This window comes from Nocardia amikacinitolerans NBRC 108937 (assembly GCF_001612615.1).
GTDB classification, from domain to species: Bacteria; Actinomycetota; Actinomycetes; order Mycobacteriales; family Mycobacteriaceae; genus Nocardia; species Nocardia amikacinitolerans.
Window position 1 is genome coordinate 114,008 of the sequence record NZ_BDAU01000083.1, and the last position, 95,320, is coordinate 209,327.

The 95,320-nt window shown below is 69.0% G+C and carries 87 protein-coding genes, 1 tRNA gene, 3 pseudogenes and 1 riboswitch (1 of these 92 only partly in view); of the genes and pseudogenes, 30 read left to right on the forward strand and 61 right to left on the reverse strand.

What is annotated here, in order from left to right; all coding sequences use genetic code 11:
* Both NAM01S_RS33095 and NAM01S_RS33100 read right to left on the reverse strand, forming a co-directional pair.
* Positions 1-142, reverse strand: the start of a protein-coding gene (locus NAM01S_RS33095; protein WP_067793204.1) for an SPFH domain-containing protein. The gene continues 743 nt to the left of window position 1, outside the view; only the first 142 of its 885 coding nucleotides appear in the window; its start codon is at positions 140-142; its stop codon lies off the left edge, out of view.
* A 166-nt stretch (positions 143-308) separates the two neighbouring features.
* On the reverse strand, positions 309-1,682 hold the full coding sequence (locus tag NAM01S_RS33100) for an FAD-binding oxidoreductase (RefSeq protein WP_067793206.1): 1,374 nt from the start codon (positions 1,680-1,682) through the stop codon (positions 309-311).
* A gap of 71 nt (positions 1,683-1,753) precedes the next feature.
* Here NAM01S_RS33100 and NAM01S_RS33105 point away from each other — a divergent pair, with 71 nt between their 5' ends.
* Together NAM01S_RS33105 and NAM01S_RS33110 are read left to right on the forward strand one after the other, a co-directional pair.
* Entirely contained in the window at positions 1,754-2,683 is a 930-nt protein-coding gene (locus tag NAM01S_RS33105) for a LysR family transcriptional regulator (protein ID WP_067793208.1), read from the forward strand.
* Between the two features lie 304 nt (positions 2,684-2,987).
* Positions 2,988-3,524, forward strand: coding sequence for a DUF8020 domain-containing protein (locus NAM01S_RS33110; RefSeq protein ID WP_067793209.1), 537 nt, complete (start codon positions 2,988-2,990; stop codon positions 3,522-3,524).
* A 149-nt stretch (positions 3,525-3,673) separates the two neighbouring features.
* On the opposite strand, the gene NAM01S_RS33115 is transcribed toward NAM01S_RS33110, so the two are convergent.
* From NAM01S_RS33115 to NAM01S_RS33130, 4 genes are all read right to left on the reverse strand, one after another.
* Positions 3,674-4,426 carry an amino acid ABC transporter ATP-binding protein gene (locus NAM01S_RS33115; protein WP_067793344.1) on the reverse strand — a complete coding sequence of 251 codons (753 nt, stop codon included), beginning with the start codon at positions 4,424-4,426 and terminating at the stop codon, positions 3,674-3,676.
* Between the two features lie 38 nt (positions 4,427-4,464).
* Positions 4,465-5,424 (reverse strand): amino acid ABC transporter permease, encoded by a 960-nt coding sequence (locus NAM01S_RS33120; RefSeq protein WP_067793212.1) that lies wholly within the window; start codon positions 5,422-5,424, stop codon positions 4,465-4,467.
* Between the two features lie 3 nt (positions 5,425-5,427).
* Positions 5,428-6,348 carry an ABC transporter substrate-binding protein gene (locus tag NAM01S_RS33125; protein ID WP_067793214.1) on the reverse strand — a complete coding sequence of 307 codons (921 nt, stop codon included), beginning with the start codon at positions 6,346-6,348 and terminating at the stop codon, positions 5,428-5,430.
* Positions 6,349-6,683: 335 nt separating this feature from the next.
* Complete coding sequence (locus tag NAM01S_RS33130) at positions 6,684-9,116, reverse strand: molybdopterin oxidoreductase family protein (RefSeq protein WP_067793346.1); 2,433 nt, start codon at positions 9,114-9,116, stop codon at positions 6,684-6,686.
* A 124-nt stretch (positions 9,117-9,240) separates the two neighbouring features.
* Between NAM01S_RS33130 and NAM01S_RS33135 the strand changes: the two genes are divergently transcribed.
* Both NAM01S_RS33135 and NAM01S_RS33140 read left to right on the forward strand, forming a co-directional pair.
* Positions 9,241-10,320 carry an NAD-dependent epimerase/dehydratase family protein gene (locus NAM01S_RS33135; RefSeq protein ID WP_067793348.1) on the forward strand — a complete coding sequence of 360 codons (1,080 nt, stop codon included), beginning with the start codon at positions 9,241-9,243 and terminating at the stop codon, positions 10,318-10,320.
* A gap of 332 nt (positions 10,321-10,652) precedes the next feature.
* Complete coding sequence (locus NAM01S_RS33140) at positions 10,653-10,997, forward strand: hypothetical protein (protein WP_067793216.1); 345 nt, start codon at positions 10,653-10,655, stop codon at positions 10,995-10,997.
* Positions 10,998-11,045: 48 nt separating this feature from the next.
* On the opposite strand, the gene NAM01S_RS33145 is transcribed toward NAM01S_RS33140, so the two are convergent.
* Positions 11,046-12,131 (reverse strand): isocitrate/isopropylmalate dehydrogenase family protein, encoded by a 1,086-nt coding sequence (locus tag NAM01S_RS33145; protein WP_174554890.1) that lies wholly within the window; start codon positions 12,129-12,131, stop codon positions 11,046-11,048.
* Between the two features lie 78 nt (positions 12,132-12,209).
* Here NAM01S_RS33145 and NAM01S_RS33150 point away from each other — a divergent pair, with 78 nt between their 5' ends.
* Both NAM01S_RS33150 and trxA read left to right on the forward strand, forming a co-directional pair.
* The gene (locus tag NAM01S_RS33150) at positions 12,210-12,731 is read left to right on the forward strand and encodes a 2'-5' RNA ligase family protein (protein ID WP_067793218.1); all 522 of its coding nucleotides are present in this window, start codon (positions 12,210-12,212) and stop codon (positions 12,729-12,731) included.
* A gap of 48 nt (positions 12,732-12,779) precedes the next feature.
* Complete coding sequence (trxA, locus tag NAM01S_RS33155) at positions 12,780-13,151, forward strand: thioredoxin (RefSeq protein ID WP_067793220.1); 372 nt, start codon at positions 12,780-12,782, stop codon at positions 13,149-13,151.
* A gap of 75 nt (positions 13,152-13,226) precedes the next feature.
* Here trxA and NAM01S_RS33160 read toward each other — a convergent pair whose 3' ends face one another.
* A complete protein-coding gene (locus NAM01S_RS33160; protein ID WP_245910661.1) occupies positions 13,227-13,652 on the reverse strand; it encodes a 2-isopropylmalate synthase in 426 nt (141 codons plus the stop codon).
* A gap of 340 nt (positions 13,653-13,992) precedes the next feature.
* Between NAM01S_RS33160 and NAM01S_RS33165 the strand changes: the two genes are divergently transcribed.
* Entirely contained in the window at positions 13,993-14,298 is a 306-nt protein-coding gene (locus NAM01S_RS33165; RefSeq protein ID WP_067793227.1) for a DUF6191 domain-containing protein, read from the forward strand.
* Between the two features lie 98 nt (positions 14,299-14,396).
* Here the strand turns inward: NAM01S_RS33165 and NAM01S_RS33170 are convergent, their stop codons facing one another.
* Positions 14,397-15,698: a YhgE/Pip domain-containing protein gene (locus tag NAM01S_RS33170; protein ID WP_067793229.1), complete on the reverse strand. Its 1,302-nt coding sequence runs from the start codon at positions 15,696-15,698 to the stop codon at positions 14,397-14,399.
* A 65-nt stretch (positions 15,699-15,763) separates the two neighbouring features.
* On the opposite strand from NAM01S_RS33170, the gene NAM01S_RS33175 reads away from it, so the two are divergent.
* Positions 15,764-16,363, forward strand: a complete 600-nt coding sequence (locus NAM01S_RS33175) for a TetR/AcrR family transcriptional regulator (protein ID WP_067793231.1) — start codon at positions 15,764-15,766, stop codon at positions 16,361-16,363.
* An 81-nt stretch (positions 16,364-16,444) separates the two neighbouring features.
* Here the strand turns inward: NAM01S_RS33175 and polA are convergent, their stop codons facing one another.
* From polA to NAM01S_RS33215, 9 genes and pseudogenes are all read right to left on the reverse strand, one after another.
* Complete coding sequence (gene polA, locus NAM01S_RS33180) at positions 16,445-19,180, reverse strand: DNA polymerase I (protein WP_067793232.1); 2,736 nt, start codon at positions 19,178-19,180, stop codon at positions 16,445-16,447.
* Between the two features lie 81 nt (positions 19,181-19,261).
* Positions 19,262-20,251 (reverse strand): neutral zinc metallopeptidase, encoded by a 990-nt coding sequence (locus NAM01S_RS33185; RefSeq protein ID WP_067793233.1) that lies wholly within the window; start codon positions 20,249-20,251, stop codon positions 19,262-19,264.
* A gap of 87 nt (positions 20,252-20,338) precedes the next feature.
* Complete coding sequence (locus tag NAM01S_RS33190) at positions 20,339-22,009, reverse strand: DUF885 domain-containing protein (protein WP_067793234.1); 1,671 nt, start codon at positions 22,007-22,009, stop codon at positions 20,339-20,341.
* A 222-nt stretch (positions 22,010-22,231) separates the two neighbouring features.
* Positions 22,232-22,927, reverse strand: coding sequence for an ABC transporter ATP-binding protein (locus NAM01S_RS36915; protein WP_245910676.1), 696 nt, complete (start codon positions 22,925-22,927; stop codon positions 22,232-22,234).
* Positions 22,928-23,311: 384 nt separating this feature from the next.
* Positions 23,312-24,268: pseudogene (locus NAM01S_RS36920) on the reverse strand (ABC transporter ATP-binding protein); the annotation flags it as partial.
* On the reverse strand, positions 24,265-25,668 hold the full coding sequence (locus NAM01S_RS33200) for a branched-chain amino acid ABC transporter permease (protein WP_067793236.1): 1,404 nt from the start codon (positions 25,666-25,668) through the stop codon (positions 24,265-24,267). The pseudogene NAM01S_RS36920 and the gene NAM01S_RS33200, both read right to left, overlap by 4 nt.
* Positions 25,665-26,702, reverse strand: a complete 1,038-nt coding sequence (locus tag NAM01S_RS33205) for a branched-chain amino acid ABC transporter permease (protein WP_067793240.1) — start codon at positions 26,700-26,702, stop codon at positions 25,665-25,667. Before NAM01S_RS33205 ends, NAM01S_RS33200 begins: the two co-directional genes overlap by 4 nt.
* Before the next feature lie 88 nt (positions 26,703-26,790).
* Positions 26,791-27,867: a branched-chain amino acid ABC transporter substrate-binding protein gene (locus NAM01S_RS33210; RefSeq protein ID WP_245910675.1), complete on the reverse strand. Its 1,077-nt coding sequence runs from the start codon at positions 27,865-27,867 to the stop codon at positions 26,791-26,793.
* 358 nt (positions 27,868-28,225) lie between these two features.
* Positions 28,226-28,846, reverse strand: coding sequence for an ANTAR domain-containing response regulator (locus NAM01S_RS33215; RefSeq protein WP_067793242.1), 621 nt, complete (start codon positions 28,844-28,846; stop codon positions 28,226-28,228).
* Between the two features lie 297 nt (positions 28,847-29,143).
* On the opposite strand from NAM01S_RS33215, the gene NAM01S_RS33220 reads away from it, so the two are divergent.
* The 4 genes from NAM01S_RS33220 to NAM01S_RS33235 all read left to right on the forward strand — a co-directional run bounded on the left by NAM01S_RS33220 (position 29,144) and on the right by NAM01S_RS33235 (position 37,476).
* A tRNA-Leu gene (locus tag NAM01S_RS33220) sits at positions 29,144-29,230 on the forward strand.
* Between the two features lie 718 nt (positions 29,231-29,948).
* The gene (locus tag NAM01S_RS33225) at positions 29,949-30,578 is read left to right on the forward strand and encodes a hypothetical protein (RefSeq protein WP_067793243.1); all 630 of its coding nucleotides are present in this window, start codon (positions 29,949-29,951) and stop codon (positions 30,576-30,578) included.
* Positions 30,578-32,446 (forward strand): SPFH domain-containing protein, encoded by a 1,869-nt coding sequence (locus NAM01S_RS33230; protein WP_169810946.1) that lies wholly within the window; start codon positions 30,578-30,580, stop codon positions 32,444-32,446. Before NAM01S_RS33225 ends, NAM01S_RS33230 begins: the two co-directional genes overlap by 1 nt.
* Positions 32,443-37,476 (forward strand): DNA repair ATPase, encoded by a 5,034-nt coding sequence (locus tag NAM01S_RS33235; RefSeq protein WP_067793244.1) that lies wholly within the window; start codon positions 32,443-32,445, stop codon positions 37,474-37,476. Before NAM01S_RS33230 ends, NAM01S_RS33235 begins: the two co-directional genes overlap by 4 nt.
* Before the next feature lie 21 nt (positions 37,477-37,497).
* Here NAM01S_RS33235 and NAM01S_RS33240 read toward each other — a convergent pair whose 3' ends face one another.
* On the reverse strand, positions 37,498-39,039 hold the full coding sequence (locus NAM01S_RS33240) for an alanine/glycine:cation symporter family protein (RefSeq protein ID WP_067793246.1): 1,542 nt from the start codon (positions 39,037-39,039) through the stop codon (positions 37,498-37,500).
* 282 nt (positions 39,040-39,321) lie between these two features.
* Between NAM01S_RS33240 and NAM01S_RS33245 the strand changes: the two genes are divergently transcribed.
* From NAM01S_RS33245 to NAM01S_RS33255, 3 genes are all read left to right on the forward strand, one after another.
* On the forward strand, positions 39,322-39,834 hold the full coding sequence (locus NAM01S_RS33245; RefSeq protein ID WP_067793247.1) for a monooxygenase family protein: 513 nt from the start codon (positions 39,322-39,324) through the stop codon (positions 39,832-39,834).
* A gap of 227 nt (positions 39,835-40,061) precedes the next feature.
* Entirely contained in the window at positions 40,062-40,682 is a 621-nt protein-coding gene (locus NAM01S_RS33250) for an arsenate reductase/protein-tyrosine-phosphatase family protein (protein WP_067793248.1), read from the forward strand.
* Between the two features lie 195 nt (positions 40,683-40,877).
* Positions 40,878-41,288: a hypothetical protein gene (locus tag NAM01S_RS33255; protein WP_067793249.1), complete on the forward strand. Its 411-nt coding sequence runs from the start codon at positions 40,878-40,880 to the stop codon at positions 41,286-41,288.
* Between the two features lie 103 nt (positions 41,289-41,391).
* Here NAM01S_RS33255 and NAM01S_RS33260 read toward each other — a convergent pair whose 3' ends face one another.
* The 11 genes and pseudogenes from NAM01S_RS33260 to NAM01S_RS33310 all read right to left on the reverse strand — a co-directional run.
* Positions 41,392-42,204: an acyl-CoA thioesterase gene (locus NAM01S_RS33260; RefSeq protein ID WP_245910674.1), complete on the reverse strand. Its 813-nt coding sequence runs from the start codon at positions 42,202-42,204 to the stop codon at positions 41,392-41,394.
* A 94-nt stretch (positions 42,205-42,298) separates the two neighbouring features.
* A complete protein-coding gene (pyk, locus tag NAM01S_RS33265) occupies positions 42,299-43,720 on the reverse strand; it encodes a pyruvate kinase (protein ID WP_174554891.1) in 1,422 nt (473 codons plus the stop codon).
* A gap of 70 nt (positions 43,721-43,790) precedes the next feature.
* Positions 43,791-44,459: an amino acid ABC transporter permease gene (locus NAM01S_RS36925; protein WP_303755589.1), complete on the reverse strand. Its 669-nt coding sequence runs from the start codon at positions 44,457-44,459 to the stop codon at positions 43,791-43,793.
* Positions 44,460-44,465: 6 nt separating this feature from the next.
* Complete coding sequence (locus NAM01S_RS36930) at positions 44,466-45,221, reverse strand: amino acid ABC transporter substrate-binding protein (RefSeq protein WP_179831087.1); 756 nt, start codon at positions 45,219-45,221, stop codon at positions 44,466-44,468.
* Between the two features lie 168 nt (positions 45,222-45,389).
* On the reverse strand, positions 45,390-45,848 hold the full coding sequence (locus tag NAM01S_RS37010) for a TM2 domain-containing protein (protein WP_067793250.1): 459 nt from the start codon (positions 45,846-45,848) through the stop codon (positions 45,390-45,392).
* A 226-nt stretch (positions 45,849-46,074) separates the two neighbouring features.
* A complete protein-coding gene (gene lgt, locus NAM01S_RS33285) occupies positions 46,075-47,193 on the reverse strand; it encodes a prolipoprotein diacylglyceryl transferase (RefSeq protein WP_067793359.1) in 1,119 nt (372 codons plus the stop codon).
* Between the two features lie 91 nt (positions 47,194-47,284).
* Positions 47,285-48,085 carry a tryptophan synthase subunit alpha gene (trpA, locus tag NAM01S_RS33290; protein WP_067793251.1) on the reverse strand — a complete coding sequence of 267 codons (801 nt, stop codon included), beginning with the start codon at positions 48,083-48,085 and terminating at the stop codon, positions 47,285-47,287.
* Positions 48,082-49,344 carry a tryptophan synthase subunit beta gene (gene trpB, locus NAM01S_RS33295; RefSeq protein ID WP_067793252.1) on the reverse strand — a complete coding sequence of 421 codons (1,263 nt, stop codon included), beginning with the start codon at positions 49,342-49,344 and terminating at the stop codon, positions 48,082-48,084. The genes trpA and trpB overlap by 4 nt, the downstream gene beginning before the upstream one ends.
* Positions 49,344-50,162, reverse strand: coding sequence for an indole-3-glycerol phosphate synthase TrpC (trpC, locus tag NAM01S_RS33300; RefSeq protein ID WP_067793253.1), 819 nt, complete (start codon positions 50,160-50,162; stop codon positions 49,344-49,346). Before trpC ends, trpB begins: the two co-directional genes overlap by 1 nt.
* Before the next feature lie 408 nt (positions 50,163-50,570).
* Positions 50,571-51,272 (reverse strand): annotated as a pseudogene (locus tag NAM01S_RS33305) (TIGR02234 family membrane protein); the annotation flags it as partial.
* Positions 51,273-51,457: 185 nt separating this feature from the next.
* Positions 51,458-52,987: pseudogene (locus NAM01S_RS33310) on the reverse strand (anthranilate synthase component I); the annotation flags it as partial.
* 102 nt (positions 52,988-53,089) lie between these two features.
* Here NAM01S_RS33310 and NAM01S_RS33315 point away from each other — a divergent pair.
* From NAM01S_RS33315 to NAM01S_RS33325, 3 genes are all read left to right on the forward strand, one after another.
* Positions 53,090-53,551, forward strand: a complete 462-nt coding sequence (locus NAM01S_RS33315; protein ID WP_067793254.1) for a peroxiredoxin — start codon at positions 53,090-53,092, stop codon at positions 53,549-53,551.
* A 68-nt stretch (positions 53,552-53,619) separates the two neighbouring features.
* Complete coding sequence (locus NAM01S_RS33320) at positions 53,620-54,216, forward strand: permease (RefSeq protein WP_372511720.1); 597 nt, start codon at positions 53,620-53,622, stop codon at positions 54,214-54,216.
* Between the two features lie 201 nt (positions 54,217-54,417).
* Positions 54,418-54,864 (forward strand): MarR family winged helix-turn-helix transcriptional regulator, encoded by a 447-nt coding sequence (locus tag NAM01S_RS33325; RefSeq protein ID WP_157108041.1) that lies wholly within the window; start codon positions 54,418-54,420, stop codon positions 54,862-54,864.
* A gap of 12 nt (positions 54,865-54,876) precedes the next feature.
* On the opposite strand, the gene hisI is transcribed toward NAM01S_RS33325, so the two are convergent.
* The 6 genes from hisI to NAM01S_RS33355 all read right to left on the reverse strand — a co-directional run bounded on the left by hisI (position 54,877) and on the right by NAM01S_RS33355 (position 59,777).
* Positions 54,877-55,224: a phosphoribosyl-AMP cyclohydrolase gene (gene hisI / locus NAM01S_RS33330; RefSeq protein ID WP_067793256.1), complete on the reverse strand. Its 348-nt coding sequence runs from the start codon at positions 55,222-55,224 to the stop codon at positions 54,877-54,879.
* A gap of 62 nt (positions 55,225-55,286) precedes the next feature.
* Entirely contained in the window at positions 55,287-56,819 is a 1,533-nt protein-coding gene (locus NAM01S_RS33335; RefSeq protein ID WP_067793258.1) for a serine/threonine-protein kinase, read from the reverse strand.
* Positions 56,820-56,903: 84 nt separating this feature from the next.
* Positions 56,904-57,677, reverse strand: a complete 774-nt coding sequence (gene hisF / locus NAM01S_RS33340; protein ID WP_067793260.1) for an imidazole glycerol phosphate synthase subunit HisF — start codon at positions 57,675-57,677, stop codon at positions 56,904-56,906.
* A gap of 4 nt (positions 57,678-57,681) precedes the next feature.
* A complete protein-coding gene (locus tag NAM01S_RS33345; protein ID WP_067793262.1) occupies positions 57,682-58,509 on the reverse strand; it encodes an inositol monophosphatase family protein in 828 nt (275 codons plus the stop codon).
* Positions 58,510-58,519: 10 nt separating this feature from the next.
* A complete protein-coding gene (gene priA, locus NAM01S_RS33350) occupies positions 58,520-59,251 on the reverse strand; it encodes a bifunctional 1-(5-phosphoribosyl)-5-((5-phosphoribosylamino)methylideneamino)imidazole-4-carboxamide isomerase/phosphoribosylanthranilate isomerase PriA (RefSeq protein WP_067793361.1) in 732 nt (243 codons plus the stop codon).
* Between the two features lie 73 nt (positions 59,252-59,324).
* Positions 59,325-59,777: a MarR family winged helix-turn-helix transcriptional regulator gene (locus tag NAM01S_RS33355; protein WP_067793263.1), complete on the reverse strand. Its 453-nt coding sequence runs from the start codon at positions 59,775-59,777 to the stop codon at positions 59,325-59,327.
* A 101-nt stretch (positions 59,778-59,878) separates the two neighbouring features.
* On the opposite strand from NAM01S_RS33355, the gene NAM01S_RS33360 reads away from it, so the two are divergent.
* Positions 59,879-60,394, forward strand: a complete 516-nt coding sequence (locus NAM01S_RS33360) for a nuclear transport factor 2 family protein (protein WP_067793266.1) — start codon at positions 59,879-59,881, stop codon at positions 60,392-60,394.
* 89 nt (positions 60,395-60,483) lie between these two features.
* Here the strand turns inward: NAM01S_RS33360 and hisH are convergent, their stop codons facing one another.
* The 7 genes from hisH to NAM01S_RS33395 form a co-directional block, all read right to left on the reverse strand.
* Positions 60,484-61,119 (reverse strand): imidazole glycerol phosphate synthase subunit HisH, encoded by a 636-nt coding sequence (gene hisH / locus NAM01S_RS33365; RefSeq protein ID WP_067793269.1) that lies wholly within the window; start codon positions 61,117-61,119, stop codon positions 60,484-60,486.
* Positions 61,116-61,748 (reverse strand): imidazoleglycerol-phosphate dehydratase HisB, encoded by a 633-nt coding sequence (gene hisB, locus NAM01S_RS33370; protein ID WP_097248484.1) that lies wholly within the window; start codon positions 61,746-61,748, stop codon positions 61,116-61,118. The genes hisH and hisB overlap by 4 nt, the downstream gene beginning before the upstream one ends.
* 20 nt (positions 61,749-61,768) lie before the next feature.
* Positions 61,769-62,902, reverse strand: coding sequence for a histidinol-phosphate transaminase (locus NAM01S_RS33375; protein ID WP_067793273.1), 1,134 nt, complete (start codon positions 62,900-62,902; stop codon positions 61,769-61,771).
* Positions 62,899-64,236 carry a histidinol dehydrogenase gene (gene hisD, locus NAM01S_RS33380; protein ID WP_067793275.1) on the reverse strand — a complete coding sequence of 446 codons (1,338 nt, stop codon included), beginning with the start codon at positions 64,234-64,236 and terminating at the stop codon, positions 62,899-62,901. Before hisD ends, NAM01S_RS33375 begins: the two co-directional genes overlap by 4 nt.
* 296 nt (positions 64,237-64,532) lie before the next feature.
* Positions 64,533-64,949 carry a hypothetical protein gene (locus NAM01S_RS33385; RefSeq protein ID WP_067793277.1) on the reverse strand — a complete coding sequence of 139 codons (417 nt, stop codon included), beginning with the start codon at positions 64,947-64,949 and terminating at the stop codon, positions 64,533-64,535.
* A gap of 79 nt (positions 64,950-65,028) precedes the next feature.
* Positions 65,029-65,631 (reverse strand): maleylpyruvate isomerase family mycothiol-dependent enzyme, encoded by a 603-nt coding sequence (locus NAM01S_RS33390; RefSeq protein WP_067793279.1) that lies wholly within the window; start codon positions 65,629-65,631, stop codon positions 65,029-65,031.
* 106 nt (positions 65,632-65,737) lie between these two features.
* Complete coding sequence (locus NAM01S_RS33395) at positions 65,738-67,240, reverse strand: serine/threonine-protein kinase (protein ID WP_253799218.1); 1,503 nt, start codon at positions 67,238-67,240, stop codon at positions 65,738-65,740.
* Here NAM01S_RS33395 and NAM01S_RS36940 point away from each other — a divergent pair.
* On the forward strand, positions 67,160-67,342 hold the full coding sequence (locus tag NAM01S_RS36940) for a hypothetical protein (protein WP_245910679.1): 183 nt from the start codon (positions 67,160-67,162) through the stop codon (positions 67,340-67,342). The genes NAM01S_RS33395 and NAM01S_RS36940 overlap by 81 nt on opposite strands.
* A 98-nt stretch (positions 67,343-67,440) precedes the next feature.
* On the opposite strand, the gene NAM01S_RS33400 is transcribed toward NAM01S_RS36940, so the two are convergent.
* Together NAM01S_RS33400 and NAM01S_RS33405 are read right to left on the reverse strand one after the other, a co-directional pair.
* Positions 67,441-69,189, reverse strand: a complete 1,749-nt coding sequence (locus tag NAM01S_RS33400; protein ID WP_067793363.1) for a penicillin-binding transpeptidase domain-containing protein — start codon at positions 69,187-69,189, stop codon at positions 67,441-67,443.
* Between the two features lie 60 nt (positions 69,190-69,249).
* Positions 69,250-70,113: an arylamine N-acetyltransferase family protein gene (locus NAM01S_RS33405; RefSeq protein ID WP_067793282.1), complete on the reverse strand. Its 864-nt coding sequence runs from the start codon at positions 70,111-70,113 to the stop codon at positions 69,250-69,252.
* Positions 70,114-70,189: 76 nt separating this feature from the next.
* Here NAM01S_RS33405 and NAM01S_RS33410 point away from each other — a divergent pair, with 76 nt between their 5' ends.
* Entirely contained in the window at positions 70,190-71,368 is a 1,179-nt protein-coding gene (locus NAM01S_RS33410; RefSeq protein ID WP_067793287.1) for a winged helix DNA-binding domain-containing protein, read from the forward strand.
* A 367-nt stretch (positions 71,369-71,735) separates the two neighbouring features.
* Here NAM01S_RS33410 and NAM01S_RS33415 read toward each other — a convergent pair whose 3' ends face one another.
* Complete coding sequence (locus NAM01S_RS33415; RefSeq protein ID WP_067793288.1) at positions 71,736-73,370, reverse strand: MFS transporter; 1,635 nt, start codon at positions 73,368-73,370, stop codon at positions 71,736-71,738.
* A gap of 106 nt (positions 73,371-73,476) precedes the next feature.
* On the opposite strand from NAM01S_RS33415, the gene NAM01S_RS33420 reads away from it, so the two are divergent.
* The 3 genes from NAM01S_RS33420 (at position 73,477) to NAM01S_RS36950 (ending at position 74,427) form a co-directional block, all read left to right on the forward strand.
* Complete coding sequence (locus NAM01S_RS33420; protein ID WP_067793291.1) at positions 73,477-73,926, forward strand: MarR family winged helix-turn-helix transcriptional regulator; 450 nt, start codon at positions 73,477-73,479, stop codon at positions 73,924-73,926.
* A 51-nt stretch (positions 73,927-73,977) separates the two neighbouring features.
* A complete protein-coding gene (locus NAM01S_RS36945; RefSeq protein ID WP_255284353.1) occupies positions 73,978-74,100 on the forward strand; it encodes a hypothetical protein in 123 nt (40 codons plus the stop codon).
* Between the two features lie 90 nt (positions 74,101-74,190).
* Entirely contained in the window at positions 74,191-74,427 is a 237-nt protein-coding gene (locus NAM01S_RS36950) for a GNAT family N-acetyltransferase (protein WP_253799207.1), read from the forward strand.
* Between the two features lie 20 nt (positions 74,428-74,447).
* Here NAM01S_RS36950 and NAM01S_RS33430 read toward each other — a convergent pair whose 3' ends face one another.
* From NAM01S_RS33430 to nadA, 4 genes are all read right to left on the reverse strand, one after another.
* On the reverse strand, positions 74,448-74,933 hold the full coding sequence (locus NAM01S_RS33430; protein ID WP_067793292.1) for an aminoacyl-tRNA deacylase: 486 nt from the start codon (positions 74,931-74,933) through the stop codon (positions 74,448-74,450).
* A 183-nt stretch (positions 74,934-75,116) separates the two neighbouring features.
* Positions 75,117-75,977: a carboxylating nicotinate-nucleotide diphosphorylase gene (nadC, locus tag NAM01S_RS33435; protein ID WP_067793295.1), complete on the reverse strand. Its 861-nt coding sequence runs from the start codon at positions 75,975-75,977 to the stop codon at positions 75,117-75,119.
* A 58-nt stretch (positions 75,978-76,035) separates the two neighbouring features.
* Entirely contained in the window at positions 76,036-77,721 is a 1,686-nt protein-coding gene (locus tag NAM01S_RS33440; RefSeq protein WP_067793296.1) for an L-aspartate oxidase, read from the reverse strand.
* A gap of 100 nt (positions 77,722-77,821) precedes the next feature.
* Positions 77,822-78,898, reverse strand: coding sequence for a quinolinate synthase NadA (gene nadA, locus NAM01S_RS33445; RefSeq protein WP_067793365.1), 1,077 nt, complete (start codon positions 78,896-78,898; stop codon positions 77,822-77,824).
* Positions 78,899-78,974: 76 nt separating this feature from the next.
* Between nadA and NAM01S_RS33450 the strand changes: the two genes are divergently transcribed.
* Both NAM01S_RS33450 and NAM01S_RS33455 read left to right on the forward strand, forming a co-directional pair.
* Entirely contained in the window at positions 78,975-79,727 is a 753-nt protein-coding gene (locus NAM01S_RS33450; RefSeq protein WP_067793298.1) for an NUDIX hydrolase, read from the forward strand.
* An 89-nt stretch (positions 79,728-79,816) separates the two neighbouring features.
* On the forward strand, positions 79,817-81,250 hold the full coding sequence (locus tag NAM01S_RS33455; RefSeq protein ID WP_067793300.1) for an ATP-binding protein: 1,434 nt from the start codon (positions 79,817-79,819) through the stop codon (positions 81,248-81,250).
* Between the two features lie 473 nt (positions 81,251-81,723).
* Here the strand turns inward: NAM01S_RS33455 and NAM01S_RS33460 are convergent, their stop codons facing one another.
* The 4 genes from NAM01S_RS33460 to bioB form a co-directional block, all read right to left on the reverse strand.
* Complete coding sequence (locus tag NAM01S_RS33460) at positions 81,724-82,257, reverse strand: DUF1353 domain-containing protein (protein ID WP_067793303.1); 534 nt, start codon at positions 82,255-82,257, stop codon at positions 81,724-81,726.
* A gap of 90 nt (positions 82,258-82,347) precedes the next feature.
* Positions 82,348-83,007, reverse strand: coding sequence for a DUF2567 domain-containing protein (locus NAM01S_RS33465; protein WP_067793305.1), 660 nt, complete (start codon positions 83,005-83,007; stop codon positions 82,348-82,350).
* Positions 83,007-83,234: a biotin synthase auxiliary protein BsaP gene (bsaP, locus tag NAM01S_RS33470; RefSeq protein ID WP_067793307.1), complete on the reverse strand. Its 228-nt coding sequence runs from the start codon at positions 83,232-83,234 to the stop codon at positions 83,007-83,009. Before bsaP ends, NAM01S_RS33465 begins: the two co-directional genes overlap by 1 nt.
* Positions 83,235-83,243: 9 nt before the next feature.
* Positions 83,244-84,257 carry a biotin synthase BioB gene (gene bioB / locus NAM01S_RS33475; RefSeq protein ID WP_067793309.1) on the reverse strand — a complete coding sequence of 338 codons (1,014 nt, stop codon included), beginning with the start codon at positions 84,255-84,257 and terminating at the stop codon, positions 83,244-83,246.
* A 127-nt stretch (positions 84,258-84,384) separates the two neighbouring features.
* Here bioB and NAM01S_RS33480 point away from each other — a divergent pair, with 127 nt between their 5' ends.
* Positions 84,385-84,969 carry a TetR/AcrR family transcriptional regulator C-terminal domain-containing protein gene (locus NAM01S_RS33480; RefSeq protein WP_067793311.1) on the forward strand — a complete coding sequence of 195 codons (585 nt, stop codon included), beginning with the start codon at positions 84,385-84,387 and terminating at the stop codon, positions 84,967-84,969.
* A 9-nt stretch (positions 84,970-84,978) separates the two neighbouring features.
* Here the strand turns inward: NAM01S_RS33480 and NAM01S_RS33485 are convergent, their stop codons facing one another.
* The 6 genes from NAM01S_RS33485 to NAM01S_RS33510 all read right to left on the reverse strand — a co-directional run bounded on the left by NAM01S_RS33485 (position 84,979) and on the right by NAM01S_RS33510 (position 90,924).
* Positions 84,979-85,452: a hypothetical protein gene (locus tag NAM01S_RS33485; RefSeq protein WP_067793312.1), complete on the reverse strand. Its 474-nt coding sequence runs from the start codon at positions 85,450-85,452 to the stop codon at positions 84,979-84,981.
* Positions 85,453-85,558: 106 nt separating this feature from the next.
* On the reverse strand, positions 85,559-86,911 hold the full coding sequence (locus tag NAM01S_RS33490) for an LLM class flavin-dependent oxidoreductase (protein ID WP_067793314.1): 1,353 nt from the start codon (positions 86,909-86,911) through the stop codon (positions 85,559-85,561).
* The gene (locus tag NAM01S_RS33495) at positions 86,908-87,690 is read right to left on the reverse strand and encodes an ABC transporter ATP-binding protein (RefSeq protein ID WP_174554892.1); all 783 of its coding nucleotides are present in this window, start codon (positions 87,688-87,690) and stop codon (positions 86,908-86,910) included. Before NAM01S_RS33495 ends, NAM01S_RS33490 begins: the two co-directional genes overlap by 4 nt.
* Complete coding sequence (locus NAM01S_RS33500) at positions 87,666-88,529, reverse strand: ABC transporter permease (protein ID WP_067793316.1); 864 nt, start codon at positions 88,527-88,529, stop codon at positions 87,666-87,668. Before NAM01S_RS33500 ends, NAM01S_RS33495 begins: the two co-directional genes overlap by 25 nt.
* The gene (locus tag NAM01S_RS33505) at positions 88,529-89,623 is read right to left on the reverse strand and encodes an ABC transporter substrate-binding protein (protein WP_084483520.1); all 1,095 of its coding nucleotides are present in this window, start codon (positions 89,621-89,623) and stop codon (positions 88,529-88,531) included. Before NAM01S_RS33505 ends, NAM01S_RS33500 begins: the two co-directional genes overlap by 1 nt.
* Positions 89,624-89,757: 134 nt before the next feature.
* A complete protein-coding gene (locus tag NAM01S_RS33510; RefSeq protein WP_067793318.1) occupies positions 89,758-90,924 on the reverse strand; it encodes an alpha/beta fold hydrolase in 1,167 nt (388 codons plus the stop codon).
* 113 nt (positions 90,925-91,037) lie between these two features.
* Positions 91,038-91,119, forward strand: a riboswitch (cobalamin riboswitch).
* Between the two features lie 37 nt (positions 91,120-91,156).
* Here NAM01S_RS33510 and NAM01S_RS33515 point away from each other — a divergent pair.
* The 3 genes from NAM01S_RS33515 (at position 91,157) to NAM01S_RS33525 (ending at position 94,589) form a co-directional block, all read left to right on the forward strand.
* Positions 91,157-92,188, forward strand: coding sequence for a FecCD family ABC transporter permease (locus NAM01S_RS33515; RefSeq protein ID WP_067793319.1), 1,032 nt, complete (start codon positions 91,157-91,159; stop codon positions 92,186-92,188).
* A gap of 623 nt (positions 92,189-92,811) precedes the next feature.
* The gene (locus NAM01S_RS33520) at positions 92,812-93,567 is read left to right on the forward strand and encodes an ABC transporter ATP-binding protein (RefSeq protein WP_253799205.1); all 756 of its coding nucleotides are present in this window, start codon (positions 92,812-92,814) and stop codon (positions 93,565-93,567) included.
* Positions 93,564-94,589, forward strand: coding sequence for an ABC transporter substrate-binding protein (locus NAM01S_RS33525; protein WP_067793321.1), 1,026 nt, complete (start codon positions 93,564-93,566; stop codon positions 94,587-94,589). The genes NAM01S_RS33520 and NAM01S_RS33525 overlap by 4 nt, the downstream gene beginning before the upstream one ends.
* Before the next feature lie 30 nt (positions 94,590-94,619).
* On the opposite strand, the gene NAM01S_RS33530 is transcribed toward NAM01S_RS33525, so the two are convergent.
* Positions 94,620-95,090, reverse strand: a complete 471-nt coding sequence (locus NAM01S_RS33530) for an SRPBCC domain-containing protein (protein WP_067793374.1) — start codon at positions 95,088-95,090, stop codon at positions 94,620-94,622.
* Positions 95,091-95,320: the final 230 nt, after the last annotated feature.

Here is a 95,320-nt window from a genome sequence, read left to right on the forward strand (position 1 = left end):
CCGCGATCAGCGCGGGCATGTTCCCGTCCTTGGCCGCCGCGACGTACCCCAAAGCGGCCGCGCCGCCGAAGAAGAGGGTCAGCACCAACCAGGCCAACAGCACCAGAAAGCCGTTGACGTGGAATGCGGGCCTGAGCTTCATGACATCCTCCCGGTATCAGAGTGATATCACGAAGATAGCATGCGGCCGCCGAGCGGCCAATTGGCGACCAGCCGCCGAGCCGATCGGCGCCGGGCCGCCGAGCAGCCAATCGGCGACCAGCCGCCGAGCAGCCAATCCGCGATCGGCTGCCCGGCGCATCCGACGCTCAGGCCGCTGGGCGGATGTTGCGGTTGAAGCGGAACATGTTGCGCGGGTCGTACTTCGCCTTCAGCGCCGCGAGCCGCGCGTAGGTCTCCGGCGCGTAGCCCGCACGGGTCTGCGCGTCGTCCGCACCGTCGCCCGCGCCGTAGAGGAAGGCCAGACTGTGGCCGATCGTCCACGGCGCAAGCACCTTTCGAATCGCACCGTGCTCGTCGGGCACGGCGGCCCCCGAGTCGGGCGATGGCATGTTGATCACCCGGACGACGTAGGCGGCCTCGCGCCGGTCCACGGCGACACCCGCGGAGCCCGGCTTGCCGAGCGCGCCACCGAGGTGGCGGATGTCGACCACGGCCGGAATCGCACCGCCGGGACCGGTGGCCGCGGTGAGCGCGGCAAGCGCTTCCTCGGGGAGCTCGCCGAGCACGGCATTGGTCGCGGCGTAGGCGTGCGGATGGTCCGGATCGCTGTGGATGGTGTGCGATTCGGTGTAGGGCAGCTCGCGCAGACCGTCGCGCAGTCGCGCCCCGACCGCGCGCAGCGGCGCGACAAGGCGCTCACCTTCGGCCGCCGGTCCGTCGAACGCGATCCGGATCGAGGCAACATAGCGGCCGCGCAGCGACTCGGGCACCTGCGGGATGTCGGGGTAGGTCAGCGTGGCGACGGTCGAGGTCAACTCGTCGGGCACCGTCGCGGTCCACTGCCGCCAGGCTTCCAACGCGGCCGCGGCCAAGGGCGTGTCGAACACCAGCTGCCCGCCGTAGACCGTCCGCACCGGAACCAGGTCGAGCTCCAGCGCCGTCACCACACCGAAATTGCCGCCGCTGCCGAGCACCGCGCCGAACAGTTCGTCGCCGGGGCGCAGCGTGCGCATCCGGCCGTCCGCGGTGACCAGTTCGATCATCCGCACGTGATCGGCGGCGTAGCCGAATTTCCTGGCCAGCAGGCCCAGTCCGCCGCCGAGCATGTAGCCGACCACGCCGACCGACGGCGATGAGCCGTTCAGCGGGGCCAGCCCGAACTCCGCAGCCGCCTCGACCAGCGCGCCCGCTCGCACGCCCGCGGCGACCCGCGCGGTCTTCGCCTCGGGATCGATCCGAAGATTGGTCATCCGCGCCGTGCTGATCAGCACCCCGCCATCGGCGGCCACCGACAGCCCGTGCCCGGTAGCCTGCACGGCGACCGGAAGCCCTTGGCGCGCAGCGTATTCCACCGCGGCCCGGACGTCTTCGGCGTGTGCCGCGGCCACCACGAGCGCGGGCCGGTGGGTGTAGGCGGTCTGGAAGCCGGCGATCTCCGCCTCGTAGCCGGGTTCGCCCGGCCGGAACACCTGGCCGGTGAAGGCGGGGAAATCGGTGGTCTGCGTCGCGTTGTCTGTCATGCCTTCGACGATGCTCGGGTCCCAGCAAGAAGTACAACAGATGGTTTCTATCGATCCTAGAATCGACAGTTATGGAACTGCGCCACCTGCGCTACCTCGTCGCCGTCGCCGAGGAAGCCAACTTCACCCGCGCCGCCGCGCGCCTGCACCTGGCCCAGCCCGGCCTGAGCGCCCAGATCCGGCAATTCGAGCGGGAACTCGGCCAGCCGCTGCTGGACCGCGGCGGGCGCACGGTGACGCTCACCGAAGTCGGCGCTGCCGTGTTGCCGCACGCCAAAGCAGCTTTGGCCGCGGCGCAGCGCATCGCGGACACGGTGGACGAGTTCACCGGCCTGTTGCGCGGTCACGTCCGCGTCGGACTCATCTCCGGGGCCGCCCCCGAGGAATTCGACGTCGCGGCGGTGCTCGCGGATTTCCACGACGACCACCCGAAGGTCGCCATCAGCCTCACCGAGGACACCTCCGAACGCATGCTCGCCGCGCTCGGCCGCGGCGAACTCGACATCGCCCTGGTCGGCCTGAGCGGCGCGGAGCTCGATCCCGGGCTCGGCAAGCAGGTCGTGCTGGACACCGCGGTGGTCGCCGCCGTCGCCGCCGACGACTGGGACCACGGCGCGAGCATCCCGCTCGCCGCGCTGCGCGACCAGCCGGTGATCTGCCTGCCCGCGGGCACCGGCCTGCGCGGCGTCTTCGAACGCGCCTGCGCCGCGGCCGGATTCGAGCCGCGGGTGGCGTTCGAGGCGGCCGCGCCGCCCCTGCTGCTGCGGCTGGCCGCGCGCGGGCTCGGCGTGGCCGTGGTGCCCGCGCTCACCGCGGCGGAGGCCGCCGCGCACGGGGTGCGGACGCTGCCGATCGTCGAGCCGGAACTGCGCGGGCAACTCGCCATCGTCTGGCGCACCGACCATCCGGCGGCGCCCGCCACCAAAGTCCTCCTCGGCCAACTTCGAATCGCGCTTGGCGACCGTTCCGGCGACCGACGACAAATATCCGAAGAATACTGACGAGTAATTTTCACCAGGCCCGTCGCACCACCCGAACGAGTGGCGAGCCCGCCAATCCTCCGGCACTATCGACAGCACAACTCACTCCGATCCGCGCTTGCATCGACACTGGTCAACGCACTTGTCAGGGCAAGTTGAATCTCGAATTGCCAGAATTCACCGTCAGCGGTAAACAAACCCGGAATCGGCCCCGAAAGCGCTGGTAACCCCTGGACCAAAGTAATTCAAAGGAGCATCATATTCCTTATCCGGTGCCGTTCGTCGGGGGAACGTCAAAGGAACAGGCAAGGATGATTGGAGTCCAATGTTTATCAAGAAATTGGTGGCTACCGCCTTCATGGCCATTGCGGCCACCGGTATAGCCACCGCTACCGGACACGGGGAGGCCGGTCTGGCAGACGTCAGCTTCAGCGGCACGGACGGCGCGGTCGGCTACACGACGACACTCGCGGCCGATCATTCGAGCGCGTTGGTGAACCTCACTTCCGGCAAGTTCGCCATCACGCCCGACGCGGTCACGGTCCTCGCGGACGACGGCTCGGTAGTCGGCGCTATCCCGACGACGTTCGGGCAGTTCGCCGTCGCACCCGTGGTCAACGCCGCGGGCACCCAGCTGTCGCTGACACCGATCGGCGGGCCGACGACCGAGGCGGTCAACTCGCAAGATCTGCCCGGCGTGCAGCAGGCCTGGGGGCCGTTCTCGATCGTCGTCGGCGCTGCTATCGGCTGCGCGATCGGCTTCGCGATCGGCATCTGGTTCTTCCTGGTCGGAGCCATCCCCGGATGCGTCATCGGCGCAGCGGTCGGCGCCACCCTCGGCTTCTTCTCACCATGGCCGTGATAGGTCGCCGAGCGAAGTAACCGACAACAACGACATGCGGGCCGGACGTCCCTCGGACGCCCGGCCCACTGCTGTCGCCATCCGGCGCGACCGCTACGAGGACACTCGGAGCGACCGCGACGAGAACACCGCGACCGCGATCGGAACACTCAGAGCAACCGCGACAGGAACGCCTTCGTCCGTTCGTGTTTCGGGTCGCCGAGCACCTCACGCGGCGCACCCGCCTCCACCACCACGCCGCCGTCCATGAACACCAGCTGGTCGGCGACCTCGCGGGCGAAGCCCATCTCGTGCGTCACCACCACCATGGTCATGCCGCTCTCGGCGAGTTCGCGCATCACCTGCAGCACCTCGCCGACCAGCTCCGGATCCAGCGCCGAGGTCGGCTCGTCGAAGAGCATCAGCTTCGGATCCATGGCCAGTGCCCTGGCGATCGCCACGCGCTGCTGCTGGCCGCCGGACAGCTGGGCCGGATAGGCGTTGGCCTTGTCGCCCATGCCCACCCGATCGAGCAGCTCGTGCGCGCGGGCCACGGCGTCGGCCTTACGCACCTTCTTCACCTGCGTCGGCGCCTCGATGATGTTCTCCAGCGCGGTCCGGTGCGGGAACAGGTTGAAGTGCTGGAACACCATGCCGATGTCGCGGCGCTGCTTGGCCGCCTCGCGCGGGTGCAGTTCGTAGAGCTTGTCGCCCTTCTGCCGGTAGCCGACGAGCTCGCCGTCCACGTACAGCCTGCCCGCGTTCACCTGCTCGAGGTGATTGATACAGCGCAGGAAGGTGGACTTGCCGGAACCGGATGGTCCGATCAGGCACAACACCTCACCGCGCGCCACCTCCAGCGAAATGCCCTTGAGCACCTGCAGCGCGCCGAAGTTCTTGCAGACCCGGTCGGCGACGATCATCCGCGGCGCGGCCTGCTCGTCCTTGTCCATGGAAACCGTCATTTCGCCTTCACCACGCTCTGCGCGTCGGCCAGTTCCTGCAACTGCTTGGCGGTGAGCTGCCGGGACGCGCCGCGCGAGTAGTACCGCTCCAGATAGAACTGGCCGACCATCAGCACGCTGGTGATGGCCAGATACCAGGTCGCCGTGACGAGCAGCAGCGGGATCGGCTGGAAGTTCACGCCGTAGATGTCGCGGGCCCGCCCGAACAGGTCGGTGCTGAGCGGGATCGCGGTCACCAGCGAGGTGGTCTTCAGCATGCCGATGAGTTCGTTGCCGGTCGGCGGGATGATCACCCGCATGGCCTGCGGCAGCACGGTGCGCCGCATGGTCTGGGTCCAGGACATGCCGAGCGCGATCGACGCCTCGCGCTGCCCCTCGCCCACCGAGTTGATGCCCGCGCGGACGATCTCGGCCATGTACGCGGCCTCGTTCAGACCGAGACCGATCACCGCGAAGGTGAACGCGGCCTGCAACTCCTGCACGTCGAGTTCGAAGAACTGCGGCCCGAACGGCACGCCGAGATGGATCTGCTGATACAGCGAGGGCACCAGACCCCAGAACACCAGCTGCACGAAAATCGGTGTGCCACGGAAGATCCAGAGATACACCCACGCCGTCGATCGCAGCACCGGGTTGGGCGACAGGCGCATCACCGCGAGCACCGTGCCGAGGACGATCGCGATGGCCATCGCCAGCACGGTCAGCTCCAGGGTGACGACCGCGCCCGCGACGATGCGGCTGTCGAACAGGTACTTCCAGTAGGTGCCCCACTGGTAGGCCTCATTGGTGGCGGCGCCGTAGACGAACAGCCCGAGCAGCACCAGGATGACGGCGGCGGCGATCCATCGCCCCGGCCTGCGCAGCGGAACCGCTTTGATCGGTTCGGGCTCGGACGGCGCCGGGATACCGCCGGGCCCGGGATCGCCGGGCACGACGGTGGTGTCGGTGTCGGACATCGGTCAGCTCACGGCCCCGTTGATCACCGACTCGGTGATCGCGCCGTCCTGCACGCCCCAGTTCTCGGTGATCTGCTTGTACTGACCGTTCTTGATCAGGTGGTTGACCGCGGCCTGCAGCACCTTGGCCAGCGGCGAGCCCTTCGGCACCGCCCAGCCGTAGGGCGCGGAGTCGAACACGGGGCCGGCGGTCTCGATCTTGCCGTTGCTCTGCTTGATGGCGTAGGCGGTCACCGGGGAGTCGGCCGACATCGCGTCGACCTGGCCGAGCACCAGCGCGTTGGTCGCGGCGCTCTGCTCGTCGAACGGCTTGATGTCGATGGCGGGCTTGCCCTCGGCGACGCACTTGGCGCTCTTGGCGGGCACCTCGTCGGTGTGCTCGACGGTGGTGGCCTGCACCGCGACCTTCTTGCCGCAGGCGTTGTTCGGGTCGATCGGCTTGCCGGTCTGCTGGGCCCACTGGATGCCAGCGCTGAAGTAGGTGGTGAAGTCGACCTGCTGCTCGCGTTCCTTCGAGTCGGTGATCGAGGACATGCCGACGTCGTAGGTGCCCGCCTGGATCGCCGGAATGATCTTCTCGAAGGCCGACTCCACATACTCGGCCTCGATACCCAGTACGGAGGTGACCGCGTCCATCAGGTCCACGTCGAAGCCGACGATCTTGCCGCTGGCGTCCTTGTACTCGTTGGGCTGATAGGGCACGTTCACGCCGATGACCAGCTTGCCGGACTGCTTGATCTTGTCGGGCAGTTGATCGGCGATTTCGGTGACCTTGTCCACCTGCACCTTGGAGACCGCCGGTCCGGTGTCTTCGGTATTGGTGGTACAGCCCGCGAGAACGAGTGCGGCGCCGGTGAGCGCGCACATCGCTCGCAGGGCCCGCCTGCCAGGCTTGGATCGATCAGACACAGCAGCCCTCCACATTTCGGTTACAAGAAACCCGGGTGTCACCACCCGTTTGGCAATCTAAGCGACCGAGACGTTTCGTGCTGGACAGTAATGGAATTCCACATCGGGTCGTTGCGGACTCCATCCCGGTACAGGTTGCCGGTGCGCCGACCGGACACCATACCCCGACACCTCACAACCGAGTCGTGTGGGTTGCCACATAATTGCCCTTCGTCATGCGGGAGTGTTTCGAACGCCGCGTCCATGCACCAAAGCGGAGTCCTGACCGTTGATTCGTGCCACGGAAAGCGCACGGCCGGTTGGCTTTCGAGCATCACCTCGGAATGCGGTCGGTGTCGAAGGCGGCCGTTCTACCTCGGATCGAGTTCGACCGCCACGGCCGAGGGGCCGCCCGCGGTGGCGGACACGGATTCGTCGACGGGGGCGGAGGCGGTTGTCGTCGGGGCGGAGGATGGGGCGGTGCCGGTGGCGACGCGCCGGAGGTTTGCCGCCGCGGTCTTGAAGAGAGGCTGTTTGGACGCGGGGTCCCAGTCGGTCGGGGTGAGTTCGTTCGCGGCGCGGTCGTGGGCATCGTCCCCGCGGTCCCAGTAGCCGTAGTGGAACGGCAGGAAGAGCACGCCTTGGCGGATGCGGCCGATGCGGGCGCGGGCGTGCACCGATCCGCGTCGGGTCGACACCTCCACCAGGTCGCCCTCGCCGATCCCCGCGTGTTCGGCGTCGGTGCGGGAGATCTCGAGCCAGACCTCCGGCGCGGCCGCCGCCAGCTGCGGTGCGCGGGCGGTCTTCGTCCTGGTGTGGAAGTGGTACAGCGTTCGGCCGGTGACCAGCGCGAACGGATGCTCCGCGGTGGGCGCCTCGCGCGCGTGCACGTAGTCGGCGGATTTGATGATCGCCTTGCCGTCCGGGTTCAGCGCGCGGTACTCGGCGAGCTCGACCGGCTTCCCGGAGAGCAGGTCCTTGCCGTAGGACTCGCACTCGTCGGGCGCGCTCCAGAACAGTCCGTCGGCGTAGAGGCGCTCGGTGCCGTCCGGATGCGCGCTGTCGCAAGGCCATTGGATGCCCGAGCCTTCGCGCAACCGCGCGTGCGTCAGGCCGCTGTAGTCGCACGGACGTCCGGCCGAGCACGCCTTCCACGCCTCGAACGCCGACTCCGCGTCGCGCCAGTGGATCAGCGGGCCGCCGTCCCGGTCGCGAAAGTCCATGCGGCGGGCGTAGTCCAGGAAGATGTCCAGATCGGACTTCGCCTCGCCCGGCGGGTCGACCGCTCGATCCGAGAGGTGCACGGTGCGGTCGGCGTTGGTGAAGGCGCCGGTCTTCTCGCCCCACGCCGCGGCGGGCAGCACGACATCGGCCATCGCCGCGGTCTCGGTCGGGAAGATGTCCTGCACCACAAGGAAAAGGTCCTCGCGCGCGAGGACCGACCGGACGCGGGCCAGCTCGGGCAGCGACACGGCCGGGTTGGTGGCGCTCACCCACAGCATCCGGATATCGCCCTGCTCGGCGCATCGGATCATCTTCATGACGTGGGTCGGCGGTCCGGAGTGCGGGATCCGATCGGGATCGACCCGCCACCGCTCGGCCAGCTCGGCGACGTGCGCGTCGTTGGCCCAGTTGCGGAAGCCAGCCATGTCACCGTCGGCGCCGCATTCGCGGGTGTTCTGCGCCGTCGGCTGGCCGTTCATCTGCAATATCCCGCAGCCGGGCCGCCCGATCTGTCCCCGGATCAAATGCACGTTGTTGACCTGCACGGCCGCCGCGGTCGCCTGATGGGATTGATAGAAGCCCTGGAGCACGGTGGACAGCAGCCGCGGCGCGGTACCGAGCAGGCGGGCCGCCTCGCGGATGTGCCCGGCCGCGACTCCACAGATTCGCGCCGCACGTTCCGGGAAGCATTCGCTCACCCGGCTGCGTAGTTCGTCGAAGCCGACGGTGTGCTCGCGGATGTAGTCGTGATCCACCCAGCCGTTGGCGATGATCTCGTGCAGCAGCGCGTTCATCAGCGCGACATTGGTGCCGGGCAGGGGCGCGAGGTGGACGGCGGCGTGTTCGGCGACCGGGGTGTGGCGCGGGTCGACGCACACGATCGCGGGCGGGTTCGGTCCGGCGAGCCGGTCGAGCATCCGCGCCCACAGCACCGTCTGGGTCTCGGCGACGTTGTGCCCGAACAGCGCGATGACGTCGGCGTGGTCGACGTCGGCGAACGAGCCGGGCTGGCCGTCGCAGCCGAAGGACTGCTTCAGCGCCTCCGCGGCCGTCGACGTGCAGAGCCGGGTGTTCCCGTCGACGTGGTTGGTGCCGATGCCCGCGTGGGCGAGCACGCTCAGCGTGTAGTACTCCTCCAGGAACAACTGGCCGGAGGTGTAGAAGCCGATCGCCTCGGGGCCGTGCCGCTCGAGCAGGCTCTTGCTGTGCCGCACGATGCGGTCCATGGCCGTGTCCCAATCGGTTTCGACGAGTTCGCCGTCGCGGCGGACGAGCGGGCGGGTCAGCCGATCGGGCGACGCGTTGGCTTGCCAGGCGAACAGATCCTTCGGTCCGAGCCTGCCGCGGTTGACCCGGTCCACCGCGCGGCCGCGCACCCCGACCATCCGCCCGTCCACGACCGCGATGTCGAGTGCGTCGCCGTTGGAGCTCATGACCGAGGCGGACGGCACCCACCGCTGCACGGACTCGGGTTCGACGCCGTCGGCCAGATACATGTCGACCCGCTCGGGCCACCGCTGTCCCGCGCCGTAGGCGAATCTGCGCCCCCAAGGGTCGGCAATTCGATCTCGGGTCTCCATACCGCGCGCGTACCCGCCGAGGGACACGGCACGCCTGCGAGAAACGGGCGCGACGAACCGCTCGCGCGAGTTTGATCCGGCGATCGGGTGGTACGGCGGACCTACCCGACAGTGAGGAGTGGCCATGCGCGTCGTCGTGGTGGGGGCCACCGGCAATATCGGCACCTCGGTGGTGTCGGCCCTGACGGCCGAGCCCGCGGTGACCTCGATCGTGGGGGTGGCGCGTCGCGCGCCGTCGACGCTGCCGTCCGGGGTGGAGTTCGCCTGCGCCGACGTGCGCATGGACGATCTCGGCCGGGTCTTCCGCAACGCCGACGCGGTCGTGCAGCTGGCGTGGCTGTTCCAGCCGACCCACCGGGCGGAGGTCACCTGGCGGGCCAACGTGATCGGGACCCAGCGGGTGCTCGCCGCGGCGGCGGCCGAGGACGTGCCCGCGGTGGTCTGCGCCTCGTCGATCGGCGCCTACTCGCCCGCGCGCGACGACACTCCTGTCGACGAGTCGTGGCCCACCGACGGATGGCCGCTCGCGGCATACACGAGGGAGAAGGCCTACGTCGAGCGGGTGCTCGACGCGTTCGAAACCGCGCATCCCGAGACGCGGGTGGTGCGCATGCGGCCATCGTTCGTCTTCCAGCGCGCCTCGGCCAGCGAGCAGCGCCGCCTGTTCGCCGGACCGCTGCTGCCGCACCCGCTGATTCGCCCGGGAGTTGTTCCTTTCCTTCCGATACCGCGAGGCTTGCGCATGCAGGCACTGCACAGCCACGACGCGGGCCGCGCCTTCGCCCGCGCCGCCGTCACCGACGCGCACGGCGCGTACAACATCGCCGCGGACCCGGTGCTCGACCGTGCGCGCCTCGGCGAACTCTTCGACGCCAGAACCGTCGAAGTGCCGCCGGGCACGATCCGCGCTGCCCTCTCGACGGCGTGGCGGCTGCGCCTCGCGCCCACACCGCCCGGCCTCTTCGACGCGCTGCTGCGGCTGCCGATCATGGACACCGGCCGCGCGCGAACCGAACTGGACTGGACGCCACGCCACACCGCCGTCGAGACCCTGCGCGAGGTGCTGGACGGATTCCGCGCCAACGCGGGCGGCGACACTCCCCCGCTCGCCTCGGACGCGGGCGGACGGTTCCGCCTCAAGGAATTCGCGTCCGGGGTGGGCGGCCGCGATCCGGTCGACGCGTGGGGTGCGGCAGCGCACTAGGAACCCGGACCGTCTCGCGATCGGGCCACGCGACCGAGAACCGACGCCCGCCGACCAGCGACTTTTACCCTGGTGCGGCTCGCGGGTAGCGAACGGCCCGTACCGCTCCGGCGGCGCACCCGCAAGGCGGGCCATCCGCCCGGCACCGAGCGGGAGCCCCGTGGTGCACAACCACCCGCTGGGCAGGTACGGCTCGCACTCGGCCCGCGGTGTCGGAGCCGGTGCGGGAGTCGCTGCGGCGCACCGCTTGGCGGCGCGCCCGAGCGCGGGTTGCCGGGGTGCCGTCGCGCGCGACGCGCCGGAGATGTCCGTTTTCCCTCTACACTGGGCGCGTGCGTGTTCGACGGCTGATCGCCCTGTCCTTCGTGGCCCTGCTCGCTCCGCTCGGCGCTGCCGCCTGCACCGTGGAGGGGCCGGGCACCAAGTCCGAGTGCAATGTCGGCGGGTGCACCGTGACCTTCACCCGCGGTGTGGACGCCAAGGCGAACATCCTCGGCATCGACGCGGAACTCGTCGCGGTGAACGGCAACCTGGTCACCCTGAAGATCGGCGGCCAGCAGGTCGACGTCCCGGTCGGTGAGACACAGGCCGCCGAGGGCATGAACGTCACGGTGCAGGAAGTCACCGACGAGAAGGTGGTCGTCAAGATCGCCACCGGGCTGACCGGCGGCAACTGACAGCACCCTGCTCCATCGATCACGCCCTACCGGACGAACTCGGCCGGTTCAGCGGCGGTGCACCCGCGCGCACACCTGCTCGGTGAACTCCGCCGTCGAAGCCTGACCACCCAGATCCGCGGTCGCGATGCCCGCGGCGAAGGTGGCCGCGACCGCCCGCTCGATGCGGTCGGCGGCGTCGCTCACCACAGCATCCGCGTCGCGAGTTCCCAACCAGCGCAACAACATCGCCGCGGACAGCTGGAGCGCCACCGGGTTGGCGCGGTTGTGTCCGGCCAGCGTCGGCGCGGCGCCGTGCACCGCCTGCGCCATGGCGCGGGTTGCCGAACAGTTCAGCGAGGCGGCCATGCCGAGCGAACCACTCAGCTCGCCCGCCAGATCGGACAGGATGTCGCCGAACAGATTCTCGGTGACCAGCACGTCGAAATCGCCCGCGGCGCGGACCAGATGCGCGGCCGTCGCGTCCACGTGCTCGTCGTCCACCTCGACGCCGGGGTAGGCCCGCGCCACCTCGTAGCAGACATCGCGGAACAGGCCCATGGTCATCGGCAGCACGTTCGCCTTGTGCACGATGGTCACCCGCTTGCGGCGGGCCGAGGCAACGCGGAAGGCCTCGTGCGCGATCAGCTCGCAGGCCCGCCGGGTCACCACGCCGACGGCCATGGCCATGTCGCGGGACGGCTGGAACTCCCCCGACCCGGCGAACATATTGCGATCGGCGTAGAACCCCTCGCTGTTCTCGCGCACGATCACCAGGTCGATATCCGGAGCCGCCGACCGCACGCCGGGGAAGGCGCGGGCCGGGCGGATGTTCGCGAACAGGCCGAACTGCTTGCGAATCGCGCCGCCCGGCGCAACCGCGCCGCGGTGCTCGGCCGGGTAGGACGCGTTGTCGTGCGGTCCGAGGATCCACGCGTCGAGCTCCTCGAGTCCGCGCAGCGTGTGGTCCGGCAGCGCGACGCCGAACTCTTCGATGGCGCGGTGTCCCATGGGCAACTCCACCCACTCCACCGCGGGCGCGCCTGCCGCCGCCAGCGCCTCGTCCACGACCACCCTGGTCGCGCGCACCACCTCGGGACCGATCCCGTCGCCCTCGATCAACCCCAGTCGCACCGCTGTCCTCGCCTGCTTCACCGGGCAATCCTCTCGCCGACGCCTCGCCGCACCGGAACCGGCCCGCCGCACCGGCCGTGCGGCTACGTTGGAAAGATCATGGTGCAGTCGGTCGAATTGCTGGTGGACGACGCGGCCGAGGCGGAGATTCGGCGGCAGTGGACGCTGCTCGCGGAGGCCGGACTGCCGAGCGTCTCGGCGAAGGCGATCGAGACCCATCGCCCGCACATCACGATCGCGGTGGCGAGACAGATCTGGCCGCGCATCGACCACGCACTCGACCAGCTGATCTTCCGGCCTTTCCCGGTGCGGCTCGGCGGTGTGCTGGTGTTCGGGGCGCGGCACCCGATCCTGGTGCGGCTGGTGGTGCCCTCCGAACAACTGCTGGCGCTGCAAAGGCGGGTTTACGACGTCGTGTCGCCCTGTCCCGGCGCGCCCGCGAACCTGCGTCCGGACGCCTGGACGCCGCATATCACGCTGGCCAGGCGGGTACCCGTCCGGCAGCTCGGCGCCGCTGTGCACGCCGTGGCCGCCGACAGTGATTTCCCCGCGACGATCGCGGGTATCCGGCGGTGGGACGGCGACCAACGGCGGGAGTGGCCGGTGGCCCGTGGAAGATAAGAGACGAGCCCGGCGTTACAGCTGGCAACATTCGAACGAGAGGACGTCATGGCCACCCAGACGCTGACCCAGCAGAACTTCGATGAGGTAGTCACCGGAAACGACGTGGTACTCGTCGATTTCTGGGCCGATTGGTGCGGCCCGTGCAAGAGCTTCGCGCCGACTTTCGAGAAGTCCTCGGAACAACACCCCGACGTCGTGCACGGCAAGGTCGACACCGAAGCCGAGCAGGGTCTCGCGGCCGCCGCGAACATCCGCTCCATCCCGACCATCATGGCGTTCCGCGAGGGCGTGCTGGTCTTCGCGCAGCCGGGCGCGCTGCCGCCCGCCGCGCTGGAGGACCTGGTCACCCAGGTGAAGGCCCTCGACATGGACGAGGTCCGCAAGCAACTCGCCGAGCAGCAGTCCGCCTCCGAGTAGGCCGCGCCAACGGATCGGGCCGGGCACCCCCAGCGGGGCGCCCGGCCCGTCGTGCGTTCAGGAACCGTCGTACGTTCAGGAACCGAGTCGGTTGATACCGGAAATCATTGCGCGGACGATGGATTCGGCACCGTCGTCGGCGACCGCCGCGCCCCACCCGCGCTTGCCGTCGAGCTCGCACCGGACGAAGGTCGCGGTGCCGCCCGCGGTGCGGCGCTGGTGGAACTGCAGGATCTCCACCGGGTAGCCCTCCTCGTAGAGGGCCGAGGTGAGGGCGGCGACCGGGCTGCCGGTGGTGGCCACGGTGCGCAGGTGGTCGGCGAACTCGAGCGTGGCGGTGCACTCGGCGTTGCGGTGACCGCCGGCGAACTCGCTGAGCCGGACCGGACCGGTGTGCCCGCAGTAGGAGTCGTAGAACTCCGCCGGTGTCATCCCGGCGGCTTCCGCGCGCAGCCCCTTGGGAGCGGCGGCGATGAAAGTCTTCGTATCAAGAGTGAGCATGGTCATTGTGAGGTAGGTCTTCCCGAAGAATGTCGGCGGAGGGGACCAGCGTCAACACATCTACAGCCCGCAGCGAGGGGGCCGGTCCGAATCAGACCCCGCTACGGCGGGTTACTACGAGAAGTCGCGCGTGCGCCACAACCGCGGTAAGCGGAATTAGCGCAACGCGGTCGCGGTCTGCGACACGGAGCGCTGCGCTGTGGCGGTCGGCGGGATTCGGCACGGCATCGAGAATAGGCATTCCGAGGCCCGATAGCAACCTTTTCGTACCCCCGTTTCCTCTACTCACGAGTACCATCACCGCAGCTCACACCGCTCGCGACGCCGGTACGGTTATGGCATGGGTCTCATCGCCATGACCATCCCCGGCCTCGCCATCCTGCTCGTCGCGGTCGCCTTCACCGAAGTCCTCTGGAATCGCCTCACCGGCAGCCGCCTGCTCCCGTGGACCAAGCGCCGCACCGGCCACCCCGTCGCCGCCACCGCCTTCGACGAGGTGACCGCGGCCTTCCAAGGCTCCAAGCACTTCGAGTTCGAGCAGCGCATGACCACCCTCATGCACCGCGAGACGGAGTCCGACGGCGCGCCGCCCCGCGACGAGGTGGACCTCACCGCGGGCTCGGCCCGCCTCGTACGGAAGGCCTGACAGAACCCGGATCGGACCGCATGCGGGCCGAATCAGGCTGAGCTGCAACCAGTTTCGCGCTCAGCCCATGCGTGTGACGGAGTCCACCGGCGCCGACCTCAGCCGACAGCGGCCACGGCGGCAACCTCGGTCACAGTGTCCGCCTGAGCCGCTTGGCCGCTGGACGCTGCGCGCGGCAGACCGCGGCGGTCGTAGAGGTGGGTGCCGAGGACTCCGAGGACGAGTCCGATGGCCAAGCCGAGCAGCGTCATCCAAAAGCCCTGGCCGAGACCGGCGTCCGCGTCGAAGAAGAGGATGGCGCGCACGGCAAGGTAGATCTGGTGCATGGGTTCGAAGGCGGCCAAATTCGCGATGTAGGACGGCGTGGCCTCCAGCGGGACGGTGGCGGCCGAGGAGGGCAGTCCGAGCACCACGAACAGCACCAGGTTCACCAGCAGACCCGCGGTGCCGAAGATGGCGAGCACCGCGAGCGCGGTGACGCCGACGGCGATGATGGCCAGGGTGCCGTACAGCCAGAGCAGCGGTCCGTTGCCGAGCGGGACGCCCAATGCTGTTGCGACGCCGAGGAATACCGCGGACAGGACGGGCGCCGCTGTCGCGATGACGCCCCACTTGATCAGCAAAGTGCGCAGCCGTGAGACGCCGGTGGCGGGCGGGTGCACGAACCAGGGGCCGAACTCGGTAGGCGTGAAGCCGAGCACCGAATCGATGAGCGTGTGGATGATCATGGCGCCGGTGAATCCGGCCAGCAGCAGAATCAGTGTGTAGAAGAAGGCCACCAGACCCTGCCCCGCGCCGTCGTCCATGGGCCGGTAGGGAGCCGTGACGACCCGCACCGGATCGGTGAGCGAAAGCCTTGCCGCGCCGCTCATCTCGACCGGGGTTCCGTTGGCGAGCGCGGCGTTCACCTGGTCGGTCAGGCTATTGCCGACGGTCTCGTTCACCCGCGCAAGCGCGCGGTCGGCGATGCGCTGCATGATGCCGGTCGTATACGGCCCGACGCGGGGGTTGGTCTGCACGGTGATGACCGGTCGCTCGATCTCGCCGGGTACCACCGCGCCCGCGCCGAGGACGGCGAGTCGCTTGGTGAAGTCCGAAGGGATGACGATGGCGCCGTACACCTCGGCGTTCTGCAGCTGGGTGCGCGCTTCGGCGATGCCGACGACTCGCAGATCGACCGTCTCCGAGGGGATTTCGGCCACCAGCCCGTCGGTGACCTGGGCGCCGAAATTCGCGGGCTTGCCGTCGATCGTGTCGCCGACGTCCTGGTTCACCAGCGCGACGGGAAAGTCGTGCAGGTTCTTCTCGGTATTGCTGGCGTAGCCGAGGTACATGGTGGCGAGCAGCGCCGCGAACACCATCAACACGGCGATCGGGGCGGTGAAGGTCCGAACCGTCATACCGGAAAATGTAGGCAGTGCCTACAAAGTAGTCAACGACTACATCTTGTTATCCTGCATACACCATGCCGATCACCCGAGCCCGCGCCTATCACCACGGCGACCTGCGCGCCGAGCTGCTCCAGCGCGCGGAGGCGACGCTGCGGGAATCCGGTGTGGACGGCCTGTCCTTGCGACAGCTGGCCCGCGACGTCGGCGTCAGTCACGGGGCCCCGACCCGGCATTTCAAGGACAAGCAGGCGCTGCTCGACGCCCTCGCGGTGTCCGGGTTCCAGCAGCTGGGCGCCGCGCTCGAGCGGACCGCGGCGAGCGACTCGTTCGGCGGACGCATCCGCGAGATGGCGCGGACCTACCTGCGTTTCGCGACGGAGAACTCGGCGCTGCTCGCGCTGATGTTCGCGCGCAGACACAGCCCGGCCGCGGGCGATGCCATGTCCGAGGCCGTCGACCGCGCCTTCGCCGCGCCGGTCGCGCTGATCGCGGACGCGCAGGCGCGTGGGGAGGTCATCGCGGGCGAACCACGGCGCATCGCCCTCTCGGCCGTCGCCGCGCTCCAGGGCCTGGCCACCTTCGTCGGCTCCGGCGTGATCGCGGACGAAGCCGCCGACGAACTCCTCGACGAGATGACCATCCACATGATGGACGGCCTCCGCCCCCGCCGCTGAACGCGGGTTCCCACACACCCGGTGTACGCCTCACATAGGCAGCGCCTGTGTGAGGCGTACGAAAGGTGTGTGGGACGAAAATCAGTGCGCGGCGGAATCCCAGCTGCGGCCGGTGCCGACCGAAACGTCCAGCGGCACCGACAGATCGATCGCCGTCGACATCTGTTCGCACGCGAGCTGTTCCAGCGCCTCCCGCTCGCCCTCGGCGACCTCGAAGACGAGTTCGTCGTGGATCTGGAGCAGCATCCGCGACCGCAGGCCTGCCTCGCCGATCGCCTTGTGCACGTTGATCATCGCCACCTTGATGATGTCGGCGGCGGTGCCCTGGATAGGCGCGTTGAGCGCCATCCGCTCGGCGGCCTCGCGGCGCTGCCGGTTGCTGGAGTCCAAGTCGGGCAGGTAGCGGCGGCGGCCGAACAGCGTCTCGGTGTAGCCGACCTTGCGCGCCTGCTCGACGACCTCGTACAGGTAGTCGCGGATGCGGCCGAAGCGGGAGAAGTAGATGTCCATCTGCTCCTTCGCCTCGGTGGTGCTGATCTTCAGCTGCGCCGAGAGACCGTAGGAGCTCAGGCCGTAGGCCAGACCGTACGACATAGCCTTGATCCGCCTGCGCAGCTCCGGGCTGACCTCGGAGATCGGGATGTCGAAGGCCTTGGACGCGACGAAGCTGTGCAGATCCTCGCCGGAATTGAACGCCTCGATCAGGCCCTCGTCACCGGACAGGTGCGCCATGATCCGCATCTCGATCTGGCTGTAGTCGGCGGTCATCAGCTCCGCGTATCCGGCGCCGACCACGAACGTATCGCGGATCATGCGTCCGGTATCGGTGCGGATCGGAATGTTCTGCAGGTTCGGCTCTGTCGAGGAGAGCCGTCCGGTGGCCGCGATCGTCTGGTTGAACGTGGTGTGGACGCGGCCGTCCTCGGCGACGGACTTCAGCAGGCCGTCCACCGTCACCTTGAGCCGGGTGGCGTCGCGGTGCGCGAGCAGGTGCTCGAGGAACGGGTGCTGGGTCTTCTCGAACAGCGATTCCAGCGCGTCGGCGTCGGTGGTGTAGCCGGTCTTGGTGCGCTTGGTCTTCGGCATGTCGAGCTCGTCGAACAGCACCACTTGCAGCTGCTTGGGCGAGCCGAGGTTGATCTGTTTGCCGATCACGCCGTAGGCCGCCTCGGCCGCCTCGCTGACCTTGTCGGCGAACTGGCGCTGCAAGGTCTCCAACTGCGGAACGTCCACCGCGATGCCCGCGTCCTCCAGGGTGGAGAGCACGCCGAGCAGCGGCAGTTCCATGTCGGTGAGCAGCGCGGTGGACTCGATCTGCTCGAGTTCCCCGTCCAGCGCGGCGGCCAGATCGAGCACCGCGCGGGCGCGCAGCATCTCGGCCTGGGCGACCTCAGCGTCGGCGGTGTCCTCGTCGTCGAGCAGCGAGAGCTGGGGTGTCGCGTCGGTCTCGGCGCGCAGCTCGCGGTGCAGGTAGCGCAGCGAGAGGTCGTCGAGATTGAAACTGCGCTGGCCGGGCCGGACCAGATAGGCCGCGAGCGCGGTGTCGCTGGTGAGCCCCGCGATGCGCCAACCGCGTCCGCGCAGCGCGTGCCCGGCCGACTTGGCCTCGTGCAGCGCCTTGAACACCGCGGCATCGGCGAGCCAGGCGCCGAGCGCCGCCTCGTCCTCCGGGGTGAGCACGGTGACGTCGATGTAGCCGCTCTCGCCGTCGGCCGCCGCGATCGCGATCGCCTTCACGTCGCCGTTGCCCGGCGTGCCCGTGCCGACCACCGAGACACCGTGCCGGACACCGGCTTTCGCGTGCTCGGCGAGCCACTCGGCGACCGCGCCGACGGCGAGCGCGCCACCGGAGATCTCGAAACCGGACTCGGCCTCCGGCTCCGGCGGCGCCAAGGTCTCGAACAGCCGGTCGCGCAGCACCCGGAACTCCAGATCGTCGAAGAGCCGGTGGATCTGCTCCCGGTTCCACGGCGCCTGCGCCAGCTGATCGGGGGTGTAGGGCAGCGGCACGTCCTTCACCATCTCGGTGAGCTGCCGGTTGAGCACCACGCTGCTGAGGTTGGCCCGCAGCGCGTCGCCGACCTTGCCCTTCACCTGGTCCACCTTCTCCACCAGGGTGGCCAGATCGCCGTACTCGCGAATCCACTTGGCGGCGGTCTTCTCCCCCACGCCGGGGATACCGGGCAGGTTGTCGCTCGGGTCGCCGCGCAGCGCCGCGTAGTCCGGGTACTGATTCGGGGTCAGGCCGTATTTGGCCATCACCTCGTCGGGGGTGAACCTTGTCAGATCGCTGACGCCCTTGCGCGGGTACAGCACCGTGACCTCGTCGTCGACCAGCTGGATCGAGTCGCGGTCGCCGGTGACGATGAGAACGCGGAAACCCTCGGCCCGCGCCTGGGTGGTGATGGTCGCGATCACGTCGTCGGCCTCGAAACCGTCGATCGCCATCACCGGGATGCCGAGCGCGCCGAGCACGTCCTTGGTGAGCTCCACCTGGCCGCGGAACTCGTCCGGCGTCTGGCTGCGGTTGGCCTTGTACTCCGGGTACGCCTCGGTGCGGAAGGTCTTGCGCGACACGTCGAAGGCGGCCGCGATGTGCGTCGGCTTCTCGTCGCGCAGCAGGTTGATGAGCATCGCCGTGAACCCGTACACCGCGTTCGTGGTCTGTCCGGTGACCGTCTTGAAGTTCTCCGCGGGTAGCGCGAAGAACGCGCGGTAGGCGAGCGAATGCCCGTCCAGCAACAGCAGTGTCGGCCGGTCGCCGGAACCGGCGGCGGTCGCGGAAGCGGGACGCGAGGCAGTCGAGGGTGAGCTCACGCCCCAGAGTCTAGGGACCGGCACCGACAAGCCGATACGCCGACACCGGCACACGCGCCGAACCGGCTCGGGGCGGCGGCGCTACTCGACGTTCTCCTGGTCGGCGTACCAGGTGTTGCACTCCCAGGTGTCGCCCTTGTCGGAGCCCCACTTCCACCAGCCCCACACGTTGTGGTCCGCGCCGTGCAACCGAGGTGCGCCTGGCCGGTCGGCCACGGCGCGCGCCCGGTCGGCGGCCTCGTCCCAGGTCCGCTGGTCGATGTCGCCGCGGCCGTGGTTGATGCCGAAGAACATGCCCGCGAAACAGCCGGCCTGCAGCTCGAGCCGTCTGCTCTGCTCCTGACCCGCCGCGGTCTGCCAGCCCACCTCGGTGCGCCGCTCGGTGTAGGCGCGCAGCACGCCGACCACCTGCTGGATGTGGTGGCCGTACTCCTGGGCGAGCAGCGCCAGCTGCGCGCCGCGGCGCGAATCGGCGATGACGTCCCGCGCCGCGGCGTACGGGATGACGATCGTCTCGTCCGACTCGCAGTACGACGCGGGCCGTCCGTCCTGCGGGCAGGCGCCGCGCACCGCGTCCACCGTGGCGGGCGCGTCCAGCCGAGGCGGCCGGAACGGCAGCCCGGCACCGCGCAACGTCGACTCCCACGCGGCGTTCAGGCAACCGAGCGCGGCGCGGTAGAACACTCGCGCGCCCTCGGGATCGTCGCGCCATTCGGGCAACTCGCAGTCGACCCGGCCCAATCCGATGTGCTGGGCGAACAGCGGATGGTCCCGCAGCGCGTACACCGGGCGGGCCGAGGAGGCGTGCGGCGATCCGGCCAGCGGAAGCCCGGCCAGCGGCGCGGGCGCGATCGGCGGGGCGGCGTCGCGCGCGGGATCGGTCGCGTCGCCGACCGATCCCGCGAAACCGGGTCCGGTCGCGGCCGCGAGTCCCCCTGACCGCAGAGTTCCCGCGTCCGCTGGCGGCCCGCTCAGCGCGCCTATGCTCACCGCCGCACCGATCGCCACCGCACCGCAGAGCAGCGCGATGAGGATTCGTCTTCGGATGCGGGTTGCCAACAGCCGGTTCATCGTCCCCCCTGACCGTGCTTCGTTAACGCACCTTCATGGAACCCGACGCGGCGGCCGCCCGCAACCCGGCCATTCGAACCGAGAACCTCACAGCGCGGCGACCAACTCCCTGAGCACCGGCAGGCTCACCGTGCCCGAGCCGAGCACGACATCGTGGAAAGCCTTGATGTCGAAGCGCTCCCCCAGCCGCTCGGCGGCCAGCGCCCGCTGCTTCCGAATCTCCAGCTGCCCCACCTTGTAGGACACCGCCTGCCCGGGAATCGCGATGTAGCGGTCGATCTCGACGGTGATCTCGGTCAGGCCCACCGGCGCGTTGGCCACCATGAAGTCGATGGCCTGCTGCCTGCTCCAGCCCTTCGCGTGGATGCCGGTGTCCACCACCAGGCGGCAGGAACGCCAGGAATCGCCCGCGAGCATGCCGAGCCGGTCGAGATCGTCGGCGTACAAACCCATCTCGTCGGCCAACCGCTCGGTGTAGAGCGCCCAGCCCTCCACGAAGGCGGTGTTGGCGAAGGACTGGCGCTGGAAGCGCGGCAAGTGCTCGAGCTCGTTGGCGATGGTGAGTTGCAGGTGGTGCCCAGGGATCGCCTCGTGGTAGGCCACCGCCGCGGTCTCGAATCGACCGCGCTCCTGCGGTTCGTGCTGGTTCACGAAATACGTTCCCGGACGGGAGCCGTCGGCGGCGGGCGGGAAGTAGTAGGCCGTCGGGGCGTCGGCGGCCAGGAAGTCCGGCACCGGCACGATGTCGCAGGATTCCCTTGGCAGCCTGCCGAACCAGTTCCCCATCTCGGCGGTCGCGGCGTTCAGGCAACGGTAGGCGTCGGTCATGATCTGCGCGCCGTCGGCGTAGCGCAGGCCGGGATCGTCGCGCAGCCTGCCGAAGATCTCCGCGAGGTCCGACGTGCCGAACAGCCGCGCGCCGATCTTCGCGTATTCCGCACGCAGCAGAGCCAATTCGGCGAGACCGAGCTCGTGGATCTCCTCGGCGCCCAGATCGGGCAGCGTCGTGTGGTGGCGCAGCAGGCTGCGGTAGATCTCGGCGCCGTCGTCGCCGAGCCAGCACAGACCGCTGCGCTCGTCCGGCCTGGCCGCGGGCAGCAGTTCGTCGGCGAGCGCGGTGCGGTACCGCTGGAACGCAGGCCGGATCACCTCCGCCGCGACCCGCGCGAGTTCGGCGCGCCACTCGGCCTCGCCGTCCCAGTCCTGCGGTCCGGCGAAGGTGACGAACGGGTCGGTCGACGGGTCGGACGCCAGATAGCCGTCGAGCTGGTTGAGCGAGCGCTCGATGGTGATCCGAGCGGGAGCGCGGCCCGCGGCCAGACCGTCGCGGAAACGGTCCACCGCCGTGCTCAGCATGTCGCCGAGCTGTTCGTGCCGCCGCACCAGCGCCCGCGCGTGCTCGGGCCGCGGCGCGTTGATCTGCGGCGCCGCCGTGAGCAGCGCCGCGTGGACGCCGTCCATCTGATCGGAGGCCATCTCCACCGGCCGCCAGGCCAAATGGTCCACCGCCGTGGCCAATTCGGCGCGCAGCAGGGAGCGGGTCACCCGATCGGCGGGCGAGAGCCCGGCCGGGTCGAGCGCGTCGACCCGGCCGAGCAGATCGCGCGCGGACTCGAGCCGACGCTTTTCGGCGTCGAGCGAGAGATCCTCGATGCGATCGTCGAAGCGGTGATCGCCGAGCAGAGTCGCCAAGCTCGGCGCCGCCGCCAACGTCTCGTCCCAGTACCGGTCCGCCAGTGCGAGCAGCTCCTCGTCCATGCAGTAATGATGGCCGCGCCTGCGGCGCGGCGTGTTCGCGGCCCCTTATGTCTCGCTTCCGAGCGGCCGAGACTCGCGACTTCGTCGCATGCGCTTCGACCGCTCGGAAGCGAGACGGCCGCGAACGGGCTCGTAAGACTCGCCCCGGAGGTGGTTGCGAAGGCGTGGACGGTCGTCTAGCCGAACGCAAGCCGTCCACAGCCCCCAACCCGGCGGGGCACCTTATCCCACGCCGAGGTACGCCGACTTCACCGCGGGATCGGTGAGCAGCTGGCTGCCGCTTCCGGTCTTGGTGACGCCGCCGGTCTCCAGGATGTAGGCGCGGTCGCTGCGGGCCAGCGCCTGCTGGGCGTTCTGCTCGACGAGCAGCACCGTGGTTCCCTGCCGGTTGATCTCCGCGATGATGCGGAAGATCTGCTGAATCACCATGGGCGCCAAGCCCATCGACGGCTCGTCGAGCAGCAGCAGGCGGGGGCGCGCCATCAGCGAGCGGCCGATGGCGAGCATCTGCTGCTCGCCGCCGGAGAGCGTGCCGCCGACCTGTTTGCGCCGCTCCAGCAGCCGGGGAAACAGCTCGAACACCCAATCCAAGGTTTGCTGATACTCGGACTTCTGCGCGAAAGTCCGCCCGTAGCAACCCATGTCGAGGTTCTCCTGCACCGTCATGCCGGGGAAAACGCCCCGGCCCTCCGGCGCCTGGATCAGCCCGCCGATCACCCGTTCGTGCGCCTTCATCGTGGTGATGTCGCGGCCCTCGAACTTGATCCGCCCGCGCGCCAAGGGCAGCAGCCCGGACAGCGCGCGCATGGTGGTGGTCTTGCCCGCGCCGTTCGCGCCGAGCAAGGTGACCAGCTCGCCCTCCGCGACCCGCAGCGAAACACCGTGCAGTGCCTGGATTCTGCCGTAGTTGACGACCATGTCGTCGACCTCGAGCAGTGCGGGCGCGTCGCTGAAGTCGCGCTCGGGAGGCGTCGCCGGTTGGTCGCCCGGTTCCTTCCGCACGCTCACCGCGGGTCCAGCGCCGGGCGGGGTGGTCGGTGGCTTCCCGGTCGCCTCGCCCGCGTCCGAATCGGATTCGCCCTCGTCCGTGGAGGACGTGACCTCCGCATCGGAGCCTGCGTCGCCCTCGTCCGCGGAAGACGTTGTCCCCGCATCGGAGCCCGCTGCACCCTCGTCCGCGGAAGACGTTGCCTGCGCGTCAGAGCCTGCTTCGCCCTCGCCAGCGGAAGACGTTGCTTCCGTATCGGAACCGCCCGCGGAAGACTCGGACTCGCCTGAAACCCCTGTGGCGGAACCGGATTCGACCTCCGAATCCGGCACGCCGAGATAGGCCGCGATGACCGCCGGATCCTCCCGAATCTCGCCCGGCAGTCCGTCGGCGATCTTACGGCCGAACTCCAGCACCACGATCCGGTCGGTCACACCCATGACCAGCCGCATGTCGTGCTCGATCAACAGCACGGTGAACCCGTCGTCGCGGATCTTGCGGATCAGGTCCATCAGCGCCGACTTCTCGCTGGGATTGAACCCGGCGGCTGGCTCGTCCAGGCACAGCAGTTTCGGCTCGGTGGCCAGTGCGCGCGCGATCTCCAGGCGGCGCTGATCGCCGTAGGAGAGGTTGCGCGCCTTCTCCACCGCGCGTGGCGCGATGCCGACGAATTCGAGCAGCGCCATCCCGCGCTCGATGGCGTCGCGCTCCTCCCGCCGGTGCCTCGGACTGCGGAACACCGCGCCCGGCACCGAGGTCTTGTGTCTGGCGTCGGTGCCGACCACCACGTTCTCCAGCGCGGTCATCTCGCCGAAGAGCCGCACGTTCTGGAAGGTGCGTGCGATGCCGAGCCGGGTGATGGCGTTGCGCTTGGTCTTGGTCAGCGGCTTGCCGTCGAAGTACACCAGCCCGGAGGCGGGCTTGTACACGCCGGTGATCGCGTTGAAGCAGGTGGTCTTGCCCGCACCGTTGGGACCGATGAGCCCGAGGATCTCGCCGCGGCGGATTTCGAAACTCACGTCGTCCAGCGCGGTGAGACCGCCGAACTTCACGGTCAGGCCCTCGGTTTTCAACAGCGGGGCGCCGACCTCGGTCTCGATTTCCCGATGCGGGGCGACGACTTCGGCGACGGCTTCCTTGTCGCCGAGTTCCGGAAGCACCGCGGTGACGTCGACCTCGCCCGCGCTCTTCTCCGGCTCCGGCGGTGCGGCATAGCCCGCGGCCATGTCCTCGTTGTCGAACAGCGCGTCGCCCGCGCCAGGCCCGGTCATTTCCCCGCTCCGATCGGTTCGCCCACCGTGGGTCTGCGCACGGCCTGGTACACCTGCCTGCCGTAGGTGAGCAGCTTCTGCCGGGCCGGGAACAGACCCTGCGGCCGCAGAATCATCATCACCACCAACGCGATTCCGAAATACAGATACTTGAGGTCGCCGAGCGACTGGGCGCCGCCCTTGCGGAACAGCAGCACGCTGCCGAGCAGCAGCGCCGCCATGACGCCCGTGAACACCATGCCGGTGATCAATCCGCGGCGCGGCCAGATACCGAATGTGCGGCCCTTGTACCGCCAGAGCACCAGCAGGCCGACGAACAGCACCACGTCGATGATCAGCAGCACGTAACCGGTCGACTCGTTGTCCACCAGCTGCACCGAGGTCAACCGCTTGGGTAGATAGGCGATGATGAACGCGCCGAAGATGACCCCGAGCTTGTTGCCCTGGCCGCCGATCACCACCGCGCAGAGGAACAGCATCGAGTTGATGATGTTGAACCCGGTCGGGTTGATGAACTGCACCTGGCCCGCGTACATCGCGCCGGACAGACCGCCCACCGCGGCGCCGATCAGGAACGCCCACAGCTTGAACTTGAAGGTCGGCACGCCCATGATCTCGGCGGCGTCCTCGTCCTCGCGGATGGCGACCCAGGCGCGGCCGACCCGGCTGCGCTCCAGGTTGCCGACGATCAGCAGCACGATGATCACCAGCACCATGCCGAGCCAGAACCAGTAGGTGCCGTAGCTGGCCCGGTCGAGCAGGTTGGCGCTGTCCGGGTCGCCGGTATTGCCCGCGGAGAACACGCCGTTCGGCTTCTCCGTCGACTCACCGACATGCGGGTACGCCACGCCCGAGAGCCCGAGGCTGCCGTTGGTCAGCTCGTGCAGGTTGTCGGCGAGCAGTCGCACGATCTCGCCGAAGCCGAGCGTGACGATCGCCAGGTAGTCGCCGCGCAGCCGCAGCGTCGGCGAGCCGAGGATCAGACCCGAGATCGCGGTCACCGCGACGGCGATCGGCAGACACGCCAGCCACGCCCATTCCGGGTCGAGCCAGCCGCCGTCGGTTTGGTTCCACGGGCTGTTCGGGCTGGTGAGCAGGCCCACCGTGTAGGCGCCGATGGCGTAGAAGCCGACGTAGCCGAGGTCGAGCAGACCCGCCTGTCCGACAACGACATTCAGGCCGATGGCGATCAGCGCGAACATCGCGACCTCGGCCATGACGAGGCCGAAGTTGTAGGCGGGGGTGTCCAGGATCGGGGGTGGGAAGAGCGGAAGCAGCGCGAGCGCGATGATCGCTGGCACGCCGACGGCCCACTGGGCGGGCCGGGACAGTCCCTCCCACCAGGTGCGCAGCGCGTCGCCGACGCCCTGGCGCTGCGGGGTCTTGGTCGAGTCGATCATGCGCGGGCCCTCCCGAGACTTTCACCGAGGATGCCGGTCGGGCGGACCATCAGCACCACGACCAGCACGACGAAGGCGACCACGTCGCGCCATTCGATACCGAACAGGATCTGCCCGTACTGCTCGACGATCCCGAGGATCAGGCCGCCGAGCAGCGCGCCGCGCAGGTTGCCGATACCGCCGAGCACCGCGGCGCTGAACGCCTTGATGCCGAGGATGAAGCCGCCCGAGTAGATGATCGCGGGCGGGATCTTGATCGCGTACAGCGTCGCCGCCGCGCCAGCGAGCACACCGCCGATGAGGAAGGTCAGCATGATGACCCGCTCCCGCGAGACGCCCATCAGCGTCGCGGTGTCCGGGTCCTGCGCCACGGCGCGGATGCCGCGGCCGAATTTCGTTCTGTTGATGAGCATTTCGGTGGCGATGGCGAGCACCACCGCGGCGACCACGATGAGGATCGCGATATTCGTGACGTCGGCGCCGCTGAAGCTGAACTGCACCGTCGGCTCGACGAGCTGGATCGGCTGCTGGGCGTTGGTGCCGCCGAGATCGGGATTGATCTTCGGCAGGATGAAGTGCACGAACTCCTGGATCACGAACGACATGCCGATCGCGGTGATCAGGAAGGCCAGCGGTTTGGCTCCGCGTTTACGCAGCGGGCGATAGGCGACCCGCTCGAGTCCGACCGCAGCGCCGCCGGAGACCAACATGCCGACGATCATCGCCAAACCGATGTAGACGACCGTCAGCAGCACGCCCTGGTTGTAGACATCGGGGCTGGCGGCGAAACCGAACAGCATCAGTCCGATCAACTGACCGAACATGCCCAACATGAATATTTCCGAATGGGCGAAATTGATGAGCCGAAGTACGCCGTAGACCAGGGTATAGCCCACCGCTACCAAGGCGTAGATGGAACCGTAGGTAACTCCGTCGACGGTCAGTCGCCAGAATTGATCGATCACTCCCTGATAGTCGAAGTCGATCGAACCGTCGGCGAGGTATGCCACGCCGGCCAGTGCTGATGCTGTCATTCGAAAAACGCCCTCACCCGGTGCCCCTCATGAAACAGCACGTACGGGGGCGTCACGGGCACCCCCGTACGTGCTCGGTTCGCGGTACTTACTTGACTTCGTAGATCCAGATCTGCGCGTTGGCCAATTCGCCGTTCGGGCTCCACTTGTAGTTACGCGCCAGACCGGGCCCGTCGTAGGAGCGCACGAATTCGAGCAGATCGGGGCGGGTGACCTTACCGCCGTCGATACCCTTGGCCAGGATGGTGGTCAGGTCGTAGGCCTCCACCGAGTACACGCCGGGCGCCTGCCCGTTCAGCGCCTCGTAGTCCTTGGCGAACTTCTCCGGAGCCGGGCCACACGGGCAGGTGAGGTTCGCGCCCTTGGCCGCGCTGCCCGCCTGCGAGATGAACTGCGGGTCGTTGACACCGTCCGGGCCGACGAACACGGCCTTCACGCCACCGGACTTCAGCTGCTGCGCCAGCGGCGCGCCCTCGGCGTAGTAGCCGGAGAAGAAGACCGCGTCCGGCGCCGCCGCCGCGATCTTGGTGACGGTGGCCGAGAAGTCCTTGTCACCCTTCTTGATGCTGGCCGCGCACGCCGGATCGGCGGCGGCGCCCAAGCCCTCGGTGACGCTCTTGGCCAGGCCGACACCGTAATCGGTGTTGTCCTGCACCACGCACACCTTCTTGTAGTTCGCGGTGCCGACCAGGTACTTCGCCACCGAAGGACCCTGCACGTCGTCGTTGGCCAGGCCGCGGAAGAAGGTGGTCCAGCCGTTCTGGGTCAGCGTCGCGTTGGTCGCCGAGGAGGTCACCGCCACCAGGCCCGCGTCGCTCAGGATCTGGCCGGTCGCCTTGGTCTCACCGGAGAACGCGGGGCCGACCAGGCCGATGATCGACTTGTCGTTGACGATCTGCGGGATGACCTGGGTCGCCTTCTGCGGATCGCCCTCGGTGTCGAACTGCTTCAGCTCGATCTTGCAGCCCGGATTCGCCTTGTTGTGCTGATCCAGCGCCAGCTTCACGCCGTTGACGATGTTGATGCCGAGCGCGGCGTCCGGGCCGGTGAGCGCGCCCGCCATGGCGACGGCGGTACCGGGAGCACAGGTGGCCTTGCCGTCACCCGCCGGGTCGGCCGCCTTCGCTGGGTCGGTCTTCGGCACTTCCTTGCCCGCCGTGTCCACCTGCATGACCGGCTGAATGGACAGGCCTCCCGAACCGGCGCCGGTCGCGTCCGAGCCGCTGTCGGTGGATTTGTCGCTGCACCCGGTCAGCGCGAGCGCCGCGGCCGCACCGATGACCAATACACCCCGCGTCGAACGACTGCGCCATGTCGAACTAAGCACGTCTCACCTCTACGTCCTGTGCTCCCCCGGCAATCCGAGGAGGCCGACCACGTCAGCCCGGTCAGAACATAGCGTCGGCACGTTAGATCCGCATCACATTCGCATCATGCGGACGACATCGTGGCGAATTCTTTTTGGCGATCGCGTTTCCGGCGCGTAAATCTTTCCAGCCCACATCGACCCGAGGGGTGGCGCATCACTTCGGCGCCAGGTTCTCCAGCACCACCTCGGCGACCGCCTTCATGGTAGTCCGGCGATCCATCGCGGTCCGCTGAATCCACTTGAAAGCCTGCGGCTCGGACAACCCCTGCGTCTGCATCAGCACACCCTTGGCCCGCTCCACCAGCTTGCGCGTCTCCAGCCGGTCGGCCAGATTCGCGACCTCGCCCTCCAGCGCGGTGATCTCGTGGAAACGGCTCGCCGCCAACTCGATCGCGGGCACCAGATCCGACTTGGTGAACGGCTTCACCAGATACGCCATCGCGCCCGCGTCGCGCGCCCGCTCCACTAGGTCACGCTGACTGAACGCGGTCAGAATGACCACCGGCGCAACACGTTTCGACGCGATCTCGGCGGCGGCGTCGATACCGTCACGCCGCGGCATCTTCACATCCATGATCACCAGATCGGGCCGGTGCTCCACCGCGAGATCCACCGCCTGCTGGCCGTCGCCCGCCTCGCCGACCACCTGATAACCCTCTTCGGTCAGCATCTCGACCAGGTCCATCCGGATGAGCGCCTCGTCTTCGGCGACGACGACCCGCTTCGCACCGGCGTCCTTCTTCGTGCCGGCGCCCCCTGCTGCGTTAGTGCTCATGCCTTCACCTCGCTGCCGCTCGGTTCCGGCATGCGCACTGCGCGCTGGCACAGGATTCGCTCGCTGCGCTCACTCATAGGTATGCCCCTCTGGTTCCGATGCCTGTCCCGACACGCGCGAATGGGCCGAGACCCAACCAACCGGTCTCGCCCCACCCTGCACGCTGTCGAGTGATGTAGAGAGTACCTTTCAGTTCGGCTCACAACGCATATACCCTGCGCAAAGAGGAAACTGTGGCGTACACGGCAACCCGTTCGCGGAAGGCCGCACCGACCCGCTATAGTTCACAACCGGTGCGCCGGGTTGGCGGAACTGGCAGACGCGACGGTCTCAAAAACCGTTGTCCGAAAGGACGTGTGGGTTCGAGTCCCACACTCGGCACCAATGCTGGGTGAGCCCTGCTTGCGCGCTTCGCGGCTGCGCCGGGGCATTGGTGTTCGTGTTTATCTGGGGGCGCAACCCCTAGGCCCCGCCCGGCGGGGCTTCGCCCCCCGGACCCCCGTGTGGGTGGTTGCGTTGGGTGGGTTGCTCGCGATTGATTCTTTGGGAACCGCTTGGTGTTGTGCCCGCGCTCCGGCGTCCATGCCCGCCGCGACGGTGTTCAGATCATCCGGGAACAGGTGCCTGTACCGATCGAGTCCACGCGGCGGTCCTATGCCCGAGCATCCGCCGAACGACCTCGACATCGGCCGAGCGCTGACGATGCGGCCGGTATGGCGACGACCGTGCGGGACAACCCACTCGGTCTCCACCTCGGCCGCCGACCTGGCTGCCTGACCACCATGGTCCCCGCGGGCTGGGCAGGCGTCCAGTTCGAGGCAGCGATTCCCCGCCTGCTCGGGCATTTATTCCGGGAACGCTTCGCGTCGGCCAATTCGGTTGCGGCAGTTATTCTTTTACGGCATTCTTACGGATAGGAGCGCCGGGAAGTCTGGTCGGCACAACCTGGCCTGTTCGGGCCTGGGGGTTTCGGCTGACGAGGGGAAATCAACGGTGCTTGTCGTGCTTTTCCGCCGCGCTGTTCACAGGCGGTTCGATCAATGTGGTGATCTTCGCGGATGGCGCCCAGATTCGGGAGCGCTACCGACGATCTCACCGTCGTATGGGTGAGTTCCTCGCTGCGACACTGACGTTTCCCACCGCACTGTTCACCTTCGCGTTGCTCGTCGTGCTCGGGTACTGGCTGCTCGTCCTGGTCGGCGCCACCGAAGTGGACGCGTTCGATGGCGTCGGCAGCGGCGAAACCGACTGGGCAGCGGACGGCTTCGACGCGCTCGGCGTGGGCGGCGTGCCCGCGACGGTCGCGGTGACCGGGCTGGTTTCGCTGTCGTGGTTCGCGAGTCTGGTGGGGACTGTGGCGATCAGAGCTGTCGATCTCGGTGGAGCCGCCGCGATGGCCGCGGGTATCGCGGTATCGATCGCGGCTGTCGTGGCAGCGGTCCAGGGAACCCGTGTGGTGGTGATCCCGCTCCGGCGCTTCTTCCGCCAACCGGTCCCGCCATCGCGGCAGGATTTCATCGGTCGGGTGTGCGTGATTCGGACCCGCCGTGTCGATGCGGAGTTCGGACAGGCCGAACTCACCTGCGCCGACGGCTCGTCGGCGATCATCCAGGTCCGGCAGAGCTTCGTGCATGCCGCGACCGCTCCCCTCGCGCAGGGGGAATCTGCTGTCGTTCTCGACTACGACCAGGCCACCGGAGCCTTCTGGGTGGCCGCAACGGAGGGGATCTGATGTCTACCATCGCACTGGGCTTCGGCGTACTGCTGGCGCTGGTTCTGCTCGTGGCGCTCGCCGGCCTGTTTCTGGTGAGCCGACTGTTCAAGAAGGTCAGTCAGGGCCGTGCGCTGATCATTTCGAAGATGCGGAAGGTGGAGGTCACTTTCACCGGCGCGATCGTGCTGCCGGTGCTGCACAAGGCCGAGTTCATGGACATCTCGGTGAAGACGATCGAGATCGACCGGGTCGGTCGCGATGGGCTGATCTGCCGCGACAACATCCGCGCCGACATCCGCATCACCTTCTTCGTCCGGGTCAACAAGACCGTCGAGGACGTGATCAAGGTGGCTCAAGCGATCGGGACCACCAGGGCCAGCGACCAGGCGACGTTGCAGGAGCTGTTCAGCGCGAAGTTCTCCGAGGCGCTCAAGACCGTCGGCAAGCACTTGGACTTTGTCGACCTGTACACCCAGCGCAACGAGTTCCGCGATCGCATCATCGCGGTCATCGGCACCGACCTGAACGGCTACAGTCTCGAGGACGCCGCGATCGACTACCTCGAGCAGACGCCGCTGACACAGCTGGACGCCCAGAACATCCTCGACGCCCAGGGTATTCGCAAGATCACCGAGCTGACCGCGATCGAGCACGTACGCACCAACGAGTTCCGCCGCCAGGAAGAGAAGGAGATCACCCGGCAGAACGTCGAAGCGCGCGAGGCCGTGCTCGAGCTGGAACGTCAGCAGGCCGACGCGGAGAACCGGCAGCGTCGCGAGGTCGAGACCTTGCGCGCCCGGGAGGACGCCGAGATCCTGCGGGTGCAAGCCGAGGAGCGGCTCAAGGCTCGGACCGCGTTCCTGCGGACCGAGGAAGCGCTCGGTATCCAGGAACAGAACAAGGACCGTGAGATCGCGGTCGCGGAGAAGAACCGCGAGCGAGTCATCGCCATCGAATCCGAACGAATCGAGAAGGATCGGCTGCTCGAAGTCACCGACCGTGATCGTGCGGTCTCACTGGCCCAGATCGCCAACGAGCGCGAACTCGAGACCGAACGCCGCACGGTGTCGGAGGTGGTGCGCGAGCGGGTCGCGGTCGACAAGACCGTCGCCGAACAGGAGGAGCGGATCAACCGCCTGCGCGCGGTGGAGGCTGCCGAGCGCGAACGCCAAGCCATCGTCATCCGCGCCGAGGCCGACGCCCAAGAGCATCTGGTCAAGGACATCAAAGCCGCGGAGGCGGCCGAGGCGGCGGCGAGATTCAAGGCCAAGGAGACCCTGACGCTGGCCGAGGCCGAGCAGCAGGCCGCCGAGTTGCAGGCGCGGGCCAAGATCCGGCTCGCCGAGGCGTCCCAGGCCGAGTCAGCCGCCTACGGTCTCGGGCAGGCGCAGGTCCGCGAGCGCGAGGCGGACGCGATCGAAAAGGTGGGTCGTGCCGAGGCCGCCGCGCTGCGGGAGCGGAACCTGGCCGAGGCCGAGGGGCTGCGCGAGAAGCTCAAGGGCGAGGCCGAAGGCCTCGAGGACAAGGCCGCGGCGATGGCGGCGCTCGACGACGCGACTCGCGAGCACGAGGAATACCGGCTGCGGTTGGAACTCGAGAAGGAGGTCGAACTGGCCAAGGTGCATGCGCATCGGGAGGTCGCCGCAGCGCAGGCCAAGGTGCTGGCAACGGGTCTCGAGCAGGCCAATATCGACATCGTCGGCGGCGAGTCGGTGTTCCTGGACCGGCTCGTGGGTTCGATCGGTCTCGGCAAGGGCCTGGATCGGCTGCTGCACACCGACACCGGTGCCGCGGCAAGCGCGGTCGTCGGCTCGCTGCTTGCCCGCAACGGCTCCGACCCAGCGGCGTCGAGCGACAGTGCCTCCGACGTCAGCTTCGCGAAATGAGCGACGACCTGCCGCGGCAGCTGGACGCGGACGCCGGGGTGGCGACATCCGCCCCGGCCGCCGCCCTGGACGGCGGCACGTACGAGGTGCTGCGGGCCCGGCTGCGCGAGCAGTCGGGCGAATTGGCGCGGCGCTGTACACAGCTCAACGACCGCCGTATCGCGGAGTTCGGCGGTATCGAGATGACGCTGCTGGGCACCGAGCGGATCCGCACCGAGCACAACTGCGTGCCACGCGACATCGTGGCACTGCCGGACGGGCGAATGGTCTTCGGCTACAACGTGTTCATCGGGTCGAAGCCACATACCGAGGTCGGCGACGTGTTCGCCGTCCATCGGTTCCGCCGGGACGGGACCTGGTTCGGTTTCGAGGAAGTCGACCCCGCGGGATTGTTCGATGACGCGCGATTCCACCGCGACTTCGCCGAACTGTATCGGTACTACAGCCAGACGCGCCTACTCCAGCTGCGCAGGACCGAGGGCCGGATGCTGGCCGTCTTCCAGACCGGTCAGCGCACCGACGACATCAAAGTCCTGCGCTGGCGCACCGAGAATCCCGACTCGGTGCGCTACCTCGACAACCGCGGTGAACGCGACCACGTGTTTCCCGCCGCCCACGAATTCACCTGGACCGAGACCACCCGCGCGGACCAGGTACCCGGCAGGCATCCGCACCTGTCGATCCTGAACGAGGTGTTCGTCGAGACGCTCGGCGGCACCCTCACCATCAAGGTCGAGAACGACACCGAGACAGGATCGGGCATCTACAGCGAGCCGGTGGCGGAACCGCTGCAGAGTCTGGCCGACGCCGACGTGCACTACGCGAGGGTCGGTGTGCTGATCCTGCTACGCATTCGCCCTTACAACGAAATCAACTGGCGCTACCTGGTTTTCAATACGCGAACCAGGGGCGTGCTGCGGCTCGATGGCATCGGGTTGTCGTGCCGGTTGTTGCCCGACGAGCAGGGCATCATCTTTCCCGGCGGCTACTACCTCGATACCGGTGTGCACAAGACCTTCGACACCGCGGTCACCGACCTGGAGTACGAGCGCACCGTGCGCGCCGCCAGCGGTGAGGATGTGCTGTATGTATTCCATGCCAGGGCCGAGGGCCGGACTCTGCTGCTGCCCTACAACGTGATCGCCAAGCGGGTTTCCACTCCGATCACCTGCCACGGATATTCGTTGTTCAATGACGGCACCATGGTGGTCTTCCGCGCACTGTCGGACGAACCGGCCCGAGTGCATCCCATGCAGCTGTGGCAGACGCCGTTCGTCTCCGATGTGCACGCCGCGCGGCAGCCGGTGGGAGCCGGGGCGCTGGCGCGAATCGGCAACGCCGAGCTGGTACGCGGCATCTCCGAGTGCTTGTCGGTGGCACGCATGGCCGACGACATGGCGCCGGCCACGGCGGTCTTCGAGGCGATGATCGCGGCGTGCGTCCGCGTCGCCGATCACTACCCTTGGCTGGCCGACCCGGACCTCGGCGCTGTCGCCGGACCGCTCGCCGCGCTGCGCGCCACCGCCGAGCAGGTGCTCGACGAGTTCGAGAAGGTCACCGCACGGACCGAACAGGCCGCCGCCGCGGTCGCGGCGGCCGCCGACCAAATCGCCGACCTGGTGCGAACCGTCGACACGGCCGCACACACCACCGCAGAAGGCTGGGTCGGGCAGCTCACCGAGCTACATCGAGCCCACGGGCGGCTGGCAACCCTGCGTGAGCTGCGCTACGTCGACACGACCCGCCTCGATGAACTGACCGCGACGGTATCGGCCGCGCTCGTCGGCGCCGGGCATCGCGCGATCGAAGCGCTCAGCGATGCGAAGGCATTCGATGAGCTCCAGCGTGAAATCGCCGCCGAGACCGAGCGTGCGGAGACGATCGCGACGTCCGCCGAAGCCGAGCCGATCCGGCGGTGGCTCACCGAACGGGCCGACGCGCTGCGGACGGTCATCGACGTGGTCTCGGGCCTGCGCATCGCCGACGCGACCGTCCGTACCGGGATTCTGGAAAGCCTCGGTACCGCACTCGCCGGCATCAACCGGGTTCGCGCCACGCTCCAGGCCCGCCGCGCTGATCTCGCCACAGTGGAAGGACGCGCGGAATTCGCCGCCGAGTTCGCGTTGTTCGGGCAAGCGGTAACGGGCGCGCTGGCAATATCCGACACGCCCGATGCCTGTGACGATCAGGTGGCGAAGCTCCTGCTGACCGTGGAGAACCTGGAAGCCAGGTTCGGAGAGCTGGACGATTTCGCGGTGCGACTCGCGGCCGAGCGCGAAGACATCCACGAAGCGTTCGCGGCACGCAAGCAAGCTCTGGTCGACGAGCGGTCGCAGCGGGCCGGGCGCCTGACCGAGTCGGCGCAACGGCTGCTGCGCAGCATCGAACGCCGGTGCGCCACACTGACATCGACCGATGAGGTGAACGCCTACTTCGCCGCGGACCCGATGCCTGCCCGGCTCCGCGAGGTCGTCGCCGAACTGCGCGCCATCGATGAGGTCGTACGTGCCGAGGAGTTCGACGGACGCGTCAGCACGGTGCGCCAGGAGGCAGTTCGAGCGCTGCGTGACAGGCAGGACCTCTACACCGACGGCGGCGAGACGATCCGACTGGGTCGGCACCGTTTCACGGTCGACTCCCAGCCGATGGATGTGGCGCTGGTGCCGCACGCCGATTCGGTCGTGTACTCCATCACCGGCACCGACTATCGCGCACCGGTCCGTGACAGCGACTTCGCCGACACCGCACCTTTCTGGTCGCAGCTGCTCGTCTCCGAGACCGAGCAACTCTACCGTTCGGAATATCTCGCGACCACCCTGCTGGCCGAAGCGGAAGCCGACGGCAGCCTCGAGTCACTGCACGCCGCTGCCGACGACGGTGAACTGCCCGCCCTCGTGCGCCGTGCGGCCGAACACCGCTATGACGAGGGTTACCAACTCGGCGTGCACGATCACGACGCAACCGTGATCCTGTCCGCCCTGCTGCGGCTGCGCGCCGGGGCAGGCTTGCTGCGCTACCGTCCCGCCGATCGCGCCGCCGCTCAATTGTGGTGGCGATTCGGCGGAGTGGACTGGGGGGCGCACGACACCGCGACCCGTACTCGGTGGACGACCCGCATCACCTCGATGGCGACGGCCAGAACCCTGTTCGCGAATGCCGCGGCACTCACCCGGGTGCGCGCGGACCTCGCCGCGGCGATCGCGGAATTCGCGGGTCGGCTCGAACTCGCCGATGTCGATCCGCAGCAGGCGGGCGCGTATCTGTTCGAGGAACTCGCCACCGCGCCGCCGGGTTTCGTCACCGCTCGCGCCGCGCGAATACTCCTTGATCGTTTCCACCGTCATCTGGCGGGTGCGCACGCCACCGCCAGGGTGGACTACGAGCGGGATCTGCTGGCCTCGGACGCCGATCTGCCACTGCGCTTTCAGCTCGTCACGACGTGGTTGACCGCGTTCGACGACCACGCGGGCAACGATGCCGAGACCACCACGCACCTGCCGGAGGCGGTCGCGATCGAACTGTGCGGCTCCGAGGTGATCCGACACGAGAGCGCGGCAGAACTCACCGCGACCGTACCCGGGCTGCTCGGCGACCACCCGCGAATCACGCACCGCACGATGAGTTTCCGCATCGATGACCTGACCGCGCGCGCCTACAGCTTCCGCACCGAACGCGTCCCCGGCTTCCGCGCCTATCTGCGCCGTCGCAACGAGTTGGTCACCGAGGAACGACACCGTCTGCGCCTGCACGAGTATCGACCGACCGTGCCGAGTGGATTCGTGCGCAACCGCCTCATCGACGAGGTATATCTGCCATTGATCGGCGACAATCTCGGTAAACAGCTCGGCGTGACCGGCGATGGCGAGCGCGTCGACCAGTCCGGGCTGCTGCTGCTGATCTCTCCACCCGGGTACGGAAAGACCAGCCTCATCGAGTACGTGGCCGCGCGCCTCGGGATGATCTTCGTCAAGGTCAACGGTCCGTCCCTCGGACATGCGGTGCGCTCGGTCGATCCCGCGGCGGCACCGAACGCCACCGCGCGCCAAGAGGTGGAGAAGATCAACTTCGCGTTGGAACTCGGTAACAACGTGCTGCTCTACCTCGACGACATCCAGCACACCTCCCCCGAACTGCTCCAGAAGTTCATCACGCTGTGCGACGGTCAGCGCCGCATGGAAGGTGTGTGGGACGGCCGCTCCCGCACCTACGACCTGCGCGGCAAGCGCTTCGCGGTCTGCATGTCCGGCAACCCCTACACCGAGCAAGGCACGCGCTTCCGCATCCCCGACATGCTCGCCAACCGCGCCGACGTGTGGAACCTCGGTGACGTGCTGTCCGGGCGGGAGGATCTGTTCGCCCTCAGCTACCTCGAGAACGCGCTCACCGCCAATCCCGTTCTCGCACCACTGTCCGCACGCGACCGCGGCGACCTCGAACTACTCCTGCGCATCGCACGCGGCGACGACACCGCGCGCACCGACCAGCTCATCTACCCGTACACACCCACCGAACTGTCCGACATCACCTCGGTGTTGCGCAAGATGCTGCGGGTCCAGGAAGTTGTGCTGGACGCCAACCGCGCCTATATCGCCTCCGCCGCGACCGCCGACGCCGCACGCACCAAGCCCCCGTTCCGGCTCCAAGGCTCCTATCGCGACATGAACGCCCTCGCCGCACGCATCGTGCCCGTCATGAACGACGACGAACTGGAAGCCCTCATCGACGACCACTACACCGGCGAAGCGCAAGCCCTCGCCGCCGACGCGGAAGCCAATCTGCTCCAGCTGGCAGAATTGCGGGGCCGCTCGTCCCCCGCCCAGGCCACCCGATGGGACGAGGTCAAAGCCGCCTACCTGCGCGAACGAGCCCTCGGCGGCGACGCCGACGACCCGATGGTTCGCGCCGTCGGCGGACTCGGCCTACTGGCCGACCGCATCGGAGCCATCGAAGCCGCCATCCGCGCCTTCGCAGCCGGCGCAAGCACAGGGCCCCACACCGCACAGTCCAACTCGCGGCACAACGGTAGGTGAGATCTGGAACGACGCCGGCGGCTATACGGTGGCCCGTTCGCGATCCTTGCCGGTGGGTTCGTAAGTCTCCCAGAACGTCGCGCCGGTGATGCCGACCGCGAGCGGATCGAAGACCGGATCCAGGCCCGCCTTGCGCTGGCGTTCGTAGTCACGCAGTGCCCGGTAGGCGGGCTGTTGCACGACGAGGATGCCGATGATGTTGAGCCAGGCCATCAACCCGACGCCGATGTCGCCCAGTGTCCACGCCTCCGTCGCGGTCGACACCGCACCGACGGCCACCGAGACGAGGATCAGAGCCTGCAGCAGCAGCGTCGTGTTCGATCCGATCGTGCCGCGAATGAACGGCACCGGGACCGGCGCGAACTTTCCGAGCAGGAACCGCAGGTTGGTTTCGGCCATGTAGTAGTAGGCGATGATCGTGGTCAGGCAGAAGAAGGCCAGCGATATCGCGATGAACGTGGATCCGACGCCGTTCCACAGCGTGTCGAAACCGGCCTGCGCGAAAGCCGGTCCGACCGCGGTGTCCGCGGGCAGCGCGCCGCCGTCGCGCAAGACAGCGCCGGTCGCGGTCTCTCCTTCGAACACCCGGTACGCGCCGGTCGACAGGATGAGGAACCCGGTCGCGGTGCAGACGAACAGCGTGTCGACGTAGACCGCGAAGGCCTGCACCAGACCCTGCTTGGCCGGATGCGAGACCTCCGCGGCCGCGGCGGCGTGCGGTCCGGTTCCCTGTCCGGCTTCATTGGAGTAGACCCCGCGCTTGACGCCCCACATCACCGCCGCACCGATGATCGCGCCGAACACCGAATCCATGCCGAACGCGCTGGCGAACACCAATTCGATCATGCCCGGCACTGCGTCGGCGTTGGCGATGACGATGACCAGCGCCACCGCGATGTAGACCACCGCCATGAACGGCACCACGACGGTGGCGAACGCGGCGATGCGCTTGACGCCGCCGATGATGACGAACGCCAGCACGATGACCGTCCCGACGGCCACCGCCCATTCCGAGAAACCCCATGCTTCGGTCATGGCCGAAGCCATCGAGTTCGACTGCACGCTGGGCAGCAGCAACCCGCAGGCGAGCACCGTGACCGCCGCGAACACGAAGCCGTAGATCTTGAACGCCGGCGCCATCTTGGTGTGCGCCATCGCCTGGCTGAAGTAATACGCGGGGCCGCCACGGTACTCGCCGGTCAGGCGGTCACGCGTCTTGTAGATCTGGCCGAGAGTGCACTCGACGAACGAGGTCGAAGCCCCCAGGAACGCCACCGCCCACATCCAGAACAGCGCCCCCGGCCCGCCGAAAGCGATCGCGGTGGCCACGCCTGCGATGTTGCCGGTGCCGATCCGGCCCGACAACGACATGGCCAGCGCCTGGAACGACGACACTCCAGCAGACGACTTCTCCCCGTGGATCAACAGCCTGATCATGTCCGGAACCTGCCTGACCTGGACGAACCGTGACCTGACGGAGAAGTACACCCCTGCGGCCAGGCACAGGTAGACCAGACTGTTGCTCCAGATATAGCCGTTCACTGTGTTGAGGAAATCGGTCAAGACAAGGCGCTCCCATCGAAACGAAGATCTCGTTCCGAATACTCGCATGATGTGATGACCCGATATTTCGAAATGGTGACATCGGTGTTAGACGTCCAGCGGGCAGACGCAGCGCAGCAGCTGCGTTGTGTCAGTGGCCTGGTCGCCGGTTGCCGAGGTCGGGCCGATGCCGTCCGGCGTGCAGATCGGCATTCGGAGTGCGTGCGTGTGAACCGGGGCGGGGGCTCACACGTACCTCGTAGGGTGGGGCGTACAGGTGCGCGCCGTTGCGGAGGTTGCGGTATGCGGGTGAGCAGGATGACCGTGGATCTGTCCGGGTATCCGGATCTGGTCGTCGTCTACCTCGGGATGCGGGTGCGGCGGCCGAGGGGGATGCTGCGGTTGCTGGGGTTGGGGCCGAAGCTGTATCGGTCGCATCGGGACCGGCCGGACGGGCTGCTGCTGCACGAGGACGTTGTGTGGGGGTTGTTTCCGCCGCACTGGGGTGCGCGGCAGTACTGGCGCGATCTGGACAGCCTCGAACAGTGGACGCGGTCGGAGCCGCACCGGGAATGGTGGGCGCGATTCCTGAAGGACTCGGGCGGGACGGGGTTCTGGCACGAGGCCTACTTCGCGCGCGGCGGCATCGACGCGATGTACGACGACATGGCGCCGGCGACGGGGATGGCTCGGTTCGCACCGGTGATCGCCTCCCGTGGGCCGATGTTCTCCACGCGCGGGCGGGTGCACGGCGAAAAGTCGAAAGTTGCGCCGGTGGTCTCCGAAAGTTCTTATTACCGAAACGAATCCGAGTGAGTGAGCGCACAACGCCGCGACGGCAGGTCGATGATTGAAGATCGAAGCGGCTGGGTAAGTTCACCGATAAGCCCGGCGCTCGATCGTGACACGCATCGAGAATCCGCCTGAATACCCGGGTGAGCTTTGTGTACGGCACGCGACACCGAGATGAATATGTGTCTGCGCACCTGTGATTCGATCTTGCGCGCCTTCAGGTCCGCGACCGGCCGAATTACCGTATTCCCATGCACGTCCTGTTCGTCTGCAACGGCAATGTCTGTCGTTCGGTCATCGCCGAACGGCTCACCCGCGCTCTCGCCGTCGAACACGACCTCGCCGGTCTCACCGCGGAAAGCGCGGGCACCCGCGCGCTGGTCGGATTCCCCATCGAACCGCTCACCGCACAAACCATTTCCGGTCTCGGCGCGAATCCCGACGGCTTCCGCGCACGCAAACTCAAGCCGGAAATGATCGACCGCGCCGATCTCGTGCTCGCGATGACCGAACAAATCCGCGACCAAGCCGCCGACATGGCATTCGGTGCTGCCGCACGAACTTTCACGCTGCTGGAAGCGCACCGAATCGCCAAGGTCACCGGCGCGCGCACGGTCGCCGACATGAATTTGGCCCGCAACGACCTGTCCCTGGTCGGCAGGGAGAACATCGCCGACCCGGTCGGCCTCTCCGAAGCCGCGTACTGCGAAGTCGGCGACCGCATCGCCGAAGCGCTGGTCCCGCTGATGCTCGTGCTCGCCCCGCACGAACAAGCCAGGCCCGAAGACGACGACCGCACCGGACTAGTGCTGCAACCGGGCGCCGCGCCCGCGCCGCTCTCGGCTTTCTTGGCGGCACAGCGCATCCGGTGACGCACCGAGTCCGGCTGACACAGCCCATTCGGTGACGCAACGCAATCCGTCGCCGTCACACCACCGATGAACGTCACGAAATCAGCACGCGCGGGTGAAATCACACCCGGCTGTGTCACGCACGCCCACCGAGGCACTACACTCCCCGCGGACAGCATCCGCCGTTGATGGTTCGACACACGACAGGAACCAAACATGCCGAAACGCATCTCGGATGTTTCGCTTCATGTTTATGTCACACCGGAAACGCTCGAACAGGTTGTCGAAACGGTGCGCGCGGTGGTGGACGACCACCTGCACGACCGCGACGTCTTCGCCTGGCGTTTCACCTTGCCCGTCGACACCGACCACCCCGCCCACGTGATGCTCGAAACCCAATGGCGCGGAGGTCATCCCGGCAGCGAACCGGAGACGCGCCGCACCTACGAGATCGCACTCAGCCTGGTCGGCGCACCGCGCGACCTGACCGCCCCGAGCCTGGCCGCGCTGGAACGGCGGCTGATGATCGAAACATCCTGCGGCACCGCCGATCCCGATGTGCCGCGCACGATAAGCACGCAGCGCAGGGACAGCTTCGATTTCGAGACGGAGCGGGAAATCCTCTAGCGCCCCGCGCCTGCGACCCGCTAGCGCCCCGCGCCCGAAATCCTCTAGCGCCCCGCGCCCGAAATCCGCCAGCGCCCCGCGCCCGAAATCCGCTGGCGCGCCTTCACCGCCGGGACGGAAAGTGGCGGATCAGGCCTTCCTGCACCGTGGTGGCCAGGAGCTCACCGCTGCGCGAGTAGAACCGGCCGGTGGCCAGTCCGCGCGAGCCCGCCGCGACCGGGGACTCGGTGGAATACAGCGCCCAGTCGTCGAAGCGGAACGGACGGTGGAACCAGATGGAGTGGTTCACGGTGGCCGCGACGATCCGGTCCAGGCCCCAGGACAGGCCGTGCGTGGTGATGATCGAGTCGAGCACCGTGGTGTCGGACGAATAGCCGAGCGTGGCGACGTGGATCAGCGGATCGTCGGGTAGCTTGCCGTCGGCGCGCATCCAGACCCGATTGTGGTTGAGCCGCTCCCCCGTGCCCTTCAGGATCCAGGCCGGGTCGTTGGTGTAGCGCATGTCGATCGGATGCGGCGCGTTGACGAACATCTCCAGCTTGTCCTCCAAGCCTTCGAAGCTCTCCTCGACGCGCGGCAGCTGCTCGGGATCCGGCACCTCGGGGTGGGGATGGGCGTGCTCGAGTCCCTTGCCCCAGTCCTGGAAGGCGGCCAGCATGACGAACAGCTCCTGATCGTCCTGCACCGCGGTGACCGTGCGGTTGGCGAAGGAGCGGCCGTCGCGGTGCCGGTCCACCCGGTACTCGATCGGCTGCTTCGGATCGCCGCCCCGCACGAAGTGCGCGTTCACGGCGTGCACGGGCCGGTCGCCCACGGTGCGACCGGCCGCCATGATCGCCTGGGCGACCAGCTGTCCGCCGAAGGTCCGGCTCCAGACCTTCTCCGGATGGTGACCGACGAAGACGTCGGTGTCCATCTGCTCGAGCTCGAGCAGACCGAGCAACACATCCAGATCGGACCGCGTCGTCGACCCTTGGGTGCCGACGGGGTCGCTCAGCGAAGCACTCACTCTAATGGTCCTCCTCACCGATACGGTGCACGTGGATCAGGTTGGTGGAACCGACAGTACCGGGCGGGGAGCCCGCCACGATGACCACCAGATCACCTTTCTTGTATCGATCCATCGACAGCAGCGCCTGGTCGACCTGATGGATCATCGCGTCGGTGGTCTTCACCGTCGGCACGATGAACGTCTCGGTGCCCCAGGTCAGCGCCAGCTGGCTGCGCACCTCGGGCAGCGGGGTGAAGGCGAGCAGCGGCAGCGGGGTGTGCAGCCGGGCCAGGCGGCGCACGGTGTCGCCGGACTGGGTGAACGCCACCAGCGCCTTGGCGTTGAGCCGCTCGCCGATGTCGCGCGCCGCGTAGGAGATGACGCCGCGCTTGGTGCGCGGCACGTGGGTCAGCGGCGGCACCCGGGTGGAGGACTCCGCCTCGACCGCGTGCACGATCCGCGCCATGGTGCGCACCGTCTCGATCGGATACGAGCCGACCGAGGTCTCACCGGACAGCATGACCGCGTCCGCGCCGTCGAGCACCGCGTTGGCCACGTCCGAGGCCTCGGCGCGGGTCGGGCGCGAGTTCTCGATCATCGACTCCAGCATCTGGGTCGCGACGATGACCGGCTTGGCGTTCTCGCGCGCCATCTGGATGGCCTTCTTCTGCACCAGCGGCACCTGCTCCAGCGGCAGCTCGACGCCGAGGTCGCCGCGCGCGACCATGATCGCGTCGAAGGCGAGCACGATCGCCTCGAGGTTGTCGATGGCCTCGGGCTTCTCCAGCTTGCCGATCACCGGGACGCGCCTGCCGACCCGGTCCATCACGTCGTGCACCAGCTCGACGTCGGACGGCGATCGCACGAACGAGAGGGCGATGAAGTCGACGCCGAGCTTGAGCGCGAATTCCAGGTCCTCGATGTCCTTCTCCGACAGCGCGGGCACCGAGACGTCCATGCCGGGCAGCGAGACACCCTTGTTGTTGGAGACCGGTCCGCCCTCGGTCACCCGGCACACCACGTCGTTGCCGTCGACGGCGGTCACCGTCAGGCCGACCTTGCCGTCGTCGACGAGCAGACGGTCACCGGGCTTGGCGTCCTTGGCCAGCTCCTTGTAGGTGGTCGAGACGCGGCTGTGGCTACCGTCCACGTCCTCGACGGTGATGCGCACTTCCTCGCCGGTCGCCCACACCGTGCGGCCCTCGGTGAACCGGCCGAGCCGGATCTTGGGGCCCTGTAGATCGGCGAGGATGCCGACCGCTCTGCCGACATGGTCCGAGGCCTGACGCACCTTCTTGTAGTTCTCGGCGTGGTCCGCGTGCTCGCCGTGGCTGAAGTTCAGCCGCGCAACGTCCATCCCGCTCTCGACGAGTTCGCGGATCCGGTCCTCGGTGGCAGTGGCCGGGCCGAGCGTGCACACAATCTTCGTCCGTCGCATCACGAGTAGAGCCTAGTCCTGCTGAGTGGTACGGGCCCGTCGCGGCCTCGATGAAGAATTGGTGAACTGGTCCTCACCTGGCCACGTGCCGGGAAAGGCGCGTCTCGAGGCGAGTCTGACCGAAGCCGAGGATCAGGCAGATGACCCAGTAGTACAGCGCGGCAACCCCGTAGAGGGCGAAGAAGTCGAAGGTCGGCGCGGCCGCGAGCTGGGCGGTGCGCAGCAGTTCGGTGACCAGGATGGTCGAGGCCAGCGAGGTGTCCTTGACCAGCGAGATGAGCGTGTTCGACAACGGCGGCACCGCGATGCGCGCGGCCTGCGGCAGGATGATCAGCCGCAGCATCATCGGATACGACATGCCGAGCGCCTGCGCCGCCTCCCACTGGCCGTGCGCCACCGACAGGATCGCGGCGCGCACCACCTCGGCCGCGTAACCGCCGACGTTCAGGCTGAACGCGATCACCGCCGCAGGGAACGGATCGATGACTATGTCGAACTGCGGCAGCGCGTAGAACACGATGAACAGCTGCACCAGCAGCGGCGTGCCGCGGATGATCGAGATGTAGAACCGCGCGGGCCCGGAAAGCAGCCAGGTCGGCGACATCCGCGCCAGCGCGACGAACAGCGCGAGCACCAAACCGATCGCGAAGCTGATCGCGGTGAGCGGGATGGTCTTGGTGACGGTGGCCTCGAGCATCGGCCACAAGTTGCGCCAGATCAGCTCCCGAGTCGCGGCGTCCACGGGCGGTTACTTGCTGACGTCGACGCCGAAGTACTTGTCCGAGATCTGCGCCAGCCTGCCCTCGGCGCGCAGCTCGTCCAGCGCGCGGTTCACCTCGGCGATCAGCGGGTCGCCCTTGCGGGCTGCGAAACCCATCGTGCTGGTCTCGCCGGTCTGCGCGGCGATCTTCACCGACTTGTCGCCGGAGGTCTTGGTGTACTCGTTGAACACCAGGTTGTCGTTGACGGTGCAGTCGACGCGGCCGTTCTTCAGCAGCTGGATGGCCTGCACCCAGCCCTCGACGGCCTCCACCTTCGCGCCCGCGCCCGCGGCGACCGCGCTCCAGTTGCTGGTGGCCGACTGGGCGGAGGTCTTGCCCGCGAGGTCGGCGAGCGAGGTGATGGCGTTGTTGTCGGCGCGGGTGACGATGACGCCCTCGGAGGTCGTGTACGGCTGGGAGAGCTCGTACTTGTTCTTGCGCTCGTCGGTGATCGAGACCTGGTTGGCGACCAGATCGAAGCGCTTGGACTCCAAGCCCGCGAAGATCGCGTCCCACGGGGTCTGCACGAATTCGACCTTGCGGCCGAGCTTGTCGGCCACGGCGCGGACCACGTCGACGTCGTAGCCGGTGAGCGCGCCGTCGGAGCCCTGGTAGCTGAACGGCGAGTAGGTGCCCTCGGTGCCGACCTTCAGCACGTTCGGGTCGTCGCCGCTGCCGCAGGCGGTGAGGCCGGTGGCGGCGACGATGGCGAGCATGGCGGCGGCGAACAGCTTGCGACGCACGAAATCCCTCTCTCCGGTGCGTGGAGGCCCCACACACGACACACAGATCCGGCCCAAGTTACGCCCGTTGCGGGCCGTTGCACAGTATTTCGCTCACCGTGCGCGAAAGGCCGCATCACGGAAACACGAAGGGCGCCGCCTGCTCGGCGACGCCCTCTCGGATGGCGATCAGTCCCGCAGGGGTCGCCCGTTGGCGTCGGGCACCTTGCCGGTGAGGATCATGATCCCGTCGATGAGCGACCAGATACCGCAACCACCGCAGGTGACGATCTGCAGGATGCCGATGGTCGTGTAGCCCAGGTAGAAGCGGCCGATGCCCAGGGTGCCGACCAGCAGCTGCAGGATGCCCGCGATCATCTTCTGCTTGTCGGAGAACGGCACGCCCATCATGTCACGGCCGTACGGGGCCTCCGGGTCGGCCGGGTTGTAGCCCTGCGGCTGCGGCTGTCCGTACGGCGCGGCGGGCGGGTAGCCACCGGGCTGCTGGCCGAACTGCTGCTGACCGTACGGGTCGACGGGCTGGCCGTACTGCTGGCCAGAAGCGTCCTTGTTCAGGTCCGGTCCGGTACCGGGCGGGCCGTACTGCGGGCCGCCGAAGCCCTGGTTGTTCTGGTAAGGGTCGGTCACTCATGTCCTCCTCATCAAGTGGGCACCCATTACTGGCCCCCGATTTCCACGATCGCCTCGAACACGCCCGCGACGATCACCGGTCATTCTTGCCGGAATCGACCGATTTTGTCGCATCGGCGCCCATCGGGCACGGGGTCCGAGGAAATGAATTCCTCGGACCCCGTGTGGTTATCGCGCCCTATGGTGAATGTGTTGCCTACGCCGTCGATTTCGCGGGGCGTGCTTACTTGCCGTTGTCGGCGGTGGACTTCTCGCCTGCACCCATGCCGGACTTCGCTTTCTCGTCGCTCGTCTGCGGCGAGTCGTCCGCCTCAGCGGATTCCTCAGCCGCGGCAGGCTTCTCGGCCGCGCTCGGCGAGTCGCCGGCCGCCGAGCCCGCCTCGCCCGCGGCGTCCTTGTCCAGCGCCACACCGCTCGCCGACGCGGCGCCCGCCGCACGCAACGCGCCGATCTGCCACGGCCACGGTCGGTTCATCGCGCCGGGTTGCAGCTGATCCGCGGTCTCGCGTCCCTTGGTGGCGAACACGAAATAGGCGATGGCCGCGAGGAAGACGAGCGCCGAGGTGAACGAGTTGATGCGGATGCCCGCGATCTCGGTGGCCACGTCGTCGCGCATCAGCTCGACGAAGAATCGGCCGAAGCTGTATCCCGCGACGTAGAGCGCGAACAGTCGCCCGTGGCCGATCCGCCAGCGCTTGTCGATCTGCACGAGCAGCACCACGATCAGCACGTTCCACAGCAGCTCGTAGAGGAACGTCGGGTGCACGATCTTCTCGACCACGCCGTTGGAGACGCCGTTCATCGGGTCGGGATCGCCGTTGGCGTCGAACCTCGGGTAGATCTCCAGACCCCATGGCACGGTCGTCTCGCGGCCGTAGAGCTCCTGGTTGAAGTAGTTGCCGAGGCGGCCGATGGCCTGGGCGAGCAGGATCGGCGGCGCGATGGCGTCGCCGAACGCGGGCAGCGGGATGCGGTACACCCGGCAGCCGATCCAGGCGCCTACGCCGCCGAGGAACACCGCGCCCCAGATGCCGAGGCCGCCCTGCCAGATGTAGAGCGCCTCGATCGGGTTGCCGCCCGCGCCGAAGTACTTCTGCCAGTCCGTCGCCACGTGGTAGAGGCGCCCGCCGACCAGACCGAACGGCACCGCGAACATGGCGACGTCGAGCACCGTGCCCGGCTGACCGCCGCGCTCCTGCCAGCGCCGCTCGCCCCACCAGATGGCGACGACGATGCCGAGGATGATGCACAGGGCGTAGGCCCGTAACGGGATCGGCCCGAGTTGCCACACGCCCTGCGGGGGGCTGGGAATGTAGGCCAGCACATCGCTTCGTAAGGTCACGGTGGCCACCGTAGTCGAGGACGCGCGGAGTGCACGATCCGGCGGTGCGCGCGCCGTAGCTCCGGCCGGTCCGAGGGGCTTCGCCCGACGCCTACGAGGCGACGGTCGCCGAGCGCACGCCCTCGGCGAGTTCGCGCGTCAGCGCGCGTACCGCGTCCAGCCCCTCGCCCGCCGCCGTGACCAGCGCCGAACCCACGATCACGCCGTCGGCGTAGCTCGCGATCTCGGCGGCCTGCGCGCCGTTGCGGACGCCGAGGCCGACGCCGATCGGGATGTCGGAGTGGGCGCGGACGCGGGCGCACAGCGCGGGCGCCGCGGAGGACACCACGTCGCGCGCGCCGGTGACGCCCATGGTCGAGGACGCGTAGATGAAACCGCGGCTCGCCTCGAGCGTCTTCACCAGTCGCTCCTCGGTGGAGGACGGCGCGACCAGGAAGATACGGTCCAGATCGTGCGCGGCCGAGGCGACGAACCAGTCGTCGGCCTCCTCCGGGATGAGGTTCGGGGTGATGAGACCCGAGCCGCCCGCCGCGGCCAGATCGCGCGCGAAACGGTCGACGCCGTACTTGAGCACCGGGTTCCAGTAGGTCATCACCACGGCCTTGCCGCCCGCCTGGGCGATCGACTCGACCACCGTGAACACGTCGCGCACCCGCACGCCGCCGCGCAGCGCCTGCTCGGCGGCGGCCTGGATGGTCGGGCCGTCCATCACCGGGTCGGAGTAGGCGACGCCGACTTCGATGATGTCGCAACCGGATTCGACCATCGCGCGGCACGCGTCGATGGAACCGGCCAGGTCCGGGTAGCCCGCGGGCAGGTAGCCGATCAGCGCGGCCCGGTTCTCCGCGCGCGCCGCGGCGAAGGTGTTGGCCAGACGGGACTGCTGACTCACGACTCGGTCTCCTGCGGTGCGTCGAACAGCCCGAACCAGCGGGCCGCGGTGTCCATGTCCTTGTCGCCGCGGCCGGACAGGTTGACCAGGATGATCGCGCCGGGGCCGAGCTCCTTGCCGAGCTTCAGCGCGCCCGCGACGGCGTGCGCGGACTCGATCGCCGGGATGATGCCCTCGCTGCGGCTGAGCAGCAGCAGCGCGTCCATCGCCTCGGTGTCGGTGATGGGCTGGTATTCGGCGCGGCCGATGTCCTTGAGGTAGGCGTGCTCGGGGCCGACGCCCGGGTAGTCCAATCCCGCGGAGATGGAATGGGATTCGATGGTCTGGCCGTCCTCGTCCTGCAGCAGGTACGAGTAGGCGCCCTGGAACGCGCCCGGCGTTCCGCCGGTGAAGGTCGCGGCGTGCCTTCCGGTGTCGACGCCGTCGCCCGCCGCCTCGTAGCCGATCAGCCGGACGCTCGGATCGTCGAGGAAGGGGTGGAAGATGCCGATCGCGTTGGAGCCGCCGCCGACGCACGCGGTCACCGCGTCGGGCAGCCTGCCGGTCAGGTCCTGCACCTGCTGGCGCGCCTCGAGGCCGACGACGCGCTGGAGATCGCGCACCATGAGCGGGAACGGGTGCGGGCCCGCGGCAGTGCCGAAGCAGTAGTAGGTCTGCTCGGCGTTGGTGACCCAGTCGCGCAGCGCCTCGTTGATGGCGTCCTTGAGCGTCTGCGAACCGGTCGTCACCGAGATCACCTCGGCGCCGAGCAGCCGCATCCGCGCCACGTTCAGCGCCTGGCGGGCGGTGTCCACCGCGCCCATGTAGATGACGCAGTCCAAACCGAGCAGCGCGCACGCGGTGGCGGTGGCGACGCCGTGCTGGCCCGCCCCGGTCTCCGCGATGACGCGGGTCTTGCCCATCCGCTTGGCGAGCAGCGCCTGGCCGAGCACGTTGTTGATCTTGTGCGAGCCGGTGTGATTCAGATCCTCGCGCTTGAGCAGGATGCGCGCCCCGCCCGCGTGCTCGGCGAGCCGCTTGCACTCGAACACCGGCGAAGGACGGCCGGTGTAATCGCGCTGCAGGCGGTCCAGCTCGTCGAGGAAGGTGTGGTCGGCGCGGCACTTCTCGTACTCGGCGGTGACCTCCTCGATCACCGCCATCAGCGCCTCTGGCACGTGCCTGCCGCCGTAGACGCCGAAGTGGCCGCCGAGATCCGGTTCGTGCGAGCTCGGGTGCGCGACGCCCGCGCTGGCCTGGGGTAGTCCGTGCACCGCCATCACCGGCCCCGCCGGGCCGGCTTGGGGCAGGACGGGTGGGTGCCCGCGGTCACCAGCTCGGACACTGCCGCGCGCGGGTCGCCGCTGGTCACCAGGCCCTCGCCGACGAGGACGGCGTCCGCGCCCGCGCCCGCGTAGGCCAGCAGGTCGGCGGTGCCGCGGATGCCGGACTCGGCGATACGGATGACCTCGGTGGGCAGGCCGGGCGCGATGCGGGCGAACACGTCCCGATCCACCTCGAGCGTCTTGAGGTTGCGGGCGTTCACGCCGATCACCGACGCGCCCGCGGTGAGCGCGCGGTCGGCCTCTTCCTCGGTGTGCACCTCGACGAGCGCGGTCATGCCGAGCGATTCGGTGCGATCGATGAGCGAGGAGAGCACGTCCTGCTCGAGCGCCGCGACGATCAGCAGGATGACGTCGGCGCCGTGCGCGCGCGCCTCGTGGATCTGGTAGGGACCGACCACGAAATCCTTGCGCAGGATCGGGATGTTCACGGTGGCGCGCACCGCGTCCAGGTCGTCGAGCGAGCCGCCGAAACGGCGTCCCTCGGTGAGCACGCTGATGACGCGGGCGCCGCCGTCCTCGTAGGCCTTGGCCAGGCTCGCGGGGTCCGGGATGTCGGCCAGCGGTCCCTTGGACGGGCTCGCCCGCTTGACCTCGGCGATGACGCCGATGCCGTCTTCGAGGAGTGCGGCGCGCGCGTCCAGCGGGGCGGGCGCGGCGGCGGCTGCGGCCTTGATGGCGGGGAAGTCCAAAAGGGCTTCCCGAGCGGCCACATCCGCGCGGACCCCGTCGAGAATCGAGTCGAGTACCGTCATCTGGCTCGAATCCTTTCTGGGGAGACGGACTTGCTGCCTGAGAATCCCCCCAGGCGCTGTCTCACCGATGCTGACAAAGAATAAATGGCTGTACCTCTTGTCTCCGCGCCGGGGTTCGGCTCCGCGCGCCGTCGATGGTCGCGGCGGGGAGTCGACCCGCGGGGCGGGGCGTGGGCGGTCACGTCAGCCCGCACCGCCGTCCACTGTGCGGCGGGGGGAATCGAGCTCCGCGTTCCGGCGCGAGTCGGAGGCGGCGTCTCGAAGTGAATCGGTTTCGGTGTCCGTTGGCGCAACAGAACTGGCGTCCCGGCGCGAATCGGAGCCGACGCCCGGGCGTGATTCGGACGCAGCGTTGCCATCCGGTTCGGCGGACTCGGTGTGGCCCGCCGTGCCGCGTGACGCCGTTCCCGGCAGCGCGGTGTCGGTGTCCTCGGTCGGGTCGGTGCCCGCGTCCAGCGCGTCCCACAGCACCCGCTCGGAGAGTTGCCCGGAGTTGTCGGCGGCGCGGCGCTTGGTCACCTCTTCGGTGGCGGCCTCGCGGCGGACCACCGGGCTCTCGTATTTGCCGGAGAGCCTGCCCGATTCTCGCGGCATCCTGGCGAGCAGGACTCCGGCGGCGAACGCGGCGAACGCGGCGACCAACGTGAGCACCGCGGGCAACGGCGCGGTGGTCACCTCGGTGACGGTGGCGCGGCCGGGCAGTTCGGCCAGCGCGGCGGCACGCTCCGCGGTCGCGCCCTGACCAGTGAGCAACGCGAAGGCTGGCACGGCGGTCACCGCGGCGACGAGCGCGACCAGCACGCCGACCATCCGGCGCAGCCACCCTTTCGTGGCGAGCAGCGCGGCGATAGCCGCCAGCAGCACCAGCGCCAGCGGCGTGAGCGCGCCGAACCAGACGCTGCCGTTCAGCTCGTCGGTGCGCGGTTCGGTGAGCCCGTCCGAGGACGAGACCGTCACCCAGGTCAACCGCGACGAGCCCCACATCAGTGCCGCGGCCAGCGCCAGCAACACGATCGCCCCGATCGGATACTTGCGGCCCGTCGGGGTCTCGCCGGATTCGACTGCCTCGGCCGAGGCGCCGGGATCTCGGTCCGGTTCCGCGCTCGTCATAGGGCGCCGCCGTCCTGATTCGCCGTTCCCACGGCGTTCATGCTCTCAGCGCCTGTGGTGCCCGTGCTCTCGGCACCCGTGGCACCTAGGCTCTCAGCGCCTGTGGTGCTCATGCTCTCAGCGCCCGTGGTGCTCATGCTCTCAGCGCCGCTGCCCACTGTCTCGGCGTCGGCGGCGCGCACGGAATCGGTGCCGTAGGCGCGCACGGTCTCGGCGGCGGCGACGGCCTTCAGCACCGCCATCGCCTTGTTGCGCGATTCCACGTCCTCGTAGTCCGGGTCGGAGTCGGCGACCACGCCCGCGCCCGCCTGGACGTACGCGACGCCGTCCTTGAGCAGGGCGGTGCGGATGGCGATCGCGGTGTCGGCGTCGCCCGCGAAGTCGAGGTAACCGACGACGCCGCCGTAGACGCCGCGCCGGGTCGGCTCGAGTTCCTCGATGAGTTCCATCGCGCGCACCTTCGGCGCGCCCGAGAGCGTGCCCGCCGGGAAGCAGGCGCTCACCGCGTCCAACGCGACCTTGCCCGGCTTCAGCCGCCCCGACACCGTCGACACCAGGTGCATGACGTGGCTGTAGCGCTCGATGTGCCGGTACTCGGTGACGCGCACCGTGCCAGGCTGGCAGACCCGCCCGAGATCGTTGCGGCCGAGATCGACGAGCATCAGGTGCTCGGCGTTCTCCTTCTCGTCGGCGAGCAGGCCCTTCTCCAGCAGCAGGTCGTCCTCTTCGGTGAGGCCGCGCCAGCGGGTGCCCGCGATCGGGTGCGTGGTCGCCACGCCTTCCTTCACGGTCACCAGCGATTCCGGGCTGGAGCCGACGATGGAGAAGGCAGTGCCACCCTCGCCGTCGGGGACGTGGATCAGGTACATGTACGGGCTGGGATTGGAGGCCCGCAGCATCCGGTAGAGGTCGAGCGGCTCGCCGTGGTAATCCATCTCGAACCGCTGGGAGAGCACGACCTGGAACGCCTCGCCCGCCTCGATCTCCTTCACCAGCCTGCGCACGCCAGCGCCGAATTCGTCCGAGGTGCGCTGGCGGCGGTAGCTCGGCTCCGGCTGGTCGAAGACCGAGACGGTGGACGGTGCGGGCGCGGCGAGCGCCTCGGTCATCCGGTCCAGCCGCGCGACCGCGTCGTCGTAGGCCTCGTCGACCCGATCGGCGGTGCCGTTCCAGTTCACGGCGTTGGCGATCAGGGTGATGGCGCCCTCGTGGTGGTCGAAGGCGGCCAGGTCGGTGGCGAGCAGCAGCACCATCTCGGGCAGCCGCAGGTCGTCGGCGGCCAGGTTGGGCAGCCGCTCGATGCGGCGCACCGCGTCGTAGCCGAGGTAGCCGACCATGCCGCCGGTCAGCGGCGGCAGATCAGGCAGCCGCTCGGTGCGCAGCAGTTGCAGCGTCTCGCGCAGCGCGAGCAGCGGGTCGCCGCCCGAGGGGGCGTCGACCGGAATGTGGCCGAGCCAGGCCGCTTCGCCGTCCACCACGGTCAGCGCCGACGGGCTGCCCGCGCCGATGAACGACCAGCGCGACCAGGACCGTCCGTTCTCGGCGGATTCGAAAAGGAAGGTGCCCGCCCGGTCGGCGGCCAGCTTGCGATAGGTCGACAGCGGAGTTTCGGAGTCCGCCAGCACCTTTCGGGTCACGGGAACCACCCGGTGTTCCGCGGCGAGCAGATGGAACTGTTCGCGGGTCGTGGTGGTGGGAGTGGACGCGCCAGGCATTACTCCATCATCCCAGGGCGGGAGCTCGGGCTTCGTCCGGCCCGGTCCAAGGCCCCCATCGGCGCGTCGCCGCCGACCAGCGCACCCGGTACTGTCCTGATCATGCGCAAAGGACAGCTCGCCCCGCAGTTCGAGCTCCCCGACCAGTCCGGCACCCTCCGCTCCCTCGACGAGTTGCTCACCCACGGGCCGCTGGTGCTGTTCTTCTATCCGGCGGCGAACACCCCGATCTGCACCGCGGAGGCGTGCCACTTCCGTGATCTCTCCGCGGAATTCGTCGCACTCGGCGCGTCCTGCGCCGGCATCAGCGCCGACGCCGTGGACACCCAGGCGGGCTTCGCCACCAAACAACGGCTCGACTACCCCCTGCTGTCCGATGCCGACGGCGCGGTGGCCGCGCAGTTCGGCGTCAAGCGCGGACTGCTCGGCAAACTCGCGCCGGTGAAGCGGCAGACCTTCGTCATCGACACCGACCGCACCGTGCTCGAAGTGATCACTGGAGAGTTGCGGGCCGACGTGCACGCCGACAAGGCGCTGACCTTCCTGCGCGAGCGCGTGCGCTGAGCTCCGCCGAGGCGAAACGCCGGGGCGCGCGCCGCCGACCGTAGACCGACCGGTCGGCCTACGCTGAAATCATGACTTCGAGCGAGGTTCGGCCGGACGGCAAATCCAGCGCGTCCGTCTGGCGCAATCGGATCATCGGCGGCGTGGCCCTGTTCGTGGCCGTCGTCGTCACCTACCTCATCCTGGCCGCCTTCATCCCGCGGTGGTGGGCGCAGCGGCTCGCCGAGATGGTGAACGGCAGCTTCGCCAAGGGCATCGGCTGGGGACTGCTCCTCGGCGGCATGTGCACCCTCGTCCCGCTGTTGTTGCTGCTGTTCGCGGTGCTGATGTGGCGAAAGCGGGCGGGCAAGTTCCTGGCGGGCGCGGCGGCGGTGCTCGCCGTCCTCGTGGCCATACCGAATCTCATGACGCTGACCATCGTGCTCGGCGGCAACAACGCAGCCCACGCGGGCGAGCGCATCCTGGACGTCGACGCGCCCGCGTTCCGCGGCGCCTGTCTGGTTGGCGCTGTGCTCGCGGCGCTGTTCTTCCTCGGCGCGGTGTATCTCGCCACCCGCCGCGAGATGCGGCGCAGGAAGGCCGCCAAGCAGAACGCCTCCGGGAACACCGCGACACCGACGGCCACCACGCCGGACACGTCTCCGACACGCCACGACCACCTGTGAATGAACTCACGACACGGGTGATCCGTATGACCGTCGAGCGAAGTCGTGGCAAACTCGTGCACGCGAGTGACCGTGACTACGTTTCCCTCTGATCGATAGGCTCCCTGACTATCCCACGTCACTTGGCTCGAAAGAAGGCGCATAGTGACGAAGTGGCTGGATCCCGTGGAACAACGGGCGTGGCGCGCGGTCGTGGCGCTGATGACACGGCTGCCGAGCGCGTTGGATACGCAATTGCAGCGTGAATCCGGAGTCACTCATTTCGAGTATTGGGTTTTGACGTTGCTTTCCGAGGAACCGGGACATCGGCTCCAAATGAGTGATCTTGCCCACAAAGCAAATGCCTCGCTATCGCGTCTGTCCCATGTCGTTTCCAAGCTGGAGCGCATGGGCTGGGCGCAACGCTCGGCGACCGTCGGTCGCCGCGGCGTCCAGGCCGTCCTCACCGACGACGGCTACCTCAAGGTCGTCGAGGCGGCGCCCGGATATCTGGACGCGGTGCGGCGCTTGGTTTTCGACGGATTGGACGCCACACAGAAGGCGCAGCTCGCCGATCTCAGCGAGGTCCTCGCGCAGCGACTGACCGAGGTGATCGGCCAGCTCGCGTCGGCCGACGGCGCCGGACGCCGAGACCGGTCGAGCGAGTGACCGCCTGAGCCGTCAGCTCGGTTCGCCGAGCAGCACATCCGAATCGAAGCAGGTGTGGGTGCCGGTGTGGCACGCCGCGCCCTCCTGGTCCACGACGAGCAGGACGGTGTCGCCGTCGCAGTCCAGCCGCACCTCGTGCACGTACTGGGTATGACCGGAGGTCTCGCCCTTGACCCAGTACTGCTGGCGCGAGCGCGAATAGTACGTCGCCTTGCGCGATTCCAGGGTTCGGGCCAGCGCCTCGTCGTCCATCCAGGCGACCATCAGCACATCTCCGGTGCCGCGCTCCTGCGCGACGGCCGCGACGAGCCCCGCCTCGTTGCGCTTGAGTCGGGCGGCGATGGCGGGGTCGAGTGTCATGCCACCGTTATAACAGGGCGGTCGCGGCGACATGGTATCGCCCGCGGCCGACCGCCGAGTGGTCACTTCAGCGGCGCGGATTTCCACCACTCGGCGAGCTCGCCCTCTTCGCCGTACGAACCGATCGTGTACATCAGGAACCGATCCCGCCCCCGCTCGTCGAACGTTGTCACCAGCCTCGGCGTCGTCGAGCCGTCCCCCGCGAGATAGTGATTCGTGTACGACGTGCCCGCGTTGGTCTCGGTGCGGCTTTCGCTCTTTTTCAAATTGCTGGTCGCGGCGAGCACGTCGCTGGGAGAGTCGTAGACGAACAGGAAGTAGCTCGGATTGCCACTGCCGTCGTGGTAGTCGCAGCCCCATCCCGCGGTCCAGGCGCCGAGGTCGGGACGGGACGGCGAATTCCAGTACCGCTTGGCCTCCGGCCTCTCCGGGAAGCACCGGGCCCCGAGGTAGCCGAGCCCGCCGCGCTCGGCGGGGATCATCTTCGGGAACTCCTCGGCGATCGCTCCGTACGGCGGATCGGGATTGAAGTGTCGATAGACGGCGCGGACGCCGAGCGCTCCACCGACGATCACGACCAGCAGCACGGCGAACATCACCAGCATCGACAGCCCAACACTGCGCCTGCGTGCGGGCGGCCGGTACCCGTACGGCGGACGTACCGGCGAGGGCGCTGGCGCGGGGATGCCATGCGGCGGCATCACCGGCATCGGGGCGGGCGTGACGACGGGCCGGGGACCGCTCGGCGTCGGTGGCGGTCCCTGCCAAGGGCCGAGCACGGCGCGCGCGGCTTCGGCGAACTCGGTGCAGGACCCGAATCGGTCTTCCCGCCGTTTGGCCAACGCGCGCGTGAGGACATCGTCAAGGGCAGGCGGGAGGTCGGGGCGCAGCGCCGTGACGCGCGGGGGCACCGCCTGTAGGTGGCCTTGGATGACGGCGGCCGGGTTGGCCGACTCGTACGGACTCGTCCCGGTCAGCAACCAGAACAGCGTGCAGGCCAGCGCGTATTGATCCGCTCTGCCGTCCATCGGCGCGCCGGTCAGCTGCTCCGCCGACGCGTAGGCCAGAGTCGCGGTGAACGTCCCGGTCTGGGTCAGATGACCGGCGTCGTCGCGCAGCCGGGCGATGCCGAAATCAGTGAGATTCACCCGATTCTGCCCCGCCGACGGGTGCGCGAGCAGGATGTTGGCCGGTTTGACGTCGCGATGCAGCACCCCCATGCTGTGTGCGAAATCCAGCGCTTTCGCCGTTTCCTCGACGATCTGCACCGCCCGCTCCGGTGGCGTCGCGCGCGGATCGATCATCCCGGCGTCCGTGCCGTCGACGTACTGCATCGAGATCCACAGCTGGTCGTCCTCGACGCCGCGATCGAACACCGTGACGATGTTCGGGTGATCCAGCTGCGCGACCAGATCCGCTTCGCGTTCGAACCGGGCGCGAATCTCGTTGTCCGCGAACAGCTCACGATTCAACAACTTCAGGGCCGTCGACCGAGGCAGGCGCGGATGCGCGGCGAGGTACACCGATCCCATCCCGCCCCGACCCAGCTGCCGCTGGATGCGGTAACCCGCGAACACCTCACCCTCGCGCAGCACGCGCTCCCCCTCCTGATTCCGAACACCGGCCGAGCAGCAACACCATAACGTCGTCGCCTGCGCCCGGCCAGCGCGGGCGCGGGGTCAGCGGACGACGATGTTCTCCGCGCGCATGGAGTCTTTGACCTGGCCGATGGTGAGGTCGCCGAAGTGGAAGACGCTGGCGGCGAGGACGGCGTCCGCGCCCGCCTGCACCGCGGGAGCGAAGTGTTCGAGTGCCCCGGCGCCACCGCTGGCGATGACGGGCACCGAGACGGCGGCCCGGACCGCGCGGATCATCGGCAGGTCGAAGCCGGTCTTGGTGCCGTCGGCGTCCATCGAGTTCAACAGGATCTCGCCGACGCCCAATTCCGCACCGCGCACGGCCCATTCGACGGCGTCGATGCCGGTGCCGCGCTTGCCGCCGTGCGTGGTGACCTCCCAGCCGGAGGAAGTGTCCGGCTGGCCGTCGGGCACGGTGCGCGCGTCGACGGAGAGCACGATGCACTGCGAACCGAATCGCTCCGACATCTCCCGCAGCACCTCGGGCCTTGCGATCGCGGCGGTGTTCACCGAGACCTTGTCCGCGCCGGCGCGCAGCAGCCGGTCCACGTCCTCGACGGTGCGCACGCCGCCGCCGACGGTGAGCGGGATGAAGATCTGCTCGGCGGTGCGGGTCACCACGTCGATCATGGTGCCTCGGTCGCCGGTGGAGGCGGTGACGTCGAGGAAGGTCAGTTCGTCGGCGCCCTGGGCGTCGTAGAGCGCGGCCAGCTCGACGGGATCGCCCGCGTCGCGCAGGTTCTCGAAGTTGACGCCCTTGACCACCCGGCCCGCGTCCACGTCCAAGCACGGGATCACGCGTACGGCCAACGTCATCGGCTCATCCTTCCTCGGCGGTCGACGGATCGGCGACCGTGCAGATCATCTCGAGCAGTTCTTCGTGTACCCCGGGCGCCGCCGCGAGCACCGAGCCGGAGGTGATGGTCCACGGCTCGCCCGCCAGGTCGGTCACCACGCCGCCCGCCGCGCGGACCAGCGCGACACCGGCCGCGTTGTCCCACGGGTGATGGCCGAACACGATCGCGCCGCCGAGCACCCCTGCGGCGGTGAAGGCCAGGTCGATGCCGGTGGAGCCGTGCATGCGCACCCGGGAGGAGAGCCTGCTGAGCGGACCGAGCAGATCGAAGCGGAAGCGGCCGGGGATGCGACCGTCGGAATCGACGTTGAAGGCGCCGAATCCGATCATCGAGTCGGCCAGCTTCGCGGGCGGCAGCGGCGCGAGCGGTGTGCCGTTGAGCAGTACCGGCCCGCCGCGCATCGCGGCGTAGCGCTGCCCGAGGATCGGCAGCCAGGTCAGCCCGAGCACCGGTTCGCCGTCGCGCACCAGCGCGAGCAGCATGCCGGACAGCGGGTGACCGGAGGAGTAGTTGAAGGTGCCGTCGATCGGGTCGAGCACCCACGCGGTGCCGGAGGTCAGCTGCGGACCGCCGAATTCCTCGCCGTGCACCTCGATTCCGGTGCGCAGGGCCAGCCCCTCGGAGACGGTGCGTTCCAGCTCCAGGTCGAGTTCGGTGGCGAAGTCGTTGCGGCCCTTGGTGACCGCGCTCGGCGCGCCGAGCCCCTCGACGAAACGCCCGCTGGCGTCGTCGAGGATCTCGCTCGCCACGGCGAGCAGCTCGGGAAGCTCCGCGATCGGGTTGGCAGCCATCGGTTTTCGGTCAGCGCACCGCGGCGAGTGCCTCGGGCAGGGTGAACCGGCCCGCGTACAGCGCCTTGCCGACGATCGCGCCCTCCACGCCGTCGGGCACCAGCCCGGCGATGGCGACCAGGTCCTCGACGGTGGAGACGCCGCCGGAGGCGACAACCGGGGCGTCGGTCGCCGCGCACACGTCGCGAAGCAGGTCCAGGTTCGGGCCGGTCAGGGTGCCGTCCTTGGTGACGTCGGTGACCACGTAGCGCGAGCAGCCGTCACGCTCCAGACGCTCGAGCACCTCCCACAGGTCGCCGCCGTCGCTGACCCAGCCGCGGCCGCGCAGCCGGTGCTCGCCGTCGATGATGCGCACGTCGAGGCCGACGGCGATGCGCTCGCCGTGCCTGGCGATGGCGCTGGCGCACCACACCGGGTTCTCCAGCGCGGCGGTGCCGAGGTTGACGCGGGCGCAGCCGGTGGCCAGGGCCGCCTCGAGGGATTCGTCGTCACGGATGCCGCCGGACAGCTCGACCCGCACGTCGAGCTCGCCGACCACCTCGGCGAGCAGTTCACGGTTGGAGCCGCGGCCGAACGCCGCGTCCAGGTCGACCAGGTGCACCCACTCGGCGCCCGCCTCCTGCCAGGCCAGTGCGGCGTCGCGGGGCGAGCCGTAGCTGGTCTCGCTGCCCGCCTCCCCCTGGACCAGGCGCACGGCTTCTCCATTGGCGACATCGACGGCAGGTAGCAGCACAAGACTCACTCCGAGCAGCATAGTCGGCCACTCCCCGCGCCCCACCTCCGGCCTGCGGAAACACCGACGAGGTCGCCGCCGGTCAAGATCGCGAGTGATCGTCGAGTATCCGGGTGAGCAAGCCGACCAGCTGGCGGCGCTCGGCGGCGGACAGCGCGGCGAGCAATTCGTCCTGCGCGGTGTCGAGGCGACCGTCCAATTCGTCGAGATGGCGCGCGCCGGAGCGGGTCAGGGTGACGATGTTGCGGCGGCGATCACCCGGGTCGGGGTTGCGTTCCACGAAACCGCGGTCGGCCAAATCGTTGAGTGCCGCGACGATGTCGCTGCGATCGATGCGGGTGCGGCGGCCGAGATCGGCTTGGCTCGCTGGACCGAACTCGCGCAGCGTGGTGAGCAGGGCGTAGTGGTGTCGGCGCGACCCGGTGTCTTCCAGCGCCCGTTCCGTCGCCCGGTCGGCCACGAGGGCGACCTGGTTGATCAGCCGGGTGGGCAGCGCACGCAGCCTGCCCGCGACGCCATTGTGCGCGATCTCCATGGCACCAATCTAGCAACCCACTTGTTGGCGCGACCCACATTCTATATCGTTGGACTTACCAACGCTGGAGACGCCAACATTGGATACGAAAGGCCATCGCCATGAAGAAGATCAGCCTCTCCCTCGCCCTGCTGTCGATCGCGGCGCTGGCCGCCTGCTCGTCCACCTCGACGGCCGCCGACCCCGAGCGGCAGGAGATCCGAGAACTGATGGACCGCAACCACATCACCGCACTGGTCGACCGCCTCGGCCAAGTGCTGGACGAAGGCGCATTCGAGAACTTCCGGGAGATCTACACCGCCGACGCCACCGCCACCACGCCCGGCGGCACCGCACGAGGAGTCGACGCGATGATCGCGCAGGCGAGCCGAAGTCACTCCGCGGACAAGAAGATTCAGCACTTCATCAGCAATGTGATCGTCGACCTGCGCGGAGACACGGCCGCCGTGCGCGCCAACCTGCTGGCCACCTTCACGCCCGCGGCGGAGGGCACATTGACCGAGCCGAAGTACACCCTCGGCGAGATCTACAGCTTCGACGCCGTGCGAACCGCGGCCGGGTGGCGGCTCTCTCGCGTGCAGAGCACCCCGCAGTGGGCCATCGGTACCCGGTTCTAAGTGTGTGGGGGTGCTGGCACACACTTCGTGCACTCCTCACACAGGCGGTGGCTATGTGAGGCGTACACGAAGTGTGTGGAAGCTGCGGATCAGAGGGAGTCGATCCAGTTGCGCAGCAGGTGCGCTCCCGCGTCGCCGGACTTCTCCGGGTGGAACTGGGTGGCGGACAGGGCGCCGTTCTCCACCGCGGCGAGGAACGGCACGCCGTGTTCGGCCCAGGTGAGCTTCGGGGAGGCGAAGTGCTCGCTCGGCGGGAGGTCCCAGGTCTGGGCGGCGTAGGAGTGGACGAAGTAGAAGCGGGTGTCGGCGTCCATGCCCTTGAACAGCACGCTGTCCGACGGCGCCGACACGGTGTTCCAGCCCATGTGCGGGAGCACCGGGGCGGACAACCGCTCCACCACGCCGGGCCATTCGGCGCACCCTTCGGTCTCGACGCCGAACTCGACGCCGCGCTCGAACAGGATCTGCATGCCGACGCAGATGCCGAGCACCGGACGCCCGCCCGCCAAGCGCTGACCGATGATGCGTTCCCCGCGCACCTCGCGCAGCCCCGCCATACAAGCCGCGAACGCGCCGACGCCGGGCACCACGAGACCGTCGGCGGCCAGCGCGATCTGGGGATCGGCGGTCACCTCGACGCGCGCGCCCGCGCGCACCAGCGCCCGCTCCGCGGAGTGCAGGTTGCCGGAGCCGTAGTCGAGCAGGGCGACGGATTTCGTTGTCACAGCGTTCCCTTCGTCGACGGCACACCGCTCACCCGAGGGTCGAGCTCGACGGCCGCGCGCAGCGCCCGCGCCACCGCCTTGAACTCGGCCTCGGTGATGTGGTGCTGGTCGCGGCCGTAGAGCACCCGCACGTGCAGCGCGATACGGGCGTTGAGCGCGATCGACTCGAAGACGTGACGGTTGAGCACCGTCGAGTACGGCGCGCCCGGCTCGGAACGGCCACGCACCGGGCTGCCCGGAATCACCGCGTGCAGCAGGTGTTCCGGCTCGCCGGTGTGCACGCAATACGGTCGGCCCGACACGTCGACCGCCGCGTGCGCGAGGGTCTCGTCCATCGGGATGAAGGCGTCGCCGAAGCGGCGGATGCCGGACTTGTCGCCCAGCGCCTTGCCCAGCGCCTGGCCGAACACGATGGCGGTGTCCTCGACCGTGTGGTGCGCCTCGATCTCGATGTCGCCCTCCGCGCGCACGGTCAGGTCGAAGCTGGCGTGCGCGCCGAGCGCGGTGAGCATGTGATCGTAGAACGGGACGCCGGTGGAGATCTCGGTCTTGCCGGTGCCGTCCAGATCCAGTTCGACGACGATGCTGGATTCCTTGGTGATGCGCTCGACCCGCGCGGTTCTGGTCATCGGTGTGTCCTCCACGGGGTTCATCGGGGCGTGAGTTCGGTGGCCGCCAGCTCACCGCTGACGCGCAGGAACTCGTCGTTCTCGGCGGCGAGGCCGATGGTCGCGCGCAGATAGCCGGGGATGCCGACGTCGCGAATGAGCACGCCGCGATCCAGGTATCGCTGCCAGGCGCGGCCCGCGTCGGCGAACCGGCCGAACAGCACGAAATTGGCGTCGCTCGGCACCACCTCGAAGCCGAGCTCGGCGAGCGCGGCCGCGACCCGATCGCGCTGCGCCGCCAATTCCGCGACGCTGCCGAGGGTTTCGTCCGCGTGCCGCAGGGCCGCGCGCGCGGCGGCCTGGGTGACCACCGACAGGTGATACGGCAGCCGCACCAGCAGCATCGCGTCGATCACCGCGGGCGCGGCGACCAGGTAGCCCAGGCGGCCGCCCGCGAACGCGAAGGCCTTGCTCATGGTGCGGCTCACCACCAGCTTGGCCGGGAAACGGTCGATCAGCGCGATCGCGCTCGGCGCCGCCGAGAATTCGCCGTAGGCCTCGTCGACCACCACGATGCCTGGCGCGGCATCGAGGATGCGCACCAGGTCGTCCTGCGGAATGCTGTGTCCGGTGGGGTTGTTCGGGCTGGTCACGAAGACCACGTCCGGCTTGCGTTCGGCGATGGCAGCCAGCGCGTAGTCGATGTCGAGGGAGAAGTCGGCGTTGCGCTTTGCCTCGACCCACTCGGTGTCGATGCCCTCGGAGATGATCGGGTGCATCGAGTAGGACGGCACGAAACCCAGTGCGCTGCGGCCCGGTCCGCCGAAAGCCTGGAGCAGCTGCTGCAAGATCTCGTTGGAACCGTTGGCCGCCCAGACGTTCGCCGTATCCACCGTGACGCCGGTCTGGCGGGTCAGGTAGTTCGCCAGATCCGTGCGCAGCGCGACCGCGTCGCGGTCGGGGTAGCGGTGCAGGTCGGCGGCGGCGGCGCGGATGGACTCGGCCACGTCGTCGATGAGGGCGCGGCTCGGCGGGTGCGGGTTCTCGTTGGTGTTCAGCTGTACAGGAACGGTCAATTGCGGTGCGCCGTAAGGCTTCTTGCCGCGCAGGCTCTCGCGCAGCGGCAGATCGTCCAGGCCGATGGCCGACCCGGGCGCGACGAGCTGACCGGTCATGACAGCGTCTCGAATCGCACCGTGACGGCCTGGCCGTGCGCCGGAAGATCCTCGGCGTTGGCCAGCGCGACCACGTGCCCTGCGACATCCTTCAGCGCCGCCTCGGTGTACTCGACGACGTGGATGCCGCGCAGGAAGGTCTGCACGCTGAGTCCGGACGAGTGCCGCGCGCAGCCCGCGGTGGGCAGCACGTGGTTGGAGCCCGCGCAGTAGTCGCCCAGACTGACCGGCGCGTACGGGCCGACGAAGATCGCGCCCGCGCTGCGCACCCTGGCCGCGACCGCGGACGCGTCGACGGTCTGGATCTCCAGGTGCTCGGCCGCGTAGGCGTTCACCACGCGCAGGCCCTGGTCGATGTCGTCGACGAGCACGGTGCCGGACTGCTTGCCGGTCAACGCCTCTCGCACCCGGTGCCCGTGCTTGACGACGGTCATCTGGGTGCTCAGCGCGGCGTCCACCGCGTCGGCGAGCTCGACGCTGTCGGTGACCAGCACGCTGGCCGCCAGCACGTCGTGCTCGGCCTGGCTGATCAGGTCGGCCGCGACGTGCGCCGGATCGGCGGTGGCGTCGGCAAGGATGGCGATCTCGGTGGGGCCCGCTTCGGCGTCGATGCCGACCAGGCCGCGGCACAGCCGCTTCGCCGCGGTGACGTAGATGTTGCCAGGACCGGTGATCAGGTCGACCGGCTCGAGTTCCGCGCCGTCGGTGTCGACGCCGCCGTAGGTGAGCAGCGCGACGCCCTGCGCGCCGCCGACGGCCCACACCTCCTCGACGCCGAGCAGTTGCGCGGCGGCCAGGATGGTCGGGTGCGGGAGCCCGCCGAACCGGGACTGCGGCGGCGAGGCAACCACCAGCGAACCGACGCCAGCGGTCTGCGCGGGCACCACGTTCATCACCACGCTGGACGGGTAGACGGCGTTGCCGCCGGGCACGTACAGCCCGACCCGCTCCACCGGCACCCAGCGTTCGGTGACCGTGCCGCCGGGCACCACCTCGGTGGTGGTGTCGGTGCGGCGCTGATCGGCGTGCACCGCGCGAGCCCGCGCGATCGACTCCTCCAGCGCGGCGCGCACCGCCGGGTCCAGCTCGTCGAGCGCCTTGACCAGCTCGGACCGCGGGACGCGGACGGTCGCCGGAATCACACCGTCGAACCGCTCACCGAACTCCAGCGCCGCAGAGACGCCATGGTCGCGGACCGCCTCCACCACCGGCCGCACCTGATGCAGCACCGAGTCCACGTCGACTCCCCCGCGCGGCAGCGCGGAGCGCAGCTCGGCAGCGGAAGGAGTACGACCGCGCAAGTCGACGCGGGCGAGCTCGATGCGGGATGTCATGTCGGTGTCGATCCTTGTCTCCAGCTGGTCACAACAGGAAAGTTGCCGCTACCAGCCTAATGGACGCAGCCGGACGCCCGTCCGCCGCTAGCCCGCGCACGACTCGAGCAACGCAGACTGCCTGCGGCATGCCCGCAGACGAGCACAGCCGCACCGAAGGCGGTACGCCGATGCGCGCGGTTGGGCGTCGATCCGGCGGCAACCTCTGCCCAGCTGAACTGGGCGGTGCGCATGATGGCACTTGCCGAATGCCTGCAAGCCCCGCAACCCGCCCAGCCTCGGCCGCAGGGGCGCGTTCAGCCGATTCGGCGGTAGATCAGGTCGAAGTCGTGTTCCCAGCGGGCGCCGTCCGCCGAGGTCTCCCAGGCCCCGCGCAGGGTCGTCCCCGTCTCGTCCAGGGTGGCGGTGAATCGCTGTGAGAAGCCGGGGGCGTCCCGCCAGACTCGCCAGTGCCCGCCGCCGAAGGCGCTGCGATAGACCCTGGACACCCCGCGTTCGTCGTGGTGCAACACGGTGAGTCCCTGCTCGTCGTCATCGGCGCCGATGATCCACGTTCCGCTCGGGCCCGGCTCCGGCACGGTGTCGCGCAGTAGCAGGTACGCGCCGTCGGCCAGCCATTCGACGACGGTGCGGCCGGGCGGACCGGGGAACTGCGGGCTGTTCACCTCCCAGGTCCCGACCAGGACCCCGAGTTCGACGAGCTGCGCCGCCATTCGTCTCTCCTCCCGCCGGTGTCGAACCTCATTGTCGCGCCGAACCGCGCTCCGCCTGCCGGATTGCCGAACGCGACGCTCACGCGGAGCGACGGCGCAATTCGGCGACCCCCTCGCCTTCGAGCTCGTCGAGCACCACCGGACGCCCGACCATCGCGAGAGCGAGGGCCTCCGCAGGCCCGCGCACCTCTGGCCCGCTGCCGTCGGCCCAGTCCAGGTCCGTGGCCACCAGCCGCAACCCCTTCGTACGTCGCCCCGGCCGGACGAACGGGTCGGGATGCTCGACCAGGTAACGCATCCGCCCGGCCGGGATCGCGCGGGTGCGGCCGAGCGGGCGTCGAATGTCCTGCTGGTGCACGAACAGATCGGCGAGCACCAGCGCCGGACCGAACCGGGAGAGCTTGCCCGCGGCATTCTCGAACTCGTCGATCAGCCGGTCGGTCGACAGCGTCCGCGTCTTACGGACCAGCCGATCGTTGACCCGGTCGATCGAGAACCCGCACCGGACGACGATGCCCCCGTAGGTCAGCGGCGCGATGGTGTCGTACAGCAGATGCCCGACCACGTCCCGCACGGTCCACCCCGTGCACAGCGACGGCGCCTCCCACTCCTCCGCGCGCAGGTCGCGCAGCAACGCGATGAGCTCGGCGCGTTCCTCCGCCAGCATCCCCCTGATCGTCATGCCGGAAGCCTACTCGGCCGCAAGCGAGCGGCGATATACACAATCGCGCCAAGCTGTTTCGCCGGCGCCCCTAACCGAGACCCCTGCGCGACGGACCCGCTGCGGCTCAGCGGGTTTCGCTGTCGATGAGCAGCCGCCCGCCGCTGTCGACGACCCGCAGCACCAGCTGCTTGGACTCGCCCTCCACCGTCAGGTTGCCAAGCCGCATGTCCACCGAGCCGTCGGCGTTGTTGGAGCCGGTGGCCGCCTGGATGCTGGAGAACGTGTCGACGATGCGCGAGCCCCAGTAGTCGCGGAACGCCTGCTCCCCGCCGTAGGCCTTCTGCGCCGCCGGGGTGAGCAGCGACCAGGACCCGCTCGGGTTGCTGTAGAAGTCGACGATCAGCTGACCGGCCGGTCCCCACTCGACGGTGCCCGCGCTCGGCGTGCGGCCGAGCGCCGGTGCCGTCGTGGTCGCCTTGCCGGAGGCGGTGGCGCTCGCCGACGGCGGAGTGGCCTGCGCCGCAGGGGAATTCGAGTCCGACTCGTTCAGGCTGCCGATCAGCAGCGCGGCGACGGCCACCACCGCGCCGACGACGCCGCCGATGAGCACCGCGCGCCGCTTGCCCGCCGAGGAGCCGGACGCCGGACGCGGCTGGGCCGCGGTCCTCGGGTGCGCGGCCGTGTTCGGGTGCGCGGCGGCGTGCTGCGGCGGCGGCAGCGGACGGACGTGCCGTTCGGTCGGCTGGTGGGTGGGCTGCGGCACCGGCGTGCGCAGCGCGCGCGTCGCCGCCTCCGAGGCCGACTGGCGCGCGAAAGTCTCACTGGCCGGGACGAATCCGACCGGCACCGGGTTGGCGCCGGAGTCGGCGAAGGCGGCGAGCGTGTCGCGCGCGACGCGCATGCTCGGCCGTTCCTCCGGATCCGGGTTCAGCAGCGCGAGCAGGAAATCGGTGGCGGGCCCCGCGTTTCGCGGCTGGCTCACCTGACCGTTGGCCGCCGCGTAGAGCACCGCGAGCGGATTCGCGCTTGCGCCGTAGGGCGGTTCGCCCTCCAGCGCGTGAAAGAGCGTGGCGCCGAGGGAGAACACGTCGGCGGCGGGCGTCGGATCGGCGCCGCGGGCCACCTCGGGCGCGAGATAAGCGGCGGTGCCGCAGATCAGGCCGGTCTCGGTGAGCGTGACGTCGCCGGTGGCGCGGGAGATGCCGAAGTCGGTGATCTTGACCGTGCCGTGATCGTCGAGCAGCACATTGCCCGGCTTCACGTCGCGGTGCACGATGCCCGCCTGGTGCGCGGCGATCAGCGCCGAGGCGACCTGCTCGCCGATGCGCGCGACCTGGGTCAGCGGCAGCGTGCCCTGCGCGGAGAGCACCGCGGCAAGGCTGCGCGACTTCAGGTACTCCATCACCAGACACGGGTCGCCCTCGTGCTCGGTGATGTCGAACACCACGATCGCGTTGGGGTGCTGGAAGCGCGCCGCGTTCCTGGCCTCGCGGGTCGCGCGCTGGCGCACGATGTCGCGTTCGGCCTCCGGCAGGCTCGCTTTTATGTGGATCTGCTTGATCGCCACGGAACGCCGGAGTCGCTCGTCGGTGGCACGCCAGACGACACCTGTGCCGCCGCTACCAATCCGCTCGACCAGGCGGTAATGCTCCGCGATCAACTGACCGGTATCGATGGCGCCTACTCCGAACCTTCTCGAAATCGTGACATCCCGCATATTGACCGCTGACGCGGCCCGCCGACGAGTGTAGCGGGCGCACCGAGCGCGGTCCGCGCCAGCCGGGATATATCCGCCGCCCAAATCGCCCGAACAGCAGACGCAGAAGGTTATCGCGGGGCGCGCAGCATCCGACCGGCGGCCTCCACCGCCGGAGCGGAGCTGCCCGCGTCGGCGACGAACACCGCGAAGGCCAGGTCACCGTCGATTCCGACGAACCAGCCGTGCGCGTGGGTGTCGTCGATGTACTCCGCGGTGCCGGTCTTGCCGAGGAGGCCGGGGATGTCGCGCAACTGCGTCGCGGTGCCACCGGTGACGGTCTCGCGCATCATGGTCTTCAGCTGGTCGTCGACGGTTCCGGAGAGCGGCTCCGGCTGCCGATCCGCCACGCCGGGCCTGCCCTGCACCACGGTCGGCGTCGGCACCGAGCCACGGGCGATCGAGGCGGCGACCAACGCCATGCCGAACGGCGACGCTGTCACCTGTCCTTGACCGATGCTGGACTCGACGCGCTCGGCCGGGGTGTCGGCGGTGGGCACCTTGCCGGTGACCGTGGTCAAGCCGGGTGTGACGTAGTCGATGCCGAGCCCGAGCTGGGCGGCGGCCTTGGTCAGCCCGTCCGGCGGCAGCTGCACGCCGAGCATGCCCATCGTCGTGTTGCAGGAGCGGGCGAACGCGGTGTGCAGCGGGACCTGACCGAGATCGAAGTTGTCGTCGTTGGGGATTCGGCGGCCTTCGATGTCCGCGGAGCCGGGGCAGGGCAACACGGTGTCGGGGTTCACCTCACCCGCCTGGAGCGCGGCCGAGACCGTCACCGTCTTGAAGGTCGAGCCCGGCGGGTACAGGCCGGTCAGCGCGATCGGTCCCTGCGCGTCCGCGGCGGCGTTCTGCGCCATGGCGAGCACGTTGCCGGTGGAGGGCTGGAGCGCGACGATCGCCGCGGGCTGGGCTATCGGGGCGAGGGCGTCCTCTGCGGCGCGCTGCAATCCGGTGCTCAGCGTGGTGGCGATGTCGGCGGTCGGGCGCGGATCCTCCCCCGCGATGCGTTCGGTGCCGGTGGGCGTCTTGGCGCGCACCGCCCAGCCCGCCGCCTCGTCGGCGTTCTGCTGCCACAGCTCGGCGATGCCGGTCATGGTCGGCGAGGACAGCGCTTTGTCGACGGTCAGCAGCCGGGTCTGCGGTGCGAGGGTGACGCCGGGCAGCGCGGCGAGCGCGTCGTTGATCGGGGCGATGTCGGCGGCGCGCAGCGTGATCGCGGTAACCGGCTTCCCTTGCGCGGACGCGAGTTCCGCGTCAAGGGACTGCGCGGTGATGCCCGGAGCCAGCGGCGCGAGCAGGGCCGCGACGGCGGCGGTGTCCACACCGGGCGCGAGATTCACCAAGGTGACGATCTGTTCGGTCATGAGATCGCCGCCCGCGCCGTCGAGGACGCGAGCGGGCTTGGCGAAGGCGGGTCCGAAGGTCAACGGGCCCGCGGCCAAGCCGGGCGCGACGGTGGCGGGATCCCAGCGGATCTTCCAGTCGCCGTTCTCGGTGGCCTCGCCGACGGTGGTGTAGCTCCACTCGTTCCTGCCGCCCTTGCCCAGGTGCCAGGTGGCGGCGAGGGTGAAACCGTTCCCGTCGGTCGAGCGCACCTCGAAGGTGACCTCCTTGCCGAGACCGTCGTAGAGCTGATTCAGCGTGTCGGTCGCCTTGGCGGGGTCGTCGGTGAGCGCGGCCGCCGCGGCGACGTCGTCGCGGTTCAGCGCGTCGGCGAACTGACCGGCCACGGTGTCCGGCTGTTCGGGCCCGGAACCGCACGCGGCGAGGGCGAGCACGGGCGCTGCGGACAGGACCAGGAGCTTCCGGTGGGTGCGCACCCAGCCGACGGTACCCAAACCGTCCGTCGGCGCGGCGTACCCGCGCCGACGGTGTCGCGGTCAGCGGTCGAGCCAGGGCGCCGTGCTCAGCTCGGCGGCGTCGGCCGGGTCGAGTTCGATGTCGAAGACCTCTTCCAGGATCTTGGGCAGTTCACCGGGCTCCAGCTCGCGGGTCTCGCTCGATCCGTCGGGGTGTTCGGTGACGAGATTCAGGCCGTCGAGCACGTGGTGGACATCGGGCAGGAAGCGCTGCACGAACGGGCGCGCGGTGAACGGCGAGCGGGCCGAGGTGGACACGAAGTGGTTGCCGACCTCGAAGTCGATGCGGTACTGCGGGGTGGTCGTGAAGGTGTAGCGGTCGATCCAGCCGTCGCGACCGAACTGGTGCAGCACCCACAGATCGGTGTCCAGCTCGCCGACGGTGCGTTCGAGGCGGAATCGCCACTGGCCCAAGGCGAACTCGCCGGGACGTTCGACCAGCTCGAAGGGCTCGAGCGGGCCCGAACCGAACCCGACGTCGCAGATCCAGACGCGGTCGTCGTCCGCGGTCGTCACGCGCAGCAGGGCGTGCGCCGCGGGGCGCAATCCGCCGGAGCCCATCGTCACCCGGCCGCTGAGTCCGGTGACCCCGAAGCCGAGGCGTTCCAGCGCGGCGGCGAAGAGCCCGACGTTCTCGTAGCAGTAGCCACCGCGACGGCGGCGCACCAGCTTGTCCTGCAAGGTGGCCAGGTCCAGCGGGATCGGGCGGCCGAGCACCGGCTCCAGGTTCTCGAACGGGATCGCGGTGGTGTGCAGGCGGACGAGTTCGCGCAGCGTCGCGAGGGTGGGGGCGCGTTCTCCGTCGAAGCCGATCCTGTCCAGATAGGCGTCCAGGTCCAACTCCGCGCCGTTCCAGTGATATGCGGCATCCGCCGGCTTGCTCATCTCACGCCTCTCTTCGTCGTTGTCGAACCGAACAACCGACGACCGGCGGGAAGTGTTCCGCGGCTAGTATTCGCCTATGCGTTCGATAGATGCCGCCGAGCGGCGTGCGCGACTGGGAGTGCGGCACCGGCTTGCGGACGCGCACCGCACCGACGACATCACGGATATCGCGAGGTCGCTGGTGGTTCTGCACGCCACCGACCCGGCCACGGTGTTCCTTTCCCTCGGCGCGCGCAGCCTGCTTGCGACACCCGCCGACGTGGAGCGCGCGCTGTACGACGAGCGGACGCTGCTGCGCATGCTCGCGATGCGCCGGACCATGTTCGTCGCGCCCGTCGACCTGGTTCCGGTGCTCCAGGCCGCGTGCGCGAACGCGTTGGCGGACAAGCAACGCAAGACCTACGGGCGTTTCCTCGAGCAGGCCGGAATCGGCGACGGCGATGTCGCGAGCTGGTGGGCCGAGGTCGAGGAGGAAACCCACCGCGCGCTGCTCGCTCGCGGCGCCGCCACCGGCGCGCAGCTCGGCAAGGACGTGCCGCGGCTGCGCACCCAGGTGAATCCCGCACCGGACAAGGCGTATTCGAAGCCGACCAACATCACCACCTGGGTGCTGGTCACCCTGGGCTGCGAGGGTCGCATCGTGCGCGGGCGGCCGAACGGCAGCTGGGCGAGCAGCCAATACCTGTGGGCGCCAGTCGAATCGTGGCTGCCCGAGGGCGTCGCGGACATGCCCGCCGACGAGGCACGCGCCGAACTGGTGCGCCAGTGGTTGGCCGCCTTCGGCCCGGCCCCGCTCAGCGACCTCAAATGGTGGACGGGTTGGTCATTGGCCGAGGTTCGCAAGGCGCTTGCCCGCTTGGAGGTGGCGGAGGTCGACCTGGACGGCACACCCGGCCTTGCCCTCGCCGACGACCTCGAACCCGTTGCGCCGCCCGAGGATTGGGCCGCCCTCCTCCCCGCGCTCGACCCGACCCCGATGGGCTGGCAGTCCCGCGACTGGTACCTCGGCCCGCACGCCACGGCCCTCTTCGACCGCAACGGCAACATCGGCCCCACCCTCTGGTGGAACGGCCGCATCGTCGGCGGCTGGGCCCAGCGCAAGGACGGCGAGATCGTCTGGCGCCTCCTGGAAGACGTCGGCTCCGAAGCGGAGTCCCGCATCGAATCCGAAGCCGCCCGCACCGCGAAGTGGTTCGGCCCCGTCCGCGCCATCCCGCGCTTCCGCACCCCGCTGGAACGCGAACTCACCGCCTGACGCCGCGGACCGCAGGCACCCCTACTCGTGACCACGCGTTCGGGTGGGACGTCTCCGCACTTCTCTCGCCCGCCGTCCCGAGCATGCGCTCTGTCGCATACCTCCGCATACCTCCACACGCCTCGATGGCGCCTACAAAGCGTCCAAAGGTCTGTGAAGCGACCGACCCCCGCATGGCCCGCCGCGCGACAGGCGCTCGCACCGCTGTGCGCAACCATCCCTGTCCGGATCGGGCGGCTGCGAGCGAGGAGCCGCGCCCGAGTCCGACAAGCAAGCACTGCGACTTGCCCTGGACCCGCCCATGGACCGCAGCGTGCACCCGTCCCACAAGGCCGCACCTTGTGGGACGGGTGACCGTGTGCCGGACTCAGGGAGTGGCGGGTTCGTCGACCGCAGGAGTCGAAACCGGCGCTGGACGCTGGCGGATGGACACGGTCGCGGCCAAGGCCAAGAGGAGCAGCCCCGCGCAGGCGTAGGCGGTGAGCGCTAGACCCGAGGACATGGACTCGCGGGCGGCCGCGGCGACCGGGGCGGTGGCGGGATCCGCGGCCAGTGCGGGGATAGCCGATCCGGCGCTGGCCGTGACGGCGTCGGTCAGGCCGTCGGCGCCGGGGGTTTCCACCAGACGGTCGCGCAGGTCGTTGCCGAGCACGCTGAAGAACAGCGTGGTGAGTACGGCGATACCGAGGGCGGAGCCGAGTTCCCTTGCGGCGCTCTGGATGCCAGAGCCTTGGCCGGCGCGTTCGGCGGGCACTTCGGTGAGCACCACGTTCGTCACCTGCGCGGTCGCGAAGCCGACGCCGACGCCGTAGACGAAGAGCGCGAGGACAATGGCCCACCAAGGCGTGTCCACGGCCGCGACGAACGCGAGCAACGTCAGCCCCGCGGCCTCCAGCAGCAAGCCGATGCGCACCTGCGCCATCGCCGACGCGGTCATCGAGAAGCTCGCCCCGCTGGCGAAGAAGCTGCCGACCGCCAGCGCGGCGAGCGCGAGCCCCGTCTGGAAGGCGGTGTAGCCGAGGGTGAACTGCATCCACAGCGGCAGCACCGCGATGATCCCGAATTCGCCGACACCCACGACGAGCGTGACGACATTGCCGTTGCGAAACGACGCGATCCCGAACAGCCGAATATCCAGCAGGGGTTCACCGCCCGTGCGCACCAGCCGACGCTGCCGCCGCCAGAACAGCGCCAGCGCGGCGACCGCCACGAGGAACGCGACAAGCACCGGCGACGGTCCACCGCGCCAGGCGATCTCCCCGACGACCATCGGCTCGATCGTGCGCACCCACCCGTAATGACGCCCTTCGATCAACGCGAACGACAGCAGCCCGAGCCCCAGCACCGACAACGCCGCGCCGCGCAGATCGAGTCCGCCGCCGACTTCCCTCCGGCCGTGCGCGGAACCGTCGACGGCCTCCGTTCCGCGCCGATCCGGCAGGAATTGCAGCACCGCCGCCACGATGACGAGCACCAGCGGAATGTTGATGCCGAACGCCCACCGCCACGAGAAGTCGGCCAGCCAGCCGCCGAGCAGCGGGCCGACCGCCGCCGCGGCGCCGATGGTCGAACCCCAGATCGCGAACGCCTTGGCGCGCGCCGGGCCCGCGAAACCCGCGTTCACCAACGCCAGCGAGGTCGGCAAGATCATCGCGCCGCCGACTCCCTGCAGGAAGCGGGCGGCGATGAGCGCGCCTCCGCTCGGCGCCGCGGCGGCCAGCAGGCTCGTCGCGCCGAAGATCACCAGACCGATCACGAAAAGCCTTCGCGCACCGTACAAGTCGGCGACGCGCCCGGTGACCAACAGCAGCGCCGCGAAGACGATGGCGTAGGACTCCTGGATCCATTGCGCCTCGATCGAGGTGATGCCCAGGTCGTCGATGATCGGGGCGACGATCACGTTGACGATCGTCAGGTCCACGACGATCAGCGCGACACCCAACGAGACGGCGATCAGCCCGAACCAGCGCCGGGCGGAGGGTGTATCGGTTTCGGCTGACAATTTACCTCCATCATCAAGTTACTTTATGATGAAGTTATTCCGCGACCGGGTAAGTTGTCAATCCGTGCGGGCACGGGCTCGTGCTCATCGAGCGAAAGGAGTGCGGGTGTCGAACGACCATGCGGCGCAACGCGAACGGCTCGCCGACGGCCTGCTGTCCTACGGCGCGAGCTTCGCCGAGCTCGGCCGCCGCTTCGCCGCGGAACTCGGCGTGCATTCCACCGACGCCTTCGCGCTGTTGGAGATCGCCTCCGCGGAGTCGCTCGGCACGCCGATCTCGCCGGCGCTGCTGAGCAAGCGCATCGCGCTGACCTCGGGCGCGATGAGTTCGCTGCTCAACCGGCTGGAAGACGCCGGGTACATCACCCGCACCCGCGAGCACACCGACCGGCGGGTGGTCACGCTGCGCGCAGGCGCGCAGGTCAAGGAGCTGGCCGACGAGTTCTTCCGCCCGTGCAACGAACGCCAGGACGCGATCCTCGCCGAGTACCCGCCCGAGATCCTGAATCAGTTCGAGACGCTGCTGCGTCGGCTGACCGCGAGCTTGACGAGCTGACACCCACGCCTCGGAGACGCTGAATTCCTTCGCGGCGGTACGTTGGGTGCCGTGGAGATTCGCCGGTTCACCGAGTCCGATCGCGACGAGCTGCGCGCCCTCGCCCGCCGCGCCGGCGCGGGAGCACCGACCGAATCACTGTGGAGACACGCGGAATCCGAGGCGGCGGTGTAAGCACTGGACGCATCGGTCGCGAAGCTACGCCGCCAACCCACCGCGGGCGACTTCACCGACCCGCGCTGGCCCTCGCACCTGCACATCAACGTGGCCGAGGAGGGCCGGAGCACCGGCGCGGCCGACGGACTGATCGCGCGCTTCCTCGAGCACGCCACAGCGGCGGGATCCCCCGGCTGCCACCTCCAGACCCTGGTCGAAAACACCCGCGCCGTAAGGTTTTTCGAGCGGTCGGGCTTCACCAAGCACGGCCCGGCGCCGCTGGTCCCCGGCCTGCGCCATCGGGGCAAGCCGGTGCATCAGCGAACAATGGTCCGCGCCCTCTGATCAGCGCTCGAAACGGAACCTCACTCCGGAGGACCTCCCCCGCGCTTGGCGAAGTGCGCCTTCTCCGCCCGCTCCATCAGCCGCATGAACTGATCCGTCCGCAGGTGGACGAGTTCCTCGTGGTCCCCGGCCTCGAAATAGACGTCGGGCACCGTGGTGAGGCTTTCGTCCATCAACGTCTGCACGCCGTACGCGGTGCAGACGGCCGGGATCGCGCCGACCTCGCAGTCCTTGAAGACCGAGCGAAGCTCGGACTCCTTGGCGAGGACCAGATGCCGTCCGGTCTGCGCCCAGAGTTTCGACAGGCGCAGGTGATGGGTCGATGGCAGCACCGCGCCGACGTAGCCCTGATCGTCCTCGAGCATGATCGTCTTGGCGAGACGATCTGCGGGGATGTTGGCCACCGACGCGGTATGGGCGCTGGTGTAGCTGTGCGGATGACGCACGACCTCGTATTCGACGCCCGCATCGCGCAGGCATTCTTCCACCGTCGATGACATGGACATCGCGTACCTCCACTCGTTTGCTGGCACGCCACCGGGTCCCGGTGACAACGCCAGTCGGATGAACCGCGTCAAGCCGTTCTACGAGTAAGTTTGCGCCTTTTGCCGCCGATTGCCGACCCCCATTTGCGATCGGGTTGCCAGGGAGCGGTGAACAACCGCGCGCCTACCTGCGACCGCGCCCGCTCACATGTCCAAACCGAGATCGAGCACCCGCACCGAGTGCGTCAACGCCCCGACCGCGAGGTAGTCGACACCCGTGCGCGCGTAATCGGCCGCCATCTCCAGGGTCAGCCCGCCCGAGGACTCCAGCTTGGTCTCCGGCGCGACGGCGTTGCGCCGCTGCACGGCGGCCTGGGTCTGCCAGAGCGGAAAGTTGTCCAGCAGTACCAGTTCCACGTTCTCGGCGAGCACGGCGTCGAGCTGTTCCAGGCTGTCGACCTCCACTTCGCAGGGCAGATCGGGCGCCAGTTCGCGCACCGCGCGCAGCGCGTCGACGACCGAACCCGCCGCGACGACGTGGTTGTCCTTGATCAGCGCCGCGTCACCCAGCCCCATCCGGTGGTTCACCCCGCCGCCGACCCGCACCGCGTACTTCTGCAGGCCGCGCAGGCCGGGCAGCGTCTTGCGGCTGTCGCGGATCGCGCACGCGGTGCCCTCGACCTCGTCGACCCACGCCGCGGTGGCGGTGGCGATGCCGGACAGGTGGCACATCAGGTTGAGCATGGTGCGCTCGGCGGTCAGCAGCCCGCGCGTCGGCGCGACGACGCCGAGCACGACGTCGCCAGCGCGCACCCGGGTCCCGTCGGCCACCCGCTCGGTGATCTCGTACTCACTCGCGCCGATCACCTCGTCGAGCACCAGCAGCCCCACGTCGATGCCGGCGACGGTGCCCGGCTGACGGGAGACCACCGAGGCCTTGACCGCCGCGTCGGCGGGCACGGTCGCCATCGTGGTGATGTCCGGTCCATAGCGCAGATCCTCGTCCAGCGCGGTGCGAATGAGCGCGAGCACCTCGTCGCGGTCCAGTGCGGCGTCCAGCGCCATCAGCGCACTCCTCTTCTGCCGGCCCGCGACGGGCGCGGGCGAAAGTCGATATCGGGGTTCACGGAACCGCCAGGGTCAGCGCCGGGGCCTCGGGGTCGTCGGCAAGGCGAGAAGCCAGCGGTTCCCCTTCCGGCGAGCCGCCTGCCAGGAACACGTCGGGTCGTCCGTCGGCGTCCAGGCGAATCGGAATGCTGTGCCGCAGCGCCTCGTTCGGCTCGGGATGATCGGATCGCGTGTGGCAGCCCCGGCTTTCGGCGCGGGCCGCCGCGGCGAGCAGCAGCACCCGGGCGGTGAGCGTCAGCGCGCCGTCCTCCAGTTCGGCGATCCGGCGCGCCGCCAGATCCTCCGGTGCGGGCGGCACGACGGCACCGTCCGAGGCGAAGCGGCTCGACATGCCGTGCAGCACAGCGCGTTCCAAGGTCGCCGTCGCGCTCGCGAGCCCGTCCCTGTCCCGCACCACTGCGGCGTGCGCGGTCATCACCTGCTGAAGCGCCGCGCGCGGCACCCGCGGCATGGTCCGCGGCCGCACGTCGGTGACCTCCGCGGGCGCGCCGAGGCGCTCCACGGCCGCCGCACCGGCTCGTTCGCCGACGACCAGTCCTTCGAGAAGGCTGTTGGACGCCAACCGATTCGCGCCGTGCAACCCGGTCCGCGCCACTTCACCCGCCGCGTACAGTCCGGGCACACCGGTCCGGCCGTGCGCATCGGTGACGACGCCGCCGCACTGATAGTGCGCCGCGGGCGCGACGGGAATCAGGCAGGCGCGCGGGTCGATCCCCGCGGCAAGGCAGGACGCGGTGATCGTCGGAAAACGTTGCGCGAAACCGTCGATCGCCCGGGCGTCGAGGAAGACGTGATCCGTGCCGAGCTCGCGCATCCTGGCGGCGATGGCCCTGGAGACCACATCGCGCGGCGCGAGATCACCGCGCGGATGCACCCCCGCCGTCACCGAATTGCCCTCGGCATCAACGAGGGTCGCGCCTTCGCCGCGCACCGCCTCGCTGATCAGCGGCCGACGCCCAAGCCCGCCCGGCGTGTACAGCACGGTCGGATGGAACTGCACGAACTCCAGGTCCGCGACCGCCGCACCCGCCCACAGCGCGAGCGCGACGCCGTCCGCGGTCGCGCCTGCCGGATTCGTGCTCAGCGCGTAGAGCTGGCCGAGCCCGCCGGTGGCGAGCAGCACGGCCGGGGTGTGCACCACACCGAAACCCTTGTCCGACACCGCGATCACGCCCTGCACCCCGCTCGGGCCGGTGACCACCTCGCAGGCCGCCGCGCCGAACAGCACGGGCAGACCCGCCGCGTTGAGGGCGCGCTGCACCTCCGCGCCGGTCGCGTCGCCGCCCGCGTGGATGATGCGGCGCGTGCTGTGCCCGCCCTCCCTGGTGCGCGAGATCTGGCCGTCGCGACCGAGATCGAACACCGCGCCGAGGTCGGTCAGCGCCGCGACGGCCGCCTGCCCGCCCTCGACGATGGCGCGCACCGCGCTCGTCTCGCACAGCCCGGCGCCCGCCTCCACCGTGTCCCGCACGTGCGACTCGATCGAATCACCGTGCGGCGCCACGACGGCGATGCCGCCCTGCGCGTACTGGGTGGAGGTGTCGATCGGGCCGCCCTTGCTGAGCGCGAGGACCCGCAGCCCGCGCAGCGACGCGGTGCGGGCCGCCGTCAGTCCGGCGACCCCGCCGCCGACCACCACCAGGTCGGCCGAGGCCTCCCACTCGATTACCGGAGCATTCATCTCCGCCAGCCTCTCGTTCCGAGCTCGGGCGCGAACATCGCCGCGCCCGCCGAGGTCATGCGGCGCCGCTACGCGCCCGCCGCATGTCGTCGGCGTCGGCTCACTCGCCGCCGCCCGGATTGCCGATCGCGATCATCCGCTGCACCGAATTGCGGCCGAGCGCCGCGGTTTCCGGATCGACGTGCACCTCGTCGGCGCCGTCCACCAGGCAGCGCAGCAGCGCGGCCGGGGTGATCATCTTCATGTACTTGCAGGAGGCGCGGTCGTTGACGGCCTGGAAGTCGATGCCGGGGGCGGCCTTGCGCAGCTGGTGCAGCATGCCGACCTCGGTGGCGACCAGGACCTGTGTCGCTGCGTCCTTTCCTCCGCTCCGCGAGCTCCGCTCCGCCGCGGCCTTGGCGGCGTCGATCATGCCGCCGGTGGACAGGATGTGCACCCGGTCGGCCGGGAAGGCGCCCTCACCCGCGAGGTACAGCGCCGAGGTGGCGCAGCCGCACTCGGGGTGCACGAACAGCTCCGCGTCCGGGTGGCTGCGCGCCTGCTCGGTGAGCTCGTCGCCGTTGATGCCCGCGTGCACGTGGCATTCGCCCGCCCAGATCTCCATGTTCGCCCGGCCGGTCACGCGCTTGACGTGCGCGCCGAGGAACTGGTCCGGCAGGAAAAGCACTTCGCGGTCGGGATCGATGGAGGCGACCACGTCGACCGCGTTGGAGGAGGTGCAGCAGATGTCGGTGAGCGCCTTCACCTCGGCGGTGGTGTTCACGTAGGACACCACGACCGCGTTCGGGTGCTCGGCCTTCCACGCGCGCAGCTCGTTGGCGCTGATCGAGTCGGCCAGCGAGCAGCCCGCGCGCTGATCCGGGATCAGCACGGTCTTCTCCGGGCTGAGGATCTTCGCGGTCTCGGCCATGAAGTGCACGCCGCAGAAGACGATGGTGTCCTCGGGTGCCTCGGCCGCGATCCGCGAGAGCGCCAGCGAGTCGCCGACGTGATCGGCCACGTCCTGGATCTCGGGCAGCTGGTAGTTGTGCGCGAGAATGGTCGCGTTGCGCTCCCGCGCGAGACGCTTGACCTCCTGCGCCCACTCGGGCGTCGCCGCGACACCCGTGTAGCCCGAGGGCCCGTCGAATACCTGCCCCATCAGCGGAGGCGCCAGTTTCGCACCCGTCGTCGCCATGATGGCTCCCTTCCTCGTGCGGCCGGCAACACCGCCGATTCGCACCAAACCAGGTTTTCGACTTACAATCGAAAACGTGGCCCATAGTAGCACCATCCACGAATCGCTCACCGCGGTGTTCCAGGTTCGCCGCTTCCCCGCAGACAAAGGCTCAGGTCAGAGCGCTGCGAGCGGTGTCATGGGCCCGTGCCCGCCCGATCAGCGCACCGAGCTCGCGGTGTTGCTGTGGGAGCGCGCGCTCGACCCGCAGAAGGACACGTGGTCGCTGCCTGGCGGGCGGCTCGGCGACGACGAGGATCTGGACGCCTCGGCGCGCCGCCAGCTGGCCGAGAAGGTCGACGTGCGCGAGCTGACGCACCTGGAGCAGCTCTCGGTCTTCAGCGACCCCGACCGCGTGCCAGGCCCGCGCCGCATCGCGTCGGCCTATCTCGGGCTGGTTCCGCTCACCGCCGAACCGGAACTGCCCGAGGACACCGCGTGGCACCCGGTTTCGGCGCTGCCCGCGATGTCCTTCGATCACGGCACGGTCGTCGACCACGCCCGCACCCGGCTGGCCGCCAAGCTCTCCTACACGAACATCGCCTTCGCGCTCGCCCCGTCCGCGTTCACCATGTCGACGCTGCGCGAAATCTACTGTGCGGCACTGGGTTACGACGTCGACACCACCAACCTCCAGCGCGTTCTCGCGCGCCGCAAGGTGATCACCCCCACCGGAGCCACCGCCGCCCCCGGCCGCGCGGGCGGCCGCCCCGCCGCCGTCTACCGCTTCACCGACTCCGGTCTCCGCGTCACCGACGAATTCGCCGCCCTCCGCCCCCGATCCGAGTGATCCAGCCGCCTGCCCGGGTCTGCGGGAGGTCTCGAAGTTAGAATGAGGAAAAGTAAGATTCGATCTATGTTTAGACGACAGGAGGTCCCGTGGAGTTCACTGGCAGGGCCACCGACCTCGACATTCTGGCTCGGCAGCGCAACCTCGTCACCGAGAATGCCGGGGCGACACGGGGGCGCGCGGTCATCTTGACCGGCCGTCGGCGAGTGGGTAAGTCACGACTGGTCCAAGAGTTCTGTGATCGCTCCGGGCTCGCCTACGTCGTCTTCCAGGCGACCCGCGGACGCAACCCTGTTGCCGAGCGCGGGGACTTCATCTCCACCGTCGCTCACTCCGCACTCGGTGGCGCGGAGTTGATATCCGGCTTGCAAGCCACCGATTGGAATCAAGCGCTGCGCGCCCTGGCCATTGCGATTCCGGACGACTCCCCGACCATCGCGGTGATCGATGAGGTCCCGTGGCTGGTCGAGCAGGACGGCGAGTTCGAGGGCGCACTGCAGACGGTGTGGGACCGTCACCTGTCGGCCAAGCCCGTTCTCCTGATTCTGGTCGGCAGCGACATCTCGGTCATGGAGGCGTTGCAGTCCCGCGATCGACCGTTCTTCGGGCGAGCCGCCAAGATGACCGTCGAACCGCTGCATCTGGCCGACGTTCAGTCGATGACAGGTCTCGATCCGGCCGGTGCCGTCGACGCACTGCTGATCACCGGCGGCTTCCCGGAGATCGTCCAGTCATGGCGACCCGGCATGAGCAGAATGGACTTCCTGCGCGCTTCGACGGACAATCCGCTGTCTCCGTTGCTCGTAGCGGGGGAACTGACGCTGCTCGGCGAGTTTCCCGAAGCCTCGCGATCGCGTGCGGTGCTCGAGGCGGTGGGCAGCGGTGAGCGCACTTTCAGCACCATCGCGGCACAGGCGGGCGGAGCGGGCGCACTTCCCGCCGGAACCTTGACACCACTGCTGACCACATTGCAATCGAAACGAATTGTCGCGGCCGATCTTCCGCTGTCGACCAAAGCCGACAGCAAGAACAAGCGCTATCGAATCGCCGATTCCTACCTTCGATTCTGGCTTGCCTTCCTGCAGCGTGGAATTCCGCTGATCGAACGAGGTCGTGGCGATGTCGCCCGCACTCGGATCGAACGGTCGTGGACGACCTGGCGTGGGCGTGCCGTCGAACCGCTGATCCGCGAATCGCTACTGCGCCTGCTGCCCGATGAGCGCTGGCCCGATACCGAGGCGGTCGGCGGGTGGTGGAACCGGCGGAACAATCCCGAAATCGATCTGATCGGCGCCGATCGTGAGCCGGTCGCGGGCGCGATCCACTTCCTCGGATCGATCAAGTGGCTCGAGGACCGGCCGTTCGATCGCCACGACTACGACGCCCTCGCCCGGGCGACACTCTCGGTGCCGGGTGCCGACACTCGAACGCCGCTTGTCGCGGTATCCCGCGCGGGTCTCGGTGCCGAACTCCCGCTCGCGATGCATTGGGGTCCTGCGGATCTCGTCGACGCTTGGCGCTGAATTTTCCGACGGACCCGACGGACCGGTCCCATGCCGCCGCGGAGCCCGGAAACCCCGAGGCGAATCAGGCTTCGTGGGAACGGTTTCGGTGTTTCGGCGTGCGGCGGTACTCGCGTTTGCCGGGGATCGGGCGGGCCGCGTTGGAGCGGCGAAGTTCGTGGCGGCGGCGCCAGGCGGTGAGATCCGGGCGCTCCGAAGGGATTCGGGATGCGTCGGGCTGCGATGCGGTATGCGCGTGGGCGGGCATGGTGTCACCTCCCCCCTGGCCCGTTGCTTGCCGGATCACGGTAGCGACGACCGCCTTTCGGGCTCCACCCATTTTCCGCCGTGCGAGGCGCGGATGGCATCGACCGAAGGGCGCGCGACTGGTTCGGTGCGAATCGTCTTGCGGTGTCCGCCGCTCCCGCATCGAGCGTCACGGCGGGAGCGAGGGGTCGGCGCCGATTACCCCGGGCGCGGCACGGCGAATCGGTTCAGGCCGTCTTCATCTGGGGCTTCGGCGGAGGCGCGGCCGTATGGGCGACGAGCCGCCCACCGGCCCAGAACACCAGTTCCACCACCCAGAACAACCACAGGAACAGCGTCACCACGATCACCGGTATGGCGAGGAACAGCACCGAGGGCACCGCGATCAGCAGGAACAGGGCCCAGTCGCGCGGGCTCGCGCCGTGCAACCGGTTCGCCGAGCGCACCGCCGCCCACATCATCCAGCGGCGCGGCACCGAAATGCCGAATTCGCGCAGGCAGCGTCGGAAGAGGCCGTCGGCGTCGGCGCTGCTGACTTCCCGCGAGCGCAGCAGATAGTCGTGCAGGATGGCGGCGCGGGTGTAGGCGCCGTAGCGGGGAATGAGCCAGACCAACGCGCGCGGCACCGAGGCGAAGTCGGTGCGGAAGCCAGCGGGCACGGTGAATTCCTGAACATCACCCCGATAGACGAGCGGCTCGGACAGCCGCCAGAACTTCGCGTCGATCTCCTCGACGACCGGACCGCCACCGATGAATGCCACGACCCGCCCCTCTCCGAATGCTCGTGTTTCCACCATTTTACGTGGTAGAGGCACCGAAACGGCTCGGAGCGGCAACGGTTGGGTGACGTGTCAGCGAGCCGGGCGCGACACCGAATCCGTCCCGCCCTCGGCGGCCGGATCGTAACGGCCGTAGGAGCTCCCGTACTGCGCGCCCGCTCCGGCGGCGTCGAACCCGATCGGCGTGAACGCCTCGACCGGACGCGAACGACCGAATGCGCTGCCGTAGCCGGTGCCCAGATCCTCCGACGGATTGAGCGCCGCGAGGAAAAGCAGCACGAGCGAGGCCACCAGCGGCTGCACGACCAACGCGAGCGCCGTGCCGACTTGCGTTGGGAGCTCGATGATCTGGCCGACGGGCGGGTCGTCCGGCCGCGGATGCAGCAGCTCCGCGACCGTCTCCCCCACCAGTGCCATCGAATACGCGCCGAGCAACGAGCCGGACACCAGCCCGAGTTGCAGCAGCGGTCCACGCACCGTGCGCAGACGCCAAGCCGCCACCGCGGTGAGCAGTCCGGTCACCCCGCCCGCGCAGACGAACAGCGCGACGGCGTCGAACTGGTGGGTGCTCTCGCCGGTCAGCGGCGCGCCGCGCCCCGGTTCGGTGACGAGCAGCTGTTCGGTCGGCGCCAGGAAGCCCCACAGCACGCCGACGAGCACGCTGCACACCACGACCGCCGCCGAGACGAGCAACGCCGCACCCGCCTCGGTCCGCACACCACGGGCCGCCACTAGCGGTGTTCCAGACTCTTCGAGTCGATCACGCCGTGCCGCGAGCACTTGGCCCACCAGCCGTCGGGACTCACCTGCACGATCATCCGGCGCCCGCACTGCTCGCAGAACCGCGGCGGCTCGAGGCCGAGCGCGGCCGCGGCGGGCACCGTGTCGTCGAGACCGGGCACGATCCGCTTGCCGGTGAACGGGTTGTAGCGCTCGTCCATATCCATGACAGTACTCATGGCCAGGCCCTACAGCGTTTCGTTGAGCGCCTTGATCGGCATCTTCAGCTCGCCGAGCAGATCCAGGTCCGCCTCGGCGGGACGGCCGAGGGTGGTCAGGTAGTTGCCGACGATGACGGCGTTGATGCCGCCGAGGATGCCCTGCTTGGCGCCGAGATCGCCGAGGGTGATCTCACGGCCGCCCGCGAAGCGAAGGATGGTGCGCGGCAGCGCGAGACGGAACGCGGCGACGGCGCGCAGCGCGTCGGCGGCGGGCAGCACCTCGAGGTCGCCGAACGGGGTGCCCGGACGCGGGTTGAGGAAGTTCAGCGGCACCTCGTCGGGCTCCAATTCGGCCAGCTGCGCGGCGAATTCGGCGCGCTGCTCCAGGGTCTCGCCCATGCCGAGGATGCCGCCGCAGCACACCTCCATGCCCGCCTCGCGCACCATGCGCAGGGTGTCCCAGCGCTCCTCCCAGGTGTGCGTGGTGACGACCTGCGGGAAGTGCGACTCGGCGGTCTCCAGGTTGTGGTTGTAGCGGTGCACGCCCATGGCGGCCAGCTGGTCGACCTGCTCCTGGGTCAGCATGCCGAGCGAGCAGGCGACCTGGATGTCGACCTCGTTGCGGATCGCTTCGACGCCAGCGGCGACCTGCGCCATCAGCCGCTCGTCCGGTCCGCGCACCGCGGCGACGATGCAGAACTCGGTGGCGCCGGTCTTGGCGGTCTGCTTGGCGGCCTCGACCAGGCTGGGGATGTCGAGCCAGGCGGCGCGCACCGGCGACTGGAACAGACCGGACTGCGAGCAGAAGTGGCAGTCCTCGGGGCAGCCGCCGGTCTTGAGGCTGATGATGCCCTCGACCTCGACCTCAGGACCGCACCACTTCATGCGCACGTCGTGGGCCAGCGACAGCAGCTCCTCGAGCCGGTCGTCGCCGAGGCGCAGCACCTCGAGTGTCTGCTCCTGGGTCAGGCCTTCGCCGCGCTCGAGCACCTGCTCGCGGGCGATCGAGAGAATATCGGTGTCAACGGGTGCCTGCGTCACTGGACGGATCCCTTCGGCTGAACTGCCTGTCGGCGCGCCTCGCGCCCGAGGTGGCCGTGCAACTTGAACGGTGTTCAGGCTAGGGTAGCGGTAGGAGTGAGTCAAAACACGACGGGGAGGAATCCGGGTGCAACTGCACAGGGCGGACGTGGTCGACGGCGCCATCGCCATTCTCGACCAGTACGGCCTCGCCGATCTGACCATGCGCAGGCTGGCGAGCTCGCTTCAGGTGCAGCCCGGCGCGCTGTACTGGCATTTCCCCAACAAGCAGGCGCTGCTCGGCGCCGTCGCCGACCGCATCCTCGCGCCGATGGAGGATCCGGTGACCGCCGAGGAGTGGTCCGGCCAGATCTCCGAGCTCGCGCACCGGCTGCGCGACTGCCTGCTCGCCTATCGCGACGGCGCCGAGCTGGTCTCGTCCACCTACGCCTCCCGCCTGACCACGAGCAAGGGCCGCGAACGCCTCGCCGTCGCGGCTATCCGCGCGGGCATGCCGCGCCAGGAGGCCGAGCTGGCCGCGTTCACTCTGCTGTACTACGTGCTGGGCCAGACCGTCGACGAACAGTCCCGCATGCAGATGGATTCGGCGGGGGCGCTGCCCGAGGACAGCACCCCCATCGACGAAACCCCGGACGCGACAGCCCGTTTCGACTTCGGCCTGCAACTGTTCGTCGCGGGCGTCCGGCACCTGCTCGGCAGCCGCATCCGCTGAGCGCGCCGGCTACGCCGCGGCGTTCGCGAGCCGCCGATAGAGCCGCGCCAGCTTCACGGCGTCCTTGCGCTCGAATCCGATCCCCTCGTCGATCTCGCGCGACAGGAGCTCGAGCCAGTCGGCGATCGCCGCGTGCTGCGCGGGGCGGAGGCCGCGCAGCGTCGTCTCGTCGTCTCGTCGCGCACTGCCGAGAAAGCCGCTGAGATGGATCCAAAGCTCGAAGTCGTACGGTGGGATCAGCATCAACTTCAGCACCGCCGGAAGGTAGTACTCGACGGCCCGCGCGGTCATGTACGTGAAGTCTTCCATGTGCAGGCTGGGCAGAAAGCTCGAGCGATCGATGTCCGCCCGCGAGCGGCCGTGAAAATGCGCGACGACGTACGGCGCCTCGATGCTCGGAGGTGCCAGTTCGTCCTCGGTGAGCGGCTGCGAGCCGGCGAAGACCTCATCGATTCGGTGCGTGACCTCGTCGCGACTCCTCATGGCACGCACAAACTACCTCACCACCGGCAGACCCGAGAGCACCGTCTGCCGACGCGGTAATCGGCTGGCGCGCAACTTCTTCGACAAGCACGATCGCCCGCCAGGATCACCCCGCCAGCGCCGGTCGTCGAGCGTACCGGCTCTCCGGCCGCGCGAGACCGAAGTGGTCGCGCAGCGTGGTTCCGGTGTATTCGGTGCGAAACAACCCGCGCTCCTGCAAGATCGGCACGACGGTCGAGGTGAAGACCTCGAGCCCGCCCGGGTAGTACGGCGGCATCACGTTGAAACCGTCGGCCGCGCCGTGCCGGAACCACTCCTCGATGGTGTCGGCGACCTGTTCCGGCGTGCCCGCGAAGACGCGATGACCACGCGCTCCCGCCAGTCGGTGCAGCAACCCGCGCAGGGTCGGCCGGTCCCGCCGCACGATGCCCGCGACCACCTGGAGCCGCGACTGCGCGTTGTCGGTGACATCGCCCGCGCCGTCGAATTCCTCGACCGGGACGAGATCGTCCAGCGCCAGGTGCCGCAGGCTCTTGCCCGCGATGCTCTCCAGTTGCGCCAGACCGTATTCCGGCACGGTGAGCTCGTTGAACTCGCGCTCCAGTCGTTTGGCGTCGGCCTCGGTGTCGCCGATGAACGGACTGATACCGGGCAGGATCTTCACCTGATCGGGGTCACGCCTGAATTCCCGCGCCTTGGCCTTGATGTCGGCGTAGAAGGCCTGCGCGTCGGTCAGCCGCTGGTGCGCGGTGAAGATGGCCTCGGCATGGCGGCCCGCGAAGGACCGGCCCTCGTTGGACGCGCCCGCCTGCACCAGCACCGGATAACCCTGCGGCGTCCGCGCCGCGTTGAACGGTCCACGCACCCTGAGGTATTCGCCCTCGAAGTCGATGCGGTGGATCTTGTCCGGATCTGCGTAGACGCCTGCGGCCCGGTCGAGCAGGATCGCGTCGTCCTCCCAGCTGTCCCAGAGCGCCACCACGGCGTCGACGAATTCCCGTGCACGGGCGTACCTTTCCGTGTGGTCGGGATGCCGGTCGAGGCCGAAGTTGGCCGCCGCCAGGTCGGTTCCGGTCGTGACGATGTTCCAGCCCGCGCGCCCGCCGGAGATGTGGTCGAGACTGGAGAACAGCCTGGCCAGGTTGTAGGGCTCGTAGTACGTGGTGGACGCGGTGGCGATCAAGCCGAGATGCGTTGTGGCCGCGGCGATCGCGGTCAGCAGCGTGATCGGCTCCAGGCCGGGAGCCGCATTGTGCTCGACGCTGGTGCGCAGGGCCGGTCCGTCGGCGAAGAACACCGCGTCGAGTTTCGCGGCCTCGGCGGTGCGGCCGATCTCCTGGTAGTAGGTGACGTCGTAGATCCGGTCGGGGCGGCTCTGCGGGTGCCGCCAGGCCGCCTCGTGGTGGCCGGACGGGTAGATGAACGCGTTCAGGCTCAGCTGGCGCGGTTGCTCGGTCATGAGGCTTGCTTCTCTTCCTCGTGAAGATGGGGGTCGGCCGCGTCACCGGCCGTGCTGACAAGGGGATCGACGCCGAGCCCGGCAAGCAGCCGCTCGCGCGCCGCGATGAACGCCGGATCGCTGTGGCGGCGCGGACGTTCCGGGTCGATGCGCAGGTCGATGGCGATGCGGCCCTCGTCGAGGACGAGCACGCGGTCGGCCAGCAACACGGCCTCGTCGACATCGTGGGTGACCAGCAGCACCGCGGGCTTGTGCTTGGCGCACAGCTCCTGCAGCAGCGCGTGCATCCGAATCCTGGTCAGCGCGTCCAGCGCGCCGAACGGTTCGTCGGCCAGCAGCAGCTCGGGCTCGCGCACCAGCGAGCGGGCCAGCGCCACGCGCTGCTGTTCGCCGCCGGAAAGCTCCTTGGGCCAGGCGTTTTCGCGTCCCGCGAGGCCGACCTCGGCGAGCGCGGCGCGGCCACGATCCGCCGATCCCGCACCGCTGAGGCCCAGCGTCACGTTGTCGAGCACCCGCACCCACGGCAGCAGACGCGAATCCTGGAACACCACGGCGCGTTCGGAGGGCACCGCGAGATCGCCGGAACCCGGTACGTCGTCGTCCAATTCGGCCAGTGCGCGCAGCAGGGTGCTCTTGCCCGAGCCGCTGCGGCCGAGCAGCGCGACGAATTCGCCGCGGGCGATGTCGAGGTCGATGCCGCGCAACACCACCCGGTCGCCGAAGCCGCGGCTGAGGTTTCGGGCGCGGACCACGTTCAGTCCGCGAGTGTCTGGCGCCATGCCAGCGTCCTCCTTTCCAGTGCGCGCACGGCGATGTCGCCGAACAAACCGAGCAGGCCGTAGATCACGAGCCCGACCACGATGACGTCGATCTGGCCGTAGGTGCGCGCCTGCGTCATCAGATAGCCGATGCCGCTGGTGGCGTTGACCTGTTCGACGACAACCAGCGCCAGCCACGAGATCGTGACCGCGAGGCGAAGGCCGATGAAGAAGCCGGGCAGCGAGCCGGGCAGGGCGATGCGCCGGATGAATCCCCACCGCGAAAGCTGGACCGTCTCGGCGAGTTCCACGTAGCGGGCGTCCACGCTGCGCAGGTGGGCGTGCGTGTTGATGTACACCGGAACAAGCACGCTGGTGGTGATGACGATGAGCTTCATCTCCTCGCCGATACCGAACCACACGATGAACAGCGGGATCAGCGCCAGCGTGGGAATCGCGCGCTTGATCTGAATCGGACCGTCCAGCAATGCTTCTCCGACACGGCTCAGCCCGGCGGCCAGCGCCAGCACCACACCGATGGCGACGCCGAGCCCCAAACCGAGACCGGCGCGCTGCACCGAGGTCAGCAGATTGGACTGCAAGCGGCCGTCGGCGATCAGATCGCCCGCGGTCTGCGCCACCGTCCACGGCGCGGGCAGCGTCTCCGGATCCAGTGTGCCCGTGGCAGAACCGATCACCCATGCGGCCACAAGCAGCGTCGGACCGAGGGCGATGCCGAACGGAATCGGCTTGCCGGGACCGAGCCTGCGCCGCGACACCTTGCCGCGCGCCCGGAGTTCGACGGGCGCTGTTCCCGCCCTGCCGAATCGGCCGAGTACGCCCGCTTCGAGTGTCGCCATCATCGCTCCTTCGGTTCGTGTGACGCGCCGGATTCGGCGACCGCGCGCGTCACGACGGCGTCGTAGCGCAGGTCGAAACCGTTTGTGGCGCTGATCTTCTTGGGCAACTCGCCCGCGGCGGCGATGGCGTCGATGGTGGACTGCTGCCGGTCGACGAGCCGCTGATCGAGATGCGGGAAGGTGTACGTCCCCAGCGATTCCACGATGCGCCGCGCGTCCTCGGGGCTGACCTTCTGGTTGTCCACGTAGTACTTCTGCGCCCACTCCTCACGGTGGGTGTTCACCCATTGGTAGGCCCGGATATAGGCGCCGACCAGCGCGCCGACCGCGGCCGACCTGGCCGGATCCTGCGTCACCGCGCGCCGCGCGTACAGGTAGGCCAGGCCGCCGTAGATGCCCGCGGTCTCGGCGTCCGGGATCACCGACGCGCCGGGTGTGCGCAGCAGCCGGGTCACATTCGGCTCGATCAGCGGGGCGATGTCGACCTGGCCAGTACGCACCGCGTCGAGAAACTCGGCCAGTTGCAACCGGACCAGCTGCACGTCACCGGTCGTCAGCCCGGCCTTGTCCAGGGCGCGCAGCACCGCGGCCTGCTGCGCGGTGCCCTCGGCGTAGGCGATCTTCTTGCCCTTCAGATCCGCCAGCGTGGTCGCGGTGCGGCCCGGAGCGACCGCCAATTTCAGTGCGGCCGGGCTGGTTTGCTGCGCGGCCACGATCGGCACGTCCTGACCGGCGGCCAGCGCGTGGATCGGCGGCACGTCACCGACCGGCGCCACGTCGGCCGCGCCCGCGCGGAACGCCTCCAGGATGGCGGGGCCGCCGACGAAATTGGCGAACTCCACCTGGAACGGGAGCTTGTCCAGCTCACCGGAGAAGCGCAGCACGCTCTGCAGGCGCTCCTGCTGGTCGGCGACGATCAGCTTGGCGCCCGCGGGGACCTCGGTCGGCAGCGGGGTGTCGGCGGTGTCGACGACCGGTGTGTCGTCCTTCGCGCATCCGGTCAGCCCGAGGGTCGCGGCGGTCGCAACGGCGAGCAAGACGGCGGTGGTGCGGCGGCCACGGCGGCCGGGCGGAAACGTACTCGGTCGAAACATGTTCGGTAGTCAAGCAGGACGAAACGGGCCCGAACACGGTTAACGGCAGGGTGATTCGAACCGGTGTCAACCCGGCTCCGCGGCACTGCCCGCAACCGGGCGCCGCTGTGCCAGCCGGACGCCGCGGCGCGACATCAGCCCGGCGCCGCCGCGCTGCGCACCCCGCGCACCTGATCCAGATACCGCTGCATGAACGGCATGACCTGCTGGTCGATGACCTTGTTGTACTCCTGCGGCGCCTGCCGCGGATTCGCGTGACCGGTGTTGCGCGGCATCACCACCAGGAGGCTGCCGTCGACTCCGCCCGCCCGCTCGACGAGCACCTGGTGCGAGTACTCGACATCGACGACGCGGTCCCGCTCGGCGTCGCGCGGCCGGATGAACACGATGGCCGGGCGCGGTTTGCCGTTCACCGGACGGGACAGCGCGCGCAGATTGTCGATCGCGCCGCCACCGACGATGGCGAGGAACTGCGACTCGATGAGACCGTTGCTCGCGGCGTTGCTCGACAAGACCTTCTCGGTCGCTACTTCGGCGAGCACGTCCGCCAGTTCGGCGAACCGAATCGTCGGCACCGGATCGGCCGCGCGATCGACGAAGCGCTCCCGGCGCGCGTAGGTCTCCACGGCGAGTCGCAGGGCCCGGCTCTCGCGCGCCCCAGGCATCCAGCCCATCCAGCGCAGCATGTCCTCGCCGCGTCCGCGACTCTCCGGGCGCACCGCGTTCAGATCGACGGGGGTGCAGTCCAACAGCACGCCGGCCAGCCGCCGGTCGCTGTCCAGATGGATGTGCTGCCCGACCTCCAGCGCGATGACCCCGCCCATGCTGTGGCCGACGAGCACGATGTTCCGCACGCCCGACATCTGCGCGGCGCGGACGACGAGATCGGCGATCACCTTGCTGTCGATGCCCTGATTGTCGTATTTGATCGCCCAGACCACGCCCATCCGCCGCAGCGCGGGCAACGACTCCGCCGTGTCCGAGGCGTTCAGACCGCCCAATCCGACCAGATCGACGACCGCGGTGTCCCAGTTCTCCTGCTGCGCGGGAGTCGCGACGGGGAGCAGCGCGGGCTCGGTCAACGCGAGTCTGGCGCGCTCGGGAGCGACATCGTGCACCCAGTACTGAGTGAACACGGTGAGTACGAGTATCAGCAGTGCGGCGACCCGCAGCAGTGTCAACCTGGTGCGGCGCAACGTCGTCCACCGGTGCCCGAGGCGGGTCTCCCGGAGCCGAGCCTTCCGTCGCGCATCATCCCAGTCGGTGACGGTGGACGGGTGCCGATCGTCCAACGGCGACATCTCTTCACGGTATCGACGGATGCGGAGGCTTGCCACGTGGCCGCCGCCGCGGACCCGGCTCCCCGGAAAAGCCGACTGACCGGTAGAGTTCTGCCGTCATCCCCGGCGGGTGCGGGAATCCGGTGTGAATCCGGAACGGTCGCGCCACTGTGATCGCCACCACGGCGAAAGTCAGACCTCCCCCGCCGAGACACCTCTGGAAGGGCCGCGACTTGCCTGTGGAGCACCACCGATGATCCGTGTCCGGACATCGATCGCCATCCCCGTTCTCGGCGCGCTGCTGGCCGCCGCGATGATCCTCGCCACTGGCTTCGGCGCCGAGACGCTGCCCGTCTCGGCGGTGACAGAGGTGCTGCGACTGCGCCTCGTCGGCGGCACGCCCACCGACCTCGCCCTGGACACCATCGTGTGGCAGCTGCGCGTGCCGAGGACGCTGCTCGCCGCCGTGGTCGGCGCGGGACTGGCCCTGGCAGGCGCCGCGATGCAGACGCTGGTGCGCAACCCGTTGGCCGATCCCTTTCTGCTCGGTGTGTCCTCCGGTGCGGGTGTCGGTGCCGCGGCGGTAATCACCTCCGGGTTGTTCGCGGGCGCGGGCGTGTGGGCGCTGTCCGGCGGCGCGCTGGTCGGTGCGCTGGCGGCGGCCGCGCTTGTCTTCCTCATCGCCGTCGCCCAAGGTGGTCTGACTCCGCTGCGTCTGGTGCTCACCGGCACCGTGCTCGGTTCCGCGTTCGCCGCGCTCAGCAGCTATCTCGTCTTCCGCAGCTCGGATCCCGCTGCCGCGCAATCGGTTCTGTTCTGGCTGCTCGGCAGCCTCGCGGGCGCGGACTGGACGACCCTCGGGCTGCCCCTCGCCGTCGTCCTGGCCTGCGGGTCCGCGCTGGTGGCCGCCGCCGGGTGGCTGGACGCGCTCACGCTCGGCGCGGACACCGCGCTGTCGGTGGGAGTTCCGGTGAAGCAGTTGCGGATCGCGCTGTTCGTTCTGCTCGCCGTGCTGGTCGGCGTGCTCGTGGCGGTCTCGGGCGGCATCGGCTTCGTCGGCCTGGTCGTGCCGCACGCCGCCCGCCTCCTGGTCGGTCCACGCCACCGCGGCCTGCTCCCGGTCTGCGCCCTCTGCGGCGCGCTGTTCCTCGTCGTCGCCGACGCCGCGACCCGTGTCCTGGTGCCGCCCACCGAAATCCCGGTCGGCGTGCTGACCGGATTGATCGGCGCCCCTACATTCCTGCTCCTGCTCGGCCGTCGGCGCTACCGGTTCGGTGACGCGTGAGCGCGGAGGATCGGGGGAATCCCGCTACCGACGGGTGTGCCGACCGCGGCGCACCGGATGACCAGACCGCGTGTCGCGCACCGGTGATGGAAGCAGCGAGGCCGTGTGCGCCGAACTCCCCAAACCGGTACGACCAGACCACGTGCGACGCAACGGCGAACGCATCGGCCCCAGGTGCGCGGGCATCGCGCGGCGGGGGTCGGCCCGCGCAGCACCGAGACGGGGAACCGCCCTCTGCCGCCGCCATGGCTGACAATCGAACACAGTGCGGCACACCGCCGACGTCCCCAGCCAACCCGCACGTGACGTCACGGGACGCGTACGACGAGTCGGCAGCAAGTCCACATGTGGCGGCAGCGGCCGACATCGACTTCGACGCACCCGCAGCAAGTCCGCATGAGACCGCAGCAGCCGGTACCGACTTCGACGCACTCGCCGCGAGTCCACGCGTGACAGCAGCAGCCGGTACCGACCTCGACGCACCCGCAGCAAGTTCGCGTCAGACCGCAGCAGCCGGTACCGACCTCGACATACGCGCGACGAGTCCACGTCGGGCTGCGACGGCCGGTGTCGACGGATCGGCAGGTAGTCCGCGGGCGGGCGCCGACATCGAGGCGGTCGGGTTGACCTGTGCGGTGGGGCGGCGGGAGGTCGTTGTCGACGCTTCGTTCACGATTCGGGCCGGGGAGGTCGTTGGCATCGTCGGTCCCAATGGGAGCGGCAAGACGACGTTGCTGCATGTGCTCGCGGGCGTGCGGCGGCCGAAGGCGGGGCGAGTTCGGGTGGGCGGACGCGCGCTGCACAAGCTATCGCCGCGGGCGCGGGCCAAGACCGTGGCGCTGGTCGCCCAGGACGAACGGCCACCCGCGGATCTTCTCGCGGGCGAAGTGGTGGCGCTGGGACGCACGCCCTACCTACCGCCGTGGGGCGTCGGATCACCACGGGAGCGGCAAGCGATCGAGGAGGCGCTGGCGACGGTCGACCTGGCGGGCTTCGCCGAGCGTCCGGTGCACCGCCTCTCCGGAGGCGAACGGCAACGGGTCCTGTTGGCGCGGGCCCTGGTGCAGGACACGCCGGTGCTGATGCTGGACGAGCCGACCAACCACCTGGACATCACCCATCGGCTGGAGCTACTGGCCTTGGCCCGCACCCTGAACCGCACGGTCGTCATGGCCCTGCACGAGCTCGCGCTGGCCGACCGCTACTGCGACCGAATCATGGTGCTGCACAACGGCCGCACGCATCCGCCAGAGCCGCCCGAGACGGCGCTGCGTCCCGAAGTGGTCGCGTCCGTCTTCGGTGTGCGCGCGACCCGCGTACCGCACCCCGACACCGGCGAAAACCACCTGTTGATCACCCCGCGAGAGGCGACACCATGAAGAACACGTCCCGAATGCTGGCCGCGGCCACGCTGGCGGCGACCTTGGCGGCATGTAGCAACCAAGCCCCCGCCGCGGGCACCCTCACGATCCGCAACTGCGACCAGGAGGTCCGGTTTCCCGCGCCCGCGCAGCGGATGTTCGTCAACGACGGCAACCTCATCTCCATGGCGCTGGCACTCGGCGCGCAGGAGCAGGTGGTGGCCGTCTCCAGTCTCCAGCGCGACGCAGACACGCTTCGCCGCCACTACGGACCGGCGGTCGACGCACTGAAATCCGTTGCCCCCGAATATCCCGCGCGCGAGACGGTGCTCGCCCAGCGCCCGGACGTCATGGTCGCGGGCTGGAGCTACGGCTACGACGAGGCGAAGAACCTCACCCCCGACTCGCTGCGCACGGACGGCGTCGCCGCGTATGTGCTCACCGAAAGCTGCCGCCAGCGCGAGGGCGAACGCCAGCGCGGAATCGTGGAACCTTGGATGGCGCTGCGCGACGATCTCACAAATCTGGGCGCGATCACCGGCCGCGCCGACCGCGCCGCCGAACTCACCGCCGACCTGGATGCCAGGCTCGCCGCCCTGCGTTCCGCACCGCAGCCCGAGCGAAGGCCCACCGTGTTCCTGTTCGACAGCGCCAGCGACACGATCTTCTCCAGCGGCAAATTCGGTGCGCCGCAGGCGATCCTCGACGCCGCGGGCGCGCGCAACATCCTCGACGACGTCGACGACACCTGGACCAGGGTCTCCTGGGAGCGACTGGCGGCCGCCGACCCGGACGCCATCATGTTCGTCGACTACCCGAAGCAGTCGTTCGAGCAGAAGGTGGAGATGCTGCGCACCAAGCCCGGCATCAATCGGCTCCGCGCGGTGACCGAGGGCCGCTTCCTGAACCTGCCGTACGCGCTGTGGACCAGCGGGCCGCTCAACATCGACGCCGCCGAACAAATCCGCAAGCAGCTGGAGCGGTGGAACATGCTGCCGCCCTCCGGGATCGAGCCCCGCGTGGACGACGCGGTGCGCTGATTCAGCCACAGGTCGGTTGCGCCGGTTCGCTCAGTCGAGCGAACCGGTTTCGGCGAGCGTGGCGAGTTTGGCCAGCGCGAGTCGCCAGCCCAGTTCGTTGTCCTCCGGTTTCACCGCGCTGGGCAGGCCCTCGTGGATCGCCACCAGATCCGTGCCGCCGTCGGCCGCGTCGGAAAGGGTGACGGCGACGGTCATCTCGCCGCCCGCGGCCGGATCGTCGCTCTCGAATTCGATGATCTCCACAACCTGTTCGTCGGGGATCAAGGTGACGAAACGCCCTTGATAGGTGTCGGATTGGGCGGTGGTCTTGCCGGTATCGGTCGGGTCGTCGTAGGTGAGGGTGATGCGGAATCGGCCGCCCTCGCGCGGCTCGAATTCGTGGACGTGGCTGGTCATTCCAGTGGGCACCCGCCACCGCGCGACCGCGTCGGCGTCCAGCAGCAGGCCGTAGACGGTCGACCGCGATGCGCGAATGTGCTTGCCGATCCTGGTGCTGGACATGTGCACCACGGTAGTCCGCGACCTCGGCGCGCGATCAGCCTCGATACGGCGAGCCCCCGAAATGCCTCCAGCTACGGTCGGGACCTTCGCGGTTGACGGACATCCGCCGAACGCAAAAAGGCCCCCAACTGATGCTGGGGGCCTTTCGCAATGATGTTCCGGCGGTGTCCTACTCTCCCACACCCTGTCGAGTGCAGTACCATCGGCGCAGGTGGCCTTAGCTTCCGGGT

What these genes read in the sequence shown, in the direction of transcription:
- nadA (WP_067793365.1), bottom strand. Translation starts at nt 78,898, where the DNA reads ATGGCGACGACGGGTGCGAAACTGGCGCCTCCGCTGATGGGGCAGGTA.
- NAM01S_RS33230 (WP_169810946.1), top strand. Translation starts at nt 30,578, where the DNA reads ATGTCTACCATCGCACTGGGCTTCGGCGTACTGCTGGCGCTGGTTCTG.
- NAM01S_RS33115 (WP_067793344.1), bottom strand. Translation starts at nt 4,426, where the DNA reads ATGATCGTCGCCGACCGGGTCTGCAAGAACTTCGGCGCGCTGCAGGTG.
- bsaP (WP_067793307.1), bottom strand. Translation starts at nt 83,234, where the DNA reads ATGAGTACTGTCATGGATATGGACGAGCGCTACAACCCGTTCACCGGC.
- NAM01S_RS33390 (WP_067793279.1), bottom strand. Translation starts at nt 65,631, where the DNA reads ATGACGATCAGGGGGATGCTGGCGGAGGAACGCGCCGAGCTCATCGCG.
- NAM01S_RS33530 (WP_067793374.1), bottom strand. Translation starts at nt 95,090, where the DNA reads ATGTCCAGCACCAGGATCGGCAAGCACATTCGCGCATCGCGGTCGACC.
- NAM01S_RS33175 (WP_067793231.1), top strand. Translation starts at nt 15,764, where the DNA reads ATGCCGATCACCCGAGCCCGCGCCTATCACCACGGCGACCTGCGCGCC.
- NAM01S_RS33495 (WP_174554892.1), bottom strand. Translation starts at nt 87,690, where the DNA reads ATGGCGCCAGACACTCGCGGACTGAACGTGGTCCGCGCCCGAAACCTC.
- NAM01S_RS33505 (WP_084483520.1), bottom strand. Translation starts at nt 89,623, where the DNA reads ATGTTTCGACCGAGTACGTTTCCGCCCGGCCGCCGTGGCCGCCGCACC.
- NAM01S_RS33165 (WP_067793227.1), top strand. Translation starts at nt 13,993, where the DNA reads ATGGGTCTCATCGCCATGACCATCCCCGGCCTCGCCATCCTGCTCGTC.
- NAM01S_RS33490 (WP_067793314.1), bottom strand. Translation starts at nt 86,911, where the DNA reads ATGACCGAGCAACCGCGCCAGCTGAGCCTGAACGCGTTCATCTACCCG.
- NAM01S_RS33105 (WP_067793208.1), top strand. Translation starts at nt 1,754, where the DNA reads ATGGAACTGCGCCACCTGCGCTACCTCGTCGCCGTCGCCGAGGAAGCC.
- NAM01S_RS33225 (WP_067793243.1), top strand. Translation starts at nt 29,949, where the DNA reads ATGGGTGAGTTCCTCGCTGCGACACTGACGTTTCCCACCGCACTGTTC.
- NAM01S_RS33375 (WP_067793273.1), bottom strand. Translation starts at nt 62,902, where the DNA reads ATGACCGGTCAGCTCGTCGCGCCCGGGTCGGCCATCGGCCTGGACGAT.
- NAM01S_RS33160 (WP_245910661.1), bottom strand. Translation starts at nt 13,652, where the DNA reads ATGCTCACTCTTGATACGAAGACTTTCATCGCCGCCGCTCCCAAGGGG.
- trpC (WP_067793253.1), bottom strand. Translation starts at nt 50,162, where the DNA reads ATGACGGTACTCGACTCGATTCTCGACGGGGTCCGCGCGGATGTGGCC.
- NAM01S_RS33405 (WP_067793282.1), bottom strand. Translation starts at nt 70,113, where the DNA reads ATGAGCAAGCCGGCGGATGCCGCATATCACTGGAACGGCGCGGAGTTG.
- NAM01S_RS33250 (WP_067793248.1), top strand. Translation starts at nt 40,062, where the DNA reads ATGCACGTCCTGTTCGTCTGCAACGGCAATGTCTGTCGTTCGGTCATC.
- NAM01S_RS33120 (WP_067793212.1), bottom strand. Translation starts at nt 5,424, where the DNA reads ATGTCCGACACCGACACCACCGTCGTGCCCGGCGATCCCGGGCCCGGC.
- NAM01S_RS33440 (WP_067793296.1), bottom strand. Translation starts at nt 77,721, where the DNA reads ATGAATGCTCCGGTAATCGAGTGGGAGGCCTCGGCCGACCTGGTGGTG.
- NAM01S_RS33355 (WP_067793263.1), bottom strand. Translation starts at nt 59,777, where the DNA reads ATGGAGATCGCGCACAATGGCGTCGCGGGCAGGCTGCGTGCGCTGCCC.
- NAM01S_RS33245 (WP_067793247.1), top strand. Translation starts at nt 39,322, where the DNA reads ATGCGGGTGAGCAGGATGACCGTGGATCTGTCCGGGTATCCGGATCTG.
- hisB (WP_097248484.1), bottom strand. Translation starts at nt 61,748, where the DNA reads ATGACCAGAACCGCGCGGGTCGAGCGCATCACCAAGGAATCCAGCATC.
- hisI (WP_067793256.1), bottom strand. Translation starts at nt 55,224, where the DNA reads ATGACACTCGACCCCGCCATCGCCGCCCGACTCAAGCGCAACGAGGCG.
- trxA (WP_067793220.1), top strand. Translation starts at nt 12,780, where the DNA reads ATGGCCACCCAGACGCTGACCCAGCAGAACTTCGATGAGGTAGTCACC.
- hisF (WP_067793260.1), bottom strand. Translation starts at nt 57,677, where the DNA reads ATGACGTTGGCCGTACGCGTGATCCCGTGCTTGGACGTGGACGCGGGC.
- NAM01S_RS33430 (WP_067793292.1), bottom strand. Translation starts at nt 74,933, where the DNA reads ATGTCCATGTCATCGACGGTGGAAGAATGCCTGCGCGATGCGGGCGTC.
- NAM01S_RS36915 (WP_245910676.1), bottom strand. Translation starts at nt 22,927, where the DNA reads ATGGTCGTCAACTACGGCAGAATCCAGGCACTGCACGGTGTTTCGCTG.
- nadC (WP_067793295.1), bottom strand. Translation starts at nt 75,977, where the DNA reads ATGGCGCTGGACGCCGCACTGGACCGCGACGAGGTGCTCGCGCTCATT.
- NAM01S_RS33100 (WP_067793206.1), bottom strand. Translation starts at nt 1,682, where the DNA reads ATGACAGACAACGCGACGCAGACCACCGATTTCCCCGCCTTCACCGGC.
- NAM01S_RS33215 (WP_067793242.1), bottom strand. Translation starts at nt 28,846, where the DNA reads ATGAGCACTAACGCAGCAGGGGGCGCCGGCACGAAGAAGGACGCCGGT.
- NAM01S_RS33170 (WP_067793229.1), bottom strand. Translation starts at nt 15,698, where the DNA reads ATGACGGTTCGGACCTTCACCGCCCCGATCGCCGTGTTGATGGTGTTC.
- NAM01S_RS33205 (WP_067793240.1), bottom strand. Translation starts at nt 26,702, where the DNA reads ATGACAGCATCAGCACTGGCCGGCGTGGCATACCTCGCCGACGGTTCG.
- trpB (WP_067793252.1), bottom strand. Translation starts at nt 49,344, where the DNA reads ATGGCGGTGCACGGACTACCCCAGGCCAGCGCGGGCGTCGCGCACCCG.
- hisD (WP_067793275.1), bottom strand. Translation starts at nt 64,236, where the DNA reads ATGACATCCCGCATCGAGCTCGCCCGCGTCGACTTGCGCGGTCGTACT.
- NAM01S_RS33135 (WP_067793348.1), top strand. Translation starts at nt 9,241, where the DNA reads ATGCGCGTCGTCGTGGTGGGGGCCACCGGCAATATCGGCACCTCGGTG.
- NAM01S_RS33110 (WP_067793209.1), top strand. Translation starts at nt 2,988, where the DNA reads ATGTTTATCAAGAAATTGGTGGCTACCGCCTTCATGGCCATTGCGGCC.
- NAM01S_RS33515 (WP_067793319.1), top strand. Translation starts at nt 91,157, where the DNA reads ATGATCCGTGTCCGGACATCGATCGCCATCCCCGTTCTCGGCGCGCTG.
- NAM01S_RS33410 (WP_067793287.1), top strand. Translation starts at nt 70,190, where the DNA reads ATGCGTTCGATAGATGCCGCCGAGCGGCGTGCGCGACTGGGAGTGCGG.
- NAM01S_RS33255 (WP_067793249.1), top strand. Translation starts at nt 40,878, where the DNA reads ATGCCGAAACGCATCTCGGATGTTTCGCTTCATGTTTATGTCACACCG.
- NAM01S_RS33385 (WP_067793277.1), bottom strand. Translation starts at nt 64,949, where the DNA reads ATGGCGGCGCAGCTCGTCGAACTCGGGGTCCTGGTCGGGACCTGGGAG.
- NAM01S_RS33185 (WP_067793233.1), bottom strand. Translation starts at nt 20,251, where the DNA reads ATGAACCGGCTGTTGGCAACCCGCATCCGAAGACGAATCCTCATCGCG.
- NAM01S_RS33200 (WP_067793236.1), bottom strand. Translation starts at nt 25,668, where the DNA reads ATGATCGACTCGACCAAGACCCCGCAGCGCCAGGGCGTCGGCGACGCG.
- NAM01S_RS33345 (WP_067793262.1), bottom strand. Translation starts at nt 58,509, where the DNA reads ATGGCTGCCAACCCGATCGCGGAGCTTCCCGAGCTGCTCGCCGTGGCG.
- NAM01S_RS33130 (WP_067793346.1), bottom strand. Translation starts at nt 9,116, where the DNA reads ATGGAGACCCGAGATCGAATTGCCGACCCTTGGGGGCGCAGATTCGCC.
- NAM01S_RS33360 (WP_067793266.1), top strand. Translation starts at nt 59,879, where the DNA reads ATGAAGAAGATCAGCCTCTCCCTCGCCCTGCTGTCGATCGCGGCGCTG.
- NAM01S_RS33150 (WP_067793218.1), top strand. Translation starts at nt 12,210, where the DNA reads ATGGTGCAGTCGGTCGAATTGCTGGTGGACGACGCGGCCGAGGCGGAG.
- NAM01S_RS33190 (WP_067793234.1), bottom strand. Translation starts at nt 22,009, where the DNA reads ATGGACGAGGAGCTGCTCGCACTGGCGGACCGGTACTGGGACGAGACG.
- NAM01S_RS33235 (WP_067793244.1), top strand. Translation starts at nt 32,443, where the DNA reads ATGAGCGACGACCTGCCGCGGCAGCTGGACGCGGACGCCGGGGTGGCG.
- NAM01S_RS33510 (WP_067793318.1), bottom strand. Translation starts at nt 90,924, where the DNA reads ATGTCGCCGTTGGACGATCGGCACCCGTCCACCGTCACCGACTGGGAT.
- NAM01S_RS33125 (WP_067793214.1), bottom strand. Translation starts at nt 6,348, where the DNA reads ATGTGGAGGGCTGCTGTGTCTGATCGATCCAAGCCTGGCAGGCGGGCC.
- NAM01S_RS33315 (WP_067793254.1), top strand. Translation starts at nt 53,090, where the DNA reads ATGCGCAAAGGACAGCTCGCCCCGCAGTTCGAGCTCCCCGACCAGTCC.
- NAM01S_RS33525 (WP_067793321.1), top strand. Translation starts at nt 93,564, where the DNA reads ATGAAGAACACGTCCCGAATGCTGGCCGCGGCCACGCTGGCGGCGACC.
- NAM01S_RS33485 (WP_067793312.1), bottom strand. Translation starts at nt 85,452, where the DNA reads ATGAGGAGTCGCGACGAGGTCACGCACCGAATCGATGAGGTCTTCGCC.
- NAM01S_RS33500 (WP_067793316.1), bottom strand. Translation starts at nt 88,529, where the DNA reads ATGGCGACACTCGAAGCGGGCGTACTCGGCCGATTCGGCAGGGCGGGA.
- NAM01S_RS33325 (WP_157108041.1), top strand. Translation starts at nt 54,418, where the DNA reads ATGACACGGCTGCCGAGCGCGTTGGATACGCAATTGCAGCGTGAATCC.
- NAM01S_RS33260 (WP_245910674.1), bottom strand. Translation starts at nt 42,204, where the DNA reads ATGGACACCGACGTCTTCGTCGGTCACCATCCGGAGAAGGTCTGGAGC.